Source organism: Paenibacillus massiliensis 2301065 = DSM 16942, assembly GCF_000377505.1.
Classification (GTDB): domain Bacteria; phylum Bacillota; class Bacilli; order Paenibacillales; family Paenibacillaceae; genus Paenibacillus; species Paenibacillus massiliensis.
On the sequence record NZ_KB898191.1, the window covers coordinates 1 to 115,343 of the forward strand.

General features: G+C 47.2%; 93 protein-coding genes and 3 pseudogenes (1 of these 96 running past the window's edge). 32 read left to right on the plus strand and 64 right to left on the minus strand.

The window, feature by feature from the left end; translation table 11 throughout:
* A partial coding sequence (locus D328_RS0114625; RefSeq protein ID WP_018885765.1) for a transposase occupies nt 1-131 on the minus strand: 131 nt, incomplete at its 3' end.
* 368 nt (nt 132-499) lie between these two features.
* On the opposite strand from D328_RS0114625, the gene D328_RS0114630 reads away from it, so the two are divergent.
* The gene (locus tag D328_RS0114630) at nt 500-724 is read left to right on the plus strand and encodes a hypothetical protein (RefSeq protein WP_018885766.1); all 225 of its coding nucleotides are present in this window, start codon (nt 500-502) and stop codon (nt 722-724) included.
* 339 nt (nt 725-1,063) lie between these two features.
* On the opposite strand, the gene D328_RS0114635 is transcribed toward D328_RS0114630, so the two are convergent.
* On the minus strand, nt 1,064-1,717 hold the full coding sequence (locus tag D328_RS0114635; RefSeq protein WP_018885767.1) for a GntR family transcriptional regulator: 654 nt from the start codon (nt 1,715-1,717) through the stop codon (nt 1,064-1,066).
* A gap of 170 nt (nt 1,718-1,887) precedes the next feature.
* Between D328_RS0114635 and uxuA the strand changes: the two genes are divergently transcribed.
* Nucleotides 1,888-2,964, plus strand: a complete 1,077-nt coding sequence (gene uxuA / locus D328_RS0114640) for a mannonate dehydratase (protein ID WP_018885768.1) — start codon at nt 1,888-1,890, stop codon at nt 2,962-2,964.
* The gene (locus tag D328_RS0114645; RefSeq protein WP_018885769.1) at nt 2,965-4,578 is read left to right on the plus strand and encodes a mannitol dehydrogenase family protein; all 1,614 of its coding nucleotides are present in this window, start codon (nt 2,965-2,967) and stop codon (nt 4,576-4,578) included.
* Nucleotides 4,579-5,179: 601 nt separating this feature from the next.
* Here the strand turns inward: D328_RS0114645 and D328_RS0114650 are convergent.
* From D328_RS0114650 to D328_RS0114690, 9 genes are all read right to left on the minus strand, one after another.
* A complete protein-coding gene (locus tag D328_RS0114650; protein ID WP_018885770.1) occupies nt 5,180-6,607 on the minus strand; it encodes an NAD(P)-dependent malic enzyme in 1,428 nt (475 codons plus the stop codon).
* Nucleotides 6,608-6,864: 257 nt separating this feature from the next.
* Complete coding sequence (locus D328_RS0114655; RefSeq protein ID WP_018885771.1) at nt 6,865-8,229, minus strand: 2-hydroxycarboxylate transporter family protein; 1,365 nt, start codon at nt 8,227-8,229, stop codon at nt 6,865-6,867.
* Between the two features lie 220 nt (nt 8,230-8,449).
* Nucleotides 8,450-9,157, minus strand: coding sequence for a response regulator (locus D328_RS0114660; protein WP_018885772.1), 708 nt, complete (start codon nt 9,155-9,157; stop codon nt 8,450-8,452).
* Nucleotides 9,154-10,752, minus strand: coding sequence for a DcuS/MalK family sensor histidine kinase (gene dcuS / locus D328_RS0114665; protein WP_018885773.1), 1,599 nt, complete (start codon nt 10,750-10,752; stop codon nt 9,154-9,156). The genes D328_RS0114660 and dcuS overlap by 4 nt, the downstream gene beginning before the upstream one ends.
* Nucleotides 10,753-10,937: 185 nt before the next feature.
* Nucleotides 10,938-12,080 (minus strand): Gfo/Idh/MocA family protein, encoded by a 1,143-nt coding sequence (locus D328_RS0114670; RefSeq protein WP_018885774.1) that lies wholly within the window; start codon nt 12,078-12,080, stop codon nt 10,938-10,940.
* Between the two features lie 22 nt (nt 12,081-12,102).
* Nucleotides 12,103-12,837, minus strand: a complete 735-nt coding sequence (locus tag D328_RS0114675) for a ThuA domain-containing protein (protein WP_018885775.1) — start codon at nt 12,835-12,837, stop codon at nt 12,103-12,105.
* 199 nt (nt 12,838-13,036) lie between these two features.
* A complete protein-coding gene (locus D328_RS0114680; protein WP_018885776.1) occupies nt 13,037-14,203 on the minus strand; it encodes a Gfo/Idh/MocA family protein in 1,167 nt (388 codons plus the stop codon).
* 330 nt (nt 14,204-14,533) lie between these two features.
* Nucleotides 14,534-14,842 (minus strand): hypothetical protein, encoded by a 309-nt coding sequence (locus tag D328_RS0114685; protein WP_018885777.1) that lies wholly within the window; start codon nt 14,840-14,842, stop codon nt 14,534-14,536.
* A 171-nt stretch (nt 14,843-15,013) separates the two neighbouring features.
* Nucleotides 15,014-15,727, minus strand: coding sequence for an SMI1/KNR4 family protein (locus tag D328_RS0114690; RefSeq protein WP_018885778.1), 714 nt, complete (start codon nt 15,725-15,727; stop codon nt 15,014-15,016).
* A 91-nt stretch (nt 15,728-15,818) separates the two neighbouring features.
* Between D328_RS0114690 and D328_RS0114695 the strand changes: the two genes are divergently transcribed.
* Nucleotides 15,819-17,150 carry a phosphodiester glycosidase family protein gene (locus D328_RS0114695; protein ID WP_018885779.1) on the plus strand — a complete coding sequence of 444 codons (1,332 nt, stop codon included), beginning with the start codon at nt 15,819-15,821 and terminating at the stop codon, nt 17,148-17,150.
* A gap of 327 nt (nt 17,151-17,477) precedes the next feature.
* Here the strand turns inward: D328_RS0114695 and D328_RS0114700 are convergent, their stop codons facing one another.
* From D328_RS0114700 to D328_RS0114730, 6 genes are all read right to left on the minus strand, one after another.
* On the minus strand, nt 17,478-17,915 hold the full coding sequence (locus D328_RS0114700; protein WP_018885780.1) for an NUDIX hydrolase: 438 nt from the start codon (nt 17,913-17,915) through the stop codon (nt 17,478-17,480).
* On the minus strand, nt 17,912-18,373 hold the full coding sequence (locus D328_RS0114705) for a DUF523 domain-containing protein (protein ID WP_018885781.1): 462 nt from the start codon (nt 18,371-18,373) through the stop codon (nt 17,912-17,914). Before D328_RS0114705 ends, D328_RS0114700 begins: the two co-directional genes overlap by 4 nt.
* Before the next feature lie 318 nt (nt 18,374-18,691).
* Nucleotides 18,692-19,576: a TIGR01777 family oxidoreductase gene (locus tag D328_RS0114710; protein ID WP_018885782.1), complete on the minus strand. Its 885-nt coding sequence runs from the start codon at nt 19,574-19,576 to the stop codon at nt 18,692-18,694.
* Nucleotides 19,577-19,610: 34 nt separating this feature from the next.
* Nucleotides 19,611-20,297, minus strand: coding sequence for a hypothetical protein (locus D328_RS30320; protein WP_051091156.1), 687 nt, complete (start codon nt 20,295-20,297; stop codon nt 19,611-19,613).
* Between the two features lie 185 nt (nt 20,298-20,482).
* A complete protein-coding gene (gene map, locus D328_RS0114725; protein WP_018885785.1) occupies nt 20,483-21,229 on the minus strand; it encodes a type I methionyl aminopeptidase in 747 nt (248 codons plus the stop codon).
* Between the two features lie 249 nt (nt 21,230-21,478).
* Complete coding sequence (locus D328_RS0114730) at nt 21,479-22,471, minus strand: iron-hydroxamate ABC transporter substrate-binding protein (protein WP_018885786.1); 993 nt, start codon at nt 22,469-22,471, stop codon at nt 21,479-21,481.
* 244 nt (nt 22,472-22,715) lie between these two features.
* On the opposite strand from D328_RS0114730, the gene D328_RS0114735 reads away from it, so the two are divergent.
* The gene (locus D328_RS0114735) at nt 22,716-23,096 is read left to right on the plus strand and encodes a hypothetical protein (protein ID WP_018885787.1); all 381 of its coding nucleotides are present in this window, start codon (nt 22,716-22,718) and stop codon (nt 23,094-23,096) included.
* Between the two features lie 123 nt (nt 23,097-23,219).
* Here the strand turns inward: D328_RS0114735 and D328_RS0114740 are convergent, their stop codons facing one another.
* The 11 genes from D328_RS0114740 to D328_RS0114790 form a co-directional block, all read right to left on the minus strand.
* Entirely contained in the window at nt 23,220-24,086 is an 867-nt protein-coding gene (locus tag D328_RS0114740; RefSeq protein WP_018885788.1) for an SDR family oxidoreductase, read from the minus strand.
* A 32-nt stretch (nt 24,087-24,118) separates the two neighbouring features.
* Complete coding sequence (locus D328_RS0114745; protein WP_018885789.1) at nt 24,119-24,472, minus strand: hypothetical protein; 354 nt, start codon at nt 24,470-24,472, stop codon at nt 24,119-24,121.
* 86 nt (nt 24,473-24,558) lie between these two features.
* A complete protein-coding gene (locus D328_RS0114750) occupies nt 24,559-25,731 on the minus strand; it encodes a GNAT family N-acetyltransferase (protein ID WP_018885790.1) in 1,173 nt (390 codons plus the stop codon).
* Complete coding sequence (locus tag D328_RS0114755; protein ID WP_018885791.1) at nt 25,728-27,290, minus strand: F390 synthetase-related protein; 1,563 nt, start codon at nt 27,288-27,290, stop codon at nt 25,728-25,730. The genes D328_RS0114750 and D328_RS0114755 overlap by 4 nt, the downstream gene beginning before the upstream one ends.
* Nucleotides 27,287-28,153 (minus strand): MBL fold metallo-hydrolase, encoded by an 867-nt coding sequence (locus D328_RS0114760; RefSeq protein WP_018885792.1) that lies wholly within the window; start codon nt 28,151-28,153, stop codon nt 27,287-27,289. The genes D328_RS0114755 and D328_RS0114760 overlap by 4 nt, the downstream gene beginning before the upstream one ends.
* Nucleotides 28,150-29,142, minus strand: a complete 993-nt coding sequence (locus D328_RS0114765; RefSeq protein WP_018885793.1) for an NAD-dependent epimerase/dehydratase family protein — start codon at nt 29,140-29,142, stop codon at nt 28,150-28,152. Before D328_RS0114765 ends, D328_RS0114760 begins: the two co-directional genes overlap by 4 nt.
* Nucleotides 29,142-30,395, minus strand: coding sequence for an ATP-grasp domain-containing protein (locus D328_RS0114770; RefSeq protein ID WP_018885794.1), 1,254 nt, complete (start codon nt 30,393-30,395; stop codon nt 29,142-29,144). The genes D328_RS0114765 and D328_RS0114770 overlap by 1 nt, the downstream gene beginning before the upstream one ends.
* Entirely contained in the window at nt 30,385-31,386 is a 1,002-nt protein-coding gene (locus D328_RS0114775; RefSeq protein ID WP_018885795.1) for a beta-ketoacyl-ACP synthase III, read from the minus strand. The genes D328_RS0114770 and D328_RS0114775 overlap by 11 nt, the downstream gene beginning before the upstream one ends.
* Before the next feature lie 350 nt (nt 31,387-31,736).
* Nucleotides 31,737-32,627, minus strand: a complete 891-nt coding sequence (locus D328_RS0114780; protein WP_026281194.1) for a protein phosphatase 2C domain-containing protein — start codon at nt 32,625-32,627, stop codon at nt 31,737-31,739.
* A gap of 97 nt (nt 32,628-32,724) precedes the next feature.
* Nucleotides 32,725-33,777, minus strand: coding sequence for a DUF4303 domain-containing protein (locus D328_RS0114785; RefSeq protein ID WP_018885797.1), 1,053 nt, complete (start codon nt 33,775-33,777; stop codon nt 32,725-32,727).
* 149 nt (nt 33,778-33,926) lie between these two features.
* Complete coding sequence (locus D328_RS0114790) at nt 33,927-34,490, minus strand: VOC family protein (protein ID WP_018885798.1); 564 nt, start codon at nt 34,488-34,490, stop codon at nt 33,927-33,929.
* A gap of 141 nt (nt 34,491-34,631) precedes the next feature.
* Here D328_RS0114790 and D328_RS0114795 point away from each other — a divergent pair, with 141 nt between their 5' ends.
* Nucleotides 34,632-35,459 (plus strand): helix-turn-helix domain-containing protein, encoded by an 828-nt coding sequence (locus D328_RS0114795; RefSeq protein WP_018885799.1) that lies wholly within the window; start codon nt 34,632-34,634, stop codon nt 35,457-35,459.
* 13 nt (nt 35,460-35,472) lie between these two features.
* On the opposite strand, the gene D328_RS0114800 is transcribed toward D328_RS0114795, so the two are convergent.
* The gene (locus tag D328_RS0114800) at nt 35,473-36,045 is read right to left on the minus strand and encodes a TetR/AcrR family transcriptional regulator (protein ID WP_018885800.1); all 573 of its coding nucleotides are present in this window, start codon (nt 36,043-36,045) and stop codon (nt 35,473-35,475) included.
* Between the two features lie 193 nt (nt 36,046-36,238).
* Between D328_RS0114800 and D328_RS0114805 the strand changes: the two genes are divergently transcribed.
* The 6 genes from D328_RS0114805 (at nt 36,239) to D328_RS0114830 (ending at nt 41,870) form a co-directional block, all read left to right on the plus strand.
* The gene (locus tag D328_RS0114805) at nt 36,239-37,000 is read left to right on the plus strand and encodes a glucose 1-dehydrogenase (RefSeq protein ID WP_018885801.1); all 762 of its coding nucleotides are present in this window, start codon (nt 36,239-36,241) and stop codon (nt 36,998-37,000) included.
* A gap of 511 nt (nt 37,001-37,511) precedes the next feature.
* Nucleotides 37,512-38,366, plus strand: a complete 855-nt coding sequence (locus tag D328_RS0114810) for an SDR family oxidoreductase (protein WP_018885802.1) — start codon at nt 37,512-37,514, stop codon at nt 38,364-38,366.
* Between the two features lie 105 nt (nt 38,367-38,471).
* Nucleotides 38,472-39,206, plus strand: a complete 735-nt coding sequence (locus D328_RS0114815) for a response regulator transcription factor (protein ID WP_018885803.1) — start codon at nt 38,472-38,474, stop codon at nt 39,204-39,206.
* Nucleotides 39,203-40,135 (plus strand): sensor histidine kinase, encoded by a 933-nt coding sequence (locus D328_RS0114820; protein WP_018885804.1) that lies wholly within the window; start codon nt 39,203-39,205, stop codon nt 40,133-40,135. The genes D328_RS0114815 and D328_RS0114820 overlap by 4 nt, the downstream gene beginning before the upstream one ends.
* Nucleotides 40,136-40,255: 120 nt before the next feature.
* Nucleotides 40,256-41,179, plus strand: coding sequence for an ABC transporter ATP-binding protein (locus D328_RS0114825; RefSeq protein ID WP_018885805.1), 924 nt, complete (start codon nt 40,256-40,258; stop codon nt 41,177-41,179).
* Nucleotides 41,169-41,870 (plus strand): ABC transporter permease, encoded by a 702-nt coding sequence (locus tag D328_RS0114830; RefSeq protein ID WP_018885806.1) that lies wholly within the window; start codon nt 41,169-41,171, stop codon nt 41,868-41,870. The genes D328_RS0114825 and D328_RS0114830 overlap by 11 nt, the downstream gene beginning before the upstream one ends.
* Here the strand turns inward: D328_RS0114830 and D328_RS0114835 are convergent.
* Both D328_RS0114835 and D328_RS0114840 read right to left on the minus strand, forming a co-directional pair.
* The gene (locus D328_RS0114835) at nt 41,854-42,435 is read right to left on the minus strand and encodes a sugar O-acetyltransferase (RefSeq protein WP_018885807.1); all 582 of its coding nucleotides are present in this window, start codon (nt 42,433-42,435) and stop codon (nt 41,854-41,856) included. The two genes, D328_RS0114830 and D328_RS0114835, sit on opposite strands and share 17 nt — an antisense overlap.
* A gap of 319 nt (nt 42,436-42,754) precedes the next feature.
* The gene (locus D328_RS0114840) at nt 42,755-46,144 is read right to left on the minus strand and encodes a tetratricopeptide repeat protein (RefSeq protein WP_018885808.1); all 3,390 of its coding nucleotides are present in this window, start codon (nt 46,142-46,144) and stop codon (nt 42,755-42,757) included.
* 173 nt (nt 46,145-46,317) lie between these two features.
* Here D328_RS0114840 and D328_RS0114845 point away from each other — a divergent pair, with 173 nt between their 5' ends.
* Nucleotides 46,318-47,211, plus strand: coding sequence for an AraC family transcriptional regulator (locus D328_RS0114845; protein ID WP_018885809.1), 894 nt, complete (start codon nt 46,318-46,320; stop codon nt 47,209-47,211).
* Between the two features lie 51 nt (nt 47,212-47,262).
* Here D328_RS0114845 and D328_RS30055 read toward each other — a convergent pair.
* The 4 genes and pseudogenes from D328_RS30055 to D328_RS30060 all read right to left on the minus strand — a co-directional run bounded on the left by D328_RS30055 (nt 47,263) and on the right by D328_RS30060 (nt 50,163).
* A pseudogene (locus D328_RS30055) lies at nt 47,263-48,148 on the minus strand (isocitrate/isopropylmalate dehydrogenase family protein).
* A 120-nt stretch (nt 48,149-48,268) separates the two neighbouring features.
* Nucleotides 48,269-49,042, minus strand: coding sequence for an SDR family NAD(P)-dependent oxidoreductase (locus tag D328_RS0114855; protein WP_018885811.1), 774 nt, complete (start codon nt 49,040-49,042; stop codon nt 48,269-48,271).
* Nucleotides 49,043-49,217: 175 nt separating this feature from the next.
* Nucleotides 49,218-49,550, minus strand: a complete 333-nt coding sequence (locus D328_RS0114860; RefSeq protein WP_026281199.1) for a branched-chain amino acid transporter permease — start codon at nt 49,548-49,550, stop codon at nt 49,218-49,220.
* Complete coding sequence (locus D328_RS30060) at nt 49,444-50,163, minus strand: AzlC family ABC transporter permease (protein WP_233426205.1); 720 nt, start codon at nt 50,161-50,163, stop codon at nt 49,444-49,446. The genes D328_RS0114860 and D328_RS30060 overlap by 107 nt, the downstream gene beginning before the upstream one ends.
* A gap of 30 nt (nt 50,164-50,193) precedes the next feature.
* Here D328_RS30060 and D328_RS31035 point away from each other — a divergent pair, with 30 nt between their 5' ends.
* From D328_RS31035 to D328_RS0114875, 3 genes are all read left to right on the plus strand, one after another.
* Complete coding sequence (locus D328_RS31035; RefSeq protein WP_267879791.1) at nt 50,194-50,670, plus strand: aminotransferase class I/II-fold pyridoxal phosphate-dependent enzyme; 477 nt, start codon at nt 50,194-50,196, stop codon at nt 50,668-50,670.
* Between the two features lie 80 nt (nt 50,671-50,750).
* Nucleotides 50,751-51,131, plus strand: coding sequence for a MerR family transcriptional regulator (locus D328_RS0114870; RefSeq protein ID WP_018885813.1), 381 nt, complete (start codon nt 50,751-50,753; stop codon nt 51,129-51,131).
* A gap of 70 nt (nt 51,132-51,201) precedes the next feature.
* On the plus strand, nt 51,202-52,047 hold the full coding sequence (locus D328_RS0114875) for an oxidoreductase (RefSeq protein ID WP_018885814.1): 846 nt from the start codon (nt 51,202-51,204) through the stop codon (nt 52,045-52,047).
* A gap of 199 nt (nt 52,048-52,246) precedes the next feature.
* On the opposite strand, the gene D328_RS0114880 is transcribed toward D328_RS0114875, so the two are convergent.
* From D328_RS0114880 to D328_RS0114890, 3 genes are read right to left on the minus strand one after another with little or no spacing between them, the layout of a single operon-like run.
* Nucleotides 52,247-53,128, minus strand: a complete 882-nt coding sequence (locus D328_RS0114880) for a carbohydrate ABC transporter permease (RefSeq protein WP_018885815.1) — start codon at nt 53,126-53,128, stop codon at nt 52,247-52,249.
* A 28-nt stretch (nt 53,129-53,156) separates the two neighbouring features.
* Entirely contained in the window at nt 53,157-54,110 is a 954-nt protein-coding gene (locus D328_RS0114885; RefSeq protein ID WP_018885816.1) for an ABC transporter permease, read from the minus strand.
* Nucleotides 54,111-54,131: 21 nt separating this feature from the next.
* Entirely contained in the window at nt 54,132-55,622 is a 1,491-nt protein-coding gene (locus D328_RS0114890) for an extracellular solute-binding protein (RefSeq protein WP_018885817.1), read from the minus strand.
* Nucleotides 55,623-56,001: 379 nt separating this feature from the next.
* Between D328_RS0114890 and D328_RS0114895 the strand changes: the two genes are divergently transcribed.
* Nucleotides 56,002-58,308 carry a helix-turn-helix domain-containing protein gene (locus D328_RS0114895; protein WP_018885818.1) on the plus strand — a complete coding sequence of 769 codons (2,307 nt, stop codon included), beginning with the start codon at nt 56,002-56,004 and terminating at the stop codon, nt 58,306-58,308.
* A 168-nt stretch (nt 58,309-58,476) separates the two neighbouring features.
* On the opposite strand, the gene D328_RS29215 is transcribed toward D328_RS0114895, so the two are convergent.
* A complete protein-coding gene (locus D328_RS29215; protein WP_018885819.1) occupies nt 58,477-61,632 on the minus strand; it encodes a carbohydrate-binding protein in 3,156 nt (1,051 codons plus the stop codon).
* Nucleotides 61,633-61,879: 247 nt separating this feature from the next.
* Here D328_RS29215 and D328_RS29220 point away from each other — a divergent pair, with 247 nt between their 5' ends.
* Nucleotides 61,880-62,731 (plus strand): AraC family transcriptional regulator, encoded by an 852-nt coding sequence (locus D328_RS29220; RefSeq protein ID WP_018885820.1) that lies wholly within the window; start codon nt 61,880-61,882, stop codon nt 62,729-62,731.
* 30 nt (nt 62,732-62,761) lie between these two features.
* On the opposite strand, the gene D328_RS0114910 is transcribed toward D328_RS29220, so the two are convergent.
* The gene (locus D328_RS0114910; RefSeq protein ID WP_233426206.1) at nt 62,762-64,252 is read right to left on the minus strand and encodes an MDR family MFS transporter; all 1,491 of its coding nucleotides are present in this window, start codon (nt 64,250-64,252) and stop codon (nt 62,762-62,764) included.
* A 114-nt stretch (nt 64,253-64,366) separates the two neighbouring features.
* Between D328_RS0114910 and D328_RS0114915 the strand changes: the two genes are divergently transcribed.
* A complete protein-coding gene (locus D328_RS0114915) occupies nt 64,367-64,960 on the plus strand; it encodes a TetR/AcrR family transcriptional regulator (RefSeq protein WP_018885822.1) in 594 nt (197 codons plus the stop codon).
* Nucleotides 64,961-65,081: 121 nt separating this feature from the next.
* Here the strand turns inward: D328_RS0114915 and D328_RS0114920 are convergent, their stop codons facing one another.
* From D328_RS0114920 to D328_RS0114950, 7 genes are all read right to left on the minus strand, one after another.
* A complete protein-coding gene (locus D328_RS0114920; protein WP_018885823.1) occupies nt 65,082-65,981 on the minus strand; it encodes a glycine betaine ABC transporter substrate-binding protein in 900 nt (299 codons plus the stop codon).
* A gap of 684 nt (nt 65,982-66,665) precedes the next feature.
* A complete protein-coding gene (locus D328_RS0114925; protein ID WP_051091159.1) occupies nt 66,666-68,081 on the minus strand; it encodes a glycoside hydrolase family 43 protein in 1,416 nt (471 codons plus the stop codon).
* A 399-nt stretch (nt 68,082-68,480) separates the two neighbouring features.
* The gene (locus D328_RS0114930) at nt 68,481-69,074 is read right to left on the minus strand and encodes a DUF1349 domain-containing protein (RefSeq protein ID WP_018885825.1); all 594 of its coding nucleotides are present in this window, start codon (nt 69,072-69,074) and stop codon (nt 68,481-68,483) included.
* Between the two features lie 111 nt (nt 69,075-69,185).
* Nucleotides 69,186-69,992, minus strand: coding sequence for a Cof-type HAD-IIB family hydrolase (locus D328_RS0114935; protein ID WP_018885826.1), 807 nt, complete (start codon nt 69,990-69,992; stop codon nt 69,186-69,188).
* Between the two features lie 24 nt (nt 69,993-70,016).
* Nucleotides 70,017-70,202 (minus strand): hypothetical protein, encoded by a 186-nt coding sequence (locus D328_RS0114940; protein WP_018885827.1) that lies wholly within the window; start codon nt 70,200-70,202, stop codon nt 70,017-70,019.
* Nucleotides 70,203-70,460: 258 nt separating this feature from the next.
* The gene (locus D328_RS0114945) at nt 70,461-71,690 is read right to left on the minus strand and encodes an MFS transporter (RefSeq protein WP_018885828.1); all 1,230 of its coding nucleotides are present in this window, start codon (nt 71,688-71,690) and stop codon (nt 70,461-70,463) included.
* Nucleotides 71,691-71,860: 170 nt separating this feature from the next.
* Nucleotides 71,861-72,871 (minus strand): ROK family protein, encoded by a 1,011-nt coding sequence (locus tag D328_RS0114950; RefSeq protein ID WP_018885829.1) that lies wholly within the window; start codon nt 72,869-72,871, stop codon nt 71,861-71,863.
* Nucleotides 72,872-73,265: 394 nt separating this feature from the next.
* Between D328_RS0114950 and zwf the strand changes: the two genes are divergently transcribed.
* From zwf to D328_RS0114980, 6 genes are all read left to right on the plus strand, one after another.
* Nucleotides 73,266-74,717, plus strand: a complete 1,452-nt coding sequence (zwf, locus tag D328_RS0114955; RefSeq protein WP_018885830.1) for a glucose-6-phosphate dehydrogenase — start codon at nt 73,266-73,268, stop codon at nt 74,715-74,717.
* A gap of 34 nt (nt 74,718-74,751) precedes the next feature.
* A complete protein-coding gene (gnd, locus tag D328_RS0114960) occupies nt 74,752-75,660 on the plus strand; it encodes a phosphogluconate dehydrogenase (NAD(+)-dependent, decarboxylating) (protein ID WP_018885831.1) in 909 nt (302 codons plus the stop codon).
* Between the two features lie 424 nt (nt 75,661-76,084).
* On the plus strand, nt 76,085-76,600 hold the full coding sequence (locus tag D328_RS0114965) for a DedA family protein (protein ID WP_018885832.1): 516 nt from the start codon (nt 76,085-76,087) through the stop codon (nt 76,598-76,600).
* A gap of 50 nt (nt 76,601-76,650) precedes the next feature.
* Nucleotides 76,651-77,217, plus strand: a complete 567-nt coding sequence (locus D328_RS0114970) for a class I SAM-dependent methyltransferase (protein WP_018885833.1) — start codon at nt 76,651-76,653, stop codon at nt 77,215-77,217.
* 47 nt (nt 77,218-77,264) lie between these two features.
* Complete coding sequence (locus tag D328_RS0114975; protein ID WP_018885834.1) at nt 77,265-77,945, plus strand: response regulator transcription factor; 681 nt, start codon at nt 77,265-77,267, stop codon at nt 77,943-77,945.
* A gap of 158 nt (nt 77,946-78,103) precedes the next feature.
* On the plus strand, nt 78,104-78,679 hold the full coding sequence (locus tag D328_RS0114980; RefSeq protein WP_018885835.1) for a class I SAM-dependent methyltransferase: 576 nt from the start codon (nt 78,104-78,106) through the stop codon (nt 78,677-78,679).
* A gap of 127 nt (nt 78,680-78,806) precedes the next feature.
* Here the strand turns inward: D328_RS0114980 and D328_RS0114985 are convergent, their stop codons facing one another.
* The 15 genes from D328_RS0114985 to D328_RS29230 form a co-directional block, all read right to left on the minus strand.
* Entirely contained in the window at nt 78,807-80,852 is a 2,046-nt protein-coding gene (locus D328_RS0114985) for a methyl-accepting chemotaxis protein (RefSeq protein ID WP_018885836.1), read from the minus strand.
* A 283-nt stretch (nt 80,853-81,135) separates the two neighbouring features.
* The gene (locus tag D328_RS0114990; protein WP_324608936.1) at nt 81,136-83,475 is read right to left on the minus strand and encodes a GH36-type glycosyl hydrolase domain-containing protein; all 2,340 of its coding nucleotides are present in this window, start codon (nt 83,473-83,475) and stop codon (nt 81,136-81,138) included.
* Nucleotides 83,475-85,916: a glycoside hydrolase family 2 TIM barrel-domain containing protein gene (locus D328_RS0114995; protein ID WP_018885838.1), complete on the minus strand. Its 2,442-nt coding sequence runs from the start codon at nt 85,914-85,916 to the stop codon at nt 83,475-83,477. The genes D328_RS0114990 and D328_RS0114995 overlap by 1 nt, the downstream gene beginning before the upstream one ends.
* 17 nt (nt 85,917-85,933) lie before the next feature.
* Nucleotides 85,934-88,411 (minus strand): glycoside hydrolase family 3 N-terminal domain-containing protein, encoded by a 2,478-nt coding sequence (locus tag D328_RS0115000; RefSeq protein WP_018885839.1) that lies wholly within the window; start codon nt 88,409-88,411, stop codon nt 85,934-85,936.
* A 108-nt stretch (nt 88,412-88,519) separates the two neighbouring features.
* A complete protein-coding gene (gene bglX / locus D328_RS29225; RefSeq protein WP_233426207.1) occupies nt 88,520-91,108 on the minus strand; it encodes a beta-glucosidase BglX in 2,589 nt (862 codons plus the stop codon).
* Nucleotides 91,109-91,200: 92 nt separating this feature from the next.
* Nucleotides 91,201-92,775: an ABC transporter substrate-binding protein gene (locus tag D328_RS0115010; RefSeq protein ID WP_018885841.1), complete on the minus strand. Its 1,575-nt coding sequence runs from the start codon at nt 92,773-92,775 to the stop codon at nt 91,201-91,203.
* Between the two features lie 87 nt (nt 92,776-92,862).
* Nucleotides 92,863-93,747, minus strand: a complete 885-nt coding sequence (locus D328_RS0115015) for a carbohydrate ABC transporter permease (protein WP_018885842.1) — start codon at nt 93,745-93,747, stop codon at nt 92,863-92,865.
* 26 nt (nt 93,748-93,773) lie between these two features.
* A complete protein-coding gene (locus D328_RS0115020) occupies nt 93,774-94,739 on the minus strand; it encodes an ABC transporter permease (protein ID WP_018885843.1) in 966 nt (321 codons plus the stop codon).
* A gap of 503 nt (nt 94,740-95,242) precedes the next feature.
* Nucleotides 95,243-96,817 carry an extracellular solute-binding protein gene (locus D328_RS0115025; RefSeq protein ID WP_018885844.1) on the minus strand — a complete coding sequence of 525 codons (1,575 nt, stop codon included), beginning with the start codon at nt 96,815-96,817 and terminating at the stop codon, nt 95,243-95,245.
* Nucleotides 96,818-97,393: 576 nt separating this feature from the next.
* Entirely contained in the window at nt 97,394-98,095 is a 702-nt protein-coding gene (locus D328_RS0115030; RefSeq protein ID WP_018885845.1) for an SDR family oxidoreductase, read from the minus strand.
* A 36-nt stretch (nt 98,096-98,131) separates the two neighbouring features.
* Entirely contained in the window at nt 98,132-99,013 is an 882-nt protein-coding gene (locus D328_RS0115035; RefSeq protein ID WP_018885846.1) for a TolB family protein, read from the minus strand.
* A 91-nt stretch (nt 99,014-99,104) separates the two neighbouring features.
* Nucleotides 99,105-100,097 carry a Gfo/Idh/MocA family protein gene (locus D328_RS0115045; protein WP_018885848.1) on the minus strand — a complete coding sequence of 331 codons (993 nt, stop codon included), beginning with the start codon at nt 100,095-100,097 and terminating at the stop codon, nt 99,105-99,107.
* A gap of 374 nt (nt 100,098-100,471) precedes the next feature.
* Entirely contained in the window at nt 100,472-102,256 is a 1,785-nt protein-coding gene (locus D328_RS0115050) for a sensor histidine kinase (protein ID WP_018885849.1), read from the minus strand.
* A complete protein-coding gene (locus D328_RS0115055) occupies nt 102,253-103,848 on the minus strand; it encodes a response regulator (protein WP_018885850.1) in 1,596 nt (531 codons plus the stop codon). Before D328_RS0115055 ends, D328_RS0115050 begins: the two co-directional genes overlap by 4 nt.
* 366 nt (nt 103,849-104,214) lie before the next feature.
* Nucleotides 104,215-104,676: a MarR family winged helix-turn-helix transcriptional regulator gene (locus D328_RS29230; RefSeq protein ID WP_018885851.1), complete on the minus strand. Its 462-nt coding sequence runs from the start codon at nt 104,674-104,676 to the stop codon at nt 104,215-104,217.
* Nucleotides 104,677-104,879: 203 nt separating this feature from the next.
* On the opposite strand from D328_RS29230, the gene D328_RS0115065 reads away from it, so the two are divergent.
* From D328_RS0115065 to D328_RS0115080, 3 genes and pseudogenes are all read left to right on the plus strand, one after another.
* The gene (locus D328_RS0115065) at nt 104,880-106,298 is read left to right on the plus strand and encodes an MDR family MFS transporter (protein ID WP_018885852.1); all 1,419 of its coding nucleotides are present in this window, start codon (nt 104,880-104,882) and stop codon (nt 106,296-106,298) included.
* A 421-nt stretch (nt 106,299-106,719) separates the two neighbouring features.
* Nucleotides 106,720-107,139, plus strand: coding sequence for a hypothetical protein (locus D328_RS0115075; protein ID WP_154659105.1), 420 nt, complete (start codon nt 106,720-106,722; stop codon nt 107,137-107,139).
* Nucleotides 107,136-107,527, plus strand: a pseudogene (locus tag D328_RS0115080) (efflux RND transporter permease subunit); the annotation flags it as partial. The gene D328_RS0115075 and the pseudogene D328_RS0115080, both read left to right, overlap by 4 nt.
* Nucleotides 107,528-107,674: 147 nt before the next feature.
* On the opposite strand, the gene D328_RS0115085 reads toward D328_RS0115080, so the two are convergent.
* A complete protein-coding gene (locus D328_RS0115085) occupies nt 107,675-108,232 on the minus strand; it encodes a TetR/AcrR family transcriptional regulator (RefSeq protein WP_018885855.1) in 558 nt (185 codons plus the stop codon).
* A gap of 264 nt (nt 108,233-108,496) precedes the next feature.
* Between D328_RS0115085 and D328_RS31775 the strand changes: the two genes are divergently transcribed.
* A complete protein-coding gene (locus tag D328_RS31775) occupies nt 108,497-108,622 on the plus strand; it encodes a hypothetical protein (protein ID WP_018885856.1) in 126 nt (41 codons plus the stop codon).
* 422 nt (nt 108,623-109,044) lie between these two features.
* A pseudogene (locus tag D328_RS29235) lies at nt 109,045-109,557 on the plus strand (IS30 family transposase); the annotation flags it as partial.
* A gap of 54 nt (nt 109,558-109,611) precedes the next feature.
* Here D328_RS29235 and D328_RS0115100 read toward each other — a convergent pair.
* Nucleotides 109,612-112,395 carry an adenosylcobalamin-dependent ribonucleoside-diphosphate reductase gene (locus D328_RS0115100; protein ID WP_018885858.1) on the minus strand — a complete coding sequence of 928 codons (2,784 nt, stop codon included), beginning with the start codon at nt 112,393-112,395 and terminating at the stop codon, nt 109,612-109,614.
* A 795-nt stretch (nt 112,396-113,190) separates the two neighbouring features.
* On the opposite strand from D328_RS0115100, the gene D328_RS0115110 reads away from it, so the two are divergent.
* Together D328_RS0115110 and D328_RS0115115 are read left to right on the plus strand one after the other, a co-directional pair.
* Nucleotides 113,191-114,933, plus strand: coding sequence for a DEAD/DEAH box helicase (locus tag D328_RS0115110; RefSeq protein ID WP_018885860.1), 1,743 nt, complete (start codon nt 113,191-113,193; stop codon nt 114,931-114,933).
* On the plus strand, nt 114,930-115,343 hold the 5' end (the start) of the coding sequence (locus D328_RS0115115; protein ID WP_018885861.1) for a YqhG family protein. 579 nt of this gene lie beyond the right edge of the window; only the first 414 of its 993 coding nucleotides appear in the window; the start codon lies at nt 114,930-114,932; its stop codon lies beyond the right edge, outside the window. The genes D328_RS0115110 and D328_RS0115115 overlap by 4 nt, the downstream gene beginning before the upstream one ends.

Below are 115,343 nucleotides of genomic sequence, written 5' to 3' on the forward strand. Positions count from 1 at the left end.
CGTTTGAAGATTTCAATTAAATCTCTTCTCACTTGATTATAGATTTCTTTCCGTCTATACTTCGGGGTGAACACAATATGGTATTTGCACATCCATTTTGTGTGAGCTAGGCTGTAGCTCTTGGTTGCCATTGATGACCATTCCTCTCTTTTGAGCCTGAACATCTCAATTTTATTGGAATGGTCATGGTGGTCAAACCCTCAATCCCTCCACCCGCATAGCGGGTGGTTTTTTGTTTCGCGCGCTTCACGCACTCAACTGGCTAAAGCCATAACAAAAAAACCTGCTTTCTGAGCAGGTTACAATCATTTCAAATCCGTATGTATCCCTTTATTACAACATCTCTTCTTCCGCCCCTTACGCAGTACAGCACCTCGTCGTTGTTAAATTATGCAATCCGTGTTTCAACAAATGCAACATATGGTAATACCAAGATGTTAACCCACGTATTTCACGTGTGAATACAGTCAGGTTTAGTTTCAAATAGGAGGCTAGACATATGCGAAAATTATTCCTTGGATGCACCTCGATCCTATCGGCTGTCATGATTATGTGTACTGGATTCCTGATCTCCGCCTTGAAGTCCGTAGAGCGGTCTGCTGATATCAACAGTGGGGCTTTTCGGTATAGCATCTTCAATATTGAATTCTGGTGGTTCATCATCCCGCTTCTGCTCCTGATCCTTGGACTGTGGCTCGTCTATTCCGCTGACAAGGACCAATGAGACCAAGCTCATCTTTAATAATGAATAAACGAAGGCCTTAACCTCTAAGTCTTTTTGTGCTGTTCGGGAATTGACTCCACTCCCTGAGTGTTAGCTACCTTTTAATCTCCCCAAACGCTATCCTCAACACCACTTGTATACAAGAACGAGAACTCAACCTATTATTTGAACACTGGCTATTATTCAATCACAAAGTTACTCCACCTCCACTGTGTTAGGTTAGGACTGTTCTCCCCCTGCTCAACTCTCCCTCTCGAAGCGAGCTTTCGCACAGTAGCCCCCAAGCTTCATTCCATTCAAATGCACATACACTTATACTTACACCGCCACACCCAAATTCTATTTCTTAATATAATCCGCGAACTGGCGCAAAAAATCTAACGAATGGATATCCTCGCGGAGATGATGATGAACGAGATCATCTATGCGGGAGGTATCTTTGTTCACCATACACTCCAGCATAGTCTGGTGCTCGTGCCAGATGTCCATCAGCTTGCCCGACTCCAGCATATGCAGCTTACGATATCGGATATAGTGAACGTTCGCCTGCTGAATCAGCTGCCACAGATATTCCCGGCCCGCGATCTGGAACATGGTCTGATGGAACTCATCATCCAGCTGCAGAAATGCATCCGTCGCATCTGCCTCCTCAATCACTGCACGCTGCTGATCCAGAATGCGACTCAGCCTTTGAGTATCGCTTAACGAGAGCTGTGTGGACAGCTCCTTCATGATTTCTTTTTCCAATGCGCTTCTTAAATAAATCATGTGCTCCACGGACTCGAGATCAATATAGGAGACGATATTCCCCTTCTTCGGATAAATATCAATATAGGACTCGAGCGCAAGCTGCTTCAGCACGTCGCGCAGAGGGGTTCTCGACAGCTGGAAGCGCTCAGACAAGGTAGTCTCACTGAGCAGCGTCCCCGGCTTCAGGGCCAGTGATAGGATATCATTCTTGAGCATCTGCTTAATTTCTTCCTTCGTGAACATGTCATTCCTGCCTTCACTGTATGAATTCTTTTATTATAGAGTATTTTACAGAGATGGCTCTCTCGAAATATCATTGACAAGAACAATTCCTATCATATATGATCGACTCGATCTTGTATACAAGATGAATGATGCATATGTAATCCACTACAATCAGGGAGGGTATTGTTATGAATATGACCTGGAGATGGTATGGGGAAGGCAATGACAACATTACACTCGATCATATCCGGCAGATTCCGGGCGTGATGGGCATTGTCTGGTCTTTGCATGATAAGGTAGCCGGGGAAGTATGGGAAATGGAACGCATTCAGGAGGTAGCGGATCAGATCACGAGCAAGGGCTTCAGCACGGCGGTCGTTGAGAGTGTGAACGTCCATGATGATATCAAGATCGGCCTCCCCTCCCGCGATCAGTACATTGATATTTATATCGACACCATTCGCAAGCTCGCCACAGTCGGCGTCAAAGTTATTTGCTATAACTTCATGCCTGTCTTCGACTGGACTAGAACCGAGCTGTACAAGGAACTGCCTGACGGGTCTAACGCCCTCTTTTATGAAAAGGCTGCCATTACGGATAATCCTCGCCAGATGGTCGACCGTATCCTCAAGGGAGCCGGGAAGTTCACCATGCCAGGCTGGGAGCCGGAGCGGCTCGCCAAGCTTGATGATCTGTTCGCAGCTTATGCAGATGTCAATGAAGACAAGCTATTTGAGAATCTGAAGTATTTTCTGGAGCGGATCATCCCGGTATGTGAGGAAGTGGACATTAAAATGGCAATTCATCCTGACGATCCGGCATGGCCTATCTTCGGCTTGCCGCGAATCGTCCGCAGTCGGGAGACCATTCAGCGAATTCTGGATGCCGTAGACAGTCCGTATAACGGCCTGACCTTCTGCACAGGCTCGCTCGGTACCAATCCTGAGAATGACTTGCCAGCGATGATTCGGGAATTCCACGAGCGTATTCATTTTGCACATATCCGTAATGTAAAAGTATTTGAAAATGGCGACTTCATCGAAGTCTCTCATCGTGGACAGGATGGCAGTGTCGATGTGCCAGAAGTGGTCAGAGCCTATCATGAGAGCGGCTATCAGGGATATGTGCGCCCGGATCACGGTAGACATCTATGGGGAGAAGAGCAGAATTGCCGACCAGGCTACGGCTTGTACGATCGGGCACTTGGCATCATGTACCTGCTGGGCGTATGGGATAGTCTCTCGCAAGGCAAAGGAGTGAGCTGAATGCTTCAGCTTAACCGGAAAGGCTTATTAGACACGTCAGGCTGGGAAGCAGCAGGCATCGAATTGCCGACCTTTGATTTGGAGCTTGTCGCCCACAATACAAGGGTCAAGCCGCAGTGGGTACATTTCGGTGCAGGCAATATTTTTCGGGGACTGGTCGCTAATGCACAGCAACAGCTGCTGAATAACTTGCAAGCGGATACAGGGATTATTGCCGTGGAGACCTTTGACTTTGAAGTCATTGATAAGGGCTATAAGCCGTATGACAGTCTTACGCTGCTCGTGCTGATGCGGGCAGACGGAAGATTTCAGAAGCGTGTGGTGGCAAGCATCGTCGAGGGGCTAGTAACAGAGGCAAGTCGCCCTGACGACTATCATCGCCTGATTGAAGTATTCGAGAATCCGAGTCTGCAGATGGCCAGCTTCACCATTACAGAGAAGGGCTACTCCCTAACGGGACCTGACGGCAAGTATCTGCCTGTCGTGGAGCAGGATATGACGAAGGGGCCTCAGCAGCCGCTGCATGTGATGAGCATTGCCACCTCCCTGGCGTATCGGCGCTACCTGAAGGGCCAGTATCCCATGACCTTTGTCAGCATGGATAATTGCTCACATAACGGTGATCTGTTAAAGGCCAGCATGACCACTATTGCCAAGGAATGGGCTACCCGAGGTCTGGTGGAGAAAGGCTTCATGGACTATCTGGAGGATGAGGGGAACATCACGTTCCCTCTCACCATGATTGATAAGATTACTCCAAGGCCCTCCTTGGAGGTGCAGGCTGCTCTGCAGAAGCTGGGCATAGCCGACATGGAGCTGATCGTCACCTCCAAGCATACGTATACTGCCCCCTTCGTCAATGCGGAGGTTAGTGAGTATCTGGTCATTGAAGACAAGTTCACGAACGGACGACCCGCTCTGGAGAAGGCGGGCATCATCTTCACGGACCGGGATACGGTGGATCAGGTAGAGACGATGAAGGTCACAACCTGTCTCAATCCGCTGCATACCGCTCTCGCTCTCTCCGGGTGTCTGTTAGGCTATCAGCTTATTGCCGATACTATGAAGGACCCAGCCTTGCGTCGTCTGATCGAGACCATTGGCTACAAGGAAGGGCTGCCTGTTGTCGTTGACCCTGGCATTATTCAGCCTACGACATTCATTGACGAGGTGCTGCAGGAACGCTTCGCTAATCCTTATATCCCGGATACACCGCAGCGGATTGCCACCGATACTTCACAGAAGATGAGCATTCGCTTTGGCAAAACGTTAAAATCCTATGTGGACACCGCAGGACTCGATCCCGGAGATCTGACGGCAATTCCCTTGACTATTGCGATCTGGTGCCGCTATTTGCTTGGAGTAGATGATCATGGAGTCCCCTTCACGCTCAGTCCTGACCCGCTAATGGATACGCTACAGGGATACTTACAGCATACGAAGCTAGGTGATCAGACCTCCGAGGTTCGCCGCCTGCTTGCGGATGAAAGGCTATTCGGTGTCCCACTATATGAGATTGGGCTGGGTGACAAGATTGAGGGGATGTTCCATGAGATGCTCGCCGGCCCTGGTGCAGTGCGCAGTACGATCGAGAAGTATGTGTGCGGGGAATAGCTAGATTTTTTTACATGCAGGATTCATAATAGGCTTGTGTTCAATCAGTGCTCAATCAGTGCTCAATCAGTGCTCAATCAGTGCTCAATCAGTGTTCGGTCTGAGAGCTATACGTCCTCGATATCTATACCTGTGCCTATTCGCCCTTAATTTCTGTAGCCTTCGGTACGAAGCACGCTGGCACATAAACGAAGATGTGTAACTGTTCATTCGGCAACGAAAGTGAAATATATCACAAAATTTAAGTATTCACTTGTAACTCAATCCTTTTTAAAGCTTCATACTGCTGTTAATGCTTATTTTAGTACTTGTTAATGCTTCTTCTTGAGGTTATCCATAGTTCACTTCATAATGCACTTGATCGTAATTTTCTTGCTACATTTACAAAAAGAACCTTCATGGTCAATGCAAAAGTGGCACGAAGGTTCTTTCTCTGATCCGCTGTTCTCTCCAGCAACTACGCTTCTATTTCTTCATTGATTCTATTTCTTCTACAACATCTACTTAATCCATTGCATCATTTGCATCTTCTACTTAATCCGTTATAAACTTTCCATCTTTTACTTCTGTGTGCTCTATTGCTTCTATGCCCAGTACTCTCTTAGTTCACCTGCTCCAGCACATTCCTGCGCGCGACGCCGCTATCTATGGCCGCCTTGGCTACAGCAAGCCGGATTCGCTCTACCACCCTTGGGTCAAAGGCATCCGGGATAATGTAATCCTCGCGCAGCTCAGAGGGCTCGATGACCGAAGAGATCGCCTCGGCTACAGCCAGCTTCATCTCGTCGTTAATATCACTAGCCTCACAATCGAGCGCCCCACGGAAAATGCCTGGGAAGCACAGCACGTTATTGATCTGGTTCGGGTAATCGGAACGGCCAGTCGCCATGACTTTCACATAGGGAGCTGCCAGCGCTGGATCAATCTCGGGCATCGGATTCGCCATTGCAAATACAATCGGATCAGCAGCCATGTTCTTGAGATCCTCGACGGTAAGTACATTCGGTGCGGATACGCCCACGAATACGTCTGCTCCCTTGATGACCTCGGACAGCACACCCTGCTCATTGTTCGGATTGGTCAGCTCTGCGAACTCGCTCCAATGTGGCTTATCGTAATTCGTCGCACGGTTAATCGCGCCTTCCCGATCCACGCCGATCAGATTCACCGCCCCTGCTCGCAGGAGCATTTTGGAGACGGAGATGCCGGCTGCACCGATACCGTTCACAACGATCTTCGCTTCACCAATGGACTTGCTGCACACCTTAAGTGCATTCAGCAGACCTGCGAGCACGACGATTGCTGTACCATGCTGGTCATCATGGAAGACAGGAATGTCCAACTCTGCTCTTAGACGAGCTTCAATCTCGAAGCAACGGGGTGAGGAGATATCCTCCAGATTAATGCCACCGAACGTAGGAGCGAGTGCTTTTACAATGGCAATAATCTCTTCTGTATTCTTCGTGTCAAGGCAGATCGGTACAGCGTCCACACCCGCGAACTGCTTGAACAAGGCTGCTTTCCCTTCCATGACAGGCATGGCTGCGCGAGGCCCAATATCCCCGAGTCCCAACACGGCTGTACCATCCGTGACGACAGCTACCGTATTTCGCTTTGTCGTTAATTGGTATGCCTTGCCCTGGTCCTTCGCAATCGCCTGGCATACCTTGGCCACACCAGGGGTGTACACCTTAGACAGATCCTCTTTGTTGCGGATCGGATGCTTCAGTGTGGTCTCCAGCTTCCCACCGTCATGCAGCTGCATAATCTCCAGCAATTGCTCTACTACATCCCCCCCACGCAGTTGGGAGACGGCTTTCTCGATCAGCACACGATCCTCGACATGCTCTACTTCGATTCGAACCTCCGCTTGCGCGAGATCGTCTTCCTTCGGGTCCTCCATGTGTGCGACGACTACGGTTCCATGATAACTCTCTACGATATGAATCAAGTCCGCCATATAGTTGCTTCCGCTTCCGTACTGTACTCGCAATGAGAACTGATGGGTATTATCCAATACCTGACTCATCTTAATCGCCTCCAAAATAATAACTACCTAATGAAATGAATGACACTTGCACAGTCGACCCCTTGGTCATGTAATGTCATAATCATTTAATCTCAACAATCATTGAACACAATACAAACAATCATTACGTACAAGTATTCATTTACTGCAAACAATACGTTGTTATATGAATTAATCGAATTCTATTTACAACCTTGCCTATCTGTTGAGCCCCTAGATCCGTAACTGAATACAGAATGCTAGCTAGCGGACAGGCCTTAGCCTCCCCAGACCGAAATCAGCAGGGTAGCTGCCACAATCGTAAGCGCTCCACCAATCCGCGTGGAGATCTGTGCGAACGGCATCAGCTCCATCCGACCCGAGGCCGAGAGAATCGCTACGTCGCCCGTGCCGCCTAATCCGCCGCGACATCCTGTGACGATCGCTGCTTCTACCGGGTACATACGAACCCATTTGCCGACAAAATAGCCTGTGATAATCATGGCCGCAATAACGGAAGCACAAGTAATGACGTAAGGTACGGAGAGGAGCGCTGCCACATCCTCCAGCGGAATGTACAGGATGCCCAGACCGACCATAAGCGGCCAGGTCAGCGTACCCGATACGAATTTATACAGCTGATAGGCACCTTGCTCGATTTTGTAAGGCAGCAGCTTGCAGATTTTGAGCAGAGCCGCACCGAAGATCATCAGGATCGGACCTGGAATACCGACGAACGGGGACAACAGACTGCCCGTAATGAACAAGCTGCAAGCGAACAGCAGACCTGCTCCCATGAGCGGGAAATCAATTTTTTCCGAATCGTAGCTGCTGCCGCCGAGCTTCTGACCGTTCTTCTCCTTCACCAGAACACCGTTGCCGGTAATGGCAGGATTTTTGTCGGCCATTTTCTTAAGCAGACCTGCACCGATGATAGCGAAGACATTGCCGATGACAGCCGCCGGAATCATCTGGGCCACGTAACTGCCGGACTCCCCGCCAAGAATCTGTGAGAATGCGATGGATAACGGCAGAATGCCTTCCCCTACACCGCCACCGATGATCGGTACGATGATGTAGAAGAGCGTACGGTGCGCCGTATAGCCGAACATCATGCCCACACCCAGACCTACAAGGACTGCTGCAGCCGTACCTGCCATCATGGGGATGAAAATACGGATGAACCCGCTAATCAGCGTCTGACGATTCATGCCTGTAATGCTGCCCGCCACCAGACAGGCGATGTAGAGGTACAGAAAGTTCGACGTCTTCATCAGGGTATGCACCGAATCCACGATGGGCGGATTCAAGACGTTCCAGAAGACAAGGAAGGACGGCACCATGAGGGACAGTATCGCAGGACCGCCGATATTTTTCAGCAGAGGCAGGTTGAAGCCCAGATAGCTCAGCAGTACGCCCATAATCATAATAACTGCCAGACCACCGATCATATCATTGGGAAGCTGACCGAGAGCTGCGGCCGCGAAAATAATAATACCAAGCAGAATGTAAATAGGTAGTGGAATGACGCCAATCTTGAAGCCAAGCACTTTGGATAACGGACGGACATAAGACTCCGACGATACGCTTGTCTGCTTCGGTACTTCCGTGGAGCCTACCGAAGTCTCCATTGCTTTTTGCATGACGGGTGAACCTCCTTTAATGTTCTACAGCCCCATCATAGCGGTTTTGTAAGCGCTTTTGTTGTTATGTAAATAATCAATGAATTATTAAAGTTATTAAAGTAAACGTTATCAAAATGACTATTCCCTCTATTGTGTGACTATGGGATCATTGAATAACTTCTTTGTATAGCTGCTGTACCTTTAGTGTTCCGAGCAACTGCGAGATGTACAAGGGCTTTTACAAGTATTTGCTGATCCTCGTAGGCCCCTCTGCGGTCATGCGGTATTTCTGCACGGGCCTTCCTACCGTTCCATAGCTGAAATCCATCTCCAGCACCCCCATGTCCTGTAGCTCCGCAAGATACTTGCCGGACGATACACGCGAGATTCCAGCGCTACAGGCGATCTCCTCGCTAGTGAACCATTCGGAAGTCGTCGCCTCAATGGCTCTCCATACCGCGTGCAGAGTCTGCCGCGTGAAGCCCTTGGATAACGGGGTACTTCGGGTCGTATCCTTGGCGATCTTCGTTAGAGAATCCAGTTCAGCTTGGGCGAGCGTATCTGAGCCGGTGAACAGCATCGAACGCTCGCGATACTGCTCCAACGCCGAACGCAGACGGTTGAACTGGAACGGCTTGATCAGATAATCGACAGCACCACCACGTAGCGCCTGACGGATACTCTCCTTGTCACTGGCTGCCGAGATGACGATCACGTCGGCTGCCAGTGCCTGACCACGAATATCCGACAATAGCTCCAGCCCACTGTTTCCTTTCATGTAAATATCAAGCAGGATGAGATCATAAGACCTTGATTCCAGCAGCTCAAGCGCACGCTCGGCGGATTCCGCCCAATCTTCAGCTTGGAAGCCCTCAACCTGCTCCACATAGAATTTATTCATCTCGGCGACCATCGGGTCGTCCTCTACAATTAGCACTTTAATCATGTTTCCCCCTGTCCCCTCGCTTTGTACGGAATCCTGACGTGAAATTCCGTTCCTGTTAATCTTGAGCTCTGACAGCTCAATCGACCGCCGAGCTTCTTGACGCTGCGCATCACCAGATACAAGCCAATGCCTCTGTCCTGTCCCTTCGTCGAGAAGCCTTGCTCATACATCCGCTTGATGATATCCTCCGGGATGCCTGTCCCGTTATCACGGACGGTAACGACGAGCTCCTGATCCCGATGCACGAAGCCGACAGCGATCTCCTTGTCTCCTGGGCCACCTTCAGCCTCAAGCGCATTTTCCAGCAGATTACCTACAATAGTCACCAGTTCACGTGAGGTCTCTTCATCAGCACATTCCGGCAGTACTCCATCGTCCATAATGGTCATCTGAGCTCCCGTCTCACGCGCTCGGCTAAGCTTCCCTAGCAGGAACCCTGCCATAACTGAATCCTTGACCTGTCTGACCAGCATTCCCGCCTCAGATTGAAAATGATTCACCGTACCATTAAGATATTCCTCCAGACGATCATAACGGCGCATATGTGTGAGCCCGACCATGACATGAAGCTTGTTCATAAATTCATGAGTCTGCGCACGCAAGGCCTCCGCATATAAGGATACACCCGACAGTCGCTCCATGAGTATATCGATTTCGGTCTTGTCCCGGAAGGTTGCAATAGCGCCCTCAATCCGGCCATGCACGGTGACAGGAACGACATTGACCAGCAAGGTCAGGCCTTCCTGCTCGATCTCCATATCATTCAAAGCCTGCCCGCTATCCAGTACCTGATCCATTCGTAAGAGTGGGCTGAGCTCACGAGAATTCTGTCCTTCTTCTACTCTGGCATCACCTACCAGTCGCTTGGCCTCCGCATTAATCAGCGTAACGGTCCCTGCAGAATCAACAGCAATGATCCCTTCCTTGGCGGACTGCAGCATTGCGCTTCGCTCCTCCAGCAGCTTCGCAATCTCATCAGGCTCCATTCCAAGCATCAGTCGCTTGAGTCTACGAGCCAGCAGTACAGCACCAGAGATCCCAAGAACAGCAGCAATCAGAAGTCCCAGATACATAATCCAGCGATTATGTGCAACCGCCGAATTGACAGCATCCATCGACAGCCCTACAGCCACAGCTCCAAGCAGCTCTCCATCTACAATGACGGGGGCAAAGGCCCTAACCGAAGGCCCCATGCTTCCTTTTGCGATAGATATATGCTCCTTACCCTTCAACGCTTCAACCTCGTCCCCACCCATAAAGTGCTTGCCGATTCGCTCAGGCTCCGGGTGAGACAGTCTGATTCCTTCCGTATTCATGACCACAACAAATTGCACGCCGTTCAGTACACGAATCTCCTCGGCGAAGGGCTGGATCGCTGCAACATCCCCTTGCCCCGACAGTACCTGCTGGACTGTTGGGGTCCTCGATACTGTACGAGCGATTGAAATGGCCTTCTCCTCCAGATCCTCCCGAGTTAGCTCGGTAATCTTCATGTTGAACATCACATAGACTGTCAGCAGCACCAGTGCCAACACGGAACAGACCATCAGCGTGATCGTTGTCTGCAGACGCAAACGTTGCCTACCATTTCTCACCAGCACTCATCCTTTGGTCATTACGATCTCTTTCATCTTCCATCCTTAGCTTATAATGTAAGCATTGACTGTGCAATATTTATCATATTGCTCACATGGTGAGGACACCTGTTCGCTCACACTCATCCAGAAAAAAACCTTGCAGGAGCAACCCCTGCAAGGTTAGTACATTGCCTATGCTCTATTTAATCCAGCGTGTACAGCTCTTGTTCCAGAGGCAGCGGTGCTGGCCGTGTACAGCTGCTCTCCATCTCGTAAAAGGCCTGGCGATCCGAGGAATAATGGCAGGCCCACATCGCCTCCAGCACATGGTATGCCAGCTCGCCGCTGGCCCGATGCGGACGTTTATTCAGCCATGCAGCAGCCAGATCAGCCGGACCGATACCACGCGTATTCTCTGTGTACCCCTCTACTAGTGGTACCTCGCTCCATTCTCGTTCACCCCGTCTGCGATAACGGACAGGCCCGCCGAATGTATTCGGGTCCGGCACCTCCAGTGATCCTTCTGTACCATAGATCTCCATACGCGGCAGTGAGCTGCCTCCGAAGATGTCGAAGCTCGTAATCATGGTGCCGATGGCCCCCGACTCGAATTGCAGTAGCCCCGTTACATGTGTCGGGATCTCCACCGGAATCTTTTGCCCGCGCTTCTTCTCGCTGGTAATCGTCCGTTCTTCCAGAGCTGCGCCAGTCATTCCGGCAATACTCCGAATCGGGCCTAGCAGCTGCACCAGCGCCGTCAGATAATATGGACCCATGTCGAACATCGGCCCGCCGCCTGCCGCATAATAGAATTCCGGGTCTGGATGCCAGCCCTCGTGGCCACCTGACATCATGAAGGCCGTGGCACCCACAGGACGCCCGATTGCACCGCTCTCAATCAGACGCAGCGCCGTCTGAATGCCTGCTCCCATGAACGTTTCTGGAGCACAGCCGACGAGAAGACCACGCGAACGAGCCAGGTCCAGTACTTGACGTCCTTCCTCCAACGACACGGCTAGCGGCTTCTCCACATAGACATGCTTCCCGGCCTCCAATGCCTTGAGATTAATCTCGGCATGCACGGCAGGAATGGTCAGATTAATGATCAGGTCGATCTCGGGGTCCGCCAGTAACTCGTCTGGGGAGTAGACCTTAGCAATGCCATAACGCTCCGCTTGCTCCCTGGCTCGCTGCAGATCAAGGTCTGCACAAGCCGTCAGCTCCATAGAGCTGAACTTATTGCCATTTTCCATGTATATGCCACTGATCTTGCCGCAGCCGATAATGCCAGCTCTCAGCTTGCTTCTGTTACTATCATTACTTCTGCTACTTGCTTCGCTTCCCATAGCCCAGCACTCCTCCGCCTCGTTATTGGCTATCTCCCATGCCTGTATATGCGCCTGAAGCAGAGGCTCCGGACGACTTGCCTGCCTGTTGAGTCAGCCCCTTGCCCTCGGCTGCCCACAGGAAGCCGCGCCGCATTAGTTCCTTGACCTGTGCAATCTCCACGATATCCGCATGATGCCCCAGGGAATTGTAATAGACACGCCCGACACCCCAGCGCTTCGTCCAGGCGACAGGCATATCAACAGCCTTGTTCAGCCGGTGTGGTCCGTCCACCACGGGGAATCGTGTCGTAGCCAGCACCTCGACCGCAGGGTCCACATGCAGGTAGTAGTGCTCTGACTGTACAGTGAAGTCCTGTAATCCCGTCACCAGGGGACTTGAGCTCTGCTTGATCTCCACCGTGTAGAGCACGCCGTCATTTCCCGGATGAGCAACCCATTGCCCACCTGTCATGAACTGCCAATCTACATTTTTGCGAAATGCATCGCACATCCCACCATGGCAGCCTGCAAGTCCCGTACCGTGCTGCACGGCTGCAGACACGTTGTTCACTAGCTCCTGCTCAATCTCACCCATCGTCCAGACCGGTACGATTAGATCCAATCCCAGCAGCTTCTCTGCATCTGCAAAAGCCTCAAGCGTATTAGACACCTCAACCTCGAATTGCTCCTTACGCAGCATGCGGGCAAATATATTGGCCACCTTCTCCGGTTCGTGTCCGTCCCAGCCTCCCCACACAATGAGCGCTTTCTTCATGAAGACCGCCTCCCTTGATCAATTCAGTTCCTCGCCTCATGGGTAGCAGCAGCTTCTGCCGCTTGCCATGGGCATCCAAGATTACAACGACAGTAGACTCCTTGCGCACCCCACCCTGCATTCAGCATCGGGGCTGCTTCATTATCTAATACGTGTGATGATATGGAATGATGAGTAGGTGTGAATGATCAAGCTTCAATTACATATCAGCAATGCGTACCCAGCGCTTCTCCGCAACCGACTTCTCGACCGCCTCCAGCACAGCCTGACACTTCACACCGTCCCGGAAGTTCGGCTCAGGCTGGCGCCCTTCGCGAATCGCTGAAGTCAGCTCCAGCATTTCATGAATGAAGGTATGCTCGAACCCGATCGTATGGCCTGGGGGCCACCAGCTACTGGCATACTCATGCGCAGGGTCCGTCGCCAGTACCCGCCGGAAGCCTTGTACATCCTCGTCATCCGAGGTAAAGTATACCTCCAGCTCATTCATCCGTTCAAAGTCAAATCGCACACTGCCGAGGCTCCCATTAATCTCGAACGCATTCGTTGATCGGTGTCCTGCGGCAAAGCGAGTCGCCTCGAAGCTACCGATGACACCGTTTTCAAATCGAGCCATGAATAATGTCGCATCATCGACTGTGACGGGCCCGCGAGGGGCGTCCTTGCTCTGTCCAGCCTTAGCACTCAAGCCTGTCATCTCGCTAGCAAGCGGTCTTTCCTTCACGAAGGTCTCACTCATGCCTACGACCTCCTCAATATCCCCGACAAGATCATGGGCCAGATCAATCAGGTGTGCTCCGAGATCACCGAGCGAGCCTGAGCCAGCTACATCCTTCTGTAACCGCCACACCAGCGGGAACTCCGGGTCCAGAATCCAGTCCTGCAGGAACCAGGCCCGAAAATGATACAGCTTGCCGAGTCTTCCACTCTGTACCAGCTTCTTGGCCAGCTTGACGGCAGGTGAGAACCGATAGTTGAACCCCACCATGTGCTTGACGCCTGCTTGCTCGGCTGCCTCCAGCATTTCCCGCGAATCCGCCAGATTCAGCGCAAGTGGCTTCTCACAGAAGATATGCTTGCCAGCCTTCGCCGCAGCCAGTGCAATCTCCTTGTGTGCGTCACTGGGGGCGTTGATGTCAATGACATCAATGTCATCCCGAGCAACCAGCTCTCTCCAATCGGTCACACTCTCGTCCCAGCCCAACTGACCTGCTGCCTGCTGCACAGCCATTGCATCCCTTCCGCAAATGACGGACATCCGTGGATATAAGGCCTCCGGGAAAAACATTGGCAGACTGCGATAAGCGTTGCTGTGCGCCTTTCCCATGAATTTGTACCCGATCATGCCGATTCTTAGTTGTTGCATAAGCAACCTCCTTGTCATCTGTGTATGATCTGCATAACTTGAGATGGTAGTTCGAACTTGATGCCGGCTCTGCTCCCTTGATGCACTCGATCTTCAAGAACCTTATTACGCAGGAAGCATTATTATGGAAAATAAGACCTAATACAAACAATGTAAGTATATTCAAAAATCTCCTGATATACAAACGTTCTATAGCACGAAAAAACGGAGCGGGCCTCCTAGCCTACTCCTCATACGGGGAATGTCTCCCGAATGCTTCAGTTATCACCAACGCTGTATCCCACAGATGAATGATCTGATTGTCGAGAGCGCCTTCAAAAAAAGAAAGGCCTAGCACTCATGATCCGTGCCCCTCGTTCCTTCCGTCCACTTACGCTTCAGTAACCATAGGCCATGAAGGATGGCATAGATAATCATGACATTCAGGAAATAACTGAGCAAATTAATACTCAAATTATGAATAAACCATTCGCTATCACTGGGGCGCAGCCGATATTCCGTCAAAAAGGTGAAGGGAAATCCGAATTCCGCACGAGCGGCCCCCTCTCTAGGAATTTTACCTGGGAACACAAATACAGTCAGCAGCGCGATCCACACCGACAGGTGAAATATTCTGGTATTCAACACCCCTGCTGGCATTCGGCAGCCTCCTCTCTGCAATCTCTTGGCCTCATTCCAGTGTCAGGTCCAGCAATCTTTCCCATCGTAGCATGATTTGGTATAGTCTAGAACCTTCCTTTTTTGTCATAGCTCGCCCCAGATTAGCTTGTGTAAACAAGCTACTGCTGTATCATTTACTTCTATTAACAGCTACTCCGAGGCACGCTCTCCCCCGTGCTCCACCACCATGCTCGTTATGTTCGAGAGCAGCTCTCCCGGGAGCGCATAGCTTACAGCTACCTCACGCCCGTAGGCATAGTTGAATCTGACATAGCCCCCTATAGCGCGGTAGAAGAGCTTGCAGGTGTATTCATTTTCCACACACAGCTCTGGTGCAAAGGTAGCTCTCAGTGTCTCGGCCAAGCTCTTCAAGGACCCCTTATCTGCATCCATCAGATAGAACTCATGCTGGCCCTGCTCCTGCCAAGGCTCATAGTACCGCTCCGGGTCAGCCTGTGGATAGAACGCTTCGAGCCAGTGATCCATGGACTGGGTGAAATCTCCCTCCATTACAGACAGCACACAGATCTCATCCGCATGACGAGGGAACCACAGCAGCCCTTCCACATGGCGACTCACAGCAATGAAGTCACCATCAATCGTACTGGCCAGCACACAGCAGTCCCGAATCTGCTCACGAGTGATCGGCCCCTCCGCAGGATGCTCCCACAGCTCATAATCCGCGAATTCTCGCAGTCTGTCCTCATCCGGTAGCTCCACCTGAAGCAGCCCGCGATAGGTACCTGGACCGAAGGTCTGTATAAATTGGCTATACGAGTCAGGCAGTCTCAGTCCCTGCTCCGCTTCCCATGCTTGCAGCCACTCTTGGGACACGGCTTGTGTGATGTCTGATGCGATGTACATATGAATCTCTCCCTTTCGCTAACATTCAATTCTGGTCACTCTTACCCGATATTAAATAGAGATCTTTACTACATAAAAGGGGACTTTTGGAATGATGCAGCACTTTTTGAAGCAACGCAAGCGACTAGAACGACTAAAACACCTGGGAATATTCCAGCACTCGAAGCCTTCCCTACACCTGAACAAATCAGCGGAGCCTGCCCAAGTGGAGGGACCATGGCCACAGCTGGATGCCACAACAACTCAGAATGGGCCAATACGAAAAACAAGCCGCCTAGCCCTCTCACTACCCTTACGCATACTGACCGCTACCGTACTTGTACTAAGCTTGGCAGCCACTCCACTTTACGCAGCCGCCCCACCCAAAATGGTTGTCATTATGGATGATATGAACCGCTCCTACCTTCCGATTCGGCTCTTGAACGGGTTCGATGGAATGAGTATGAGCTACGATGCTTCCAGTAAGCAGATCCATATCACCAAGGGAGACAAAGAAATAATCCTTACGACAGGAAGTAAGACAGCCCTAGTGAATCAGGAGCGTGTAGAGCTGCCAAGTGCCCCGTTCACCGAGCAGGGGAACACATACGTACCTATACAGCTCATGAAGGAGCAGCTAGGACTTGCTATTACGTGGAATCAGGATGCTTCCTCTGTCCGCATTCAATCCGGCGAGCACAAGACTACGCTGCCGTTCATCAAAGGTACGAGTGCGCTGTCTTCCTCCAAGCCTGTCGAGAGCTCCGCACGAACCTTCAAGGTTGGCTCACGCAGCTTCTCGACTCAGATCGTCACGGTATCACTGCTCCATCCGAAGGTTCAGCTCGATGTAGCTCTGGCAGGGAATACGGTCGGCAAGGTACAGGACCTCAAGCAGATTGCCAAAGCTAATCAAGCTGTGGTAGCAATTAACGGTACCTTTTTCGATGCCTACACCACTAGCTCCTTCAAGACCCCGTACGGCTATATTGTTAGCGGTGGCGAGGTGCTGAAGGCAAGCTCCGGAGACCGAAGAACGATCTTCATGTACGATAAGAACCACTTGGCTGAGCTGATTCCTGGTCTGGAATTGGGCGAGCGCTTCAAGCAAGGAACCATGGAAGGCGCCCTGCAGGCGGGCCCCCGTCTTGTAACCAATGGTAAAGTATCCATTGATGTCACGAAAGAGGGCTTCAAGGACCCGAAAATACTGACAGGCGGTGGAGCCAGAAGCGCGCTGGGTATTACCAAGGATCACAAGCTTATTCTGTTGACAACCGGGGGAGCCACTATTCCGCAGCTCGCAGAGATTATGAAGCAAGCGGGTGCTTACCAAGCGATGAACCTGGATGGCGGAGCATCCAGTGGCCTGTATTACAACGGTAAGTACCTCACGACACCAGGTCGTCAGATTAGCAACGCGATCATTGTGACTACCAACTAGTTGTGACTATAAACTAATGTAGCTATTAACTAATTGTAATCATCAATTAGATCGTGAAGGAGCCACATCATGAGACACAGCACAAGCTCCTACATTAATAAGGGTAGTTCGAAATAAAGTAGCAGTATGGACAGTAACAGGAAAGGATGCACCAGGACAGTATACGCGACTAATATAGCGTAGATCGTAACAGAGCCGCTCATATTGACCACGAGCGGCTCTGTTACTTATGTTCACATTTTACTCAAGCCTATAGGCTGCTATGCTGACTTTCACCCTAGTTCCAGTCTACCCTCTTCATTTCCTGACTTTTCAAATTCGAGCCGTCTAGCTCCAGCCTACGCTTTCGAACCACAACTGCTCATGATTCTTGAGCAGAGCATTACGAATGTACGGAACCGTGTTCTCCGGCAGCTCGCTCAGTCGGAACCAGCGTAGCTCCCCACACTTATGCGGCTCGCAGTTCACAATCTCTCCACTCCAGCTGTGGGCAATCAGGTAAAAGTCGATCCACTCACTGCGTGTGTTTTTACGATGGTAAACGCCCACAAGCTCTAGCTCCTCTGGTTCTATATGTACACCTGCTTCTTCTCTAGCCTCCCGAATGGCAGCGGTCTTGACCTCTTCACCACCGTCAATCCGGCCTGCTACCACACTCCAGCTTCCATCTGCGAAGCCAGTATTTTGTCTTAACAATAACAATACTTCATCAGGCGCACGGTAGAACAAGATATGAACTGCGCCGTAAAATACAGGTTCTCTCATACTTCCTCCAATTCCAGCCACGCCGTCTCCGACATGACCTCTATTCCTTCCTTAATAAGCAAGGCTGCTGTTACGCCGCTGCCGGCAATCCGCTCGTTGCTGAACTGTCCGTTATAGATCTGCTTCGTGCCACAAGAGGGACTATACTCCTTAAGCACCACCAGCTTGACTCCAAGCTCTCTGGCTATCTCCAACGTCCTCATGGCCCCTTGAATGTACATCTCGCTCACATCTGCTCCAGTCTTGTCCATTACCTTCGCTGTGCCATTCAGCACATCCAGACCGCTGCCCCCAACGATCTCAGCCGGAGGCCTCGGTGTCGTAAAGCCGCCCAGTAACTCAGGACAGACCGTAACGGCCTGTCCAGTCTGCACCAATCGTTCCAGCTGATCCTCCAGACAATCTGAACCGTTATACCGTACCTTGTGCCCCGCCAGACAAGCACTTACCAATATCAATTCCTCATCTCCCAACCAGGCAGGACAAATCCAAGTACACACTGCACCTGCACCTGCACCTGCACCTGCACCTATACCTATACCTATAGATACCTACTCCTTGTACCTGTACCTGTACCTGTACCTGTATCTGTATCTGTACTTGTATCTGTATCCTTGTATCTGTACTTGCACCTGTACTTGTACTTGCACCTGTACCTGTATCCAATTCTTGCTTCCATTCTTGCTCTATCCTTTACTATACTCTTGCTGTATTGTCATGCCAATACGTATCAGGCGGATATCGTTATACTTCACTCACAGTATCGTAGGCTGCTCTTACAGGATGTCCTTCAAGGTCTGCTTCAGCGTGGGATATGTGAATGCAAACCCTGCTCGCTCCAATCGCTCAGGAATAACCCAACGGCTCTTGAGAATCAGCTCTGTCTCAGTACCAATCAGACCAGCCCCCATTTCCAGAAGCCAGGCAGGAGCCGGCAATCCGATGGGTGCCCCCAGTCCAGAGCGTAATTCTCTCATCAATTGTGTGTTGGAGACAGGCTGCGGAGAAGCACAATTGAATACTCCATCCAATTGCTCATGATCTTGCAGGAACCGGACAATCCGATACAGATCCTCCACATGAATCCAGCTGAACATCTGCTTACCCGAGCCTTGTGGACCTCCCAGGCCCCATTTCACCAAATTCCGATAAGGTCCCATCACACCACCGTCTGGGCCCAGCACAATCGAGATTCGTAGTGCAATCTGTCGTGTATCAGGACAATCGCATGAGAAGAAGGCATGCTCCCATGCCTTGGCTACCTCCACAGAGAAGCCGCTGCCCAGCTCCCCATGCTCCTCCGTCATAGGCCGATCCTCTGCATGTCGATAGATTGTAGCCGTGCTCGAATTGATCCATACAGGCGGCAGCTTCTCACAGCCTGCGATCGCAGCGCCAAGCTTCTCTGTCGTCGTTGTCCGAGAATTGAGGATTTCTGCCTTGTTACGCTCATTATAGCGGCAGTTCACCGATCTGCCCGCCAGATTTACCAGTAGCTCTGCTCCCTCTAGCGCAGCAACTATTCCATTTGTGTCATCCCAGGAAATATGTCCTTCCTGCCGGGAGATGATCTTCACGGTATATCCCTGCTCTTGCCATCGCTGTGCAAAATACTGTCCAATGAAGCCTGTACCGCCAGCCAAGACAACCTTTCCATTCATGAGTAGCAGCCCCTTTTCCGAAAAAATATCAAGCCTACTTATACTTCAGGTTCCAGTCCTTCGTCCATTCAGCAAATGTCATATCCGTCACCTCTTCCAACGTCTCGCCCTGAAGACTATATACAGAGCCGACATGTGGTTCATCATAATCTGGCCAGCTGTACCCGCCGATTACCTTACCCTCCGACAGCATAATAGAGACGAATGTCTGATGTCTGCTATTGCCCTTCATCTCATCCAGTGGATGATTGGTGACCGTGAACACGACTGTGCGAATCTTTTGACCGATATAATCTAGGGGCTCCACCTTCAGTGTGCTCCAATACTGCACGTAGGGAAGCTCGGTAAGCATGGGGCGTTCCAGCGTATACTCATAACCAATTTCTTCGTAATCAACAACTGTATAGCCTTGCTGTTGCACATAATGCTCTGCCTCCTGCAGCTCCGCCTTGGTCATGGTGGCGTTCCCACGATGTCGCTCAGCTTGCGGCCCATCAGCAGTGCAGCCCGCCAGTAAGCTCAAGACCAGCAAGCCCCATACGATGCACGCGGTATATTTGAACGACTTTATAGGTTTCATGGGCCTTGTAGGTTTGGTCATCATGGTCATACTGGGCTTCGTAGGCTTCATGGACTGTTTTATGGACTTGATGATCCTCATGGGCAGTATGGGCGGCATGATGTACATTAACCGTGGAAAGCTTGTGATTCGATGCTTCATCAGCTCCACTCCTTTTCCTGTCATGCTCCAAGTGTACCATCTGCTGATTGCCTATAGACGATAAAATATGGAAATGTGCCCAGAAAATCAAAACAGCGACCGTCAAGAACGAGATAGCTACGTCCTGGACTGCCGCTGTATTATTGAACCTGCGTACCTGGGCAGCATGGGCTCATTCGGACGCCCTATACTGCGGTCACAATCATTGGCTGATTCTTTGTAATGATAATCGTGTGCTCATGCTGTGCCACAAAGCTATTGTCGGGTACACATAATGTCCATCCGTCCGGTTGCTCATCCACATACCCTGCACCAGTTGATAAGAAGGGCTCAATGGTAATGACCATCCCTTCTTTCAAAGTCCTTTTATCGTGCTTGTTATATACAGGTAAAATCTCTGTTGGGGCTTCATGCAGAGATTTTCCTACACCGTGGCTACATAGATTCTTAATGACGTTGTAGCCGCCTTTTTTAGCTTCACTTTCAATAATTCTGCCGATCTCGTTCAATTTGACTCCATGCTTGAGCGATGAGATGACCTTCATCATCGTATCGTGTGTGTATTGACACAAACGCATTAATGTCGGGTTGTATGGAGCGATCGGAAAAGAATGGCCCGCATCCGCATAATAGCCTCCCAGTTCCGCTGAGACATCAATATTGACTAAGTCCCCCGGTTGAATGATTCGATTTCCTGGTATTCCGTGGGCAACCTCACGGTTAACACTAATACAAGTGTTGCCAGGGAAATTATAGGTTGACTTGGGAGCTGGTACGGCCCCATGCTTCTCCATGAACTGCCCCCCAATATCATCTAATTCCTTTGTCGTAATTCCGGGACGTGTGTGATTTTTCATTTCATGAATCGTCAGTGCAACGATTCTGCCTATTTCCTTCAGACCATCAATATCTTTTTGTGATCCTATTGTCATAATAGCTCCTCCGCTTTTCAGATGGATTTATTATAACATATCACAGAATGGTCCATTATTCGGTCTACGAAAAGAATCGCTCACCACCGCCTTAGCCAAGCAGCTAGGCCCGTAGAACTTCCACATAGAATGTGGAAAAAAAGACCGCTCTACGCAAGAACGGTCTTGTCTTTGAACAGCCTGTATCAACTAAATAATGGTCATATCGTTATGCTTCCCACAAAAGCAGAGTTACTTAACTCAGCGTATCTATTTACGCTCCAGTAGGCAATCTAGTATGAATTCAAGCTGGGCTTCCAGCGACACCGGATCGTTGAACAGATCTCCCTTGCGGTTCGTTGTGAACACCATACCATTCTGAACGGCAGGGAGACCCTTCCACACACTGCTCTCATACACTGCTGATGGATCTGCATCATCACCACTCCAAGCGTTGGTGAAAATATAATCACCTGCATAATCCGGCAGCTTCTCCATGGATAAATCCGCCCAGCCCTGACCACTATCAATGGCTTCCTTCTGAATCAGCGGGGGTGCCTTCAGATGAAATTCACCATACAATATATCTCCGCCACGGGCAAAGTTATGGCCGAAGGCATAGATTCCCTTGGCATAAGGCTGGAGAATCGATACCGTCTTATCACCGACAGCAGCCTCCACCTCTGGCTTCACCTCAGCGATCTTCTTGTCCCAGGACGTGATCCAAGCTTCAGCCTCGGCTTCCTTGCCCGTGATTTTACCGAATTCACGCAGTTGCTCACGCAATGGCAGCTCGCCATACTTGATCGCCACAGTTGGGGCAATCTTCGAATAGTTCTCAATCACTGCTGCGTCAAGCCAGCCCGGCGCAATGATCAGATCCGGCTGTAGCTCCAGAATCTTCTCGAAGGACTGTCCGTCCCCCAGGTCGGCAACGCCGTCCAGCTTTCCTTCAAAATATGGATTCTCCAGCGCCTGCTGCTTCACGCCGATGGGCTTGATGCCCAGCACCAGTAGATGTCCAACATAGCTATCCGCTACCTCTACCACTCGCTGGGGATTGCGGGGAAGCTGAACCTCTCCGTTCGAGGCCTGATAAGTAATCGTCTCGGATTGGCCACTCTCGCTTCCGCTTGCTGTTCCGCTAGTATCGCTTGAGCCTGTTGATGAAGATGTAGCTGCATTGCTGCATGCGGCCAACACACCAACGAGCATAAATGTTAACATGAGCATGGCCCATTTTCGAATTGAATGCACGTGCACAGTCTTCTCTCCTGCCTAGTTATATTGGTAATGAGTATCATTATCAACAGGATTATAGCAAGGATGTCACCGTCTGTCCACAAGCCTTTCCAATCGCCAGCCACTCTACTACAATATAAAAATGAGCCAATGAGCCGTTGTGTCCCAAAGTTACTGATGCGGATAGAGTTACGGATACTGAGCCTGAACAGCTGAGCGTGAACACACGACTTTAAACAGGCTCATTTTGTAAGGAGGTAAACCTATGGGCTGGGAATATGGAATCAAGCTTCCACAAGTCGAAGCCGACACAACTATAGACAGCAATCAACTTGTAGACAACAATCAACATGAGCAGCTAATTGAACGGATCTATGAAGAGCTAAGAGCAGAATTTCATGCTGCCTACCGAATAACCTACGAGCACGGGGAGATGATCGTATGGAATGATGAATATCCTGAGTGGCCTCATGTCTTGAATATACAGGTTGATCACCCCAGCACACCGCTGGACATCGTCGCTGCCGGAGAAGCATACATTCTGCTGCTCTTCCATACTGGAGGCAAGCAAGCCCGCGAGCTCAAGCTACAGCTGGAGCACATTGTGGCCCGCTACGCCCCAACAGCCGTCTGGTGGGAGCTGTAATGCACTGAGTTGCTACCTCTTGTTCTGCAACTGGGGCTGTCGAATGGCATAGCTATGGGTACATATCCTCGTAAGCGAATCCCTGCATGTCGCCAAGATCATACGACATAGTACGAAGATACCTTAACGTAACGCTCTCGCAATGATCAGCTCCAGCCACTTCCAAGGTAAAATAGCTTTTGCCCAGCACATCAACCCGGCTCCTTGGCCCACCGCATAACGAAGACGAGGGGAACGTTTGGAGACAATCCGTGCAATTAGGTCCGCCACTTGCTGTGGATCAGGCGCTGTCTTCGCAGCTTGTCTGGAGTAGCTCAGCACGGCATTTAACCTGTCCCGGTAAGGTGAGTCTTGGGCCATGCGGATTCGTCCCAGCCCCTTGTTCCAGATCGCCGTGCGGAATGCCCCAGGCTCCACGATGACGACCTTCACCCCGTAAGGTGCCATCTCATGACGGAGACTTTCGCTATATCCCTCGACGGCGAACTTGGAGGCTGCATAGGGCCCGTAACCTGGGAATCCCACCAGTCCGCTCACACTGCTGACATTGATGATGGAGCCGCTGCCACGCCGTCTCATATGAGGCAGTACCTCTCTTGTCATCGCTACAAGCCCGAAAAAATTCGTCTCCATCTGCTCACGCCAATCGGTGAGCGTCAGTTCCTCCACATAGCCGCCCAAGGCGAAGCCTGCATTATTTACCAGCACATCAATCTGTCCAAAGCGTCCAAGCACCTCGGCTACTGCCTGCTGAATGGATTCGCTATCGGTCACATCCAATGGAAGAAGATGTATTCGATCGGCAACTCCTTTTTCCCGTGCCAGAGCCATCAGTTCCCCCGCTCTAGCCGTATTTCGCATCGTCGCAGCTACCTGGTAGCCAATACTGGCCAACCTGACGGCAGTCAGCAGCCCAAAGCCACTGGACGTACCTGTAATCAAGGCGACTGGCCTATGCTTAGGTGCGCCCGAGCTCATTTGTGAATCCAATTACCTCATCCTCCTTGATGAACGCTGCCACTCTAGTGGCAATAATACAGCACCACGATGATGCCTCCAGCGTCACGCTCCCACAGCTCGGCAAAGTAACAGTAGCCGCTCGGGAACTCCGTCAGATCAGCCTCATCGGACAAGCAGATATGATGCCTATAGGCTGCATCCCACTTCGAAGTAACCTCTTGAAAAGGCGTATGCTCCAGCTGTGCGACATCACTCGTCTGATAACTGCAGATGAATATGTCCTGAGCCTCTTCCTGTTGCAACATGCGCTCAAGCTCTTCCAAGCTCGCAAGCTGCCTTCCAGCTCGGGAGATGATCGCGTCGCCATCATAGATTGCCTGCTGTTGCCTGTCTATGAAATACCTTGGTCTCGCCAAGCCCTCTTGACCCTCCAATAGTCTTAGTATTCAATCGCATTATGGTTTAGATGCTGTGCAGGCACTCGGCGTACACTCGCTCAAGGTCATAGCTTCAGGCGCTGAATGATCGGCACTCCGATCCGATAGAGCAGCTTCTCCAGCATGGACCAGCACATCCGAGTACCAAGAGGCAGATGCTTGTCATAGACGGCCATGACCTCCAGCTCGGCTACAGCTCCGCGATTACGCTTGAACTGTCCGACACCAGAGCTCTCATGTAGCAGCAATCCCCTCTCGTCCGCAATTCCGATCAGCACTGCAGACAGCATTCGATACAGTCCCGTCTGCTGCGGCAGCTCCGTATCATAGCCAAAGAGCGGCGCAGTCATGATCCCATCTCTGACAAAAAAGCCAAGAATGGCGTCCAGACGGCCATCCTTGCGCAGCCCATGCAGCTCCAGTGTCCCTGATTGGATAGCCGTCTGGATGTACAGCTCCGTGAACTGCGGGTTACATGGCGAATATTTATGAATGTACAGCATGTCGTACAATTCCTTAATACGGGGCGCATCCGCAAGGCGCATGTCCTGCGGCCCTGCGACAGTGTAGCCATGCTTGTCGATAAGTCCACGATCTCGCTTCACAAGCCATCTGGCCTTCGCATTTATGGATAGGCCTGCTGGCTTCGAGGCTGCTTGCAGCAGATAAATCTGACGGCTGGGGATGAGCTTGCACCCATACTTGCGTACGGTCTCCAAAAAAGTGCCACTTGTAACGTCATTCAACGATCGGCACACGATAGCATGTTCTGGATAACGTCTCTGCAGTTCAGTTATGAGTGCTTCCAGCCCTGCGGGGCTGATGGCGGGAAACACGTTCGTAGATAGCAGCCAGTTATTCACCTGTACCACCTGATTGAAGTGAGCCTTCCGCAGCAGCAGACCGTTGCCACTAAGCAAGCTGCCCAAAATAGCCTCAGCAGGCCGATTATGGAGCAAAGCAAGCTCTTCTCGCGCATAGGTCACAAAATGAGTGTATGGCGAGCAGACATAGGAATTGTCATACTCCATCTCGTTGATAGTCAGTGGGATGGGAATACCGTCTACCGTAGCCACAAGCAGACGAGTGCGCACATTGTGAACATACAGCTGGATTGACGGGGCGAGCAGTAGCGGCAGGAGATAGGTTTTGGCATCGTGCCCATACGCTGTCTCTGGCCAGCTCAGGTCCTGAATATTCGATTCATCGTAGAAGACGATTGATGCGCTATTGCTCATGATCTCCATCTCCTCTCTACCCGTCTTAGCTTCAGCGCTCCCGAATTGTGCTCATAGGTGACGAAACGAAGCTCAGGCACCAGACAACCAATTTTCCCGCACAGGGCTGTAATTTGTTCAGCAATCTGATTCTGCACCATGGCTCGCTCTTGTGAAAGAACACCGCTCTGTAACTGCCCACCATTTTGTACCTGCCCATCATTCTGTAGGTCCATACCATTCTGAAGCTCCATATCATTCTGTGACGTCACATCCTTCTGATGACCTACATTTTGTAGCTCCTCATTATTTTGTAGTTCCTCATTTTCTTGAAGCACTTGCCCCATAGTGGCAGAGGAATCTGCGTATAAAAAGGATATCTCCAGCTGAAGCGGTCCCGTCTGCACGACACGATAGTGCTCAATGTTCGGGGATGCTGCGATCACTGCACGGCTGATAAAATCAGGGAACACGGCAGCTGGCTCACGGTGCTCCACATGCGGCAGATAGATAATATCATCACAGCGGCCTTCAATCCGCTCAATGGCGGTGAATACCGAGCCGCAAGAACAGGGAGCTGCCGCCTCTGTCAGAATATCGTTCAGACGATAGCGAACAATGGGCTGGGATGTACGCGAGAAATCCGTAATAATCGGCACAAAGCGGCGCGTATCCGGGTCAAGGTATTCTTTTTCGATATGAACAAGATCTTCATTCAAATGAATCGTGCCCTGCTCACAGGTTGTCCCAAGGAACCCTTCCGTACATTGGTATGCCTGGTGCACCGTCTGTCCGAAGGCTTCCTCGATGTAGTGGCGATCCAGTGGGTCGAGCACTTCTGCTACAGAGATCAGCTTGTGAGGACGGGCTGTGAGACTGCCTGCCACGCAGGCCTCAGCCAGAAGACGTAGCATGGATGCAGGAGCAATCCAGATCCCTGGTCGATATGCCTCCATCCGCTGCACCAGCCTCTCCAGTGGCTCCAGCAGATCGAAGTATTCGAACTGCAGCCGCCCCCGCTTCACCGACTCATATAGGTTGCTGTTGGCCCGGAGGAAGAAAGCAATCTTCTCTTCCTGCAGCAGACTTCCCGGAAGTAGCTTGGCCAGCACCGTTCCACTCCAGGCTGCCTGCTCGCGATCGCTCACGATGAATAGACCACGATTGCCTGAGGTACCAGACGACAGACCGACCGTTATGCCATTCAGCAGCGGCTTGAAATCACGTGTCTGCTCCGCCTGGGAGGCCATCTCGAAGGCTTGATCACGGCTGAGACCAACGGTGTTCAGCTCGTCAAAGTGCTCCATCATGTTTTGCTTGTCGATTATGGGGAAGCTGCGCCAATCTTCAGAAGCTGTCCCTTCCCATAGCTTGCGATAAAAAGACGAGGCCTGCCGCACACGATGCACATGACGGATAATCTGTCTCTCCTGCCACGCTTCAAGCTTACGGCGAGCACTTTGTCTACGTATATCCACTGATTGTGATGCAGCATGGCGTTGCTGGGACAGAGACTGCCGGAAGCGCCACTGATAATACAAAGTACGAATATAATAATACAAGACCAGATGCAGCTTCACTCCAGCACCCCTTTTCCCCATGCTGCAAGTGCTTCACGACAGTGACTTGGCACAATACGCAGTGTCGGAACCTCCTTATGCAGCTGCCGCAGCAGGTCATAACTCTGCTTGTATTGTTGTCGATCAGACATGATGAGGCCAGCAGCCGGATGTGGGAGGCGATCCTCAAGATAAGCCCGGCTTGACCAGACTGCATCCGCACACAGCAGGTAATCCTCTGTTGCCGTGGATACGAATAGGCCGATCATCCCAGCAGCATGACCAGACAGCTCAATGGCCAGCAGACTGCCGTCGCCGAATAGATCATAACCTTCTGTACAAGGAAAGGCAGAATCCTTCCCTGCATTGAACGGCTGTACGATGTCCTTCTCCCGGATCGGCAGTGAGCGCTCTGCAAAATCCTCAGGCAGCAGCCCTGGCAGAAAGCCTGCCCGCACACTCGCTAGCGGCCCTAGATGCTTGACGGCACGATATGCTTTATCCAAGTAAATGTAGCGTGCATTGGGAAAATCCCGAAGGCCCCCGATATGGTCCCCGTGAAAATGAGACAGAACAATATATCTCACATCATCTGGCGCGATGCCCGCTGCCCCTAGCTGGCTGGCGGCACTATCCTTATCCTGATAAACTACTGGCGTAATGTACCGATACAGTGCGCTCGGCAGGTGAGCCGTCTCCTCGAAAAAGCGCTGACTATAGCCCGTATCGAATAGCACAGGACCGTGCTCAGGATGAAGAATGCAGGCGAAGCCAGCGGGAAAAGCCACCGAACGAAGTGACCCGCCGCGCAGCGTCAGCCATTCAGGATGTGCACAATAGCCTGCCGCCCGGAGCATGAGCTTGATTGGCATCGTTGTCATCATGATGGCTTCACCCACCAATCAGCAAAGCGTGTCAGCCCTTCTTCGATTCCCACGCTGGGGACGTAGCCCAGCCGCTCCCGAGCAAGTGATATATCCAGCGTCTGCGTCATCCCTACCGAGCCGACCGTATATCGAGTCAATGGCGGCTCCCCCTGTAGTGGCAGCACACGATAGGCGAGCTCCAGTGCTCCAGCCAGTCCGTATGCGACCGGATAGGGAATCGAGCGGGTCCGCAACGGAATCTCCAGCATAGTGAACAGCTTGTGCAGCAGCTCACGGAAGCCGAACGGCTCTCCGTTCGAGATGTTATAGGCCTGGCCCATAGCTTCCGGTGCAGCGCTGCATCCAAGCAGCATGGCGTCCACTACATTGTCCACATAAGTAAGATCAATCATGGCCTGTCCACCATTCAGCATCGGTACGCCACTCTTCCGATTCGCTTCCAGTAGCCTCGGGAACAAGGTCTGATCCTCTGGTCCGAAGATGGCACGTGGACGCAGAATCAACGCAGGTAAGCCCTCCTGGCAGGCCCGGAGCACCTCTTGCTCTGCCAGCAGCTTCGTAGCTGCGTAGGTATTGGCAGGACGCAGGGGAAGCGGCTCGGATTCCCGAATCATGCGACGTGGCTTATAATCGAAATAAATGCTTGGGGTTGAAATATGTATGAGACGCTTAGTGCCGTGTCTCTGACAACCAGCAATGATATGACGAGTTCCTTCTACATTGCTGCCATAGAACTCATCGTAAGCCCCCCATGGAGCTGATAATGCACCGCAATGAAATACATAATCCTGCCCTGCACACGCCTGTGCAACGCCAACAGCATCACGCAGATCTGTCTGTACGAACCGGACGCCTTCCTGCTCGAGTAGATTGCCAGCAGTGCTCGACCGCCCCATACCACTGACCTCCCAGCCCAGCTGAACCAGGCGCCGGGCGGCATGGCGGCCGAGAAATCCGGTGGCCCCTGTTACTAATGCTCTTGTCATCATGTCTCTCCGTTCCATTCGATATCCTGAGTCAACGCCTCGGTCACTGTGATACCCAGCCGTCTGCTCAGGCGCCAGGCTTGATGTACCATGTACAGCTGCTCGACAGCAGGCCCCCTGTCTTCTCGGTGCCAGATGACGTCGCGTGCTCCGCGCAGCGCTATCATCCATGTGCGCCAATCCTGTCTGCTCCGATTCTCCTTGAGCCCACATCCCAGCATGGCCAGGCTGATCATTGCTGCAGCCCCCGAAGTTGGTGTCACGGTGCGCCCGGCCTCCAGCAGCGAGTGCGGGTCTGTTAATGCAACAGCTAATTCGCCCTTCGCTGTGAACAGATGAGTGCCGCTCGTGGCGCGTGGATTGCACTCCAGCGGATATAGTGTCCCATCCTCTGCTTGTATGAAATCAAAGCTGATCTGACCCGAATAGCCAACAGCCGCGACGAACTGCTGTACCCATGCATATGCCTCTGGCTGATCTGCCTGCTGGAAATGCACGCTGGCACCTGCATCGCCTGTGCGATAGCGGCATTCATAATTGGCGTGGGCCACGATGCTCCCCTCATAAGCTACACTGTATGTACACCAGGCTGTTCCCTGTATGTACTCCTGAGCAATCCATGGATTGAATGGACTTATTTGTGCCCATGCTGCTTCGCGCAGTGCTCGATCGGCAGATTGTCTCTTCCGCGGCGCTCCAGCAGAAGACGGCAAAATAACCCGTGACGCGAACCTGGAATAAGCCGGCTTGTACACAAGTCCTGATCCTATGCCAAGCGCTTCCGCACTTCGCCATGCTTCCTCGCTCGTAATAACCTCCGTATGCGGCACCTGAAGCCCGAGCTGCTCTGCTAAGCGGATGAATTCTCCCTTATGATGCAGCTGGTGCAGTATGTCCAGCTCTGGTGCCAACACTCGGCAGTGGCGCTGCAGCCGCTCCCGTTCGCGAGCAATGTGAAATATTTCCTCACAGGTCGGAATCAGCAGATCAATCTGCCAGCGTACAAGCAAGCTTTCCAGCGCTTCCACAAAAGCCTGTGGCTGTTGTCGTGGCGGCGGCAAGACAGCTGCCTCCTTCACTGCACTGGAGGCTCGGCACAAATAACGTGATATGCTGTCCGCCGCATACACCTGATGACCCGCATAATGAAGCTGTCTAGCCAGCTCCAGCGCGACAGGTGCTCTGCCACCAGTGATGAGTATGTTCAGCGGCCTTGCAAGCGGCGGTAGAGCTGCAGCCTCCTTAATAATCAAGAACCATGCCTCCCAGCGACAGCCCAGCCGCCGTACCGAGTAGCAGCATCCGCTCCCCGCGCTGAATACGTCCTTGCTGGATGGCTTCATGCAGCCCCATGGGAATGGAGGAAGCTATCGTGTTCCCATGGTTCGGCGTAATGTTCATTAGCTGCTCCTGCGAGATCCCCAGCTTCCTGCACAGCAGACGCATCGCCATCGCACTTCCCTGATGGGGAATGACCACCTTGAAGTCCTTCATCCTCGTTCCTGAACGAGTGAACAGCTCTTCCATGAATTCAGGCAGCAGTCTGGAAGCCATACGGAATATTCCTTGCCCGTCCATATGGAATCTGAACGGCTCTTCGACAGGAATATGCGGCAGATCAGGATGATACTTCGTTCCTCCACCTGGTATTTCCGAATAATGAGCCCCTTGACTATAGGTGCGCAGCGAGGTGTGGATAATCTGCGACGCATCATTCGTATGGGACGGTCCGATCACAACGGCTGCAGCTCCATCGCCGAACAAAGCAGCGCTCTCCTTGTCCTTCCAGTTCAGGCCAACCGAGGCAACCTCTGTCGCTACGAGTAGCACATGCCGATAACGCCCCGCATCGACCATGTAAGACAGCACATCCAATCCTGTCAGAAAACTCAGACACGTAGCATCTATATCAAAAGCAGGAACCCCTGACATCTCCTGCCCCATCGCTTTCTGAATCCATACCGCAGTGGAGGGTAACGGCTGCTCCTTCGTACCGCTCGTACACACCAGACAGTCGATATCTGAGAACTGGAGCCCTGCATTCACAAGGGCAGCCTCCGCCGCTCTGGCTCCCATATAAGAAGCGGTCTCTCCTTCGCCCACATAATGCCGAACACCGACGCCTGTAATTGTATTTACCCAGCCAGCAGGCACACCAAGGCGCTCATCCAGCTCTTCATCCGTTACGTTGCGACTAGGGAGGTATTTCCCCGTACCCAATATTTTCACTCTACGTAATTGCATCTCTATCCACTCCCGGTTATCTAGCTGACCTACCGCATCTGTACTTGATACTCTATCTATTATAACAGCACTGTACACCGCCTTGAATCAAGGCAAAAAAACACCGTTCCTTCCCAGGGGGAGAAAGGCGGCGTTCGATCATACTCTCATGCTAACGTTATCTTGTATTACGGTACTCTGGCTACAGTGCTATAGCTGAGGTGCTTAATCTATCATTTTATGCATTTTAATACTATGCTATTTCATTCTATTCTATATCGTCATATTTCTATAATGTTATCCTTCTGTGATTCTTGTGATTCTTGCCATTCCAGTTATTCCTGTCGTTCTTTCGTCCCTGTCGTTCCAGTCTAGGTAAAATCAAGCCACATCGCAGTCTTGTCATCACTCATCTTGAAGCGCGGATAGCTTACACATTCCGGATCACGCTGTTCCTCAGCTACCAGCCAGTGTGTATATGCCTCCAACCCCTTCTCGATCATCTGCCTCAGCAGGGTTTCTTCTCCTACATCCGGCTTCTCAGCTCCAGCCTCGGCAGTGGTCTGTGAATCATCTCCTGGATTGAAGCTGGATGGCACATACAGCCCATCGGTGTGCAGCAGCAAGCCTTTGAGGCGGATACGGTTGATGATACCGTATTCCATGAAGTGCTCAGCCTCGGGCCGCCCATTAAGTACCGCATATCCATAAGGGGTATTCATGCTCGCTCTGTTGCCTGTCATGCGATGTCTGACCCGATCCCACAGCTCCTCCCGTGTGCGAACCCCCTCACGAATAGCCTCCCTCCAGATCTGCTTGGCTCCTTCATCCATATGGGCCACATGATCCCGGGTCAAGACTCGTACACGATCATCCTCATAGAGTGCGATGATCATGCAATCACCAGACTGGACGTACTCCACCGTATGCTCTGTTACCCGTACAACCGCTACACCCGTGGTCCATAGCTGCTCCTTGGCCTCCAGTGGAACACCAGCAGCCAGCATCTCCGCTCCGAGCAGCCGATTCGCTTCACAGGTCATTTGTAGCAGATTGCGTTCATCCCCAGCAGTCAGTTGACCAAAATACCGCGTCAGCAGCTGTGAAGCCATTCGCCCTCCAGTCTCACCCTGCGGCCCGTGATAAGGAACCAAAGACGTTGCTCCATCTGCTACACCATAGATATGAAGTGCTTCATTCTGAATGAGGGCATCCTCATTCCATGTGCTGCTTCCCTGTACGGATACACTTTGCACTAACATACCATCCCAGTCCTTTCTTGGCTGTGGCTCTCCACCTAATTCACTGTTCATAACATCATAACTAGATTAGCACTCGACCGTGTAATAGCACATTCCATTAGAGCTTGTAGGCATCGAAATTCGTTAATCTCGTCCTATTCTCATCATGCTCCTCCTCAGGAAAACGAGTGGCATCCAGCGCATGAAGTGTTCTGGCGATATTAATGCATTCCTGGTATGCCTTGTCCACCTCATATTTATGGCTCAGCACCTTGTGCAATTGAGTTAAGACCATCTCATCCGCTTCGCCAATATCAATGAGGATACTAAGACATGTCCAGCTATCCCCCTGCAAGATCGAGCCGTCTTCTGTCGGCGTGTAACCGCAAAGTTTCTGGTAGAGATTAACGATCTCACCAGCTGCTGGAGCGCCAAGCTGAATCAGTTCGCGCTCAACATCGAACTCATCCCGGTACATGGCTTGAAATATCGTCGCTTCCTCGCTTGATTGCTTCAGCAGGATATCCTTCAACAGACTGCACCAATGCTCCACTTGTTTTGCTTCAGGCCATTCACTGATGTTCACCTTATACAATTCAAATTCCCGGATTTCCGGAAATGTCTTATAGTAATCTTCCTCTGACACAGTTCGACGCATATAGGCCATGTGATGCTCGTCATGCTCCACTATATAGGCGATAAAGTTATCTGTCTTGTTCAGTAATTCGAACGTCGGTCGCAGCTCCTGAATGACCTCCACAAGCATATTAATGAAGGTACCTGTCATTTCTTCACACGCAGCAAACGCAGCATCATCCGTTTCATCCTCATCATCATACAGATTTGACAACTTATCGGCATACCAGACAACAAAATCGTCAATTTCCTCAGGTGCATTGGAAGCATCGTAGCTGAAACCACCTACACTATACTTCACACCCTTGAAGCCATGAATTCGATCTAGTGAATAGGAGCTGTAGTGTTTCTGTACTGCCTGGTCTAAGGAATCCAACGTGTTCCACATCAGATTCACCCAGCCGTAGGCTGCACTTACATCCAATGCAACCGCATATACTTCCTTGTTATCCGCTGTTGCAGCGAATTGCTCCAGATTGACGCGACAATAATCTATTAATACTGGCTTGAATGTATCGAAGCTAATGCTACTCATAATTAGTCAGTCTCCCGCCATAAGATGTATTCATTTCCCTTGTAGCATATAGCAGAAGAAACGAGACTGACAAGTCTTGGGATTTTATATGAGCTCTCATCCAAATGCAAAAAGGCAGAAGGCACCCGCCCTCTACCCTTTTTTATACGTTATAGCTGCTGCTCGCTCCACTCGGCTACCCGGCGATAGCTTTCTTCCTCTGACAGATCCTCGATACGAGTCATGATCGACCACCGGACACCATACGGGTCCAAAATGCTGCAAAAGCGATCACCTGACACAAAGCCAGCCACGGGCTCTCGTACGGTTGCCCCATGGGCTACTGCCAACTCAGATGTATGATCAACGTCGGGGACGTAGATTCCCATTGAATAGCAAGCTTGTCCACCCCCTGGTGCCTCCACTAATCCATAGGCAGGTGAAGCTGCCCCGAGCTGCAGGAAGCCATTACCGAAATCCAGCTCTGCATGCACAATTATTTTATTCCCTTCCTCACCAAATTCCGTTACGCTCTTGGCTGTAGCTTCAAAGACGGCTTCATAGAAGGCAATCGCCTCAGCGGGTCTGTCTACTACAATAAAAGGTGTAAGAGTTGTATAGCCGTTAGGCTTACCGTTGGTGGTATACTGCCCCTTCACCCCAGCTTGCCCTCCTTGATGCTGTTGATTGTGCTGTTGTGCTTGATGCTGCTCTGGTTGGTTCTGATTCGACATATACGTATCCTCCTCTTTCCCTGACACTTCCATATTGCACTGCTCTCAGCCATCTGCTAGGCTCCATTATAGATAGACCGAGACCTTCACGTATTGTAAAAAAGCGACGAGCCTATCACATCATCGGGAGGCGAAATCACCTTGAAGGAAAAAGACAGCACGTCAACACGCGGCATCGTGCATGCCGAGGCCGGACGGGACAAGTTCAGTTTATCCCGATTTGAGCCCAATCTTGCGCTCCAGCCATTTGTAGAGCATTACTGGATTATTCGTTACAATCTGCCCGCCGGGATCATTCACACGCAGACAGTGCTATCCTATCCGAATGTCAATCTGGCGTTCGAGCAGGATGAAGAAGGTCGCCGTGGACTGTTATATGGTATTCCCGGCCGTCCATTTATTCGTAAGCTATGCGGGTCGGGTCTTGTGCTTGGTGTCAAATTTCGTGCGGGAGGATTCCATCCCTTCTGGCAACACGATATCTCTCTGCTGACAGGAACGACCGTGCCTGTTACAGATATATTTGGCCAAGGAGCAGCTGCATGGACTGATACTGTGCTGGATGCTGACGTCGAGGAGAAGATGGCCGAGATCGCTGAAGCCTATTTGCTGGAACATTTGCCCGAGCGAGACCCTCAGGCACAGCTAGCCACTCGCATCGTGCAAGAGATCATGGATAACAGAAGCTTGGTGAAGGTAGAGCAGCTTAGCATACGGTTTCAGCTTTCCCTGCGCCAGCTCCAGCGTCTTTTTCGCAAATATGTCGGTGTCTCACCCAAGTGGGTCATCAAGCGTTTCAGGCTGCAGGAGGCAGCAGAGCGTCTGGAGCGTGACGAGCAGATCGCGTGGGCCGACATCGCAGCACAGCTTGGTTATTTTGATCAGGCTCATCTGATTAAGGACTTCCAGTCCGTCCTCGGCCAATCCCCAGGTTCCTACCGGAAGCAAGCCTCAATTGGTGATTCGTGAAATTCTGGAGGGATTAACGCGGACGTATCACCTTGGCCATCTCAATCATCTGCTCCGTCATATACTGTGCCGAATACATGAAATTAGAGCGCACCCAGTACGAGATCAGGCCCAGCACGGAAAATACATTGTTATTAATAAAGAGGTCCCGATTAATATGTGAAGGGATATGCGGAAATAGAAAATGAAGCTCTCTGTCGAAAATCTCGCGAATCGCTTCTCCCAGCCTCTCCTGAAAGCCCGTGTTCCTTCCTTTGAACAATACGCTGAAGACCGCTTTATTCTCATGTATGTATTCAAAAATAATGACCGTCGAGTGTGTCAGTTGCTTGACATCAAACTCCTCCCTGCTTCTCTCATATGGCTCTACAAAGGCTTGGGTGAACCCGTCAATCGTCTCCTGAATCAGCTCGTCCAGCAGCTCCTCCTTATACTGATAGTGGGCATAGAAGGTACCTCGCGCGTAACTAGCTCGCGTTACAATCTCCTTGATGGTGATCTCTCTTAATTCCTTTTCGCTCAGTAAAGACACCAATGCATGCTTGAGTGCTCTTTTCGTGCGGATGACCCCGTTGTTCTCCTTCATAGACAAATCCTCTCCATATGTATAATCTTCTGACGAATCTGAACAGATTATAAACAAATGTCCGACTTTGAACAAATGCACATCTTTTGTAAATTGAAGACGATGCCACCCTTCCTATACGATGAAAGTGTCTAAAAATTAAATCAATGCACAGTACGACACCACACACCTCACAAAAAGGAGCGTCTCTCATATGAAACTTCAAGGTAAAGTTGCCATTGTCACAGGTGCAGGCTCTGGTATGGGCAAAGCCATTGCAATGCTGTATGCACAAGAGGGAGCTAAAGTCATTCTGGCCGACATCAATCAGCCTCATGTAGATGCCGTTGTAGACGAGATCAAGGCACAACGCGGTGAAGCTATTGGCATCGTGGTCAATGTAGCTCAGAAGGATGATGTAGAACAAATGATTCAGACCGCCGTATCGACTTACGGCTCTGTAGATATCCTTGTGAATAATGCAGGTGTCCTAGATAATTTCACTCCTGTTGGCGACATGTCGGACGAGCTGTGGGATCGCCTTCTTCAGATCAACCTCACGGGTCCATTCCAGGCGTGTCGTGCAGCCATCAATATTATGAAGGATCAGGAGCATGGCGGGGTCATTATCAACAATGCTTCAGTAGGAGGTCTATTCGGTGCACGGGGAGGGGCTGCTTATGTGGCTTCCAAGCATGGGCTTGTTGGTCTTACCAAAAATATAGCGACTACCTATGGTCGTGAAGGCGGCAACATTCGCGCCAATGCCATCGCACCGGGTGGCGTTCATACGAACATTCAATCCACGATTACCGCTCCGCACCCGCTGGGTGCTGCTGCCATTGGGGACACAGGACGTGCAAGAACGGCCGATCCCATGGAAATCGCTCGTGTCGCTCTCTTCCTCGCTTCTGACGATTCGAGCTTCATCAATGGTCAAGTCATTGTAGCGGATGGCGGATGGACTGCGCGTTAATGAGCCTGAGCGAGCTGTCTGGATCTGTGAGATCGTAACAGCCTGAGTAACAACCTGAGTAGCAGGCAATATAATCTCAATACATGTAAATTATTTCAGTCCACGGAAATATTGCGGTCTATGGGCATAATCGCAGTAAAGGAAGCAGCGGGCTTAAGCTCCGTTGCTTTTTTCCTTTCTGTCTTTCTGTACAATTCCCGTTATCCCCTCATCTTGTCTCTTACGTATCTTCCGTATCCTTCCTGGCTTGTGTTCTCCTCGCCTTGTTGTCCTGTCCGTCCTGTCCTTCCTATGCTTCTGTTAATTCTCCTATGACTTCCGATCTGTCATCACAGTTCCATCCACCATTGCTGGATGCATTTCATTCCACGTAAAATTGTCCATCCACACCGGCAAAATATATGACCTTCATCACACTTATGTGGTAGTATGGTAACGTGAACATTGAATGCGCTATCATTTCGTCTACCTATTCGAATCTAGCTTCTACTCAACCCAGGAGGGATATACCATGACTAATCTCCCAATACATTCAGCTCTATCTGGCAAGGTAGCTGTCGTCACAGGCGGCTCCGGTGTGCTGTGCAGTGCCATGGCTAGCGAGCTTGCAAGGCAAGGTGTCAAGATAGCCATCCTCAATCGCACGGCCGACAAAGGAGAAGTCACCGCCAGGGAAATCCGTGGGAACGGTGGTGAGGCTATTGCAGTAGCCTGCGATGTGACGGATCCCGAGAGTATGAAGGAAGCAGAAGAGTCTGTTCGTCGCTTGCTCGGTCCCTGCGATATTCTGATCAACGGAGCTGGAGGCAATCATCCAAGCGCCAATACGAGCAAGGAGACCTTTCAGCTTGAAGATCTCGACCAGACAGACCTGACGACCTTCTTCGATCTCAGTGTACCAGGCTTCCGCCAGGTATTTGATTTGAATTTCATCGGGACCTTGATTCCGACTCAGATCTTTGCCAAAGGGATGATCGGCCGTTCTGGCGCCGTAGTCCTCAATATTTCCTCCATGAGTGCACCGAGCCCGATGACCAAGGTGCCCGCCTACAGTGCTGCCAAGGCAGCCATTAACAACTTTACCCAATGGCTCGCTGTCCATCTGGCCGAATCCGGCATACGAGTGAACGCCATTGCACCGGGCTTCTTCCTGACGGAGCAGAATCGCCAGTTGCTGACCAACGAGGACGGCTCGCTTACCGAGCGCTCAGCCAAGATTATTGCCCATACCCCGATGCGCCGCTTCGGCGTGCCTGAGGATCTGCTTGGCACCCTTCTCTGGCTGGTGGATGAGACGGCGTCCGGCTTCGTGACTGGCACCGTCATTCCGGTAGATGGTGGCTTCATGGCTTATTCCGGCGTATAAATTATTATGTCCTTAAATGTTCACTTTTTCTTGACACATTATCCTGTTGTCAACCATGACAATCTGTGAGGTAATAGATACAAATAGTTTTAATGGAGGGATTTTGTGTCAGGAAATCGTGTGCTGTTAGTTGAAGATGATCGCTCAATCAGTGAAATGGTGGGACCCTATCTTGAGAAAGAAGGATACCAAATCTCATATGCCTACGATGGTGTAGAAGCAGTGCAAATGTTCTCCGAAGAACCTCCTGGATTCGATCTGGTTATCCTCGACCTTATGCTCCCGCGCAAGAGCGGTATGGAGGTATTACAAATAATCCGAGGGAGCAGTCTGGTACCTGTTCTAATCCTGTCTGCCAAGGACGGTGAAGTAGACAAAGCGCTTGGCCTCGGATTAGGTGCAGATGATTATGTAAGCAAGCCCTTCTCGCTAATTGAGCTGACAGCACGCGTGAAGGCCGCCATTCGCCGCTCCAATTATGCGATACCTACAGAACAAGCTCCACTAGTTACAGACTCGGCAGAGCAGGACAACATCATTCGTGTCGGTGAGATCATCATGAACCTTGAGACATATGATGTGGAGCGAGATGGACAGCCTGTTAAGCTCACCTCCAAGGAATTCGGCATTCTACGGCTCCTAGCCGCGCATCCAGGCCGAGTGTATACGAAGAACCAAATCTATTCATCCGTCTGGAATGACGCTTATTATGGTGATGACAACATCATAAATGTACATATGCGTCGCTTGCGTGAGAAACTTGAAGTAGATCCCTCCAACCCTAAATACATAAAAACTTTATGGGGCATTGGTTACAAGCTCGAAGCTGGTCAAGCATGATGTGGTTCTTTATCTCTTCTACAGTAGTGCTGTTCATTATCGTAATTGTCATGGTATTTCGCCAGCATGCACGGAACCGTCAATTAGCGTATATTCATGAGAAGTTGAACTCGATAATGGATAAGGACACTTACGAGCGCTTGCTTGTGTTCAACAGCGATGCACAGATCGGACAGCTCTTGATCGATATGAACCGACTTCTTGACCATGCACACCGTGCCGGAGCACGCTTCGCTAATCAGGAGATCGAGATTCGTCGCATGCTATCCAACATTTCGCATGATCTGAAGACTCCGTTAACGGTGGTACTTGGCTATAGCGAGACGCTTCTTCATAGTCGTCGACTTGAAATGAAGGAGCGCGAGGAAATGACGGCTAAAATCCACGACAAGGCACAAGAGGTGCTTCGTCTTGTTCATTCCTTCTTCGATCTAACAAAGCTGGAGGCAGGCGATGCCGAGATGGTACTATCTCGCGTAAACGCCAGTGAGCTATGCCGCCTGAAGCTGTTGTCTTTTTATGACATGCTTGCAAGCCTGGGTATGGATCTCGAGCTGTCCATGCCTGACGAAGACCTGTACGTGAGAGGAAATGCAGAGGCACTTGAGCGCGTGCTGGATAACCTGATTACGAATGCAATGAAATACGGAATGGATGGCAGAATGCTGGGGTTAACTCTAGAGCCAGCGGATGACAGGAAAGTAATGATCCATGTCTGGGACAAAGGTAAAGGTATTCCTGAAAAGGAACACCATCGCGTCTTTGAGCGAATGTATACGCTGGAGGATTCACGCAATCGTCTCTATCAGGGGAGTGGACTCGGGTTAACGATCACCAAGCGGCTTGTGGAGCATATGGGAGGGCACATCGATCTACGTAGTGTGCCTTACGAGAGAACGGTGTTCACAATCTCCCTAACCTCCGCTTAACGGAGGCCAACTTTCTCTGCTTAAGTAATTTGTAATAACGTGGTAAGAGAAATGAAGATTTCTCCTAGTATAATGCAGATATGTCCTCGTCAGGGACTGTAAGAAAGGAGAAAATGAACCATGACATATATTGCACGCACTTTTGAGCTAACGAAGGCATACGAGGGCGTTGAGGTGGTCTCCAATGTTAGCATGAGCATCAGACAAGGTGAAATCTATGGGTTCCTGGGGCCTAATGGAGCTGGAAAAACAACGATTATGCGAATGCTCACGAATCTGGTAAAGCCAACTACAGGTGAAGTCGAGCTTTTTGGTGAGAAGCTTACTCCTCGTTCGTATGAGGTGCTTAAACGCATGAGCAGCATTATCGAGTATCCATTCTTCTACAATCATTTGTCAGCTAGTGAAAATCTCGAGTTGCACTGCGAATATATGGGGTTCACGAACAAAAAAGTAATTGGTTCCATGATGGAGCAAGTGGGACTCAAAGATACAGGATGGAAGCCTGTACGGGAATTTTCACTAGGCATGAAGCAGCGGCTAGGGATCGCGCGTGCGCTGATTACGACCCCCGAGCTACTTATTCTGGATGAACCTATCAATGGTCTGGATCCTGTTGCTATAAAAGAGATGCGTGACTTGTTTAAACGTCTGAGCACCGAATACCGGATCACAATTCTCATCTCCAGCCATATCCTGGGTGAGATTGAACAGATTGCCGATACTGTTGGCGTCATCCGTGAAGGTCGGCTGATTGAGGAAGTCTCCATGGAGCGTATTCGGAGACAACACTACGAATTCATTGAGCTACAGCCAACCGACGTACGTAAGGCTGCTTATATTATGGAGCATCATCTTGGGCTACGTAATTACAAGCTGATCGACGAGTGTACAATGCGGGTCTATGATCCAGGAATGAGTCCATCAGAGCTGACTGTAGGGCTCGTTCGCAATGGCGTATCCGTAGAGTCAATCTTCAAGCGAGCGCACTCCTTGGAGGAACACTTTATGAACTTAATGAAAGGGGATGGCGATGTTGCTTAAGCTGATCTCCCTTGAATTACGGAAATACCAGTTCGCGCGTTACTTCAGCTATGCTGTAATTGCTAACATAGCTATCTTTTTTATACTAGTAATGATTGGATTCATTGACTATGGGGCAAAAGACTATGCTTACGCTACCTACGCGCAATCCATAATATTGATCGATTCCTGTGTTCGTGCAACCTTTATTGTTTTTGCAGGTGTTCTGCTCTCCAAGATGATTATCAGTGAATACAAGAACCAAACGATGAACGTACTATTCACATATCCAATACCACGACATAAGCTAATCGCCGCAAAATTAATCATTATTTTCTTCTTTACATGTAGTATGATTCTGCTCTCTGACGTGATCCTTGCTATCCTGCTAGTCATCGCCGCCTACTTCTATCCCTTCATTTCCGATACACTGACCATGGAACAGGTTCCGGGGTTGCTACTAAAGTACACCATCAGCGCACTGTCAGCTGCATCAATGGCTCTGATTCCTTTGTTCTTCGGTATGCGAAAGTACTCAGTTACAACTACTATAATATCTTCGGTCCTGCTAATGTTGATCGTATGCTCGGGCTTCAACGGTCCGGCTGTGTCCATTAATTCCATTATCGTAATCCCATTAGTGTTGGGAATGGTTGGACTATGGATTGCCTGGATGTCTTTACGTCGTCTTGAGACTAGTGATGTGAGTTAAGTTCGTCGACTTCAATCTCCTTAATCACCTTCGCCGGATTGCCGCCGACAATGACGTTATCTGGCACATCCTTGGTGACTACAGCTCCTGATGCGATTACGACGTTATTGCCAATAGTCACACCAGGATTGATAACAGCACGTCCGCCTACCCATACATGATTACCAATCGTGACGGGTTTGCCGTACTCTGGCCCCTTGATTCGTTCATAAGGGTCCACCGGGTGGGTCGCGGTGTACACATGAACACCAGGGCCAAATAGACAGTGATTGCCAATGCGTACCTCGCACACATCCAGGATGGTGCAATCAAAATTGGCATAGAAATGGTCTCCAACATGAATATTGTAGCCATAGTCAAATCGAATATTGGGCTCCATGGACAGGTGTTCCCCTGTTGAGCCCAGTATTTGCTTCAACATCTCCACGCGCAGCTCCTCGTCTTCCTCGGTGGTCTGGTTATACATACGCGTCAGCTTCCTGACATGGGCCCGATCCCTTGTCAGCTCAGTATCCCATGCTTCATACAGCTCGCCTGCTAGCATTTTTTGTTTCTCCGTCTTCATCTTGATTCTTGCTCCTCTCCTACAAATGAAACTCACGACAGCTAATTTGATTACAGTTATACAACTACAACTCACCAATTTATATCTTTTTAATTATGACTCTTTTAATAAGTACTATATTTAATAACGTTTGTCTACTCCTTTAATGTTCTTTACCTACTTATTGGACTCCGAGCTTGCTTGATTTATCAATGATTTTTCTTCATAAAAGTCAGCTAAACCACGATACAATATAAGGCATAGGATCCTAATAATAGAATAGGAGTCCCTGCCTTATATTTTTCTACTGTTCTATTCCGTTGTTCTATGAAGTGTCTAGTCAATCATTCGAATTCACTGATATAATCGGTCGCTCTGTACAGAAGGCCTGATGAATCCGGGCGCCCTGGTGATTAGGGTTCAGCTGTAAGGCTTCTGCAAAGCGCTCCTTCGCCTCATTTGTTCTACCCAGCCCCAACAATCCCAAGCCGAGCATGAATAGGCAGTGAATCCGATTGCGCAGGTTCAGATCATCCTCGAATACAAGGAAATCAGGAAGCGATACGGCGAAGTAATCGAGCTTCACATCGTCAAAAAGATGTCTCTCTGCAAAGTCTATTAGCTTGTTAAACCGGCGCTTGGCTTCCTTGACATTGTCCAATTGCAGCCAGGCCAGGCCCTGGTAGAAGATCATCTCTGGCGGCTGGTCATTATAGTACATGGCGCTAGCTGGCTCCTCCAGTCCTTGGGAGGCAATCGTCCAGTGGGAGGCCGCCTCATCGGCTCGGCCTAAGCCCTTCCATGCCATACCCAGCTCGTAATACACATTATTCTCCTGCGCCCCATCCAGCTTGCCCTCGCCCAAATTCTCAGGATAATGGAGGGCACGCTGTAAGAGCGAAATGGCTTCCTGATGCGCGCCCTGCTGGTTGGCTTGCTTGCCTAGCTCCACCAGTGCCAGTACATACTGCCCCGTAGCTTTACCCTCTCCGCCTTCCCATGGATGGAACTGCCGCTTCAGCAGGGCAGACAATGCCTCCTCATGCTGGTCCAGAGTATTGAGCAAGGTCACATATTCCAGATAGAGATCATCCCGCTGCTCGACGAGCGGCATATACTGAGCTAGATTCGTAATGCGCTCCTGAGCGGGCATGCCCAACTTCTTATGCAGCTGATCCAGCTCATACAGGACACGGGCATCCATCTTATTGCATTCAAAGGCCTGTTCGAGTGAACGCTGCGCTTCGGCTGCATCGTGCTTTTTGTTATAATACGCCAAGGCGAGATTACGGTGGGCTGTCGGGAAGCGATCATCCAGCGCAACCGATTGCTCCCAGTGATGGATCGCATTCTCCGCTCTTTTTTTGTCATAATAGAGGTTACCGAGATAATAATGCGCTTTGCTGTCTGCTGGATTTACTGTAATGATGTACTCCAGTAACCGCATCTCAAACAGGCTGTTTGGGAAGCAATAATCAGCAGGTGCCTGCTGTCCCAGCTGAAGCTGCGCTGCTGCTTCCTCCCTCCGTCCCAGCTTCTCATAGGCATAAGCCAATGCATAATGCACGATAGGATATACTTGCCCCTCGTGTGTTGCCCGAATCTGCTCCAACAGATCTATAGCTTCGCCAAGCATACCGCTGTCCATATAGTCTGAGGCCAGATTGAGATAGTTGTGTACATCATTACGCATGAATTGCCCAAGTCGCGCACGAGCCTCGTCTGCCTCCTCCTGTCTTCCCAGTGCTGCTAGAGCCATAGCTTGCTCATGGGCTGATCCGAAATCCGCAACATCCAGCTGCAGCGTCTCTTCCGCCCACGCAATAGCTTCCGCGTAGCGTCCAAGCTTGCGCAGCAATGCCGTCTTTACCAGTCGTGACTTATAGTTCCTCGTGTTGCGTACCAGTGCCCGTTCCACAAGCTCTAACGCTTCCGAATAGGCTCCGCGCTTGCACGCTATCTGACTTAACGCATAATAGCCACTGTCCTGACATGCGGCAGACCAGACCGCCTTGTACAACGCAGCATAGGCTTCCTCATCCCGATCCTGCATACGTAGCGCCACCCCAAGCTGGTAGTAGGCTTCGCTATCATATGGATTCGGATTCCTCCACGTCAGGGAGCTGATTGCTGTGCGGAAATGCTTCTCCGCCAGCTTGAACAAGCCACGACGGAGCAATAAGGTCCCGTAAGCTACATTGAGACGGATGTCTGAGGCATCTCTTCGTAAGCCCTCTTCATAATAGTGCTCAGGCTCGAATGTGGCATGTCGATACTGCTCAAGATGTAATCCTGCCAGATATAGCTGCTCCGTACTTGTTAATTCCTCTGGTAAAGGAAGCGGCTGGGCCGCATCTGGAACCTGTTCAATGTCGGGCTGCGCTGGACGATAAGAGATGAGTACGTTCCCTTGTGTATCATACACCGTGATGAGCAAGTGATGAGCTTGGTCCTCTGGCTCCAGGTTAGCTGTGACCTTATAGGTTAATTCAGGAGATATCGTTACGGTATCTTGGACATACGTTCTTTGCTGACCTTTGAGTACAACGACAGCATCCTCGAATACTGAAGTGGCATAAGCCATGACGGTCGCTGTGCGAACTGTCTCGTCAACCTCCAGATTCACGGCGGCATCAATGGATGCATTTTTCACGACCCCGATATTCTTGTAAGGCATGAAGTATTGTGTGAACGTCTTCTCCTCATAAGGCTGTAGCCAAGTGAAATCCGGCTGGTTGTCCGTAAACACGCCTGTCATGAGCTCAATATAAGGTCCATCCTCATCCGTCAGATTGCGATCCCACGCTTGGCCAAATTCGCCGTGCCCCCACGTCCACTGCTTCTTTCCTGGAGCTATATGATGATTGGCTACATGCAGCAGACCTGCCTGAACGCCGTGATCGTAACCACCTACGAAATTATAATCCGATTTGTACGCCATATAGGACGTTGGCACAGGTATATTTTTATAACGGGAAATATCCACACCCTCGGAATAATCCATTTTGTAATAAGTTCCTGTAGCGATGGGGAAGCGGGATACATCTCGCTTGCCATGATCGAACACCGCAGTGACATCAGGCGGAAATACGGACTGAGTATGGTCATTGACGGCAACCGCCGGGTTGGCCCACCAGAGGAAAGTCTGCGGCTCTTCAGTTCGGTTGTACAGCTGTGCCTTGATTTCGAGATAAGCCTTCCCCGGGTACAATGTGAAGCCTGTGGTGACCTTGGTTCCATACATCCGGTCTATTTCGCTGACCCACACGGTAGCACTGCCGTCTTCATTCTGAGTGATAGCGTGCTCCACGGGGCCGAAGGTGTTCGGACGATGATGCTGAGGCCAATTGAATTCAATGCCCCCAGATATCCAGGGTCCTGCAAGCCCTACCAGTGCTGGCTTGATGACACGATTATAATAGACAAAATCATAGTTATTCGTCTTATCCAATGCACGGTAGACCCGTCCACCGATTTCGGGCATGATCTCGATTCGAACATATTCATTCTCAAGCATGACCATGTGATAGGACTTGAGTTCCTTCTCATCCATAATTTTATCTATGACAGGGAGAGGATACACGCGCCCTGAGCTCCCCTGATACACTCTCTTTTCCAAAAACATAGGATTCTTGTCTGGTATGCCAACTCCATACGTCGGAATCTCGACCTGCTCTGCCCATACGCGTACAGTGCCAGACCCATTCTCCGAAGATTCTCTCATACTCATGCTAACCTCTCCCCTTCCTGATCTTATCTCTACGATATCTCTGTAAGCGCTATAATACAATTGACGAAACTCGGCTGTTCATGGATTATATTCTTAGATTGCTTATGAAATATTCGCATGAAGTGGATCATTATATGCTATAAATAAATTATATTCTCAAAAAGGAGACCATCATGCCAGAGCAGACATTAAAGCCAGATGGGTTCAATGCGCAAAAGCTGTTCGTACAGCCAGAGTTCATCATGAGTGAACTACATGGGAATCCATTAACGAATACCTTCTACGTCAGTGACATTGGATATTTTCCGCAGGCGCAGTTCCATTACCGTGAACGTCCCTCGGGCTGTGACGCCCATATTCTCATGTATTGTGTAGAGGGCAAGGGCTGGGTAGAGAGTAATCAAGGCAAGATGGTGAACATTAAGCCAAGACAGCTAGTCGTTATTCCTGCTGGAACTCCACATCGCTATGGAGCCTCCCATGAAGAGCCCTGGACGATCTACTGGATGCACCTGAAGGGATCAAATGTAGCAGAGCTTCTCCACATCTATAATTTGGACTCGGAGCCGCTCAGCTTCTCCATGAATCTGCACACCCAATGGATCAATGATTGTGAGCAATGCTATGCACTCTTAAATGACAGACCCTATGCCATGACCAATCAGATCCATGTATCCCAATGCATTCGCCATCTGATTAGCCATGTCGGCCTAAGCATCATGAACTCGCTTCAGGATCGCAAGAGCGAACGTTATCTGGACCAGGCCATCCGCTATATGACAGATCGAGTCCATGCCTCGCTCACCCTGCCTGAGCTATCCAGGCATATGGGGTTATCGAAGCAGCACCTCATTTATTTATTCAACAAAGAGACCGGCGTCCCGCCCATTGAGTTCTACTTGCGACTCAAGATGCAACGGGCCAGTCAACTGCTGGCTTTGAGCGATTGGAATGTAAAAGAAGTAGCAGGCTCCGTAGGAATCAAGGACCCTTACTACTTCTCCAGGCTGTTCAAAAAAATAATGGGATGCTCTCCGACAGAATATCGGAACATCCCTAAAGGTTAATGGCTTTCAAGTCTATGACTCTTCTATATAGGAAATCATGGCTGCAGCAAATTACGTTGTAGAGGCTGTTCCTTGCAGATCACGAGTCATGATCCCTTTCTTCATTGTCTCAAGCAAAGCCTCCTCCATTCGCTCGCTGACATGTTTCAGTTGCTCGTCGCTATGGCGTGCACTCAGCCATTCCATGAGCATGACGGTAGAGAGAATGATTCCTACGGGATTGGCTATGTTCTGACCTGCAATATCCGGTGCAGAGCCATGGGCTGCCTGCGCCATTGCCATCTTGTCATTCGTATTAATGGACGGAGCAAGGCCCAGACTGCCCACCAGCTCACCTGTCAGATCCGATAAAATATCACCGAACATATTCTCGGTTACAATGACGTCAAAATCCTTTGCTCTGCGTACCAGATGGGCAGTCATTGCATCAATGTGATAATCATCCACCTGTACCTCTGGATACTGGCTGGCTATTTCCAAGACATTCTTGAAGAGCCCAGTCCCCAGCTTAATCACATTGGCTTTGTGAACGATTGTTACCTTCTTGCGCCGCTGCATCGCCATTCTAAAAGCCTCATGGGCAATTCGCTCAGTCGCTGTACGGGTAAATACACCTGTCGACACCACAATATCTTCTGTAATCTGCCATTCGCCAGTTCCACTGTACATATTGCGGTCGCAGTAAAATCCTTCTGTATTTTCACGAAAAATAACCAGATCCGTATCCTCTACGACACCCTTGATGCCGACCCTGTTTTTTGCGGGACGAACATTGGAATACAGATCGAAATAGTGTCGAAGCTCACCACTCGGATTGCGCCTGTTTCTATACTGTTCTGGATAAGCAGCCGAATCATGAGGACCCATGATTGGCTGCCTTCGTAATCTCCGGTCCAATGCCATCGCCTTGCAGGACGCCTAGATTATATTGGCTCATGATGCATTCTTCCTTTCCCTAAAATGAAGATTATTTACACCAAACTCTATCCGTGTGTACCCCACATTCCCAAGCAAGCATATTCCCTAATTCATGTGAGCATATCCCTGTCGAATATAATTAAAAACCATAGATGCTGAAACCACCGTCCACCAACAGAGTCTGTCCCGTCATATAGCTTGATGCATCCGAGGAGAGGAAGACTACAGGCCCCACTACTTCTTGTAACTGCCCAATTCTCCCCAGCGGTGTACGGCCTTCAATTTCCTCTAAATAGTCCTTGTCACTGAGCAATTTCTCGGTCAAAGGTGTACGAATATACCATGGTCCAACGGAGTTAACCTGAATTCCGTATTTCCCCCACTCCAATGCCAGCACCTTGGTCATATGGATCATGGCTGCCTTGGTGGCGCCATACACCACCCCAGTTCTCAGCGCAGTATGTCCACCCACGGAGGATATATTGATGATTCTTCCTCCACCTTGCGTCTTCATGACTTTACCCACGATTTGCGAGGTCAAGAAAGCCGACTTGAGATTGGTCTGGACAATCGTGTCCCATTCCTCATCAGTTACATCAAGAGCCGGAGTCCTGATGTTCATCCCAGCATTATTCACCAAAATGTCCAGGGTGCCTGCCTTGGCAATGACTTCTTCTATAGCCCCTTCGACACTCGCACGCTCCGTAACATCTGCTGGTATGACGTAGGCTTCTGCAACCGTGTGTTCCCGTATCAACGACGCAGTCTCCTCAAGACCTGATTGGGTCCGTGATACAAGTGCCACATTCGCACCTGCCTCAGCTAATCCAATAGCGATAGCTTGTCCTATGCCTCTTCCAGCCCCGGTCACCAAAGCCGTTTTCCCCTGTAAGTTAAACGAAGGCAGATACATGATCGCTTCCTCCCTTTCTTCACGCTACACATTCCTGATTAGTTGTGCATATATATTCAGTCTTCCTTACAGTATAAAAACTCGGCAGGCATAAATAAAATTAAAATGAAGATAAATATTATCGTATTTTTCGATAGTATGCCTTGTGAATTAACAGGGTAGCATGTGCTATCTATTAAGATCCAAATATGAACTGAACCAAGAACATGTACAGCAAGGTTCCTCCAGCAATGGAGATCAACATATTTCCCCTCCACTTATGCAGCAAAACAATAGCTGCAATGGCGATGAGTTCAGGCAGACCATGGCTGCCAGTAAGGAATGAGATGTCCTTAATACTGTAGACTACGAGCAGGCCCAAGGCCGCTGCGGGAAGCATGGCACCTAGATATTGGACATATCTAGGTGTAGGTCGTCCTGATGGAAACAGGATGAACGGGATAAAGCGGGTTAACATGGTCCCTAATACAACCATGCCGATCGTAATGATTTGTTCTGACAGCGTCATGAGTGAGCTCCTTCTTCTTTGTTGAAGTCCAATTGGCTACGAAGGACGGACAGAACCAGAAGCAATCCCAGCATGGATGGAATGATAAAGCTATCGCGACCAAAACCTCCATGTTCATTTGCACCAGAGAGCCAAATATTCCCCCAATGGCTGCTCCTATGACCCAGTAGGCATGATTCAGACGTGTTACGAAGAACATGTACCATCCTTTGTCTACCTCTTTGGAAATGTCAGCCGTGTAATTAATTGAGAAGGATTCGTCACAGAGACCAAAGATCAAATAGAACTTTTTGATCCCTGTTCCTTTATATTTCTCAAGCATGGATATGCCATAGAACAAATGGCGGGCATTGACCATTAACGTCATGAATAGGGCACCTAGCGGATGGAATGGGCCCAACAATAGATGAACCGCCACAAATTCCATGGAGCCGGCAAATACAAGTAACGCCATAAGAACGGCATAAATGGCATTGAAGCCAGAAATATTCATTAATATCCCATACGCAATCCCCAGAAATAAAAAACCAGCCATGATCGGAATCGTGGGCGGGAAGGTAGCCTTTAATGCCCTCGGTAGTGTAAATCTTTGTAGTGTGATTCTTCTAGTCACGGCTCATACCTTCCTGAACACACCATTTATATATACAGCACTGCCAAATCCATCTGCACAGGGCTTCGGGTCGCCTATGTCGTCTTCCATGAAAGATTCAAAGACAGGCTGACCAGAGCAATCTATAACGTCAATGTCAAAACCTCCTCCTTGGATGTAGAAATTATCACCCAATTGATACTGTCAGGGGACGCCCATACCATCGTTGCCCGTAAACAAGAATTGGCTCACACTGCCAATACTATCCTTAACGACGTATTCCCAGACGCTCCCCGGGCTGGACACCCTTCGAGTTTTTTCAGATGGTTACCACTTCTCAAAGAACAGGTTCACACTTATTCTGAAGAATACTTCAGGTCCAAAGGCGTGCAGGTGTACCACTCGAATCGATTTCTAAGTGGTGCCCAGACAGGAGAAAGCTTCTTAAGAGTTGCTCTTTCCTCTACCAGCACCTTGGAAGAGCTACGAGCTGCCTTAAGTCTGTTAAAGAGGATACTTGATGAATAAGCCCTACAGTTATGACAATATAGGATAGCTTGATGTAGAATTACTTAAAGTACACTTTAAGAAAGAAAGGGGCATTTACCATGTATAGTATCGGCGAGATCGAAAAGATCACCGGCATCCGCGCTTCCACTCTTCGTTATTATGAGCAAGAGGGGATATTGCCTGATATCCCACGCAATGCAATTGGAAGAAGAGAGTATACGGACGAAGTGTTGGAATGGCTTGAACTGGTCATTGCTCTAAAGGACACCGGAATGTCCATTGAAGATATCAAAGCTTATACAGAGCTGATTCGGCAAGGAGATGAGTCGCTGCTCGCACGAAAGGCTTTTCTGTTGGAGCATAAGGTTAAAGTGGAGAAATCCGTAGCACAGACGCAATTTCACTTGGAAAAGATCATTCGCAAGATTGCCATTTACGAGGTTCTCATGCATAAGAAGACACAATCACATCATCTATGAAAGCTAGTGTTGACATCAAGTTCACTTTAAGATTTAGAGTGTAGTTATCAACTTGAAGGAGTGATAACTGATGTCTCAACAAGTAAAAGTCTGGTTCATAACAGGATGCTCAACAGGATTTGGCCGTTACATCGCGAAGCAAGCCATTGCTTCTGGATATAAAGTAGTGGTAACCGCTCGGAATGTCGAGCAGATTAAGGATATTACCGCAGGGAATGAAGACAGCACACTCGCTCTGCCTTTGGATGTCACGCGCCAGGATCAGATCGAAAGTGCAGTAGCTGCAACGATGGAGAAATTCGGTCGCATTGATGTCCTTGTTAATAATGCAGGGATTGGATACTTCAGCTCTGTAGAGGAAAGCGTAGAAGAAGAGACTCGCAAAATGTTCGAGATTAACTTCTGGGGGCTCATGCATGTGACGAATGCTGTGCTGCCTTATATGCGAGCGCAAAAAAGCGGGCACATCATCAACTTTTCCTCTATTGGCGGCCTGACCTCATTCCCGACGCTCGGTTATTATCACGCTACCAAATATGCTGTTGAGGGCATCTCTGAGTCCCTCTCTCAAGAGCTCGCCCCTTTCAATATCCATGTCACGCTAATTGAACCGAGCAGCTTCCGTACCGATTGGGGCGGTCGTTCCTCCGTCAAGACGGATACAACTATCCCGGAATTGAAAGAATCCATTGTTGGACAAATGCTACAGAGCATTGATCAAATGGCAGGGCAGGAAGCTGGTGATCCTGCCAAGGCAGCAGAAGCGGTGATCCAAGTCGTAGAGACACCTACTCCCCCACTTCGTCTGCTACTCGGACAAATGGCTTATCAGGCGGCTACACATAAGTTTACGAATCTGCTTGCTAGCATTGAGGAATGGAAAGAGACGACGATTAACGCTGATTTCAAAGAATAAGTGTAAGATTACCTCCATAAATATAGAATCGACAACAAAGGTGGACGCCCCTATGGCATCCACCTTTGTTAATTTACATATAACCGTAGTCACTTACATGAATAGATAGCATTAACCCTCCATGTGCTCCATCTGAAGTGAAGCAAGTAGTAGCGGGGCAACACCACCAGCTCTCCTTCATCAGAGTACCTCCACTTCATTATCCTTTAATGCTCCCCAGCAAAGCGCCTTTCGCGAAATGCTTCTGAAGAAATGGATACACGATCAGAATTGGCACGGTTGCGACTACAATGACAGCCATTTTGACCGTCTGTGCCGGAGGAATGACATCCTCTGCTCCCCAACCGGAAGTATCTGAGGTTAATGCACCAGCAAGAATAACGATCTGGCGCAGTATCACCTGAATAGGCCATTTGTCTGCATCGTTGATATACATGACCGCCTGAAAGTAAGTGTTCCAGTAGTTAACGGCATAGAATAAGGAAATCGTTGCAATAGCGGGCATGGACAAGGGAATCACGATACGAAACAGAATATTCCAGCTCCCTGCACCATCAATTTTGGCTGATTCCTCCAGACCCTCCGGCAAATTCTGAAAGAAGTTACGCATGATGATCAGGTTAAATGCACTCATCGCCGATGGAATAATCAAGGCACCATAGCTATCAATTAACCCCAGACTCTTCACCACCAGGAACGATGGAATCATGCCACCACTGAACAGCATTGTGAACACAACCATGAACATAATTAAGCCACGTCCACGTAGATCTTTTTTGGACAATCCATAGGCCATCGGGATATTCAGAGACATGCTGAAGATGGTTCCGATCAAGGTCACCCCAATCGATACACCCATCGCGCGAATGACCGTATCCGTCGAGAACACATATCTATACGCATCCAGTGTGAATTCCGTAGGAATAATGACGAATTGCTTTTGTGAGAGCTCTCCGACCGTAGCGAAGGAGCCTGCCAACACATGTACAAACGGAAGCACCGTAATGATACCGATTAGGGCAAGCAGGAATACATTGATCCCATCAAACAACCGACTGCCCCATGATTTATCTTGAGTCATGACCTTCGTCCGCCTCTCCTTGCGTGCATTAATAGATTCCTTCTTCGCCGAATTTTTTTGAGAGCCAATTGGCTGTCACCACAAGAGCCAGCCCCACAAACGATTTAAAGAAACCAACCGCTGCGCTATAGCTGAATTGCCCCTGCTGCAAGCCGGCCAGGTATACATAAGTATCAAATACTTCACCGACCTCACGGTTCATGGCGTTCAGCAGCAGGAAGATATGCTCGAAGCCGACCTCTAGCACATCCCCAATCTTGAGCAGGAGCAGAATGACAATGACGCTTCGTATGGAAGGAAGGGTGATATGCCATATTTGCCGAAAGCGCCCCGCTCCATCCATGCGGGAGGCTTCATAAAGCTGTGGATCAATGGAGGCCATCGCCGCCAGATAAATAATGGTTCCCCACCCTGCCTCACGCCATATAATTTGTAAAATATACGTGGGACGGAACCAATCGGGGTTCAACAGAAAGTTCACTTTCTCAAATCCACCGGCAACCAGCAGCTCGTTAACTAATCCGCGATCCATAGAGAGCATGACAAAGGAAATGGATACGATAATGACCCAGGACATAAAATGGGGAATATAGACCATCGTCTGGATGACACGCTTGAACGCCTGCTGCCGCACTTCATTTAGCATCAGAGCCAATAGAATCGGTACCGGGAAAAAGAAAATCAGATTCATGAAAAATAACACAAGGGTATTAACTAAAATATTCAAAAACATCGGTTCAGCAAATAATCGCTCAAAATGGGCGAGTCCAACCCACCTGCTGCCTAATATTCCTTGATAGGGCTTGTAGTCCTGGAAAGCGATGACTAACCCGAACATAGGAAGATACTTGAAGATGACAAAATAGAGGAATCCAGGCAGGATCATAAAATATAGTGCGCCATTTTTCAGAATACTTTTGGACAGACTCTCTTTTTGCGACAAAGGCTTCAGTCTTTTCGTGGGTACACTAACCTGATTCATAATCGCCCTCTCTCCTTCATGCTATTTCGAGGCATTGTAGTCAGCAGTGTATTCATCAATAATTCGCTGTCCTCCGTCGTCCAGCCATTTGTCCACAACCTTCTGGAATCCCGCTTCATCAATTTCGCCAAGAATAAATTTGAAGGTCGCATCGTTAATCAACTGCTGTAAGCGCGCACCCATTTCGGTAAAGGTTTTGGATTCGAGGGCAGAGGCCGGATTTTCAATCAGAAATTCATTGTTATCCAGCACCAGGTCCTCTGCTTTTTGCTTAACCGGGTCCTCCCATTTGGCTCTAAGACGATCTGGAATCGTCATCTCGCCACCGACGGCAATGGACACATACGGCTTCACTTCGCGATTCAGCTTTTTGGTATCCTCAATGGGCTTGGCTAGGCCGTCTACGACGGTATAATGCTCACCTTCTACTCCCCATAGCGCCAAATTGGCCACCTCCGGCGACATCAGCTGGTCGAAGAAAGACAGGACCTCCTTCAGCTGATCCTCGGATTGTATGGCGGATTTCGGGAATAGCTGTACTTCTCCTCCGCCTTGTGTGGCCATCCAGATCCCCAGCCCATGCGGTCCTTCTATACGGTTCTGTACATCCAGTACACCATTCGGATTAACCTCAGCCATATCGGTCTGCAGCCCCCAAGCGTCCGGCATGGAGCCGATGTAGGCTCCGGCCTTGCCGCTGACCATCAGAGCCCGCTGATCCTCCTTGCTCGTCACGGGGAAGTCTTGATTAATCAAACCTTCGGCGTGCAGTTTCTTGAAGAATCTCATCGTCTCCATGTATTCAGGGAACATGAATTCAGGAAGGAGCTGCCCATCCTTTTCTCCCCAGTAATTAGGCGTACCATGCCAGGAGGCAACCGTCTTAAAAGCCCCAAATACCATGTCGCTGCGATCCGTTAGCCCGATCGTATCGTCTTTGCCATTTTGATCAGGATCGTTATTTTTGAATTGCCTAAGCAGCTCATATAGCTCATCCAGATTCGTGGGTGCGGATAGACCCAGATTGTCTGCCCAATCCTTGCGGAAGATGAGACCCTGACGAGACAATGGGCGCTCAGCATAAAGGGAATACAATTTATCCTCTACTTCCATGTTCTTAAGCACACCTGGGTCCAAATTCTTGAGGTTGTCGAACTCTTGCAAATAAGGACCTATCTCCCAAAATTGTCCGTCCAGAATGGCTTCCCGGAACTTATTGATATCACCGGAAAAGGCCATGGGAAGTGCCCCGGTAGCAAAGGCCGCATTGATCTTATCCTCGTAGATTGTATTCGGCACCCACTGAATATCCAGCTCTGTGTTGGTTTTTTCTTCGAGTAGCTTCTCGAGTCTGTCTGATGGTGCTTCCGCGACGTGAAGCTTCGCTATCATCGAGATTCTCGTCGCCCCATCGGATGAGGATGAATTTTGTGAGTCACCTCCAGAGCAACCAGTAACCAGAGCAACAGCTACCCCGAGCGACAATAGAGATTTCAACTTCCAAAGTTTCATTGTATGACCTCCATTATGGTTGGAAATATGTGACCTCACAATCAGCTATCTGCAATACAGTTGCCACCTTCACAACAGACCCTATATCCTCTACCTCCCCCTGCATGTAGTTATCCAAGCTGATGTAAGCGGCATCAACTCATAGGATAGACACTTCTCTAATTACATTTCGAGTGTAAGCTGTAGCATCGCCCTACGCCTATAATCAGGATATTTGGTCGGAGCACAATGAACTGCGAGCCTTTATGGAATACGGGCTGGCGAATGATCATCTAATCAATTGATTACTCCCACAAAATTGATTATTGTCTCAACAAGCATCCAAAAGCTAAAATAAATATAAAATGTAAGCACTTTCAAAAAAGGGAAGGCGGATCGGATGAACAGACACAGCATTTATACCAAGATCGTTGTATTCGGTTGTGTGGCTAGCATTATCCCTTTAATATTCCTGGGGTACTTCTCATATCAGAAGTCCTCTGCCTCTATCCAGAACCATGTCAACGAAAGCAGGATGGATACATTAACACAGCTGAATTCCAGCTTAGAGCAGCTATTGCGCACGCTCGACTACACAATGAGCTACCTCGTGAACACAACTGTAGTTCAAGAATCCATTTATCAAGAGCTGAACTACAAAGAGTTCATTCGATTCAACACGTTGAGCAGGGAGCTGTCATTGCTTAAATCTCCAGTTACCAAGGTGGACGATGTCATTCTGGCCAGCCACATGTCTAATTGGCTTATTAACAATCAGGGTCTCTCCACATTCGAATCATTTAAAAATAAAGATTTATTAACGAAGTTAATGGATAAAAAAGAAGTGACTTCATGGGTGTTTGTGGAAACGAACCAAATCAGTTCTACATATAATTCCAGCTATAATTGTAAATATTCCATCATGCTTGCCAAGAAAATACCTTACATATCGGCTGAGAAGCGAGGAATTGCTGCCGTAACCCTCCCCATCTGCAGTATGGCTGATATCATTAATGAGCCTTCAGCGAGTGATATTATGGTGCTTGATGAGGCCCATCGCGTCATCATTCATCCAGAGCAAGACAAAATCGGTGCTCGAGTGGATGAGCTGGGATATTTGGCTGCTTCGGAGCTTCCTCTGCTTGTAGGGGAAGCTGGACAGTTCTTATCACAGGATTCCAATCTTTCAATCACCTACGTCAAGTCTTCCTTCAATCAATGGACCTATATTTCCTTTACCAAGCTGTCGGAGGTCTCTAAGGAAGCGCGCGCCATCGGCTGGTTTACCTTTTATGTATGTCTTTTCATCGTCGCCTGCTCTATTTTTTTCGTGTGGTTGGGTAGCCGCAAGGTCTATTCACCCATTCGTCATTTGCTGCAGGATATCGTAAAGCGAGTGCCTGAAGGTAAGAAATCAAAGACTAACGAAATCCAGCTAATCAGTGATCATATCATGGAGATGTTTACTTCTATCACCGCGTTAACCACCGAATTAAGTCGACATCGCGAACAGACCATGAGTCTTTTTTTATACAAGCTGTATCTGGGAACCCATAGCACTACCGAGATCAAGGACCACTTCGAACGCTTTATTCCTGATGACCGACTAGCTGACTGCCATCATTTCGTTGTGCTCACTCTGCAGATTGATTTATTAGAGGATACACGCTATGAGCAGACAGATCAGGATCTACTGCTGTTCGCCATTCATAACATCATTGAAGAAATGGTCTCGCAGGATGTACGATTGCCCACGATCATTATCGATCAGACGCATGTACTATTACTGGGGAGCGAGGAAGCACAGCTGGATGCCTTTAACGACTACATCTACAGATTGACAGAGCAGATGCAGCGGAATATGCGAAGCTATCTGGACCTGGACGTTAGCATTGGCATCAGCCTGCCTTTCCACAATGTGCTCCATGCCCCCCGAGCATATCGGGAAGGCATCGAGGCATTAAAGCATAGAATGAAGCTGGGCAAGGGGGTCATCATTCCTTATCACAGCATTAACTCGGGACATCACAGCAATGTCTACTTCTACCCCAAACAGATTGAGAATGAGCTGATTGATGCCATACGACTTGCAGACGAGCATAGGGCACATGAAGTGTTAGATCAATGGTTGACTGAAGTGTTCAACAAAGAAAGGGAGCCCCATGAATATCAAATTTCACTCATCTGCTTGTTAAATGAGCTCATGATTCTCATGCAGGAAGCGGGAATACCACACAAGCAACAAGCAGATGGTGAGCCTTCACTCTATGAGCAGTTGTTGCAGCTGTACATTAGTTCCGAGATTCAAAGCTGGTTCCGGAAAAAGATAATTTCTCCGATTATAGATGTATTTCGTGACCGCCAGAAGTCACAATACTCTAATCTAAGCGAGCAAATCATCCATATTATTCAGAATGAATATGACAAGGATATATCACTGGATGAATGCGCATCCCGGCTACACTATAACTTATTTTACTTAAGCAGCATCTTCAAAAAGGAGACCGGTCTGTCCTTCAGCGAGTACTTAGCGATGTTTCGACTGAATAAGGCAAAAAAGCTGTTAGTTGAAACGGATCTACCGATAAAAGACATTGCCGAGCAGCTTACCTATAACAATCCACAAAATTTCATTCGCTATTTCCGTAAATGGGAAGGCATTACTCCAGGTCAGTATCGCAAAAATCATCGCAATAGACAGGAGTAGCCCAATAATCGACATGCTGGAGCTTATGTGAGGCTGGTTTGGATCTGAGCTGGTTTGGATCTGAGCTGATTTGGATCTGAGCTGATTTGGATCTGAGCTGATCTGGAGCCTATTTGACCGAGTCAATGCCTTAACAATACCAAGGCAGGAATGATATGCTCATGCACCTTATGATTGGCTTGAGCGCCACACGTTGACTTCCTGAACGGTCCAAGGAGTTTCAGCCTGGGATTGCAGCAATATGAGCTTCAAGAACTGCGCTTGCTGAAGACCAAATGATATACGCGTCATTACATCCGTCGTCTCGCCTTGGCCCGTCGCAATACACGCTGTGACATTCTGAACATCATCACCGACATATACAGCATATTGCTCGGCGTGCTCACCTCTTGGATGCAAAAGGGTGATATGGTCGAAGGTCTGGATCGTCTTCATATCAATGAGCAGATAATCCCCCTCCTTTTGGGGGTTGGCACTCCAGCCTTCGGCCGTATTTTGCAGGATCAGAGGTGCGTTGAGATTGCCTCTGGACGCTCTTACGGTCCATCCGGTCCGATCCAGTCTTCCATCATCCTGGACAAATTTGAACTTATCGATATTGAGTAAGTTCCCTTCGGATTGTCCAAAGAATTTTAGAATAAGATTATGGATTCCCGTCGTTTTCTTCAGCCTGCACTCTACCATGGTCCATGCTTGCTCACCGCCCGTATTGGGAATTGGGCAGCTGCCAATCACATCTCCCCCTACGCGATCCAGTACAATGTCGATGCGTGAATGATCGACCGAGCTGGACACTCTCGCCAGAAATAGTTGGGTGCCTACCTCTTCAAATACAACATTATTGAATTTAATATAGTCAAAATTATGGCAGTCACTTACGTACCATGCTCCTCCTACCGGCGTAACCAAGGTAACACCAGCAGATTCTGAGGCACTCTCAGCCTCTATATACTCATAGGCCGTCATTTGTTCGCCAGCGGATTGTGCTCCATCAGCTCCGATTGCAGGCTTGGGAGGAGATGCTGGCATTTCGTAACCCACGTCACCCCTACTGACAATGCGTATCCCGTCATTACCAATGATTCCATTCCAATCGATTACCAGCTTCCTGCCATAACCATCGCCGATTCGGGTGAACTCAACCGACTCTCCATTCATCAAGACCTCCACTTGTTCACCGTAATGGTCTGTCAAATAAATGGAGCTAACCTCTGTTGGCTGATCGTAGGCGAGCATAATTTCTTTGTTCTGATGACATGCCCCGCTTTCTATGCAACTAATCGTACCGTATCCTTCCGTTGTTATGAGCATTGCATCAACCATGCTGTGCTCCATTTCAGCTAGTAGAATAGGTTCAACCCAGATTTCACGGGTATGCTGATTACGGCGGTACCCTACAATATCATAATAATTTCGCCATATGCCAGGCATGCTTATGTATTGATTTCCACCAGAAATGTGGGTAGCAGGATAGACGGGTTCAGCTACGGCTGGTAATATATCCAGCGGATGGTCGAACACATAGTTCCTATTCGCATATTGCCTTCGATACGCATCCCTCTGCATCGTTTCCCAATGAGAAGCTCTTCTCGTATTCAATAGAAGTCCTCCATAATGTATTAGCAAATAAGGAGTCCATTCGTTATAGGTTCCGTCGATATGGCCTAGCCCCCAGTAGCATGGATGATAATAGTCATCCAATCTTGCCAGCACCCTGTCTGTCTCTTCAGCAGTCCATACTTCACCCAATTTCAAATGGAGCGCTAACCATTGCCCCGCAAAATACGACTCACAGCCTCTTCCAATCGGAATTTCCTCATGCAGATAGCGAGCTCTGAACGAAGCCACCACTGTATCGTAGGCTTCCTGATAACGTGCTACGGTCATGTCTTCACCGAGCAGTGCTCCCAGTCTGATCATAATCAGATAGGCCACAGCCGTAAGTCCGGCATTATACGGATTAGGGTCCCCGCCTGCATCGTAGGAATTCTCGGAATGCTCAAACGTATATGGATAACGCGAGCTCCCGTACATCTCGACCTGCTCCAATATTCTTCGTGCTGCTTGCTTCATGAAAGGCCAGAAGTAGCCTAATTGCTCCTGATCCGCTGTTGCCTCGAAAGTCTCATGCACCGAAATGATAAATCCAGCATTCAGATCCACCCATTTCTCAATATTCCTATAATCCAAATGCTCTTGATCGTCCCAGCCTACCAGCACGGATTTATCTGGTCCCCTACTATTGAAATCGTGATGGATCTGGCCATTGGCTTTTTGCGTTCTTGCCCAATACCGTAGCTCTTGCCATGCAAAGTAGGGAGCAATGTAATTCACAATTTGTCTGGCATGCCACATTTGATCCATCGTTCCAAAGCATGTCCACTCACCTTCTGCAAATGCAACTCTACCATCTTTTTTATACATCGAGTTATTCGTCAGATTCACAAGCGTATTCAGCGTTTGATTGGTAAGCCAGCTAGGCAGGTTAGATTGTCTCATTCGCGTTACGAGTCGGTCGGCATTTGATCGTAGCGCATCAAAGTGAACTAAGCCGAATTCAGCAATACTTCCAGAGTCATGGTGATCATTCAAATAAAAGGCACGCTCCGGATCGGTATCGTCATACCAGGCAATCACGAATCTAATCCTCTTGGTATCATGGGCAGCCAGCTTAATCGTAACAGCAACCTTAGCTACACCTTGGCTAAGTGCACCATGACACTCGCCGTTCTCACATATTTCTTCCTCACGAAAGCCCTCCTCCCCATCTACGGTGATTGCAGCATGAGTGGCATCACTATCGGCCAAGATGGACCAGCCCTTCGAGATGAACCCATGGCCTGAGCTGTGTACCGTGACATGATCCGTAACGGCATCAATCTGAAAAGAGTATGTGACTGTCGCTTCATCATCCCCATCGTTGCACAAGACAAACTCATAAAATGCATAGGGCAAGGACATGAGTACATGATTCGAGTGATCCAGAGGAGCAAAAGCCATCATATGGGTATCAATACCATTAACCTCTTCAAAACGAACCCTGTGCACAGGCCATATGGCATCATCCTCAAAGAGTCCGTCAGTTCGGCGAGCTTTCATCCTCGTCATGCTTTGCGTATTCCCAGCTCGCGTAGTGAACATCTGGAACTTGGTTTCAGGCATGGGCGTGTAATCATTTTGATCTGCTGGCGCCTGAGTGATCGAGCTAAAGGTGCCCTGATGCGCACAAAACTTGATGGCCCCAGTCCCAAAGCCTCCAAGTGGAACACCTGTAGTCCCATCCACTGCTACTGAAGAATCTATACCTTGATGCATATCTACCATTCTGATCACATCCTTCATGTTGATGTAAGCCGATGGTCACATTATATTCCTGCATCTCATGCACAAGATAGCCAAAGCTTGCGCGAATGTAGACAAAAGTTGCTTGATTCTTTTATAAGCTTAACAGTGGGTTCCCCGCTTGGAGTATCCCTACATTCATACTTGCCGCAAAGAAGGCCCACCTACAGCAGACATGCTTTTAGTATATAGACATAAAATGATATTCTTATTGTATAAAGAGGAGCTGATGGTATTGAAGGTACAGTATGAAAATCGCTCATATGCAGGAGACATTCCCCTGAGAATCTATAAGCATACACAGTTTTCATTTCATGCTCATTGGCACACGGACATAGAATTTGTGTGGGTACGAGAAGGGACTTTAAGAATGGGGATCAACGGTGACATGAGGACCCTAGAGGAAGGCGACATGGCCATATGCTGTAGTGGCGACACCCATGTATATGTCAGTACAGGACCAGCAACCACGATCTATATTCTGGTATTCAGACCGACCCTGATCGGCAATCACGGCAATTGGCCAGAGAAGCTTCGCTTTCAGAGCTCCTTTATCACCAGAAAATCACTAGAGCAGCAGGCGATCAGCCCTGTCATTATGGACGATATAGTAAGATTGATTGAGCACATTTATGAGGAAATGAGGGCGCACAAGCCCCACTACCAGATGTTTGTCACTAGCAAAGTAATGGAGCTATGCGGAATTACGCAGCGATATTTACCTACTACACCTATTGATCCAAATCAAGAAAATAAGAGGATTGCACGCCTCAAAACCATGCATGATATTCTTCAGTATATTGAGAATAACTATAGTAGGCCCCTGACTTTAGAGACGACTGCAAGTCACTTTAATCTAAGCTCTTTTCATTTCAGCAGACTACTTCAAGGGATTACAGGGACTAATTTCAGATATCATTTGAATGCTGTGCGGATTGAGATCGCAGAGGAGATGATTAAATCCAGCGAAGAGACTATTACCCAGATTGCGTTAGCGTGTGGCTTCAATAATGTCCGGACCTTTAATCGGGCTTTTAGACAAATTAAAGGCTACACCCCTTCTGAGCTTAGATGTGTATAAGGACTGCCCAGACGCTACACAATGAGAGAATTATCTCCCACGTTTGAGGAATAAACTAAACAGCGCTCCAACTAATGCTACGCCAGCAGCAAGTAAGAAAGTATCAGAATATGCTCCGGCAAGCCCTATTGCTGGTGTATTAATGCCTGTTTCTACTGTTCGAGTCGTGACTCGTACAGCGTGAAACTGACTCAAGCTCAGGATGGCCAGAGATATAATTATATTAGCCGCAGCAGAGGTCAATGGTGTGACTCGATGGATGGATTCGGGCGGGGCAGATTGAAGAATATACGTGTTGAGTGACATCATACAAAGACCCATTCCAGTTCCAAGTAACCCTACGATCCCCCCAATGAATACTCCCCCTATACTCTCATCAATCCTTGATAAAAGTAGTAGTGCGATAGCAATTATTGCAAGACCTGAGCTTGCAAGAGGTCGGATACCAAAATGATCAAATATTTTCCCTCCCAATGGCATCAATAGTCCAGAAGTGATTGCAAGCATGCTCATGACTAATCCTGCATCAAAAGGACTGTAGCTCATAGAATTTTGTAAATATTGCGGGATGAAAATAAGTGAACCGTTAAGAGCTGTGTATTGAATCCAACTTACAAATATTCCTCTTCGAAATTGGGCGGATCGGAAAGCACGCAGTTCCAGGAGAGGATTAGGGTGCTGCAGTTCATGGAACCATAACCATAACAGTAATACCAACCCGAAAAATCCCACCACCCATGTCATCCATGTGGCACTTAAGTTAAAACTTAACGTCAACAAAACAAAAGCAGTGGGCGCTAATATTAAACCAAGGATATCCAAGGGCATTTTTTCAGTGGCAGTAGTTTGAAGTAACTCTAACTTACGTAGAAATCGCATTCCCAATCCTATAGTAATCAAGCCTATGGGTACATTAATCCAAAAGATCCACTGCCAGCTACTAGATTCCAGTATCCATCCAGACAAGATTGGCCCTGAAGCAGGAGCAATCAACATTGGAATGCCCAGCCACCCCATGATCTGTCCCTTTTTATTAGGCGGAGCTAAGCGGAAGACCATGGCCATACCCATAGGCTGAATCATTCCTCCTCCCAGACCTTGAATAATCCGAAAAGCAATTAATTGGTTTGCATTCTGAGCTACTGCACAAAGTACGGAGCCAATTAGAAATAATAGGACTGTAATCATATATGCATTTGCAGCACCTACTCTATCTGAGAACCAGCCTGCAAGTGGGATAGTAACGGACATCGCTAGCATGTAACCGATAATTACCCATTGCAAGTGATCGAATGAAACTCCAAACTCAAGGGATAAGTTGGGGATCGCCACATTCATGGCGGTACTATCAAGAATTACCATCATCATTCCTGGAATGATCGCCATTAGTGCCAAAAAAAACAACTTCTTTTTTATATCCGGGCTCTCTGTAGTTAAAGAACTATTATGGGGAACAAGCTGTTTGGTCATCTTTCTCTCCTTATAATGAACATAATGTTGATTAATTTTCTTGTTGTTCATTATAATTTAAGGGTCCCGAGATTCAATGATCACCAGATCATGCGTTGTTCAATAATCGACACTAGAAACTTAACTGATCAGTAAGTGCTGCTTTATTTTCTCAAGGAGGTAACTATGAAAGGCAAAATCGACCGCCGTATACTACGAACAAAACAACTGTTATATGACGTTCTACTAGATCTGGCTCTTGAAAAATCCATTGAATCTATAACGGTGAAAGAGTTGACTGATCGAGCTGGCTTGAATAGGGGGACCTTTTATTTGCATTACCAGGATCTTCAAGAATTCTATGAGCAGCTTAAGAATGGCATATTAGAGCAATATTATTCGATAATAAAAAAGCTTGGTCATAGTTCTGTAAGCCGTGAGCCTTTTGTTGATCCTCCTCTGGGCTTTGTGCGCCCATTCGAATTCGTATTTGAACAGAAGCGTTTTTTTCAAGTCTTCATGGGTCATACAGGAGATAACGCTTTTTCACTTCAAATGACGGAATTAATCAAAAAAAATTTCTTGGACAACTACTTGAATCAACATCAGGAGATTAAATATAATCAAATCCCCGTGAGGCAGCATTACTTGTTTTCCTATCTAGCTTCCGCCTACATAGGGACTATACAACTCTGGATTCAACGTGACTTTGATTTGTCGCCTTCTGATATGACAATTTTATTTTCACAAATATCTAGACTGGGATCGGCGCATATATGATGAATAATGGGATAACCACTCCTGTTCCCAACACAAAAACACCTCCAAGTGTCCTTCACATCCTATGACATGAAGGTACTCTTGAAGGTGTTCTGACATATTAGATATGGTTACAGACTGCTTATGACTGCAAATCTTCGATGGAATTCACATCTTCCATATACGTAGGGACAGCCAGACCAGATTTTACATCAATCATATTGGCCCCAAGATCATCAAGCTGCTCACCATATTTATCCCAATAATCCATATGCGTCACAGGTAGCCATGCTGCTACGATAGCATCCACATCACCATTAGCAACCCCAAGCCACATCGGTCCGATCTCCACCTGCAAAGCTTCTGCCTTGTATCCCAGCTTCTCATCGAGCACGTAGCGAACTACGTTGGTACTCGCAAGCTCAGAATCCCAGGCTACATAGCTGAGGGTAAAGTGATCCCCATTTACAGGCTCCAGACCTTCAATCCATTCTTGGACTTGAGCTTCATGTCCATCCACCCATTTGGCTGCTGCCGCTTCCGGGCTCATCCCATTCTGGATATCTATCATCACTTCGCCCATATCATCGGATGTCCAGTTGAATCGGTCCAGAAATTCATAGGCGACTGGATGATCCTTCTTCAGTCCAAGACGTGCAATGGTATGAATCTCCTCAGGCTCTCCATAAGTCAGCTTGGGATCCTCCAGGTATTTCAGATCATAGGTGTTAAACATCCAGTGTGGAGACCAAGCAACAATGACAATCGGCTCTTCATTCTTATAAGCTTTGTCAAGCTGTGCTGTCATGCCCGCTGCTGAGCTTTCCATCAAGGTCCAATTGGACAAATGATAATCTTCCATGGCCTTAGCCGTCAGCCTCATTAGGCCAGAACCTGGGTCCGTGCCTGTGATTCTATAATTAACCTGTTTGCCGACGGACGAATTCCCCTCGCCTGTGGCAGCATTGGAAGAACATGCTCCTAATATGAGCACTGTAATCAAACTTGTAAGCACCATCCACTTTTTTGTCATCTTTATCATATGCTTTCCCCTTTTTACAGTTGTTCGGATGCCGGCGTTGCACTCTGCAGAAGTGTAGATAACATTTGACGAAATACGACAGTCGCTTTGTCAATACAACATCGTTATGATAACAAAAAATAAAAATGAGCTCAAATGAAAAAAGCGTTCGTTACGTATATACAGAAAAAACTGTATATTATGAACTTGTTTATAGTGCTAAATTCACTTGTATGCTCTCACTTCCTACGGATTCATCCCCCGAAACCAAGAATCTAAAAAAATTTCAGATTTTTTCAAACAATATATACAAAAGATATTGTTATAGCTCATAGATCATCGTATATAACATGAAGATCTTGCACTCAATCCCACAGCTTTATACATGCATTCGCTTGTTCGTCAAAGCTCTTGCATGGACGATAAGTAACCCCCTGGCATGCCAGGGGGTTACATGAGAAGCCGCTAATCTATTGTTCCTATTACCTACCCTTCAAGATTCCAGTAGGGGCGTTTGAGAGTAGCTAAAGTCTGAGCTTCAAAGTGTTGATCTTAGTATTTCTGATCTTAGTATTTTTGATCTTAGCATTTCTGATCTTAGAAGTTCTAGTCTTAGTAGTTCGGATCTTGAGCTTCATAGCTCCTTCTCACTTTTTCATAGATGTTGACTTACAGGTACTAATTTCGAAGTGCGCCCCCATGTAATTAATTGCCTGTCGCCGTGTGACTTCCCCATACGGCTTCACCTTCATTAGATAGCGCAGTGAAGGTCATAACGTTTGTCTTCGTTCCCTCATCCCATTGGCGAACAAATACACCATGGTAGTCCACACCGTTAATGACCAGTTCGATTCTATGCTTCTCCTTCAATCGCCAAGTACCTGATACGCTGCCAGAGATTGTACCATTATCATTAAAGTTAATTAGACTGGATTTTTTGATCGTTGCGGAAATATCCTTGCCATGATTCAAATATTTATATTGGCCCGTTACATCTTCTTTTTTGTAGTTCCCCGCTGTTTCTTGTGCATATCGATGAGGGGCGACTACTGGCCAGCCGTTCTTGTTCATAAACATCTGATGTACCCGCACTTCATGCTCCTCGCCCCGAGAAGGGAACCGAGAATGGAAGATTAGGTAGTATTGCTTGGTCTGCTCATCATAATATGCCGAATTGTGACCCGGAGATACGTAACCAGAGCCAGTATGGGATGGTTCACCTTGAACAGGTTCGAATTGGTAGTTCCCCATCAGCTTCACACCGTAAGGCGCAATCGCATCGTCATCAAAAAATGTACCTGCTTTCCCTCCAACTCGAGTCATATCATTTCCTTTCGCATCCACAAATGGTCCATCAGGAGACTTGGAGCGAGCTACACGTATGTTATATCCTCCATCAGCTGACAGTCCCCCGTATGAAAGAAAGAGATAGTAATAGTCCGTCTCTGGACTGTAAAGCATATAAGGTGCTTCAATTCGACTATGATTGGCCCCTAACAATTTTTTGCCGTACCCTTGATTGGGATAAGGAAATCCTGTTTGAGGGTTCATTTTCAAAATATAGATTCCACCAGAGTAAGATCCATAGACCATCCACAGATTGTTATTTTTATCAAAGAAGGTATGCGGATCGACCACATTAGGGTGCTTGGTAGCATCATAGACGGTTCCGTCCTCACTCGGTTCTCCCCACATTCCTGACTTCAGAAAAATCCCTTTATCCTTGTAGGGTCCCTCGATGTTATCAGCCACGGCTACGCCCATCGCTGACCGAGGAGAATCCCCCTTGCAAGCATTGTAGTACATGTAGTACTTCCCATCATTTAATTGAACCACATCTGCTGCCCATAATGTATCCGTCTCCGCCCATTGGAACGCAGCAGCAAGCTCTGTAAGTACATTAGGGATTAAAGGATTCCCATTGTGCACGGATGATGAGATTTGTGTCCAGCGCATCAGATCGTTAGTCTTGGCCGAGGCGAGGTGTGAACCAAACACGTAGTAGGTTCCGTTCGCTCTGATCACAGACGGATCATGAACGGATACATTATTGAATGTAGGAGCAGCGCTAGGAGTCATATCACTAGCCAGTGATACCGTCGCTGAGGAAGAGGTACTCATGACTAAAGCGATAAGCAGTGGGAGCAGCTTCTTGGACCTTGGTTTCATTATATCTAATCCTCCTTAAGCTCATGTATTGTTACCCTTACTTCGCTTCCTTCTGTCCCTCACCTCCAAATTTCAAAATGAAGCGTATTATCAATATTTAGCATTTTTGTAATCGCTTACAATAGAAAATACCATAATATCCCTTTTGTTTCAATTGGGTATCTGAATTCTTCTTCCTTTTTTCCACATTTTCTTACATTATTCCACCACCGGCATTCATTCATTGGCTCTTGTTGCCAACGTATCACAAAAACACCTTCAACTATTCCTCACATCTAAAGACATGAAGGCATATTCCTGAAGGTGTTCTAATGGGTCTAATGCTATGCGCTTGCGACACGACTACTCTAATCAAGGCTCCGTATGAAGCTCTTGGTCTGGCTCCGCCAAGCACCAACGAGTGAAGGTAACCTCGAACCCATCCCGGGTTGGAGAGCAAGCAAAGGGGCCAGCTTCATTTCCAGTGGGATAAGGAAAACGCGCCACACGAATGGTACGCCATGGATGATTCTTCGTCCGCGCACGAATGACTACAGCATCTTTGATGATCGAGCAGCGAATGGTAATCTCTTCCCCGATCCATTCGGGCACAGCAGCAAGCGACCAATCCGAGTAACCATCGGTGACAACTGCTGATAGCTGAGGAATACCATCGTTAATCTCTATTCCAGTCTTGATCCATTGCGCAGGACCATGATACAGCAGCACGCCTGCCTGGTCATATAGCTCGGTGAAGGAGGACAGCAGAAAGGATACCTCTACGGCTGATGTGTTATCCCATTCCGTCAACAAGGCAGCTCCATCTTCATGCTCAAATCCATATAAGGTTTTCTTCCAGAAATCCTTCCCTTGTTCAGGGGCAACCTTAAAGACTTCTCCTTCACGTATGGCAGACAGGGGAGGATTCAACCATCGACCTGATTCCCACTCGATTCTCTGGCTCATAGGCTTCTCTCCTTTAGACTTGATATATCATAATCTCTTCTTTCATTTTCTCTTCTATCATACAAAAATCCCCTCAGTCAGTGCTAATTCGTGAGGGGAATCTCGTCAAGCTTACTTCTTTTGTAGCTCTATAATCTTTTGTATCGTAAGCAGTACTGCATTCTCTTCGTTAGATTTTGTAATGAAGCTTGCAGCCCTTTTTGTATTATCACAAGCATTACTTACAGCAAAGCTGTATTTTGCAATCGCCATAAGCTCCACATCATTCTCTCCATCACCAAATGACATCGTCTCTTCAAAAGTAACACCCAGCATCTCTTGCAGCTTCTTGACCGTCTCACCTTTGTGCGTATGCAGCGCCGTAATATCCAGCCATCTGGGCTCTGAATCGACAATGTATATTTGCCCATCCAGCTTCTTCTCAACATGCTTTCTCAGTGCTCCACACCGCTCCTTCACATCGAATACGGTGATTTTAATAAAGTCACTAGTAATCTGCTGGAAGGAATCCAGCTTGATCACTTGCTCATAAGAGCCCTTCACGACCCTGTACATATCCTCCGGAATGGATGACAGGACATAGGCAGCATCACTACCACACACAATGAGCGTCATCTCTGGATCAAAGGCTTGAATCTCCTCAATGGCCTGAAGAGCCAGCTCCCGGGCAATCGTGAATTCCTTGACGACTTCCCCGTCTCTTTTTATTCTCGCTGCGCTATCCCCCAGAATCCATATCCCTTTACCGTGTTCCCCGAACAGCTTTTCAACCCGCTCGCATTGTTTGCCAGTGCATGCAACGAATGTGATACCCTGCTCTCGCATCTCCGCGTGAACCTCATTAAACAGCTCCACATCAAATGCGCTCTTGTTATTCAGAAATGTCCCATCCAAGTCAGTTACTACGAGTTTAATCATATTATGAACCTCCATGAAAAGTAATTAAGATGATTTCTTGGCACTTACTTCATTTTCAGCATGAACGTCCTCTTCAATACCTTGCCAATCCCTTTGGAAGGACTCATACCTCTGCCGAGCTATGACATGAGTCCGACGCCAGTTGACCACCCAGCTAGCTATTACATACACGCCTATCAGAGAACATGCTGCCAGAATCCACTGTAACATGGCTCTCAATACCTCCTTACACGAAGCCTAGTACCTAAAAAAAGTATAAAGTCGCTGCAAACCATTCGAACCGAAATCGTATTCGGCCGAGATATCAGCCTGCTTACTAATCCACCTTTATAATGATCATTTATAAAGTAGGTGTTGAGCGTCACCTTGCATGTATATCAAGCGTTGCCGGCTACACATCAAGCTTATTTCATGTAACTAGTTTCATGTCAAATGTTATTTTTCGGTTGCTATTTCCACCATTACAATTCAATAAGGCATATGCTTTTTGTTGTGGAGTGAATTAGATCTCTTTAATATTTGATTGACCATCTCGACACTGAACAGCATTGATACCAATAGAATAAGTACAACAACCGGGAACAAGTCTGTGCTGACTTGCGCAGCAAGAAGCCCGAACAATGGCGGTACAAGCGTAGTCCCACTATAGGCAACGGCCATCTGGTATCCCATTAATTTGGCTGAATGCTCTCTTCCGAACCGGGCAGGTGTCTCATGCAATAATCCGGGATAGATAGGAGCGAGGCCTAGCCCGATCAGGATAAATCCCACGATTGATAGTGACGCTGGTAGCGGCAGCAAGAGTACAAGCCCTCCTATGACCGTGATCAGCTGGCCGTAACGAATCAGATGACGATTTTGGACTTTTAATGTAATAAAGCCGGTAATCAATCTGCCAAAGGTGATGCCGCCATAATACAATGAGATCCATCCCGCAGCCATTTCTGCTGTCACCTGTCTTGACTGAACCAAGTAGCTGGCTCCCCACAATCCTACTGTCGTCTCTACTCCGCAATACAGAAGAAATGCGAATAACGAAGGCTTGACCCCCCTCAATCGAAGCACCTTTACTGGAAGAATGACCTCTGCTTCTGCTTGCAGGCTAGTGTCTTGTTCACTGCGTGCTGGTTGCTCCTGTTCTCGGGCGGCCGCTACACGCTTCCAGAGAGGTAACGTCAGCAGAAGTACAACCACAAGGATAAATTGAATAATGGCTACTGCAGCATACCCTCCTCTCCAGGAATGCTCCCCGGCAAGGAAAGTGGCCATGATGATTGGCCCCATAGTTGCACCTACGCCCCAGAAGCAGTGCAGCCAGTTCATGTGGTGAGCCTTGTAATTATCAGCTACATAGTGGTTCAACGCTGCATCGACGGCACCGGCCCCCAGACCGAGTGGTACAGCCAGTACGATCAACCAGAGCATGGACGGAGCCATAGAAAAGCCTAGCAGAGACACGGCGGTAAGTAAGCAGCTACCCATGGTAATCTTGCCTGTCCCCAGCAGCTGAATCATTCTGCCACTGGCCAGACTGGAAATGATCGTGCCTACCGCAATAATCATGGATATTAGACCCGCAGAGCCCAGCGTTGAACCAATCTCAGGCCACATGACGGGCCAAGCCGAACCCAGCAGTGAATCCGGAAGTCCGAGGCTAATAAAAGCAAGATAGATCACTATCAAAAACCAGGTTGCCATAGAAATATTCTCTCCTTATTGTGAAATGATGTTGCTAATCTACTTAATAAACCATCTTTATAAAATACACATAATAATATGGGGCAGGATGTTATCTTTGTCAAGACATCATCTCTACCCCATGCCTAGTAAAAAAGTAGCCAGGAAGAAACTCCAGGTCATTGCTTCGATTATGGGATGAGCGTCCCGTTCAATTGTAATTCCTTCAGGGTCATTTTGCGCAGACCTGCCTCGTAGTCCTGTTGAAAAGTCTCCTGTAATATGATCTCGGAACAGGACGCCATGGGGTGTGAATCCCGATAAGTATTCCAGGCCTTATTCAGATGCTGCTCCTCCACTCGATCTTGATAAATAATGATCTGATCTGGAGCAAGCACCGCATTGACCGTATGAAGAATCGTACAGACAGCCTCGACAAAAGTATGACTGGCCATCTTGTTCATCCAGTCAGGACTGTTAGGAAGAAACTTGATTTCACCCGACATGCCTTGTTTGCCTCTCATGACTTGCCCATTCCATAGGATACCCATCCCTGGCGGATATCTGTTGGGAAAATAGATACCTACTACGCATTGCTCCTGTCCCTCTTTTTGTTCTTGCTTCAGGCAATGCCCGCTAACGGCAGCATTGACATCATTTTCAACCATAACTCGTAATCCATATTCGAGTTCAATCTCTTTAATCAGGTGGGAGCCCATTAGCTCTTGATGGCTACTGACTGTAATTTCACCGTTAACTACCTGTCCGGGAATACCGATGCCCATGATCTTGATCGCTGGGTATGTAGAAATGAAATGAGTAATAATTCCGTATAGCTGCTGCTTATCAAAACTCGGCATTACATAATCCTGCTTGGATAGGAGGGTATTCTCCAGATTAATCACCATTGCCGAGACCAGCTCCTGCCCCTGCGTTTCCTTCAAATACAAGACAAGCGCAAGGCTGTGATCATAGTTGTAGCGGTAGGTCTGTGCCGGTCGGCCACCATTGGATGGAACCACCATATCTTCAAATACTTCTCCTCGTTCGTGTAGTTCCCTGATCAGCGAGTTAATCGTAACCACACTCAGCTTGGTCATGGAAGCTAGCTGAGGCTTGGTCGCCGTCTCCACCCGCTGCATCACTTCACGCACATGGTTCAAGTTAATCTCCTTCACTAGCCTGGTGTTCGCTTTTCTCATAAGCCCCCCTGATGGTTACCGATGTAAGGATGTCTGGTATGGATCATAAGCCAGATCGTAACAGAAGTAAATCATAGTAACACAGGTATTCAGGTTCTGGCTATTATTTCTTTCATATGCAATCACTTTTAGCTGCAAGCCTCAGCTCTTACTAAGATGTTCATAACCACCAGTGTTATTTCCTTGACATTAGCAATAGTATACTTTTTCTCACTATGTGTGATTAAAGTGCGTACTTACCAACATGAAATATAAATAATATACTAATTTGGCTCTCATAAGTCTCGGGTTGAAGCTGCTCTTGACTATGAGCCAAGGTAGAAATATTTTTCATCGCAGGAATGAGCGGTCAGAGAGCATCAACATTGATCGTGTAAAATAGGAGGAATGAGACATGGACTCTATGACCTTTGTCCTGTTTGGTGCTACAGGTGATTTAGCAAGTAGAAAAATCTACCCTGCACTATTTAATTTATATTTGGATCAGAAATTACCTGATACGATGTCACTGATTGGGGTTGGTTTAGAATCATTATCTCAGGTTGAATTTCAAGCACGTATAGAAGAAGCTTTGCTCACTTTTTCCAGGCATTCTGAAAAAGATTTGTCTCTGAAAAAAAGATTCAGTAATCAGTTTCAATACGCTCAACTCGATGTCAATGAATCAGAAGGATACAAAAAATTACTACGTATGTTACAGAAAAAGGAACAGGAATTGGGTATTAAAAAAAATCGAATGTTCTATTTGTCGGTTGCCCCTAAATTCTTTAATGTCATTGCTTATAACATTATGGAAAGTGGCTTAGGAGAAACAACGGGATGGAAACGATTGATTATCGAGAAGCCCTTCGGACATGATTTAGAATCTGCTAAAGAATTAAATTCCGAGCTTAATAAGGCTTTTAATGAAGAAGAGATTTTTATTATTGATCATTATTTGGGAAAACCTATGGTTCAAAACCTGGAATCACTGGGATTTGCTAACCCCATGTTGCAGTCACTCTGGAACAATCAATTTGTTGCTAACGTTCAAATTACAGCGAGCGAAACCGTTGGAGTAGAACAGAGAGCTGCTTATTACGATAAAGTGGGCGCTATTCGTGATATGGTTCAAAATCACTTACTGCAGTTAGTAGTAATGACAGCAATTCATCTCCCAAAGCAAATCAGGGCTAAAGAAATCAGGCCAGTCAAAAAGAAAGTGATGCAATCGTTACGGCCTTTGCATAAAGACTCCGTAGGAATTCACGTTGTTCGTGGTCAATACGGTCCGGGCGAGATAAACGGTACACCTGTTCCTGGATACTTAGAGGAACCTAACATTGATATATCATCTAAAAATGACACTTTCGTGGCTGCTCGTCTGTGGATCGATGATTCCATTTGGGATGGAGTCCCCTTCTATATTCGGACAGGCAAAAGAATGTCAGAAAAGTCAACAAAAATTGTCATTGAATTCAAAAATACAGTCAATAGCTTGTCTAATGAAAAGCAGGACGTAACCCCCAATCTATTTATGATTAGTGTAAGCCCCACCGAAGGAGTGTCGATGCAAATAAATAGCAAAAACTCTATAACTGGGAAATTAGAACCCATTAAAGTTAACTTTACCGACACCAATAATAATATTCCTGAATCATATGAGCTTCTGCTACTGGATGCTCTTCGTGGAGACTCCACCTTCTTCGCTCATTGGGATGAGGTTGAATTATCTTGGAGATGGACCCAGCCCATATTAGAGACATTCCAGCATAACGACCTCCCCCTTCACGAATATTCAGCAGGTACAATGGGGCCTGAAGCTGCCCATCAGTTGTTGGAATCAGATGGATTTAAATGGTGGTAAACAAAATTTATGTACTATAAGAGGAGGAATCATTTTGAAAGTAGGACTTATAGGATTGGGAAAAATGGGATTTAACCTGGCACAAAACTTAATTGACAATCAACATCATGTAGTAGCATTTGATGTAAATCCTACAGCCGTTGAAGAAGTAAACAAACATGGAATCCAAGGGGCCACCGATTTGCAGCATCTCGTTCAGTCTTTGGAACAACCACGTGTAATTTGGATCATGGTTCCTCACAACGTCGTGGATTCGGTAATTCATGAACTCAAGCCTTATTTAAGTAACGGTGACATTATAATTGAAGCAGGAAATTCACATTACAGAGAATCCATTCGTCGATATCATGAGCTAAAAAAAGCAGGGGTCCACTTTATGGATGCTGGTACTTCTGGAGGAATGGAAGGCGCACGAAACGGTGCTTGTTACATGATTGGTGGAGATCATGAGGCTTGGAATATTGTTGAACCTATTTTTAGAGATACCGCTGTTGAGAATGGCTTTTTATATGCTGGACAAGCAGGTAGCGGTCATTTTTTGAAAATGGTTCATAACGGTATTGAGTACGCAATGATGGCAGCGATCGGAGAAGGTTTCGAATTGTTGAAGAAGAGCGAGTTCGATTTTGATTTCGAAAAAGTGGCCAGAGTGTGGAATAACGGCTCGGTTATTCGTTCATGGCTCATGGAGTTAACGGAGCAAGCATTTTCTAAAGATGCAAAGCTAGATGAAATCAAAGGTATCATGCATTCTTCCGGGGAAGGAAAGTGGACAGTGGAGACTGCACTAGATCTGCAAACGGCCACCCCTGTTATTGCCATGTCATTATTGATGCGTTACCGTTCATTAGATGAAGACACCTTTACTGGAAAAGTAGTCGCTGCACTTCGGAATGAGTTTGGCGGCCATGCGGTGGAAAAAAGAACTGAACTTCATGGATGAATAAGTGCGACACCTACTGGAAATGAAATGCATGTCGGGCCGCTAGGAGAACCGCTCACGTATCCTTTCCAGAGGAACCGTCGCACTTGGCTAATAATCTGTCATACCGTCTCGTACATTTAATCCCCCCTTACTCTCTACTTCTCGAAGTTGGACAGAAAAAACAAGAGATTGTAGAATAATCCTATCAAGTTAAGAGTTGGAACTCTCACGTACCATAACGGCAAGAGCTCATTCTATGTGAAGCACCTCCATTGTTTGATAACGTTCAACAATAGAAGGTGCTTTCTTTAATCTTTTACCATTCTATGCTGGCCTCTTTAGATTTTCTTTAGAATTTCTTTAGAATTTCTTTAGAATTACCCTTCTTATTTCCTTAGTTTTTATCATTATTATAGCTCTATCAACACGAGGAGCTGAAATAATGATCAGTAATACGCTGATGGAGCTAATCCATCAATATAGCTATCTTTTCTTTTTTCTCGCCTTCTTCCTAGGCCCGTTTGGCGTTCCCATTCCTAATGAAGTGACTATTCTTAGTGGCGCGATCCTCAGCCATACAGGCGCTATTAATCATTGGTTAACTTACTTCTGCATTCTGGCAGGATTGCTAACAGCGATTACGATCTCATATTGTGCTGGAAGATTGTTCGGACAGAGGCTAAAAAGAAGGCTACATGACAATAATCACTATCAAAAAGCGGAGTTACTTCTTCAAAAAAAAGGCGATTGGGCCATGTGTATCGGCATGTTTATTCCTATTGTACGTTATTTCATGCCGCTATTAGTTGGACTGGGTGGCACACAATATAAAAAGTTCATTTTCCTTTCGTATTCGAGTGCTATTTTCTGGACTACTACTTATTTCATGTTAGGGACTTTTTTTGGTACCACCATCTTGGATATGTTTGCTTCAATTTTTGAACACTTCAGTTCATAGACAAAAGCGTGTTGATCCTAACATACCTGACTATAATGGAGGAATAACCGATGAAATCCAATGAGTATCTTTTATTTTTGCGAAGCTTTGTTCATAGCCCCAAGCATGTAGGAAGCATTATTCCAAGCTCTCGCTTTCTGGCTAAAGCCATGGTTAGACAAGCAGCTTGGCAGGAAGTCAAGGCAATCGCCGAGCTTGGTTCCGGAACCGGTGCAATCACCCAATATATTATTGACTGTACAAATGATGACACTAAAGTTTTCCTGTTTGAAATGAATACAACCATGAGAAATAATCTGCAAAAGAATTATCCAGACCTGAGTATCCATCCGAACGCAGCGGCCTTGGTAGAAACAATAAAACAGCAGAATATGGAGCAGTTGGATTGTATTTTCAGCTGTCTTCCGTTCTTCAACTTTGAAAGTGATTTAAGAGAAACTCTGGTTGAACAAATTCACCAGGCTCTCAAGCCAGGAGGTATATTCGTCGCTTTTCAATATTCACTCCAAATGAAGAAGCAGCTCGCCGAGAAGTTTGTCATTGAGAAAATCGAATGGGTACCTCTCAATATTCCTCCTGCCTTCGTGTATGTATGTCGTAAGAAAGAAGACAATTAGAATAACCTTTTGATTCTCGAAGCATTCAGAAAGGAAGTTCAAAGCATATGAATACAATCCTGGTCGTAGACGATGATCCAGACATTCGAGACGTTATCCATATTTATCTTCGCAACGAAGGTTATGGTGTAATCGAGGCTGCTGATGGCGATGAAGCTCTGAATGTAATTAAAGCAAGGCCCATCCAGCTGGTTATCCTTGATGTTATGATGCCTGAGATGGATGGAATCACAGCCTGCCTTAAAATACGGGAAATATCCAATATGCCGATTATCATGCTGTCAGCCAAGGAAGAGGATATTGATAAGATTACAGGGCTGACAACAGGAGCAGACGATTACATGGTCAAGCCGTTCAATCCCCTTGAATTGCTCGCTCGCGTAAAAGCACAATTACGACGGCAAACCTTGATCGGACAAGAGGAGTCCAAAGACCTTATCCTCATCAGAGATCTGGTCATTGATAAGAGCAAACATTCCGTAAAAATAAAAGGAAATGAACTTGCAATTACGCCGATGGAGTTTGCTATCCTGCTTTTGCTTGCCAGTCATCCTGGACAGGTATTCAGCTCCGAACACATCTACGAAACTATATGGAAGGAATCCTATGGGTTCTCCAACAATACGGTAATGGTCCATATTCGTAATCTGCGCGAAAAATTGGAGGAATCCCCGAGACATCCTCAATATATCAAAACAGTATGGGGGGTCGGGTATAAAATGGAATGAACCAAGCAAAAATCTCCACAAAAGAAAATTCAGGTCAACATATTAATTCGTATGGTGCTCAGTCTAATGATTACGGGAATTTCGCATGATTTTACGTACTCCGCTGACAATAAAGCGATTCATTTAAAATGGAGTCATATACAACGGGGGATTATGAATTGAATATTTACGAATACCTGCTGTTCCTGAAAGGCTTTCTTAGCAATCCAACACGCGTAGGAGGAATTCTCCCAAGTTCTCGGTATCTGGCAACGAGAGTCGTTCAGTCTGTTCCGTGGGATGAGGTCAGGACTGTGGCAGAACTTGGCGCAGGTACGGGTGCTATCACGCGCTTCATCAGGGAACAAGTATCACCTTCCACAAAAGTATTGTTATTCGAGCGTGACAGAAACATGCGGGACTATCTGAAATCCCAGTTTCCTGGCTTTAGCTTCCACTCCAATGCTAGCTATTTGGTCAAAAAAATGAATGAAGAACAGATCGATCAACTAGACTGCATCATATGCGGATTGCCCTTGTTTATTTATTCGAATGATATGCAGGGCAAATTACTTCAGCAAATGATTGCAGCACTTAAGCCAGGAGGAACAATCATCTCCTATCAGTACACCCCCTACATGAAAAAACGGTGGGCAAAGCACCTGGAGATCGAGAAGATTGAGTTCGTGCCATATCATTTCCCTCCAGCTTTTGTGTATGTATGTCGCAAATCGCTGAACAAGGGTTCTAACTAGAAAATGCTTTTGGTCATCCTTCGGATTACATAACCGGATTACGGACGTACATAAATAGAAGAAAGACGTGAGTTCTTCACCCACGTCCTTCTTGTGTTCAACCCTATAGAGTAATGCCTACTCCGAACTATAATGTAAATCGGCTAACTTGTTTCTGCATATTTTCCGCCATTTTGGCTAGTTGCATCGTAGATGATGCTATCTCTTCCATCGCCGCCATCTGTTCCTGTGCAGCAGCCGAAGTTGTATAGGCACCATCGGCCGAAACCTTGGAGATATTCATCATTTCTGACACGGTCGTAGCCACTTGCTCGGTGCTTGCGGACAGCTGTTCCGAGATCGCTGAAATGTCTTGAATTTGTCCGACAATGCGGCTGGAGAACTGCTCTATATTGGAAATCGACTCCGATGCTTCTTTGCTAATTCGCATCCCTTCCCCCACTTGGGCACGAACTTTGTGATTCATAAGCAAGGTAGATTCCGAGATTAGGGCGAGCATTTTGCCAATGGTATTGCCAATCGCTTCAGCACTTTGTCTGGACTGCATCGATAATTCATTTACTTCGCTTGCAACAACAGCGAACCCTTTTCCATGCTCCCCTGCCCTTGCTGCTTCAATGGATGCATTCAAAGACAATAGGTTAGTTTGTCGTGCTATGTTTGAAATGCTATCGTTCATGTGCTGGGCTTCCGCGGAAAGAGCAGACAATTGATTCATCAGTATTGATGTTTCTTCAACTGCGTCCAGTATGTCTTGCATTTGATCATGCACTTGGGTGATGGTCTGACTTCCATCCGCAACTGCACTCTCCGTCTCTTTGGCGGCGTATACGATAGAATCGGCCGATGCTGTAATCGTATCAATGCCTTTGAGCATCTCCTCGACCGCTCGCGCGGTCTGAGTAGAATTTTCAGCACCGATGGCCGCCGTCTCGGCAGTCTGCGCAATCGTCTCAGCCACATGCTGGACAGACAATGTCGTCTGTTCCGTACTCTCCTGAATTTGTTGGGATGCATCTCCAAGTCTTGTTGATGTTCGATCAAGCTCCGAAACTACAGCTTGCAATGAAATCGTCATTTGGTCAAAATCCTCAGCTAACAGGCCAAATTCGTCTTTACTGTTAAGCGCAACCCGCTCGGACAGATTTCCTTCACGCACACGACGTGTTGCGATTCGCAGCTTTTTCATCGAGATTATAAAGGACCTCAAAATCAATAAAATAACCACCAAGCCCAAGAATACCGAAATAGAAATTACGGTTAGACTGGTAAGCATAATTGGTCTCGCTGCCGCTATAAAGTCTTCATGACCCATCAGCGAAATGACATTCCAGCCTGTCAGAGCGTTGACGCCATTATAGACCTCCAAGTCATATGCCAGATCGGTTCTGACGAAATGTGAAAATGCCATCGGAGCATCCTTGCTAGAAGCGATATTCGGCTCTACGGGGATTCCTTCAATCAGCGCTCCTCCAAGCTCTCCTCCCCCGCCTTGTGCGATGGCTCCCGCCCAAGCAGCAATGGTTCGGTTGGCATCCACGATAATCAGGCTTCCATTGCCACCAACGTCCAGTAACGCAATCTCTTGGACCAGTGAATCCAGATTCAGTTGAATGCTGGCAACACCTCGGCCGTCAGACAATTCTTTTGCTATCTCCACGTATAAAGCTCCAGAATTCCCATCTTTCATGACACCTGAGATATAGATCGTTCCATTCAGGCCAAGCCCATGTTTGTACCAGTCCATCTGCCGCGGATCATGCGCTGTCTCCCCGGTATCAGGAGATGTTATGTATTGTCCATCCTCATTGGCAATGCTAATGTTTAGAATACTCGGGTATTGTGCCGTTATGCGCTCCAACTCCTCACGCACTGCATCTGCGTCATCAGTGACCGATATGGAGTCAAACGTTAGGTTGATGAGTTCCAACAAATCAACTTTGGCACCTACGATGTGATCAATGTGTTGTCCAGCCATAGCCAGAATCGTATTCATGGGTTCTGTCATTCGTTGCTGGACCTCGTCCTTGGCACTTTGGTAAGAGAAATACCCGATCACCGTGGCCGGGATAATGAGCACGGCAAGAAATGCAACAATGAGCCTTGTACTTATCAAACGGGAAAACGTAACTGCCTTGGTGAATAGTCGTATGCCTTGTTCTCTCTTTTTCAATAGAAACTCCCCCTCCAACTCGTCTGAGAACGCAAAAAAACCTACATATGTATATGCCTAATAGAAACACAGGACATACAAATATATAGGTTTTGCCTGAATAATCAGTAACAAGCCTCAATTTATTCCATTATAGCACAAAGAATATGTTGGGTGTAGCTCCGTTGCCGTGGATTTCAATCAATGCAAGCTCGGTGAATTCCCAGCTATGATCTGGGTCTTCAGCACGCAGCTTTTCATAAGGCTGAAAAGGGTTCCGTTTTTCACATTTAGTTACGGCTTACTAGCTAATCGGCTTAAGTACAACTTCTACACGATGAATGCGGTCATCCTCAAAAAGTGGTAGCAAATCTCCACTCACATGGCTTCCGTCCACCTGTATTTCAGGTTTTCCTTTGGACAGCCGTGATGGGTTTCGAATAGTAATGTCATAACGTGTGCCACGGAATTCTCTGTACACCTGAGCTTGCTCCCAATCTGCCGGGAAGCATGGGTCGATCCGGAGGCCGTCATAATCCCGCTTGATCCCCATAATTCCCTCTAAGAGTGCCATAAGTCCCCAGGCTGAGGTTCCAGTCGTCCAAGACTGATAGGACTTCCCATAATATTTGGGGTGAATGGAATAACAATTCGTGAACACATACGGCTCCGCACCAGATTGTGTAGAAGGATTCGCTTCACTGTCTGGAATGATCTTCAATAACGTACGTATGGCTTCTGCTGCTCTGCCTGCCTTGCAATCCGCCATAATCTTGAAACCAGTCGCGTGGCAGTAGACTCCTCCATTCTCGAATAACCCGGGAAGCATGCCAGCCATTCTGCCTACATGTGGGGAATACTCCATATAGGGAGGCATGTTGATGGGGAATCCAAAATCATGCTCCATGCTATCCATGGATTCTAGTACCTTGGGTAACTTCTCTTCATCCGGAATATCGGCAAGTACGGCCCACGATTGAGCATTAATGTAGATTTTGCTTCCCTCGCTGTATTGGGAGCCGATATTCTCTTCTTTGCTAAGGACGCGCATATACCAACTTCCGTCCCAAGCCGTTTCATTAATCGTATTGCGAAGAGTATGGTACTGTTCATCCAAGTATTCAGCATAAGCGGTGTCGCCCAGTCGCCGGATCAACACAGACAGCTCTTTCAGTGCATAACAGAACTGTTCGGACAGCATGACAGATTCCGCATCTGGGTCTGTTGTAATATTCAAGGCATCGTTCCAATCCGCGAAGAAAATACGTACCAGGCCATGTTTTCCTTTGTCTTCAATTAACCGGTTGACCGCTGCCTTTACATGATCAAGCATCGTTGCCGAGCCCTCGTCCTGATATTCGATCTCCATATCCAGGAGGGAATAATCCCCGGTCTCCTTAATCAGCTCACACACCGACCAGATAATCCAGAACGGCTGGTCTGAATAACGGGTAGCGTCATAAGGATACCACGTCAGTACAGCATGTCCCGCCTTAAACTGATGCCGCAAGCATTCGATGATTTCTTCTTTGGCTCTCTCCTGCCTGTAATTGAGAAGGGCAACGGCAATCTGAAGATTGTCCCGCACCCCCTTCTTGCCGACAATGCAGAAGTCTACCTGTTTTTTCACCCATTCGTTCATAAGCACGTTCAGCTTCTCATGAGGCGTGTCAATTTGAAGGCCAGCGTATTTACTTGTCTGGTGCTCCTTATTTTCCTGTAATGCTTGTTCGATACGCTTACGGTTGCTATAACGTTCCGCCGTTTGAACCGCTTCCTCCAACGATTCACTGACGCCCAGCACATAATACAGCTCCTTCTCTTCACCAGGTGCCAGAACCAATTTATTCTGCAAGACGCCACCGAGGTTAACCAGCGCGGTTAGAGAATTCGTACAATCTCCACCATGAACTACCACATCAGGCCGCTGGAATAACGGTGCCGGCATGGAATCCAATCGGGTATACGTCCCCAGTTCTCCGAGAAACTCTCCAAGATTGCCGTCAAAGGCGTGGACGGCTTCCGAGCAGGCGATATATCCGTTATATCGATCATGGGGAGCGAAGGGATGTTTGGATTCGCAGTAAATACCGTTCAGCTTCTCATCAAAGAAGGTTTCACAGCTTCTGTACATTTCATAATACCGTGGGTATTTAAAGCCTTCCAATTCAAAGCTCACGGTAGAAAACAGGCTGATTCGCTTCACATTATCCGTATTATTCTTTACTTTGACCACCCATACCTCGTTGTAACCTTCATGAGGGACAAAAAGCTTCCATGAAGCGTAGACACCGTTCTTTTGGGATTGAAGCATGGAATATCCAATATTGTGTTCACACGAGAACTCCTCGACTCTTTCGTTCAAGGGGCCTTCCCCTATGTTCCAATACACATTTGTGTCATCATCACGCAGATACAAGTATTTGGCATCCTGATTATTGATCATGCACATGTCCGCTTTTGAATTGATATAGTAGCTCCGGCCATGACCGATTTGAGAGACCTGTGTGCAATACCCTTGCTCACTCCACAAATAATTATACCAATGCCTTGGGGTCCGTGGTGTATCAATGATACAGGAATTCCCATCTTTGCTAAAACGGTGGATTCTTTCAGCTTTCATTTTCTCACTCCTAATTAACATTAATGTACTGGGATTTCAATCGATGCGGAATTCAGTCCGTCTATATCAACCATCAGTGCTGACATGCCAGATTCACAGCCTGCACGGACAATGGCAAGCAGTCTTCCTTTATACGAGGTGAATTCACCTTTCGTATAGTTCTCTGTGGTTTGCGGTCTGCCCGTGCCGAATGCTGCCAGCGTTGCCACACCATCCGTCTTCGCTGTAGCTTCTAGTTCAACTGTAGGAACCAATCTGCCTTCCGCATCGACGATTTCGATTATCGCGTAAATCAACGATTGACCGTCTGCTGCAAGCTCCTTCTTGTCGGGAACAATCCGTATTCCTTCGGGTTTACCTGCGGTGACCAGTTTATCGGATGAAATGCGCTTGCCTTCGGTATAACTTATTGCTTCCAAGGTACCCGGTTCATAGACAAGTTCAAAACGAGCTGTATATCTGTTCGTCTTCCCAGCCGATTTTCTGCCAAGACTCTTTCCATTCAGAATAAGTTCTACTTCTTCAGCTGCAGAGTAGATATCTACCTGTATTGGCATTTTCTCCGAGGCGGTCCAACTCCAATGATGTTCGCACTCCGGCCAACCCCATCTGCTTAGAATCTCCAACTTCCCGTAGTTTTCCGGATTCCTAACAGCTATGAAGGTCTCATCAGAGCCCCAAACGATTTTGCGGTAGAATAGCTGAGGACGTGCAAAACCGCAGAGATCAAAATCTGAGCAATTAGCTACACGCCAAGGATATGGAGAGTTGCTAATGCTGTTATAAGTATTGAGGCTTTCTTCCGGGTGTACATATTTGACTTTTCCAATACCCGCTTCGCCAATGTAATCATGGCTTGTCCATACGAAATCACCAATTACATGGGGAAAGCGTTCTACATCGTGCCAATACTTATCGCTCTGAACAGGCATGCTCTCCGTGCCACAGATTACTCTGTCCGGAAAGTTCTCAATTGCATTCTCATAGTGATAGTTCATGTAATTATATCCGACAACGTCTAGAGGGGCTGCGAAGGCTTCCGTATAGTCGCCCCAGATTCGCATACCAAAATCAGTATCATAATTCGGCGTGAAGCCCCCTCCATTTTCAAGCAGCAGCGACATTTCCTCGTAAAAAGTTACAGTGTCTTCATCGTCAAGGCCGTTAAAGAAAGAGCATAAGGAATTAGTGACCAAACGGGTAGGATCAAGTTCACGTACTCGTGTCGCCAAGTGAGCTGCCAGACGGTAACCATCTGACATTCCTCCGCGTTCTAGCACCTCATTACCTGTTGCCCACATGATGATACTCGGATGGTTGCGGTCACGAAGCATAAATGTTTCCAGATCCTTCGCCCAATTTTCTGCGAAGTATAGACTATAATCCTGAGCGTTCTTTTCCATCGTCCAAACGTCGAACGCCTCGTTAATTACCAACAGTCCTAAACGGTCACAAGCATCGAGTAAATCTCTAGACATCGGATTATGGGCAAAACGAATAGCGTTATACCCGTTATCTTTGTGCAGCTTCATTTTCCGGAATTCACTGTCCTTAAATGAGGCTGCGCCTAGAATACCATTGTCATGATGGACGCAGCCGCCTTTAAGCTTAAGGGAACGCCCGTTTAACATAAATCCGTTGCGCGGATCAACAGATATTGTTCGTATCCCGAATTGGGTGCTATCGGTATCAAGGACGGACTCTTTGTCGGTCAGATCTGCGGTGATTGTATACAGATTAGGGCAATCAATATCCCAAAGGTCTGCATGTTGAACGGCAACAGTTACCCGACCGACAGTCTTCTCTCTAGCAGGTACATGCACTTTCACTCGACCGGCTCCTGCTTTGGTTCCAGAGGATTCCTTGATCAACTTAATGTTCAACCAAAGGTCGGCAGCTATTGCGGTAGAATTTTCAACTGTCGTTTCGACTATGACAAACGCGGTTCCGTTTACAATATGAGAGGTATGAGCAAAGATCCCCCACGGAGCAATATGCACCTTTGGAGCGACAAGTAAATCGACATGACGGTAAAGACCGGAGCCTGTATACCAGCGTGCATTCGGCTGTGATCCGTTATTGACAGTAACCATAAGATTATTAGGTCTGCCTGGCTTCAAATAGGGCGTTAGGTCAGCATGAAAAGGAGAATAGCCGTAATAATGTTTCTGGACGATATGCCCGTTTAATTTAACCGTCGCATTCCTATACACCCCGTCGAATTCTACCATGACTCTTTTATTAGCATATCCTTCAGGAATATCAAGGATCTTGGTATAACTCCCGATTTCTCCGTCATAATATCCCGACAATGATCCTCCTGGTGCATCAGGTCTGGTATCTGTCTCAATCATAAAGTCATGCGGCAGATTTACTTTTCTTCCTGGCTGGCTAAAGCCATGTACTACCGACGGTGTTCCAAAGGCAAACTCCCAATTCTGGTCGATGTTTTCTCTTAGCATTGCTCTAGCTCCTTCTTTTATAGTGTTTCAATCGTTACCTGTGACGAGAAAACCTTTCGATCAACGATAAGCTTCTCATCACCTACGATCTCAAAGACTCCTTTTAATCTAATATCCTGGGATGAAGCACCTACAAATACTTCCATCGCTCCTGGTTCCACTACTTGATCCATATTCAAGTCATGAAATGCCAGTTGTTTCATATTCACCTTGAAAGCAATTTTCTTTGTTTCGTTTACATCCAAAGTAACTCGTGCAAATCCGACTAGCTGCTTCACAGGTCTTGCAACACTGCTCACTCGATCCCGGATATAAACCTGAACCACTTCATCCCCGGTAACCTGCCCCACATTTCTCAGCTTAAATTCTATGTTTAATTCTCCGTCTGCCTGAACGGTAGCATCCTGTACCCATTCGCTGTATTCAAATTGGGTATAGCTTAATCCATGTCCAAACGGATATAATGGTGTGTTTTGATTGGTTTTAATATATTCAGCCCATGAATTTACATCAACATAAAGTGGCAACCTGCTGTTATACATCGGTATCTGGCCTACTTCATTGACAATGGTCACTGGTAGCTTCCCTCCAGGATTTCTCTTCCCTGTAAGGATATTAACAATAGCTTCAGCTCCAAATTGTGCCGGAAGCCATGAATATAAGACCGCTTTACTGTGTTCACTTACAAAAGGTGTAGATAATGGCCGACCATCAATAACAACGGAAATAACAGGTTTATCTAGCTTAAATACTTCCTCCATCATTTCCAGCTGAGGCTTTTCGAGACCGATGTTGATGTTATCTTTATTTTCACCACAAGTTGCTTCAGGATGGATCATGCTCTCTTTACCACCTAATACTGCAATCACGATATCCGCCTGTTGTACCGCAGCCTTTACTGCCTCAATCCCTCCATCTATGGGCTTAAACATATTACAGCCTTGGACGTGCAGTACATGATCTTTGCCAAATTCTTTTTCCAGTACATCTTTCACAGAATTACAGTCTGGATAGAACATTTGAACAAATTCTTCGTTTGTTTTATACACTTTAGTAGAGGAATCGTCAGAATTTAAATTTTGTCTGATCATATTCATAATGATCTCTTTCTGCTCAGGGGTTGGCTGATCCTCAAATTCAATTCCCATCGACTTTAATGACTCTTTATTGTCGGTAATAGTCCCTATATATAGCATTCTCAAAAAGGTGTCCTCTTCGGATTTATCAAAATCGCTGCTTTTTGTGCTAGCTGATCCAACTGATGAATATCCCCCAAAGAAGTTAGTTTTGGTATCTGAGTTGGGGCCAATTAGCGCTACCTTCATTTTCTTTTTGAGCGGTAGGATATTGTCCTCGTTTTTCACCAATACCATGGATTTCTCAGCAATATCTAGTGATAATTCTGCATTCTCCGGCTTCTTAATCTCATGAAAGAAATCACCATCTGCATAAGGGTTTTCGAACAGCCCTAATGTAAACTTGGTCTCTAGGACCCGTCTAAGCGAGATATCAATATGCGCCTCATCAAGCTCACCTGACTCCACCGCTTCTACCAAGTGCTGGTAGCACTGGTTGCCAGGTTGTTCTACATCCATTCCAGCTTTTAATGCCAGAATCCCTGCCTCTTTAGCATCCTCTGCCACTCTATACCGTAAAAATGCATGCGTAACACTGCCATAATCAGCCACAACAAGCCCCTGAAAGCCAAGCTTGTTTCTTAAAATGTCTGTAAGAAGCCATTTCGATGTAGACACGGCCTGCTCATTCAACATCCCGTAACTATTCATTACAGCTTTTATATTGGCCTCGTGAATTGCAGCTTCAAAAGGAAAGCAATAACTATCCAACAGTTTTCTATCAGACATTTGCTGTTCTCCGCCACCTCTTCCCCCTTCAGCATTTCCATAACCGACAAAATGCTTGGCAGCAGCCATAACCTCATGATCCCCCTGTACTCCTTTAACAAAGGACACCCCCATTTGCGCAACTAAATAGGGATCTTCACCGTAGGTTTCACCAACTCTTCCGAATCGTGGATCTCTAGACAAGTCAAACAGCGGGGAATGCACAGCCCTGAATCCAAAAGCCTTTAATTGTTTTTTGACTACCATGCCCATTTTCTGTGCCAAAGTAGGCTCCCAGGTAGAAGCAAGATTAAGAGACTGTGGAAATGTTGTTGCACTTGGTATTTGTGCACCAGATATCCCTTCACTATGAATTAGCGCCGGAATACCTAGTCTCGTCTCCTCAATAAGGTATTTTTGTATACCTTTTATAGTATCCTTATCCTTTTTAAGGTCACCTGTAAAAGAATCATTTAAAAAGCTTACGGTCCCAATACCATCCTTTAATTTTTCGGTTCTGGAATCATACACGGATTCTCCACCATATGAATTTGCACAATATAACTGGGCTACCTTCTCCTTTAATGTCATTCTTCCAATTAAATCTTCGACTCTCTCATGAGTAGACTTACTTGCATCTTTGTAAATCATCTTTTACCTCCTAGTAATAATGTTTCCGTTTAGATAAACGGTATAGATGTCTTCTTTTAAGTCTCGAAAGACGGATCATTGAATATTCGCATATATGGGATTCATGAATTATAGAACTGAGCTGTTCTCAGGTTTGCTGTTAAACTCGAAAAATGCTTCCTTCACATCACGAGAATTCGATCCGATGTATACTTTGAAATCCCCCGCTTCAACGCCATACTTCAGGTCCGGATTCCAGTAAGCCAAATCCGCTGTGGTAATGTTGAAACAGATTTCTTTCGCTTCACCCGCCGCTAACTTCACTTTTTTAAATCCTTTAAGTTCCTTTACGGGACGGACCACACCTCCATAAAGATCCTGAATGTACATCTGGACAGTTTCTTCTCCTGGTACCGCTCCTGTATTTGTAACCGTTACGCTGGCAACGATCGTTTCCGAATCCGTCATCTGCGTTTGCGATAATCGAATGTCCGAAATCTCAATAGTCGTATAGCTTAGGCCGTAACCGAACGGGTACAACGGATCATTGGGGCCATCGATATATCTTGAGAAGAATTTTTCCCCTTTGTTGCTTTCCGTTACGGGTCTCCCGGTTTTAAAGTGGTTGTAGTATACCGGTACTTGTCCGACATGTACGGGGAAACTCATTGTCAGTTTGCCGGATGGATTGTAATCGCCCAAGAGAACATCGGCTATGGCATGCCCGGCTTGAGAGCCCAAAAACCATGCCTCAACAATAGCATCCACATGGTGCTCGAACCATTCCAGGACCAGAGGCCGTCCATTAGTCAGAACCAGTATAGTCGGCTTGCCCACACGAACGATGGCTTCCGCAAGCTCCTGCTGCACCTTCGGTAGCGTAATGTCCATGCGGGACGCAGCCTCGCCAGACATCTCACTGCTCTCTCCAAGCGCCAGAATGACGATATCCGCTTGTTCTGCCGCTGCAACAGCGCGTTCCACTCCCCCATCCAATGCTTCTTCAACCTTACATCCTTCTTCCACCAACAGATGAGTTTTCGGATATCCTTTCTCTTCCAAACCATCTCTCAGCGTCACGGTATCCTTCGAATATCGGGACCACTGCCAGGGACCCAACATATCCTTGCTATCACCGAATGGACCAATGACCGCCAGCTTTTGCTTCTTCTCCGCAAGCGGAAGAACGCTGTTATTCTTCAACAAGACGATGGACTTCTGCGCCAACTTCCGGCTTGCCTCCAGATGCTGTGGATGGAAGTGGTATTCCTTCTCTTTCTCTGGACGAACATAGCGGAACGGATCATCCATAATGCCAATCTTATATTTAAAGGTCAGGATCCGCCTTACAGCTTCATTTAATTGTTCTATGGTAACAAGACCTTGTTCAACTAGTTCATGCAGATAATCATATGAACGGGTTACCATTTCGATATCCATCGTTGCATCAAGTGCTTTTTTTGCTGCTTCCTTACTGTCTTTCGCATTTCCATGAGCAACAATTTCATCAATGGATCCATAGTCGGAAATTAATATTCCGTCAAAGCCCAACTCTCTCCGTAGCAACTCGTTAAGGATGTAGCGGCTTGCTGCCACTGGCACGCCTTGATACGTATTAAAGGAATTCATAACCGAACCTGCGCCAGCCTCAATCCCTGCTTGGAACGGAGGCAAGTATACATTGCGGAGTGTGCCTTCCGAAATGTCGACCGTATTGTAATCCCGACCTGCTTCAGCAGCCCCGTATGCGACAAAATGCTTTAAGCAAGCAATAATTGTCTCTGGATCGAAAAAGCTGTCCCCTTGAAAACCTTCTACTTGCGCTTTGGCAATTAAGCTGCCCAAGTATGGATCTTCGCCTGCGCCTTCAACGACACGTCCCCAGCGTGGGTCTCTTGTAATATCCACCATCGGCCCATGGTTGTAATTTATTCCGGTAGCACTGGCTTCTTTTGCGGCAATCGCGTTAGCTTCTTTGATGGCTGCCATGTCCCAACTGCACGACCAGGCAAGCGGTACTGGGAAAATCGTCTGAAATCCGTGAATGACGTCAAAGTTAAATAACAAGGGAATCCCATGAGGGGACCTCTCGACAGCAATTTTCTGTAATTCGAACACGCGGTTGCTGTTTACGGCAGAGAGGATCGAGCCTACCCGGCCCTCTGTAATCAGTTTTTCGGGCGTTTCAGACTCGATATCGGATCCAAGGGAGAGGTTGGTCGACATACACTGGCTCATCTGTCCGATTTTATCCGTGATGGACATCTTGTTAAGCAGGGCTTCTACTGCTTGATGAATATCTTGATCGTCCCGTTGCTTCACGTTCTCCTTCCGGTATGCAACGAGCGTTGAAATCAGCAAATCTTCGAGGGATGGACCACTCCCTTTCGTCCCCTTCACGAAGAAAACTTCCTGATAGGGAAGTTTGATCCTGCCCTGGAATTCATCATCTCCAAAGGTCAAATCAAATTCGAAAGACTCACCAGGAACAAACCGAGACGCTCCCCTGGCTTGTAACAGATCCCCTTGAACCGCCACGCTGTGGATCTCAACAGGAAATGGAAAAGGCTCTAGAATAACGGATAGTACTATAGTTTCTTTTTTTTCAATGATAAATTGCATCTTTATCGTCGTATCCGGGGTTTGATGCAGAAAATGCCATATGCCAATCATATAGTTCAACTCACTTTCAAGGATGATTTTGAAGCGATCTTCCATGTACATTATTCAAAAGAGCGCAGCATACCTACTGCGCTCTTGCAAACACACCTTAACTGTAGCCCAAAATTACTGCCTCAAAGGGATAAGGATTATTTCTTCTTTGCCAGGAATGCCTCAGCTTGAGCCTCTACCTCCGCTTTGACCTTATCCAGACCGGCGCTGTTCAGATTTTTAGCCAATTCATCAAAAGCTTTGTCCACATCTTTGACTGCACCGATATAGATTGGATTAGCATACTGTGTCGAGGCATTCGCCAGACTAGCCATCTGTGTTTTTACTTTATCTGAATTAAAAGTGAATCCATGGTATGCGTAGTCAGAGGTGTTATATTCGTCAAACTTTTCCCAAAAATCAACGTAAGCCTGCGGCCAGTTACTCATCGGCTTTAACAATGCCTTATTTACAAACCAGAACCCTGCTGCATCAGGTGGATAGGTGTTTGTATCGGCTGTCACTCCTTCCGGCAGTCCGATTTTGTCATCAGGAGTAATAACATAGTTCTTACCTTCTATACCGTAATAAGTCAAATACACATAAGATGGGTCTTCCATAATCAGGTCGAGGGCCTGCATTACACGTTCTGGGTTCTCGGAATTAGCCGCAATAGAAACCCCGCCGCCTATATAATTTCCCATAGGGACTTTACCGTTTGGCATTAATGACGGAACCAAATAAGTTTCAATTCCTTTTGCTTCAGCAGCTTCCATAGTAGCAGCAATATCTATACTATTTCCGAATGCTACTCCAGATTTCCCCTCTACAAAATTATCCTTGGACCGAGTTTTGTTAGCATACGGATTTTTGTTGACGTAGCCCTTGTCATACCAGTCCTTCATAATTCCTGCAGCATATTTCTGCGCACTGAGATATGGCTCCTCCACCATGCTATACATCTTGCCAGTAGGATCTGTAAAATCGTAAGCCATCCCCTGGTCCATAGGCCCTCCTCCAATAGAGGCGCTAATATAACCAATCTTATCGCGCATTAAATGATGATATGGCGACGGCAGATCGCTCTGTGAGTCCAGATTAAGGCCGATCATATTTGGATGGTTATTCTTTACAGCTTCCAAATAAGGACTAATTTCAGAAAGACGCTTCACCTCAGTCAGACCAGCTTCCTCCATAATATCCTTGCGAAGCAAAGCCACGAAGACGTTGCTGTCCGGAGTGGTTTTCGGGACCATATAAATTTTGCCGTCAAGTTTGGCTTCTTCCCATGCAATAGGATCAATAGCAGCCGATTTCTTCGGCATATACTTCGCAATATCCTCCGGCTTCAGCTCATAAAACGCTCCCTTATTTGCCTGTTCAACATAATCATTCCAATCTGCTGAGAAGATAAAGTCCACATCTTCACCTGCAGCCAACAGCAATGGGTACTTCGACTGTACATCCCCCCACCCGATGTAATTCAACTCAATGGTGGCATTAATATCCTTTTTCAGCTTTTGGTTGAGTGCATCAAGCACCTCAGGCATTCCTTTTGGCGCTTCACCCAGTAGGTAGCCCTTTAGAATAACCTCTTTTTGATTAGTAGTCCCTTCGTCATTGCTAGCCGTGTTTGAGTTGTTTTCATTTCCTTTTGAGCAGGCAGACAACAGCATTGTCAGCGATAGCAGCATTGTCAGCATAAGTTTCACATTTTTCTTGGCATTTTTCACTTTTTCTCCCCCTTAGTTTTTTTACTTATTCATATAAATTCACAATTTCATAGGATTCATACGGTGGATCGGCGTCGAATCGTAGTATTAACCTTTCACCGCGCCAATCGTGATGCCTTTGACGAAATACTGCTGAAGAAAAGGAAACAGGATCACGACTGGCCCCGTAGCAATCACCGTCATAGCAAGCTTGAACGTCTCCTTTGGCGTATCAAGGGATGATACATACTGGGCCATAGCCGCCGACATGTTGATTGATGAAAGCATTTTATAAAGCATAAACTGTAAGGGTACGTACTGCTCCTTATCCGTAAACATCATCGGAGTCCACCAGTCGTTCCAATATGCTAAGATTGTAAACAAACCGATAGAAGCTAATGCGGGTTTACTGAGTGGCAGCACCATTTGCCAGAAGATCCGAAAATCTCCTGCTCCGTCGATTTTGGCTGATTCTATCAGCGGTTCCGGAACAGATCCCCGTATGAAGCTGCGCAGAATCAGTACATACATCACATTGAACATTGGGAGCAAAATCAGTACTGCGAGCGTGTTTTTCAGTTGTAGGTAACTGGTGACCCAGATGAAAAAGGGGGCCAGTCCACCACTAAACAGTGTGGTGAAGAACAGAAAAAACGCTAGTTTATTCCGATACTTCACCTCTTTACGATACATTACATAAGCCGCCATTGTAGAGATCAACAGCGAAAGCGCTGTTCCAACTACCGCCACAATCACTGAAACGCGATAAGCAGAAAGAATGTCACTTGGATTGCGGAAGATAAAGGCATAGGCATCTAATGAAAAGCCACGAGGTAAGAAGGAATATCCCTTCGCCAAAACCTGCCCTTCATCCGAAAAAGATCCGGAGATTAGAACAATAAACGGAAGCAGACACAGTATTGCGATAAGCGATACAACAATGTAAGAGACGGCCTGGAAGACGGGAGCCGAATTTAATTTATTATTCTCCATAAGGGTTTCTCCTTTCTATAGGTTCCTTAGAACAGCGCGTTATCTTTGTCATAACGACGGACCAGATAATTCGCAAACAGGATGATGATCAAGGTGAGTATGGATTGATAAAGTCCTACTGAAGAAGCCATGCCAAAATCTTGTGTCCCCATGAGTGAGCGGAATACTAATGTGTCAATAATATCTGTAGCATCCATAAGCGCACCGTTGTTACCAATTAGCTGATAGAACATATCGAACTCTCCGCGCATAACCCTTCCCAGGCCAAGCAGTATCAGCACTACAGCTGTAGGCTTGAGTAAAGGGAGTGTTATTTTCATGATTTTCTGAAAACGGGTGGCCCCGTCAATTGTTGCCGCTTCGTAAATTTCCTGATCGATCCCTACAATAGCCGCTAGATAAAGAACACTGCCAAACCCAACCCACTTCCACACATATAGCAACGGAAGCAGAAGGTACCAATAACTTGCAGTCGAATAAATATCCATAGCCTCCAACCCGATATTCCTCAAGAATCCGTTCACAATTCCAAATTCATAATTGAAAAAGTTGTAAACAAAGGCGGATACAGTAACCCAAGATATGAAATAAGGGAGAAACATTAAAGTCTGTGCGGTTTTTTTGAAAAACTTGTTATACGTCTCCGAGATCAGAACCGCAACCAATATCGAGAAAAAAGTGTACAATCCCAGAAATACAACATTGTACAGAATAGTATTTCTTGTCACTAACCACGCTTTGCCGGATTGAAAAAAGTACTCAAAGTTCTCGAAGCCATTCCAAGGACTCATGAAAATGCCGTCTCTGTAGTTGAATTCCTTGAAGGCCATAACGACACCCGTCATTGGTATATAAGAAAAGATGATAAAATAAACAGCAATCGGCATAAACATTGCATACAATACCCAATTTTTCCTTATCTCCTGCAGCGGGGATAGCCCTTTATTTTTTTTGGGGGTCCGCACCGCAACTTGCTCTACTTTTGTGCCCATAAGCAACCTCCTTCTGAGATGTTCCTCTCTCCTTTCTTATTGTAATTGGCTTGAGGTCCTCTACCTATGGGGAAAAGTTTCGATATACTTTGAATTTCTTTGTTAACGCTTACTTTTTTGATTTGAACCTAGAGTAAAGGGCTGGATTCAAACCAGCCCCTCCTCATCAAACCGTACGTGAGGTTTTCCCTCATACGGCTTTCCGATGTTTGTCATTCATCGGCATGCAGATTACAATAGCGTTTCTAAGATGCGCTTTTACACACAGATTTCGCCATGCACAAGCATCCTAGCTACAAGGGTAGCTTGTGGCCCCTCCCTTGGTTGGACTTTCAGCAACTAGATAATGCATGCCTCTGGGCACGCTACAGACAAAAAGCCCATCATGCGATGAACATGATGAGCATTTGAAGAATTTGGTAGCCAACTACCACTTAACGCAGTTCAAAGAGAACTCGATAACCTTGTTCCACCGCTCCACGCCCCAGCTATGGGGCCAAGAATTATTTCTTCTTTTCAAGGAATGCCTTGGCTTGGCTCTCGACCTCAGCTTTGACCTTATCTATGCCGGCACTGTTTAGATTTTTGATCAATTCATCAAAGGCTTTGTCCACATCTTTGACCGCACCAATATAGATTGGATTAGCGTATTGTGTCGAGGCATTAGCCAAGTTTGCCATCTGCGTTTTGACTTTATCTGAGTTAAAAACGAACTCGTTAAAAGCATAGTCCGAGGTGTTATAGTCTTTCAGCTTCTCCCGATGTTCAACATATACTTGCGGCCAGGTACTCATTGGCCTAAACAAAGCCTTATTCACAAACCAGAAGCCTGCTGCATCAGGAGGATAGGTATTCGTTTCCGCAGTTACTCCCTCCGGTAATCCAATTTTATCATCAGGGGTAATAATATAGTTTTTACCTTCAATTCCGAAATAAGTTAAATATACATATGACGGATCATCCATAATTAGATCCATAGCTTGCATGACACGTTCGGGATTCTTCGAATTCGCTGTAATGGAGACTCCCCCACCTAAAGCTCCTCCTCCATGCGGAGTTTTACCGTTTGGCATCAGTGATGGAATGATATAAGTTTCAATTCCTTTCCCAGCTGCTGCTTCTATGGTAGCAGCAATATCCACACTGTTACCAAACGCTACACCAGATTTTCCTTCTAAAAAATTCTCCTTGGCACGGATTTTGTTTGCATACGGATTTTTGTTGACATACCCTTTGTCATACCAATCCTTCATAATGTTAGCAGCATATTTCTGAGCGTTGAGATATGGTCCTTCCACCATACTATAGATCTTGCCAGATGGATCTGTGAAATCATATGTTATCCCTTGACCATTACTGCCAGCGCCAAAAGCTCCTTGATAGCCAATCTTATCCCGCATCAAATATTGGTAAGGTGTTGCCAAGTCAGCCTGAGAATCAAGATTTAAACCAACCATATTAGGATGATTTTTCTTCACAGCCTCCAAATAAGGACCGATTTCAGATAATTTATCCACTTCGGTCAAACCGGCTTCCGCCATAATATCCTTGCGAAGAAGGGTCACAAAGACATAACTATCGGGTGTAGTTTTTGGCATCATATAGATTTTATCGTCTACCTTGACTTCATCCCATACGGATGGATCCATAGCTGCCGATTTCTTCGGCATATACTTCGCAATATCCTCCGGGCTCAGCTCATAAAACGCTCCCTTATTTGAATGTTCAACATACCCCGTCCAATCTGATGAAAAGATAAAGTCTACATCTTCCCCAGCCGCCAACAACAATGGGTACTTCGACTGCACATCCCCCCACCCAATGTAGTTCAACTCAATGGTCGCATTAATATCTTTTTTAAGCCTTTTGTTCAGCTCATCAAGTACCTCAGGCATTCCTTTTGGAGCCTCGCCAAGCAAGTAGCCCTTTAGAACAACCTCTTTTTGATTAGTAACCGCTTCGTCATTGTTATTTGTGTTTGAATTGTTTTCGTTTCCTATTGAACAGGCAGACAACAACATTGTCAGTGACAGTAACAGGGTAAGAATGAATTTAACTTTTTTGTTAGCGTTGTTCACTTTTTCTCCCCCTTAGTTTGTATTAATCCATCACTCCTATGTTTCATCGGAGTGATCAAACGATGAATTACAGAAGCCAATCTTTTACAGTACCAATCGTGAGCTCTTGACAGAGTACAGGAAAGCAAGCAGGATCACGATCGGCCTCGTAGCCGCACCGCATTTCGCTCTACCTTGACGCCATAGGTAGCCTCCTTCTGAATATTCTTCTTTTCTTTATAAATTGTAGTTAGCTTGTGGGCCTCTTCCTACGGGGGAAAGTTTAGTTTTACTTTAAAATATTTTGATAGCGCTTTCTTTTTTGTCCATAATTCAGCTGAATCCTCTTTTGAATATCCAGATACCAAAGCCACCCGTACTTTTGCTAATTTGCTCTGTTTAGCAATTATCCAATATTTTTTTCATACCCATACCCTCGTCATTGATTTCCATTAGCAGATCTCCGACACTCTCAATGGAAACAAAAAAACATCATGCGACGGGCATGTTGGGCATTTGAAGCATTATTTCGAATATTACTTTTGTAGTGGAACGAACCGCCCACAGATCGAGACATACTTCAAAGCAGGTTTCACCTTATATACTCATCGGTTTACCATTATGGTCGATGAATAAGGCCTGATTCTCCGCTTCTGTCCTCCGTTCGATAATGTCCAATATGCCCTCAGCCGATGCAGCTGCCTCGCCAGGCGCCTCACCACCGCCCATATCTGTCCGAATCCAGCCCGGATGTAGCGCATGGACAAGGATACCATGCGGTGCAAGCTCCCGACGCAGCTGGGCCGAGAACATATTCAGCGCCGCTTTTGACAGTGCGTAGGAATAGTCTCCACCATAGGCGCCGGCGAAACTGCCCGCTTCCGAACTGATATTAACAACGGCCTGACGTTCGCCTTTTTGAAGCATAGCCAAAAAATATTTGAGCACGATCATTGGGCCGAATAAATTAGTCTGAAATGATTGTTCAACCTGATCAAAGTCGAGCTGTTCAAGCTTTTGTTCGCGCCCAAGCAAGATCGCCGCGTTGTTAATAACGGCATCCAAGCTGCTCATTTGGATGGATACTTGATCATAGGCGTAGCGTACGGAATTTTCGTCCGTCACATCAAGCGGCAACACCGTAATCTGCTCCGGGAATTTATTAGAAAGCGTCTGCAGACCCTCTACAGACGAACCAGGACTCCGAACTCCGGCAAGTACTTGATACCCGCGCGCGCATGCTTCGGCAGTGATTGCCAATCCCAGGCCTCGATTCGCTCCGGTAATTAATATATTCATATTTCTATTCCTCCTAACTATAATTAATATGGCTCTCTATTCCTGCAGCCTATAACTAACAAAAGCCAGCTTCTTGCTATCTGGAGACCAGGAATTGACATTAAGTGTGCCCTGTCCACCGAACAGCTTAACCACTGTATGAAATTTGCCACCACGAGTGGGCATTACACGTATTTCCACATTTTTGTTTGCCGGATGGTCGCTTGGACTAACATCACTCTTCGAATAACTAATATAAGCCACCCATTCTCCGTCAGGGGACACATGTGGGAACCAATTATTGCTTTCTTCGAACGTCATTTGAACCTGTTCGCTACCGTCGGTATTCATTCGCCAAACCTGCATAAGGCCTGTGCGTACCGAATTGAACCAAATGTGCTTGCCACTTGGAGAATATTCGGGTCCATCATTCATTCCAGTTGTACAGGTCAACTGTGTTTCAATTCCCCCATTTACAGGAATTGTGTAGATGTTGTACTCACCATTCCGTTCAGCACAATAAGCTAGTGTGTTCCCGTCCGGCGACCAGCCGTGTAGATAGCTAGGGGCCATTGGGGTAATGAGGATCGGGTTACCGCCTTTCAAAGGAAAAGTATAGATACGGGATTGGCCATCCTCATTGGTATGATGGCTCACTGCAACGAGGGAGTTATCGGGTGACAGCACATGGTCGTTATTGCACCGGATCGCATAACCAGAATAGACAATTTCACTTTCCCTGGAAGTTAGGTCAAACGTGTAAAGACGGCCCAAGCTGTTATATATGAGCTGCCTGCCGTCACGGGTCCAATTGGGTGCCTCAATCAGAAAATCGAATTCGGCGAGGACACTGCGTTCGCCGCTAAAAACATTCGCTACTTCCAGGATACTGGTTACACTTCTCCCTTCTAGCTTACGAGGTTCATTTGATATTTGCATCGTTATTCCTCAATTTGTTTTTTCTCTTCTGAGATCTTTTTGGACATGGTCACAATTCCCCTGATGCTGCTGAAATTAACATTCATTTCTGTCATCCATTAAGTTCTTCTGATTCATATACTAGTCCCCATTGGCCTCTAAGCCTATCTAAGGTTTGCATAATCTCAAGTGTTTCATTTATCGGCATAATCGAACTCTCCTTGAGTCCTTCACGCACACATCTCATGGCTTCCTCGGCTTCGAAGATATAACCGTGAGTCGAAAGTTTCTTTTCAAAGTGCACAGGTTCTTCATTCGGGAGATGCAGGGTTGCTGCTTTACCAAACAAGAAACTAGTAAGTTGGATGTAACCCTTTGTGCCATAGATGAATGCATCATTGGATGTTCCTAGCTGTACACCAGCACTTAGCAGAGCTGTCTGACCACCCTCATATTCAAATAACGCCGAGAAACGCTCATCCACACCAGTCTCACCGATATACGCATTACTGTTAATTCGGGATGGCTGTCGGCCGAACACCATTGATGCGAAGGAGACTGGATAAATACCTGCATCGAGTAGTGCGCCACCACCAAGCTTCTTATCCAGCAGCCGATGACCAGGGTCCCAACCGAAATTGAAGCCGAAGTTCGCTGTTAGCATCTTCACATCACCAATACGGCCTTCCTTAATCCACTCTCGGGCTTGAACGATAGGCGGTAAGTAACGTGTCCACATAGCTTCCATAACGAATACATTGTTCTTCTTCGCTGCTTGGATAACTTCTTCAGTCTCCTGCGCGTTCATCATAAACGGTTTCTCGCAGATAACAGCTTTACCCGCATTCAGACACATTAACACGCCTTCCTTATGCATTGGATGTAGTGTTCCTACGTATACAATTTCGATTTCTGGGTCCGCAACAAACTGTTCATAGTTATCATATGTTTTCGATACTTTGAATTCCTCAGCAAATCCCTTCGCCTTACCAGGTGTTCTAGACGCTACTGCAAGAAGTTCTCCTTCTGCCGATTGTAATAAATCAGATGCAAAACTACGCGAGATTTCACCTGCACCCATAATACCCCACTTCATTTTCCCCATTATTATTCACTCCTTCTTTGTATCGCCTAGCACAAAAGAATTATCTAGCAGCACAGATTACCTCCTTAGATTACCAACATCTATTGAACCCGACAGGAATTTATCCATACATAACAACCTGCCTTGCCTCAATCCGCAGGTAAACACAGGGATCGGTGCAAACATCGCTTACAGCACCCAGTTTTTCCATATCTTCTACAACGGGTACAGCCCTTTAATTTTTTTGGGTACGCACCGCAGTTCGCCCTACCTTAGCACCTATAAGCTACCTCCTTCTGAATGATAGTCTCCTTTCTAATTGTATTTGGCTCAAGAGGCTCTAGCTACGGGTGAAAGTTTGGATTTTCTTTTAAATCCTTTGTTAGCGCTTACTTTTATTTAGATTTTGGGATACGTATGTGTACAGTGGTTCCTTTGCCAAGAAGGCTGGTGAATGACAATCCGTACTGAGGCCCATAATTCAACTGAATCCGCTCATGAGTATTCCAGATGCCAAAGCCGCCCGTGCCTTTGCTCATTGCCCTAGTTAGCACATTCTCCAACACCTCTTTTTCCATACCAACACCGTCATCACTGACTTCCACGAGCAAATCGCCCTTCTCCTCTATAGCGGATACTTGGATCTCTCCCTTCTCGGAATCCTGCTCCAAAATTCCATGCAAGATCGCATTCTCGATCAGAGGCTGAAGCATGATTTTGGGTACTTCACAACCTAGCAGTTCCGGTGGAACCTTCAGGATTAGTGTGATTGCATTATTGAATCGCATATTCTGGATCGACACATAGGATTCCGTATGCCTAAGTTCGCTCTCCAATGTAACAGTTTCTCTGCCATTCGATAAGCTTAAACGGTAGAATAACGCCAGCCGATCCACCACCTTGGATATTTCTCCGTTACCGGATTCAATAGCCATAACATTGATCAGATCCAGGGTGTTGTACAAAAAGTGCGGGTTAATTTGCGCCTGCAATGCCTTCAGCTCTTTATTTTTCACTTCACGTCCCAGTGTGTAGGTCTCGTCCATCAACCGCGATACGTTCTCTACCATCGCATTAAAATTACTGGTCAGTTCACCGATCTCATCCTGATTGGCTGGAAGCGGAGCAATGCGGAAATTGCCGTTCTTGACCTTGCGCACATGCCGAATAAGCTGCCGCAGGCGTTTGCTTGCCGAACCAGCAACGATGAAGGACAAAACGAAGGTGAGCGGAATGATCAGTAAAAAGATGAAAATCAGCCGATTGCGCATATTATTGCTCGATTTCAAAATGTCGGAGTAGGGTACAATCATCGCAACACTCATATCTGTCTCAGGGATGGCCTGCAGTCCGAGTAGAATTCGCTGTCCATCGAACTCCAGACTGTCTGACCAGGTGTTGTCCATTTCCCCATCGTTCGGAACCTGCGATAGTAAGTCCATAAACTCCTTGGTGGTATACATAAAATTGTCTGAGGTGCTGAGAATATCACCGCGGTCATTGAATAGGGCCACTGAGGTAGATGGAGTTGCCATGGCATGTTCCAGTACAGAAATCAATGTGCTCTGTGAGATCTGAGCGCGCACAATGCCGTCAATCTCCTGTATGTTGTGCGCATTCGGAATAACGCGCAGGATTGATACTGTATTGCTACCTTTTTCCTGATCGAAGCCAGAAGAAGGCAACCAGCTGAGGACAGAATGGGAGGTGATGAAGTTCTTATACCAGAGACTGTGCTCCGTCTTCTCCATGCTCAAATAGTCGGTACTCTCAGTGACTGATGCAAGCCCCTGTCTCATATAGAGCTGAACCGTCTCAATATCTGAATTGAAGCGGAACTGTCCCACCACCCGGGCTAGCTTGTTGGCATCCATCCCCCAGAGATTAACATCCTCATACCGTTTTGGGTCTTCGGAGACCAAGTCCTGAACCGTCTCATTGAAGGCAATCAAGTTCAGTACTTCTTTGACCATTTCTGAACGATACTGCAGGTAGGAACTGGTCTCCTCCAACATTTTCCTAGCTGAGTATAGCGCCTGTTTCTCCGTTTCATTTGCTGTTAAGTACAGATGCAGGAATAGTAGCAGGACCAATGGAATAATGATAACCAACATATAGGAAGCGAATAGTTTATAACGGATACTATAATCAGCGAACGATATCCGGAACTTCCGTTTCATTTAGCCATCCTTTCCCGGTATTCCGAAGGCGTGCAGCCTACATATTTTTTAAAAAAGGTTGTAAAGTAGTTGGCATCCGTGAAGCCGGTTCGGTCTGCTACCTCATATAGCTTCAGCTCCTTGGCCAGCAGCAATTCCTTGGCTTTCTCCACTCGCAGTGAGGAGATATATTCCTTGACAGTACTTCCTCTCTGCTTCTTGAACAAGGAGCACAGATAAGTCTCATTCAACCCCACATGATTGGCGATTTCCGGAATCGAGAAACCCTTTTCATAAAAATGTTTGTGAATGTATTGCAATATATCCCTCATTTTAGAGTTAGAACCTTCTGTCTCCATAGGTAATTGGAACAAGTCCAGGAAAGAGAGAATATATTCCTCCATGCTTGCCAGATCGGGAACACGGTCAATCTCCTTCCAGATGTATCGCCGTTCGGTATCCTCGTCCGTATCTGTAAATCCTAACTGAACTGCTACATCAAGAATGACCAACAAGAACTGGAAGTAGGAGTCCTTGAGTCGGACAATATCCAAATCACATACTGCCCTTGCATGCTTGGTCCAATTCACAATAAGGCTACGGGCGTCTTCCAGCTCTTCCTGTTTTAGAAATCTTCGCAAACTGCGTACCGTATCCCAATCTGTACTCAGTTCCCCGTTGCCGCCAAGTTCACTAGCAAAAATTAGCCTGCTGCCTTCGCTGTAATAATGCAGGCTGCAAGCATCAAGAGCAGTCTTATACGAATATGGAATCTGCATTCGTTCTTTGCTCGAATCTCCGACCCCCATATAGAAACGGATATCTCTCCCTATGATCCCGGCCACCTCTGCATAAAGCTCTTCTAGCACATTGCGTTGTTCTCGATAGCTGCTCCCGAAAGCTTCTGGCAGAATAAAGATTAAAAATTGCCGTGAATCAAACCCGCAAATGCCTTGCAGTGAAGCAAGCGCGCTATTCAGGCTCAGCTTCCGCAACAGCGCCTCCTGCAACTGCTTTGGATCTTCGGGATGCTGCAACGGCTGCCAGTACAAAGCTGATGCAACCACAGTGTACACTCCTTCCGGAGGCAGAAGAAAAGTCTCTCTGCTTTCCAGAGCCTTCTGTACATGGAGCGAATCAGGAACCTTAATCAGCTTACGAACCATCTCCTGTCTCAGATAAGGCAAACCTTCATCATAGGCATCCTGTAGCTGGCGTTCCTCCAGGCGTTTCTTTTCTTCCTTTTTCCTAGCTTCCACTGCATCTCGAACGGCCTCCCGGACCTTGTCAAGATTAATCGGCTTCTCAATATAGTCAAGTGCATTCAGCCGGATCGCCGACATCAAGTACTCTTTATCCGAGAATCCACTCATGAACAGCAGCTTGCATGAAAGATCACCTTCACGGAGTTGTTTCGCGAACTCTATACCATCCATCTTCGGCATCCGGATATCACAGAGCACGATGTCAGGGCGAAAGCTCTGGCATAACTCCAGAGCAACCAGACCATTGCGTGCCGTCTTCACCTCATGAATACCTAATTCCCCCCATGCGATATGCTTGGATAGCATTTCTCTCGTTCTTTCTTCGTCATCTATGATCAGCAGCTTCATGATGTACTCCTCCTAACAAAATCTTTATTGTATTATACATTATAACAACCATTAGGCTACCCGCTTCTTATCCCAATTTGACTTCCCCATGACCAGTGATACACAGCTTGACCAAGCATGGCGCGAAAGAAGAAAGCCGGTGGACCCTCCCCCCGGCTTTGATTCTTCCGTATGTAAATCCTTGTTACTATAACAGATATAAGAGCTACTGACCCCTTCATGCCTTATATTGAGGGTATCCGTTGGCCAAATATTTAATGCATGACCGTTATATTTATATGACAGATTGTCAAATGAAGTGCGACAATTAGCGGAAATAGACAAGGGGTGAGCGAATATATCACCGAAAAGCACATGTAGAATTAGCTAAAATATAGATTCAAATTCTTTACCCTCAAAAAATATGCTTAACAACTCAATGAGTTTTGTCCGTTGCTCTTCCGAAAAATTTTGTAACAAATTTTCAGAAATCTCTTTCTGCACGATTCTTACGCGGTTCACCTGATCAAAAGCCTCGTTGGTTAGTTGTAAAATGACAGCACGCCGGTCTTTAGGGTCTGGCATACGAAAAATTAAACCTTCACGTTCTAATGCATCTACCAGTTCAGTCACAGTCCTTGGTTTTACACCTAATTTGCTCGCAAGTTCCGTCATGCGAATCTTCTCTGCATGCCACACTCTGAGTAAAAGTCTCAAGCGAGCTCCCGAGAGTTGAAAAGGTAACTTTAAAGATTCGAGCTGGACTTGGTACTCTTGTTGAACATACCGATTGGCTCGAATCAATAAATCAACAACTTCTACAGCCTCGTTCGAATGATTAGTTGACAAAAAGATGCCTCCTTGACAATAAAATTAGTAAGATGTAATGTGGCAATATACTGAGCTGGCTCAATATTACGAGGCTCAGTATATTGCATTCTGAAACATACTATAGCTTATTCCCTCAGTATAAGAAACCTTAAACTCATTGTTTTAGGTTGATTTTCATGGAGAGTTTCATATTCGTATTAAGTTTAAAAGAGGAGTATAAGATGAAAAAGATAACCTACAATCGTAATTTAATTGTTTTCATTTTTTTAGTGGGGGCTTTTGTGACAATTTTAAATCAGACGGTTTTGTTTACGGCTTTACCTCAGATAATAAACGATTTCCAAATTAGTGCAAGTACAGCCCAATGGCTTAACACTTCCTACATGATGACAAATGGTATATTAATCCCAGTTACTGCGTTCTTTATTGGGAAGTATACCACTAGATCATTAATGATTACGGCCATGATCTTTTTTATTACTGGAACGTTGTTAGCGGCGGTATCACATAATTTCATCTTGCTTCTGATTGCAAGGATTATTCAAGCCTGCGGTGCCGGCATTACTATGCCTCTTATGCAAACTGTATTCTTTGCAATATTCCCTAAAGAGAAGCGGGGAGCTGCGATGGGTTTAGTTGGGCTTGTCATAGCCTTTGCCCCTGCAATAGGGCCAACGCTGTCAGGATTGATTCTTGCCCAGTGGTCTTGGCGGTACATTTTCTTAATGGTGCTTCCTATAGCAACAATTGTACTGTTGCTGACTATCGTCTATTTAAAAAATGTATCAGAAGTTAACAAACAGCAAAAGCTTGATTTGCGCTCGGTTACATTTTCTACGGTTGGATTCGGGGCGTTACTGTATGGAATTAGTATTGCGGGGTCGGCTAGTATGTTAAACATTTTGTTATGGATTATTTCAGGGTTGATTGGATTATCGTTGCTTATTCATCGAGCATTGAAGTTAGACAAGCCTATGCTTGAATTTAGAGTATTTAAATCTCCATCTTTCGTATTCTCCACAATCGCCGTTGTTATTTCATTCATTTGCTTAATGGGGCCACAAACATTACTTCCCCTGTATATCCAAAATGTAAGGGGGATGTCTCCGCTGAGTTCAGGTTTATTACTTCTGCCAGGTGCGATCGCTAATGGAATCGTATCAATGATAGCCGGGCGAATATATGATAAGGTTGGTGGGAAATATTTAGGAGTCGTCGGATTTTTGTTAATTACTTGTGCAGTTGTTCCGTTTGTCACTGTACAATTCAATACTTCTCTTTGGGTCATTATCCTGTTTTATGCGCTTATGATGGTTGGAATATCCATGATAATGATGCCAATGACTACAGCGGGGTTGAACTCATTATCCGATGGTCTAATTAAACACGGCACTGCCATGATTAACACCTTTCGTCAAGTCGGTGGGTCTATCGGTACAGCTTTGTTAATTTCGATTTATACCAAAATTTCTAATCAAGCGGTGGGGTTGGGGGAAATGGAGAGTGTAGGCGAAGCTCAAGTGCATGGTATGCGTTATGCGTTTATAGGAATCGTTGTTTTTGCCTGCATAGGTTTAATAGTTTCTGCTTTGCTAAACAATAAAAAGCAAACAAGTGTGATTACAGAGAGCTCAGAATAACAGACATACACTCGGAAGTCGGTGGCTAGAGGTTTCAGAATATTAACTTAGGATTCATGGAGAATTGAATCATCATTAAAGTTCAGTCGCAGATAAAGAATAGATGAATGGGCAAGCAGAAGCAATCTCAGAAATCGCTAATCATAACGGCTATATTACTGACAAATGTCTAAAGATTTAATTATAATTTAAAACTTTTTAGATTCCTGAAGGATCTCCTTGACTCCAAGCATCAGGCGATCTTCCTTGGCCTGTTTCATACCGTTGCCGATGAGAACGACGCAGCTTTGCACCATCAAGAATGGTGCACGGTTTGGGTGTAAGTGAAACATCATCCCTTTCCCCTGTGTAAAAAATGAATATTAATACATTTACTGTTAATTCTAACATTACACAGTGCAACTGTGATTTTTCATTTCAAATGATAAAAAGCAAATTTCGCAGTATATATTGGGTTTGTATGAATATAAGGCCCCACTTTGAACAAAAATTTTATACGCACTCTTATATTGTAGATGAACATGATAAGTTGCTTTACGGTAAGGTACTGGAAATTTATCAATATAAATCTGAGGTGCTTGAAGTTACAATAATGGTATTACCTGATGGTTGTTTTGATTTGATGTTTTCTTTTTACGATGACCACATCGAATCACACTTAGTCATTGATGAATCCGAATTTGTGCAAATGAATGTAAACGGGGGTCAGCGTATGTCTGAGTTCTGTATCCGCTTACTTCCAGGATGGCTTGGGCAAATATACACTGCTCCTTTGAAAAACAAACCTGATGATATCAGATATAGCGTAAAATACATTAATAATTTTGAAGTCATTCCATAACTGGAATGCCCATTGGCTTCATGAGCTTCATGAGCATCATGGGAATTATATCACTTGCGGGGATTGTTGTTCGTAACGGCATCGTTCTTATTGAATTTATTGAGGAAGCGAGACGCGACGGGACGGACTTGAAGGAAGCCATCCTGATGGCAACTATGGCGCGATTCCGACCTGTTATCCTTACTTCCTTGACAGCAATCGTTGGTATGGTACCGATTGCCACGATAGGTGATATTCTTTTTTTAAGCCTTTGGCGACAACTATTATCTTCGGTCTGATGTTCTCGACCATTCTGACTCTGTTTGTTGTGCCTTCACTCTATATGGTTGTTACTCAATGGAAGCTAAGGAGGCAACAGAAGAACAGGGATAACAGCAATTTGAGCTAAGGAAAAGTAAAGTTATAAATAATATTTTCACCTCATAAAACAGCGACCATCATGGACGAGAGAATAAAGTCCTAGACTGTCGCTGTTTCATTTTCGAGTTCTTGATGATTCTATTGTCATTTGTATTGCATGAGGAGATCTGCTGGCCTAAACTTTAATGGCTCTCCAACACGCATCCAATGTCTGCCGAATCTGCTCCTCACCAAATGGATATTTCCCTCCCAAATATCCTCTTATCGAAGTAGCAACCATGCCTTTGATGAGATGGCAGCAAAACATTGGATCCATTTCGCTGATGATGCCCTGTCTCTGACCTTCTTCGATAATGGCAAAAATCTCAATCATGGCAGGATTCATCATATTTCTCACTTCTTCATTGATGTATGGAGAATCGCTGTATCCCTCCAGAAACAGAATTTCTTTGGGGAAGTTTAGTCCATAATTCACCATATGTCTTAGAATGCCTTTGGTTCGTTCATAGATAGTAAGATGAGGATCATAGTCGGTCATGATCACCTCGCCCATGTGCATGAGTACACTTTTATAAAGCTCATTAACCAGCTCTTCTTTATTATTATAATAATTATAGAAGGTGCTGGAGCCGACATTGGCTCGTTTGAAGATTTTCGGAAAAGTAACGGACTGTATGCCCTCTTCAATGATCAAGTCCAGCGTTGCAACCCTAATATCCTCTCGCTTACCCATGTTTACCCCTCCCTTTGCGGAAAATATATTCCGTTCGATTATATTTTTGAAAAAATATAATGTCAATAATAGAATTTTTATTCTATTTAAATCAGTATAAAATCGTTTATTTCTATTAATTTTTATGAGGAAAACTTAAAAAAAGAATAAATTTTCTATACTGTTGACAATATCACCTTCAATATTTATTCTAATATTAGAAAATATTTTCTAATATCATCTAACGAAGTTTTCCGAATTTTTATAAATCAGGAGGTCGTATCAATGGTCAATTACAAAGGGAAAGTAGCACTGGTTACAGGTGCTTCATCTGGTATAGGAGAGGCATACGCAAGAGAGCTTGCTGCAAAGTGCCAGGAGCCGTTAAGGGTACTCCTCAGTCCGTTGTAAGGACCGCTTTTCGTGGACTTGAGAAAAATCGTAGCTATGTAGTAGATGGTGTTGGTAATTACTGGGTCGCCAATAGCAGTCGCTTTGTCACGCGTAAATTTATGGCTGCCTTCTCTGAGCGTCTTGGACGCCCTGCATCGAAGAATTAGAAGCTGGATTTTTGAAGAAGCATTTTTTGAGTATATCTTTTTTAGGATGCAACCTGCTGGATACTGGAAGGGAGATGGCGTAGCAAATGCCACTTCCTCTATTTATATGACGGATTGTAATATGAAGTGCGACACCTACTGGAAATAAATATACCAAAGAGCCCATGGCCGGATTCGTGTAGAATGAAGGTTCCTACACCACATTCACACAAGGAGAATCCACCATGAGCTACACACATCTTAGCATAATCGAACGTAGCAAGCTAGAAATCCTCCACCACTCAGCGTCCGAAAGAGGTTCGTTCCCGGGAGACCTTCGGCCATTGGGAACTGGATACGGTGGTCTCGGGTCGTGGGAAAAGCAAGGGCTGCTTGGCCATGTTTATCGAACGCAAAACCCGCTTGTACACTGCCATTCGGATGCCAGACCGTACCGCGTTGTTCATGGAGATTGCCTTTAGTGTAGCGGCCTCACAGTATCCTACCCATGCATTTCAAACCGCTACCGCAGACCGTGGCAAGGAGTTTGCCTGTTACGCCAGCTTGGAAGCTACTCATGGCGTACAGGTGCATTTCGCAGATCCGTATTCCTTCTGGCAACGCGGCTCGAATGAGAATGCCAACGGCCTCTTGCGAGAGTTTTTCCCCAAGGGGACCGATTTCCCCCAAATCACGGATGAAGCGCTGGAGACCGCTCTACGCTTGATCAATCACAGACCACGTAAATGTCTGGACTGGAGAACCGCTCACGAATCCTTTTCAGAGGAACTGTCGCACTTGGCTTGACAATCCGTCAAATAAAAATCACATCAGGCCTATTTCTGCCATGCTCACGAGCCCTCAAGAACAGCGGCTATACCCGCAATTACTACACGTTTTGCAGCCCTCTACATTCATAAGCGAAGCCGATCCGCAGGATGGACATAGATCTCTGGAGGCCGTCGCTGTAAGGCTTGCTGGGTAGGCACCTTTTTCCGTTGTACCATGCTTGCCAGCAGCATCAGTGGCATGACTATCCGCAGAATGGACGTGCTGTCCCGCGGAATTCGCCTTCAACTGTGCAGGCTCCCCATTCGGAGTCTCTACGTCGAGCGTAGCAGCAATCGGAGCCACTTCCAATCCGTGTGCATCTATAGCGTTAGCTTGCACATGCGTCTCCAGTGCCTTGGCCACCGCATCGGCAATAGACTCTACGCGGTTCACACCGAAGCCAATGGCGCCCGAACCGCCAATTCCCTTCAGATGCTTCACTAGCAGCTCTACCTTCTGACCATGATCTCCATAACGCAAGAACAAGGAGCATACTCGGCCAAGCGCCTCAGCCATGGCGAATACATCCGAGCCTGCCTTACCGACATTCAGGAAGATTTCGGCAGGAATGCCGTTCAGATCATTAATCGTAATGTATGCCATCCCGAACGGAGTATTAATCTTGTAGGTCGCTCCGCGTAGCACCTGTGGACGGCTCTTGTACTGCTTGTCCACGACCCTGCCTTGTGCTCCAATGGTTGCCGATGTAGTCGAGCTCGCTTGCACAGTTGAAGAAGCAGCCGCTTTATTTTGTTCACTCGCTTCCGCTGCTCCAGAGATGACAGTAGCATCTGCTTCACCAATAGTATTAGCCTGCGCCTCCTGTGCTGCCTCAGCTCCAGGTGTCTCCTTCACAGGGGCATCCTTGGTGTCTTCGTCCTTCTTGCCAGTCGACAGTACCTGCACATCCCGGCTTCCATCCCGGTAGATGGTTACCCCTTTGCAGCCCAGATCGAACGCCAGCTCATACAGTCTCTTGGTCTCTTCTACGGTGAAGTCAGCCGGGCAATTGGCTGTCTTGGAGATCGAGCTATCTACCCAGCGCTGGATGGCTGCCTGAGCGCGGATATGATCCTCCGCAGACAGATCCATCGCGGTGATGAAGTAATCTGGCAACGACTCACCCGGATGTGCATCCAGCCATTCCTGTGCAATCGGTACGAATTGCTCGTCGAAGCCGAGGCGGCTCTGCCGGAAGTACTTGAACGCGAAGTAAGGCTCAATTCCGGTGGACGTACCTACCATGGTGCCTGTGCTGCCTGTCGGCGCTTGTGTAATGACCGTCACATTGCGTATGCCCTTTTCCGTCACAGCCGCACGGATCTCAGGATAGATCTCCGTCATATTCTTCATGAAGCCGCTTTGCAGATATTTCTCTGCATCAAAGGCCTGGAAGGAACCTTTCTCTTCAGCAATATCAGCAGAGGCCAGATACGCCTCCCGCGCAATGAAGCCATACAACTTGTCCAGGAACTCCAATGATTCGGGGCTACCGTAGCGGATCTTGAGCTTGATCATCAGCTCAGCCAAGCCCATCGTGCCAAGTCCTACACGACGCTCAAGCTTCTGGTTCTGTTCATTTTCTGGAAAATGATATGGTGTCTTATCAATAACGTTATCCAAAAAGCGTACCGAGTAGCGGGTTGTGGTAGCCAGATCCTCCCATGCCACATCCTGCTGCTCCTCGTCATAGAACTTGGACAGATTGATGGCTGAGAGGTTGCAAACTCCCCAAGCTGGAAGCCCCTGTTCGGCGCATGGATTAGTACAGATAATCGGATTGAAATACCAGCTGTTGGACATCTGATTGTAGTATTCCATGAATACGACCCCTGGCTCGGCGGACTTCCAAGCGGATTCGATGATGGTATGCCAGATTTCACGCGCCTTGACGGTGCGATATGGAATGACCTTACGCCCACTGGCCTTCCACTGCTCCAGATCACCATCCCATACCTCGTTATAATCAGGCTCGTTCGTATCAGGGAACGCCAGCTCCCAGTCCAGATCCTCCTTCACGGCCTTCATGAAGCTATTGCTGACACAGACCGAGAGATTGGCATTAGTAACTTGTCCCATAGTCTGCTTCACGGTAATGAAATCCAGCACATCCGGATGCCAGTCATTGATCATTAGCATCAAGGCACCACGGCGACTTCCACCTTGCTCAATCAATCCAGTCGTATAACTAAACAGACCACCCCAGGACACAGCTCCACTAGACGAGCCGTTCACACCTTTAACTACTGCTCGACGAGGCCGCAAAGAAGACAGATTAATGCCTACGCCACCACCACGGGCCATGATCTCAGTCATCTCGGACAAAGTCTGCATAATACCGCCACGGCTATCCTTAGGTGAAGGGATAACATAACAGTTGAACAGCGTCAGCTCATCGCTGGCCCCGGCGCCTGCGGCAATTCGACCTCCAGGTACCAGCTTCCAGTCATCCAGGATGGTGCGGAACTTGGTCTTCCATTCCTGCTGTAGCTCTGGCGTACTCTCTACAGAAGCCATGGCTCCAGCGAGACGATCCCACATTTCCTCTGGCGTCTTCTCGATGTTCAAGGTCAGCTTCTCCACATCGGATTCGACCAGTTGTCCCGTGCGTGTCTTCACAATAACCTTGCGGCCTTCGCGGCTGACAATCTCACCGACCTCCTTGGTCGGGAACTTAGGATCATCCTTCGTCAAGACCAGCACGACATCTCCGACCTTAGCGTGATTGGTATCGGCATCCTTCCATGCATAACGATCAAGGAAGATCTTCTCGCTAAGTCCGGTCAGGCGCTGGGAATGGTGAGTGGTAGTCAATGATAACAACCTCCTGTATAAATTTCAGATGATCTCTAAAATAAGAACTGATAATATGACAGCTAAAGCGTGCTTCTTCCAGGATAATAGAAGTTATAAATTTTCAGCGGAGCTGACCATTCGATTATCGCAAGAAAGCATCAGCTAAACGTAGCCTGTCTTCTGTGAACAGTGTCGTTAGACGTTCCTTTATGTAATATCACAATATATTGTGTGCGAAACATATTATACTATACTATATATGGATTAAATCATTTCGATTTTGTGAATTTTCGTCTTCTTCCTCTATCTCATGACGAATACCCATCATTTTCGGACTCATTCTCTTTTTTTCGTTTTTTCTCCCGCCTGCATATTCAGGATCACTGCTCTTCTAGCTCTTCCTCATCTTCTGCTCACCTTCTAATGACCTTCTGCCATCCATCACTCAACCACTTCTTCTCTGCTACGAATAACCAATGCTTTTCTATTGCCGTTACATTCGTTTCGTCTGGCTCCCGATCCATCTTCCTTGGAGCACATCGCTTCCTTGCATTTGACTCCATACTTTTCTTTCATCTGTGTACATGCCTTTCTTTCCTCTGTATACATCCTCACCATTCAACTATGTACGACCCTTCTTTCATCGTTTCATTCTGATGGAATGACATACTTTAGGTTATGAATCTCCTGCCTAACGCCCATACTACAAATATACTCATATATCCGACTAGCGGCTATGTCATCGGGATCGACGACCAGAGCCCGAACTGCCCGCCTAGTTCGAAAAAGTGACAGCAGAGGGAGGGATGGTTCGTGAATCCGCATCATTCGTCGACAACACAGGATGTCCCCCAGCTGCCGGTACCGGTACAATTCGACCGTGACTGGGCAGAAGAGCTGGATCAGCGTGTTCGCAAAGGAGGACCTTGGGGAGACTGGGATTTGTTCAGGCTTACCATGCAGGCCGAGCAAGCAAATCTGATTCCGAGCTTCGATGAGCTGCAATGCTTGAAGCACCTTCAGGACCTGACCCCGCTCCCCCATCAGTTGGATACAGCCCGCAAAGTTCTGTTCAATATGTCCGGGCGCGCGATTCTGGCTGATGAGGTAGGACTCGGCAAAACGATAGAAGCTGGCATGATTCTAAAGGAATATATGCTTCGCGGCCTGGCTTCCAAAATATTGATTCTCGTCCCCGCCTCACTTGTCCTGCAGTGGGTACGGGAGCTGAACAGTAAGTTCGGTATTACTGCAGTCGCCCAGAAGAAAGCCCATACCTGGTATTCCGATGTGGTTGTGGCTTCCATCGACACAGCCAAGCGCGAGCCCCATCGCGATATACTGCTCGATACCGATTATGATCTGGTCATTATTGATGAAGCCCATAAGCTGAAGAACAAGAAGACCACCAACTACCAGTTCATCACCAAGCTGCGCAAAAAGTACTGCCTGCTATTGACGGCGACACCGGTCCAAAACGATCTGTCAGAGCTGTTTAACCTGATCACCCTACTGAAGCCAGGACAGTTGGGGCGTCAGGGGGATTTTGCAGCCAACTTTGTCGTCGACAAGCGTGTACCGAAGAATGAGGACCAGCTCAAGGAGGAGCTGTCCAAGGTCATGATCCGCAACAGACGTGGTGAGGGGCCCGTCCAATTCACCAAGCGTAATGTATCCAATATCAATCTTCAGCTCTCAGCGGATGAACGTGCGCTCTATGAAGGTGTGACCTCCTTTGTGAAGGATCAATACGAGGCATCTGGCGGCAGTCTCAGCAGCATGCTATCCATGGTGACCCTGCAGCGCGAGGTATGCAGTAGCCGGGACGCCGTGTTCGTAACACTGGTGAATCTGGCGAAGAAGCTGGCACCAGATTCGCCGGTTCGTGACCGGATCTGGGAGCTCGTCGCCGCCATCAAAGCGATTAAAGCTAATACCAAAGCCGAGAAGACGATGGAGCTTGTACGGAACATGAATGAGAAAGTCATCGTCTTTACGGAATACAGGGCCACACAGGAATACCTTCTGAATTACTTCCGTGAACGTGGCCTCACTGCTGTTCCTTATCGTGGCGGGATGAATCGGGGACGCAAGGACTGGATGATGGATCTGTTCCGGGGCAAGGTGCAGGTGATGATTGCAACAGAAGCCGGCGGCGAGGGCATCAATCTGCAATTTTGTCATCACATGATTAACTTCGATCTTCCATGGAATCCCATGCGTGTAGAGCAGCGGATCGGAAGAGTACACCGGCTTGGTCAGCAGAATGACGTCCAAATCTATAACCTGTCTACCCAAGGCACCATTGAGGAGCATATCTTGAACCTGCTGCACGAGAAGATCAACATGTTCGAGATGGTCATCGGCGGCCTGGACGTTATTCTGGAGCGTTATGAACAGCAGGAGAACATTGAGAAGAGTCTATTCAAAATTATGCTGGAATCGAAATCGGACGAGGAGATTCGCAGTAAGGTGCATACACTTGGTCATTCCTTGGAATCCATCCGCCAGGAGTTGGGCACACAGGAAAGGACTCAGGGAGGAGCCCATTCATGAGCATGACTACCGAACAAGTACAGCAATTCGTTATGACCTATCTGGAGGCGACTGGAAGCACCATTATTGAGAAATCACCCTGCCATGTGACGGTCAAGCTGTCGCCTGAAGCAGACAAAGCCTTAACGAACCGCCCTTACTATTGGGGCTATGTTGAACGGACGGGAGTTCCAGCTGAGACGATGTCATTCACCTTCGTATTTGACAAAGCTGCCTACGATGAAGAGCTGGTGGCTAAAGAAGCATTTAGACATTCGGGCAAGCCCGAAACCCCGAGCGGGTCCATCAACCCAACCCAGATGAACGGTAGTGCTGGCGAGGACAACTCAAATAACTCACTCCTCTCCAGGTATATGGGGGCGCTTCCTCCTATGCCGCAGTTGGGGCCTAATCGAATCCTGCGTGAGGAT

Coding starts and splice junctions, on each gene's coding strand:
- D328_RS0114630 (WP_018885766.1), top strand. CDS start 500: ATGCGAAAATTATTCCTTGGATGCACCTCGATCCTATCGGCTGTCATG.
- D328_RS0114635 (WP_018885767.1), bottom strand. CDS start 1,717: ATGTTCACGAAGGAAGAAATTAAGCAGATGCTCAAGAATGATATCCTA.
- uxuA (WP_018885768.1), top strand. CDS start 1,888: ATGAATATGACCTGGAGATGGTATGGGGAAGGCAATGACAACATTACA.
- D328_RS0114645 (WP_018885769.1), top strand. CDS start 2,965: ATGCTTCAGCTTAACCGGAAAGGCTTATTAGACACGTCAGGCTGGGAA.
- D328_RS0114650 (WP_018885770.1), bottom strand. CDS start 6,607: ATGAGTCAGGTATTGGATAATACCCATCAGTTCTCATTGCGAGTACAG.
- D328_RS0114655 (WP_018885771.1), bottom strand. CDS start 8,229: ATGCAAAAAGCAATGGAGACTTCGGTAGGCTCCACGGAAGTACCGAAG.
- D328_RS0114660 (WP_018885772.1), bottom strand. CDS start 9,157: ATGATTAAAGTGCTAATTGTAGAGGACGACCCGATGGTCGCCGAGATG.
- D328_RS0114670 (WP_018885774.1), bottom strand. CDS start 12,080: ATGGGAAGCGAAGCAAGTAGCAGAAGTAATGATAGTAACAGAAGCAAG.
- D328_RS0114675 (WP_018885775.1), bottom strand. CDS start 12,837: ATGAAGAAAGCGCTCATTGTGTGGGGAGGCTGGGACGGACACGAACCG.
- D328_RS0114680 (WP_018885776.1), bottom strand. CDS start 14,203: ATGCAACAACTAAGAATCGGCATGATCGGGTACAAATTCATGGGAAAG.
- D328_RS0114685 (WP_018885777.1), bottom strand. CDS start 14,842: ATGCCAGCAGGGGTGTTGAATACCAGAATATTTCACCTGTCGGTGTGG.
- D328_RS0114690 (WP_018885778.1), bottom strand. CDS start 15,727: ATGTACATCGCATCAGACATCACACAAGCCGTGTCCCAAGAGTGGCTG.
- D328_RS0114695 (WP_018885779.1), top strand. CDS start 15,819: ATGATGCAGCACTTTTTGAAGCAACGCAAGCGACTAGAACGACTAAAA.
- D328_RS0114700 (WP_018885780.1), bottom strand. CDS start 17,915: ATGAGAGAACCTGTATTTTACGGCGCAGTTCATATCTTGTTCTACCGT.
- D328_RS0114710 (WP_018885782.1), bottom strand. CDS start 19,576: ATGAATGGAAAGGTTGTCTTGGCTGGCGGTACAGGCTTCATTGGACAG.
- D328_RS30320 (WP_051091156.1), bottom strand. CDS start 20,297: ATGAAGCATCGAATCACAAGCTTTCCACGGTTAATGTACATCATGCCG.
- map (WP_018885785.1), bottom strand. CDS start 21,229: ATGACAATAGGATCACAAAAAGATATTGATGGTCTGAAGGAAATAGGC.
- D328_RS0114735 (WP_018885787.1), top strand. CDS start 22,716: ATGGGCTGGGAATATGGAATCAAGCTTCCACAAGTCGAAGCCGACACA.
- D328_RS0114750 (WP_018885790.1), bottom strand. CDS start 25,731: ATGAGCAATAGCGCATCAATCGTCTTCTACGATGAATCGAATATTCAG.
- D328_RS0114760 (WP_018885792.1), bottom strand. CDS start 28,153: ATGATGACAACGATGCCAATCAAGCTCATGCTCCGGGCGGCAGGCTAT.
- D328_RS0114765 (WP_018885793.1), bottom strand. CDS start 29,142: ATGACAAGAGCATTAGTAACAGGGGCCACCGGATTTCTCGGCCGCCAT.
- D328_RS0114775 (WP_018885795.1), bottom strand. CDS start 31,386: ATGCAATTACGTAGAGTGAAAATATTGGGTACGGGGAAATACCTCCCT.
- D328_RS0114780 (WP_026281194.1), bottom strand. CDS start 32,627: ATGTTAGTGCAAAGTGTATCCGTACAGGGAAGCAGCACATGGAATGAG.
- D328_RS0114785 (WP_018885797.1), bottom strand. CDS start 33,777: ATGAGTAGCATTAGCTTCGATACATTCAAGCCAGTATTAATAGATTAT.
- D328_RS0114790 (WP_018885798.1), bottom strand. CDS start 34,490: ATGTCGAATCAGAACCAACCAGAGCAGCATCAAGCACAACAGCACAAT.
- D328_RS0114800 (WP_018885800.1), bottom strand. CDS start 36,045: ATGAAGGAGAACAACGGGGTCATCCGCACGAAAAGAGCACTCAAGCAT.
- D328_RS0114805 (WP_018885801.1), top strand. CDS start 36,239: ATGAAACTTCAAGGTAAAGTTGCCATTGTCACAGGTGCAGGCTCTGGT.
- D328_RS0114810 (WP_018885802.1), top strand. CDS start 37,512: ATGACTAATCTCCCAATACATTCAGCTCTATCTGGCAAGGTAGCTGTC.
- D328_RS0114820 (WP_018885804.1), top strand. CDS start 39,203: ATGATGTGGTTCTTTATCTCTTCTACAGTAGTGCTGTTCATTATCGTA.
- D328_RS0114825 (WP_018885805.1), top strand. CDS start 40,256: ATGACATATATTGCACGCACTTTTGAGCTAACGAAGGCATACGAGGGC.
- D328_RS0114830 (WP_018885806.1), top strand. CDS start 41,169: ATGTTGCTTAAGCTGATCTCCCTTGAATTACGGAAATACCAGTTCGCG.
- D328_RS0114835 (WP_018885807.1), bottom strand. CDS start 42,435: ATGAAGACGGAGAAACAAAAAATGCTAGCAGGCGAGCTGTATGAAGCA.
- D328_RS0114840 (WP_018885808.1), bottom strand. CDS start 46,144: ATGAGTATGAGAGAATCTTCGGAGAATGGGTCTGGCACTGTACGCGTA.
- D328_RS0114845 (WP_018885809.1), top strand. CDS start 46,318: ATGCCAGAGCAGACATTAAAGCCAGATGGGTTCAATGCGCAAAAGCTG.
- D328_RS0114855 (WP_018885811.1), bottom strand. CDS start 49,042: ATGTATCTGCCTTCGTTTAACTTACAGGGGAAAACGGCTTTGGTGACC.
- D328_RS0114860 (WP_026281199.1), bottom strand. CDS start 49,550: ATGACGCTGTCAGAACAAATCATTACGATCGGCATGGTTGTATTAGGG.
- D328_RS0114870 (WP_018885813.1), top strand. CDS start 50,751: ATGTATAGTATCGGCGAGATCGAAAAGATCACCGGCATCCGCGCTTCC.
- D328_RS0114875 (WP_018885814.1), top strand. CDS start 51,202: ATGTCTCAACAAGTAAAAGTCTGGTTCATAACAGGATGCTCAACAGGA.
- D328_RS0114880 (WP_018885815.1), bottom strand. CDS start 53,128: ATGACTCAAGATAAATCATGGGGCAGTCGGTTGTTTGATGGGATCAAT.
- D328_RS0114885 (WP_018885816.1), bottom strand. CDS start 54,110: ATGAATCAGGTTAGTGTACCCACGAAAAGACTGAAGCCTTTGTCGCAA.
- D328_RS0114890 (WP_018885817.1), bottom strand. CDS start 55,622: ATGAAACTTTGGAAGTTGAAATCTCTATTGTCGCTCGGGGTAGCTGTT.
- D328_RS0114895 (WP_018885818.1), top strand. CDS start 56,002: ATGAACAGACACAGCATTTATACCAAGATCGTTGTATTCGGTTGTGTG.
- D328_RS29215 (WP_018885819.1), bottom strand. CDS start 61,632: ATGGTAGATATGCATCAAGGTATAGATTCTTCAGTAGCAGTGGATGGG.
- D328_RS29220 (WP_018885820.1), top strand. CDS start 61,880: ATGGTATTGAAGGTACAGTATGAAAATCGCTCATATGCAGGAGACATT.
- D328_RS0114910 (WP_233426206.1), bottom strand. CDS start 64,252: ATGAACAACAAGAAAATTAATCAACATTATGTTCATTATAAGGAGAGA.
- D328_RS0114915 (WP_018885822.1), top strand. CDS start 64,367: ATGAAAGGCAAAATCGACCGCCGTATACTACGAACAAAACAACTGTTA.
- D328_RS0114920 (WP_018885823.1), bottom strand. CDS start 65,981: ATGATAAAGATGACAAAAAAGTGGATGGTGCTTACAAGTTTGATTACA.
- D328_RS0114925 (WP_051091159.1), bottom strand. CDS start 68,081: ATGAGTACCTCTTCCTCAGCGACGGTATCACTGGCTAGTGATATGACT.
- D328_RS0114930 (WP_018885825.1), bottom strand. CDS start 69,074: ATGAGCCAGAGAATCGAGTGGGAATCAGGTCGATGGTTGAATCCTCCC.
- D328_RS0114935 (WP_018885826.1), bottom strand. CDS start 69,992: ATGATTAAACTCGTAGTAACTGACTTGGATGGGACATTTCTGAATAAC.
- D328_RS0114940 (WP_018885827.1), bottom strand. CDS start 70,202: ATGTTACAGTGGATTCTGGCAGCATGTTCTCTGATAGGCGTGTATGTA.
- D328_RS0114945 (WP_018885828.1), bottom strand. CDS start 71,690: ATGGCAACCTGGTTTTTGATAGTGATCTATCTTGCTTTTATTAGCCTC.
- D328_RS0114950 (WP_018885829.1), bottom strand. CDS start 72,871: ATGAGAAAAGCGAACACCAGGCTAGTGAAGGAGATTAACTTGAACCAT.
- zwf (WP_018885830.1), top strand. CDS start 73,266: ATGGACTCTATGACCTTTGTCCTGTTTGGTGCTACAGGTGATTTAGCA.
- D328_RS0114965 (WP_018885832.1), top strand. CDS start 76,085: ATGATCAGTAATACGCTGATGGAGCTAATCCATCAATATAGCTATCTT.
- D328_RS0114970 (WP_018885833.1), top strand. CDS start 76,651: ATGAAATCCAATGAGTATCTTTTATTTTTGCGAAGCTTTGTTCATAGC.
- D328_RS0114975 (WP_018885834.1), top strand. CDS start 77,265: ATGAATACAATCCTGGTCGTAGACGATGATCCAGACATTCGAGACGTT.
- D328_RS0114990 (WP_324608936.1), bottom strand. CDS start 83,475: ATGTTAATTAGGAGTGAGAAAATGAAAGCTGAAAGAATCCACCGTTTT.
- D328_RS0114995 (WP_018885838.1), bottom strand. CDS start 85,916: ATGCTAAGAGAAAACATCGACCAGAATTGGGAGTTTGCCTTTGGAACA.
- D328_RS0115000 (WP_018885839.1), bottom strand. CDS start 88,411: ATGATTTACAAAGATGCAAGTAAGTCTACTCATGAGAGAGTCGAAGAT.
- bglX (WP_233426207.1), bottom strand. CDS start 91,108: ATGGAAGATCGCTTCAAAATCATCCTTGAAAGTGAGTTGAACTATATG.
- D328_RS0115015 (WP_018885842.1), bottom strand. CDS start 93,747: ATGGAGAATAATAAATTAAATTCGGCTCCCGTCTTCCAGGCCGTCTCT.
- D328_RS0115020 (WP_018885843.1), bottom strand. CDS start 94,739: ATGGGCACAAAAGTAGAGCAAGTTGCGGTGCGGACCCCCAAAAAAAAT.
- D328_RS0115030 (WP_018885845.1), bottom strand. CDS start 98,095: ATGAATATATTAATTACCGGAGCGAATCGAGGCCTGGGATTGGCAATC.
- D328_RS0115035 (WP_018885846.1), bottom strand. CDS start 99,013: ATGCAAATATCAAATGAACCTCGTAAGCTAGAAGGGAGAAGTGTAACC.
- D328_RS0115045 (WP_018885848.1), bottom strand. CDS start 100,097: ATGGGGAAAATGAAGTGGGGTATTATGGGTGCAGGTGAAATCTCGCGT.
- D328_RS0115050 (WP_018885849.1), bottom strand. CDS start 102,256: ATGAAACGGAAGTTCCGGATATCGTTCGCTGATTATAGTATCCGTTAT.
- D328_RS0115055 (WP_018885850.1), bottom strand. CDS start 103,848: ATGAAGCTGCTGATCATAGATGACGAAGAAAGAACGAGAGAAATGCTA.
- D328_RS0115065 (WP_018885852.1), top strand. CDS start 104,880: ATGAAAAAGATAACCTACAATCGTAATTTAATTGTTTTCATTTTTTTA.
- D328_RS0115075 (WP_154659105.1), top strand. CDS start 106,720: ATGATAAAAAGCAAATTTCGCAGTATATATTGGGTTTGTATGAATATA.
- D328_RS0115085 (WP_018885855.1), bottom strand. CDS start 108,232: ATGGGTAAGCGAGAGGATATTAGGGTTGCAACGCTGGACTTGATCATT.
- D328_RS31775 (WP_018885856.1), top strand. CDS start 108,497: ATGGTCAATTACAAAGGGAAAGTAGCACTGGTTACAGGTGCTTCATCT.